The sequence below is a fragment of the Methylosinus sp. LW4 genome (assembly GCF_000379125.1).
Classification (GTDB): domain Bacteria; phylum Pseudomonadota; class Alphaproteobacteria; order Rhizobiales; family Beijerinckiaceae; genus Methylosinus.
Genome location: NZ_KB900627.1, coordinates 233,896 through 349,238 on the forward strand (window position 1 = coordinate 233,896; position 115,343 = coordinate 349,238).

The 115,343-nt window shown below is 61.6% G+C and carries 97 protein-coding genes and 5 pseudogenes (1 of these 102 running past the window's edge); 42 read left to right on the plus strand and 60 right to left on the minus strand.

What is annotated here, in order from left to right:
* Positions 1 to 148 precede the first annotated feature (148 nt).
* Both istA (METLW4_RS0120735) and istB (METLW4_RS0120740) read left to right on the plus strand, forming a co-directional pair.
* Positions 149 to 1,657: an IS21 family transposase gene (gene istA, locus METLW4_RS0120735; RefSeq protein WP_018268148.1), complete on the plus strand. Its 1,509-nt coding sequence runs from the start codon at positions 149 to 151 to the stop codon at positions 1,655 to 1,657.
* The gene (istB, locus tag METLW4_RS0120740) at positions 1,654 to 2,535 is read left to right on the plus strand and encodes an IS21-like element helper ATPase IstB (protein WP_018268149.1); all 882 of its coding nucleotides are present in this window, start codon (positions 1,654 to 1,656) and stop codon (positions 2,533 to 2,535) included. Before istA (METLW4_RS0120735) ends, istB (METLW4_RS0120740) begins: the two co-directional genes overlap by 4 nt.
* Here the strand turns inward: istB (METLW4_RS0120740) and METLW4_RS28905 are convergent.
* The 4 genes and pseudogenes from METLW4_RS28905 to METLW4_RS27155 all read right to left on the minus strand — a co-directional run.
* Positions 2,519 to 2,686, minus strand: a pseudogene (locus METLW4_RS28905) (IS6 family transposase); the annotation flags it as partial. The gene istB (METLW4_RS0120740) and the pseudogene METLW4_RS28905 sit on opposite strands and share 17 nt — an antisense overlap.
* A gap of 89 nt (positions 2,687 to 2,775) precedes the next feature.
* Positions 2,776 to 3,534, minus strand: a complete 759-nt coding sequence (locus METLW4_RS0120745; protein WP_157235534.1) for a methyltransferase domain-containing protein — start codon at positions 3,532 to 3,534, stop codon at positions 2,776 to 2,778.
* Between the two features lie 31 nt (positions 3,535 to 3,565).
* On the minus strand, positions 3,566 to 7,006 hold the full coding sequence (locus METLW4_RS25630) for a glycosyltransferase (RefSeq protein ID WP_157235536.1): 3,441 nt from the start codon (positions 7,004 to 7,006) through the stop codon (positions 3,566 to 3,568).
* A 47-nt stretch (positions 7,007 to 7,053) separates the two neighbouring features.
* A complete protein-coding gene (locus METLW4_RS27155) occupies positions 7,054 to 7,449 on the minus strand; it encodes a DDE-type integrase/transposase/recombinase (protein ID WP_245258507.1) in 396 nt (131 codons plus the stop codon).
* A gap of 7 nt (positions 7,450 to 7,456) precedes the next feature.
* On the opposite strand from METLW4_RS27155, the pseudogene METLW4_RS28015 reads away from it, so the two are divergent.
* The 7 genes and pseudogenes from METLW4_RS28015 to METLW4_RS28020 all read left to right on the plus strand — a co-directional run.
* Positions 7,457 to 7,600 (plus strand): annotated as a pseudogene (locus METLW4_RS28015) (IS256 family transposase); the annotation flags it as partial.
* Positions 7,601 to 7,776: 176 nt separating this feature from the next.
* On the plus strand, positions 7,777 to 7,950 hold the full coding sequence (locus METLW4_RS28405; protein WP_018268156.1) for a hypothetical protein: 174 nt from the start codon (positions 7,777 to 7,779) through the stop codon (positions 7,948 to 7,950).
* Positions 7,947 to 8,300, plus strand: coding sequence for an IS66 family insertion sequence element accessory protein TnpB (gene tnpB / locus METLW4_RS0120780; protein ID WP_018268157.1), 354 nt, complete (start codon positions 7,947 to 7,949; stop codon positions 8,298 to 8,300). Before METLW4_RS28405 ends, tnpB begins: the two co-directional genes overlap by 4 nt.
* A 157-nt stretch (positions 8,301 to 8,457) precedes the next feature.
* A pseudogene (tnpC, locus tag METLW4_RS25640) lies at positions 8,458 to 9,997 on the plus strand (IS66 family transposase).
* Positions 9,998 to 10,154: 157 nt separating this feature from the next.
* Complete coding sequence (locus tag METLW4_RS25645; protein ID WP_051079701.1) at positions 10,155 to 10,553, plus strand: helix-turn-helix domain-containing protein; 399 nt, start codon at positions 10,155 to 10,157, stop codon at positions 10,551 to 10,553.
* On the plus strand, positions 10,487 to 10,810 hold the full coding sequence (locus tag METLW4_RS28910) for a hypothetical protein (protein WP_157235538.1): 324 nt from the start codon (positions 10,487 to 10,489) through the stop codon (positions 10,808 to 10,810). Before METLW4_RS25645 ends, METLW4_RS28910 begins: the two co-directional genes overlap by 67 nt.
* Positions 10,744 to 11,103, plus strand: a pseudogene (locus METLW4_RS28020) (hypothetical protein); the annotation flags it as partial. The gene METLW4_RS28910 and the pseudogene METLW4_RS28020, both read left to right, overlap by 67 nt.
* Positions 11,104 to 11,263: 160 nt before the next feature.
* On the opposite strand, the gene METLW4_RS0120820 reads toward METLW4_RS28020, so the two are convergent.
* The 16 genes from METLW4_RS0120820 to METLW4_RS28030 all read right to left on the minus strand — a co-directional run bounded on the left by METLW4_RS0120820 (position 11,264) and on the right by METLW4_RS28030 (position 27,324).
* Entirely contained in the window at positions 11,264 to 12,346 is a 1,083-nt protein-coding gene (locus METLW4_RS0120820; protein ID WP_157235542.1) for a Gfo/Idh/MocA family protein, read from the minus strand.
* Between the two features lie 2 nt (positions 12,347 to 12,348).
* Entirely contained in the window at positions 12,349 to 13,362 is a 1,014-nt protein-coding gene (locus tag METLW4_RS0120825; protein ID WP_018268166.1) for a zinc-binding dehydrogenase, read from the minus strand.
* A gap of 39 nt (positions 13,363 to 13,401) precedes the next feature.
* Positions 13,402 to 14,685, minus strand: a complete 1,284-nt coding sequence (locus tag METLW4_RS28025) for a hypothetical protein (RefSeq protein WP_157235544.1) — start codon at positions 14,683 to 14,685, stop codon at positions 13,402 to 13,404.
* A 34-nt stretch (positions 14,686 to 14,719) separates the two neighbouring features.
* Entirely contained in the window at positions 14,720 to 16,072 is a 1,353-nt protein-coding gene (locus METLW4_RS0120835) for an amidase (protein WP_043333298.1), read from the minus strand.
* Between the two features lie 4 nt (positions 16,073 to 16,076).
* Positions 16,077 to 17,279: an N-acetyl sugar amidotransferase gene (locus tag METLW4_RS0120840; protein WP_083919343.1), complete on the minus strand. Its 1,203-nt coding sequence runs from the start codon at positions 17,277 to 17,279 to the stop codon at positions 16,077 to 16,079.
* A gap of 51 nt (positions 17,280 to 17,330) precedes the next feature.
* Positions 17,331 to 18,212, minus strand: a complete 882-nt coding sequence (locus METLW4_RS0120845) for a hypothetical protein (protein ID WP_018268170.1) — start codon at positions 18,210 to 18,212, stop codon at positions 17,331 to 17,333.
* Positions 18,190 to 18,756: a GNAT family N-acetyltransferase gene (locus METLW4_RS0120850; protein WP_198290233.1), complete on the minus strand. Its 567-nt coding sequence runs from the start codon at positions 18,754 to 18,756 to the stop codon at positions 18,190 to 18,192. The genes METLW4_RS0120845 and METLW4_RS0120850 overlap by 23 nt, the downstream gene beginning before the upstream one ends.
* A gap of 397 nt (positions 18,757 to 19,153) precedes the next feature.
* Positions 19,154 to 19,861 (minus strand): sugar transferase, encoded by a 708-nt coding sequence (locus tag METLW4_RS0120855; protein ID WP_018268172.1) that lies wholly within the window; start codon positions 19,859 to 19,861, stop codon positions 19,154 to 19,156.
* Positions 19,858 to 20,688 carry an aldolase/citrate lyase family protein gene (locus tag METLW4_RS0120860; RefSeq protein ID WP_018268173.1) on the minus strand — a complete coding sequence of 277 codons (831 nt, stop codon included), beginning with the start codon at positions 20,686 to 20,688 and terminating at the stop codon, positions 19,858 to 19,860. Before METLW4_RS0120860 ends, METLW4_RS0120855 begins: the two co-directional genes overlap by 4 nt.
* Positions 20,689 to 20,982: 294 nt before the next feature.
* Positions 20,983 to 22,227 (minus strand): alanine racemase, encoded by a 1,245-nt coding sequence (locus tag METLW4_RS0120865; protein WP_018268174.1) that lies wholly within the window; start codon positions 22,225 to 22,227, stop codon positions 20,983 to 20,985.
* Positions 22,224 to 23,186, minus strand: a complete 963-nt coding sequence (locus tag METLW4_RS0120870; protein WP_018268175.1) for an aminotransferase class IV — start codon at positions 23,184 to 23,186, stop codon at positions 22,224 to 22,226. The genes METLW4_RS0120865 and METLW4_RS0120870 overlap by 4 nt, the downstream gene beginning before the upstream one ends.
* A gap of 86 nt (positions 23,187 to 23,272) precedes the next feature.
* Positions 23,273 to 24,076 (minus strand): class I SAM-dependent methyltransferase, encoded by an 804-nt coding sequence (locus METLW4_RS26685; RefSeq protein WP_018268176.1) that lies wholly within the window; start codon positions 24,074 to 24,076, stop codon positions 23,273 to 23,275.
* 15 nt (positions 24,077 to 24,091) lie between these two features.
* Positions 24,092 to 24,751, minus strand: coding sequence for an SAM-dependent methyltransferase (locus tag METLW4_RS27170; protein ID WP_083919345.1), 660 nt, complete (start codon positions 24,749 to 24,751; stop codon positions 24,092 to 24,094).
* 107 nt (positions 24,752 to 24,858) lie between these two features.
* Entirely contained in the window at positions 24,859 to 25,626 is a 768-nt protein-coding gene (locus METLW4_RS26690; RefSeq protein ID WP_051079702.1) for a glycosyltransferase family 2 protein, read from the minus strand.
* Positions 25,627 to 25,642: 16 nt separating this feature from the next.
* Positions 25,643 to 26,863 carry a hypothetical protein gene (locus tag METLW4_RS0120890; RefSeq protein WP_018268179.1) on the minus strand — a complete coding sequence of 407 codons (1,221 nt, stop codon included), beginning with the start codon at positions 26,861 to 26,863 and terminating at the stop codon, positions 25,643 to 25,645.
* A 137-nt stretch (positions 26,864 to 27,000) separates the two neighbouring features.
* Positions 27,001 to 27,324, minus strand: coding sequence for a hypothetical protein (locus METLW4_RS28030; RefSeq protein ID WP_157235546.1), 324 nt, complete (start codon positions 27,322 to 27,324; stop codon positions 27,001 to 27,003).
* Here METLW4_RS28030 and istA (METLW4_RS0120900) point away from each other — a divergent pair.
* Together istA (METLW4_RS0120900) and istB (METLW4_RS0120905) are read left to right on the plus strand one after the other, a co-directional pair.
* Positions 27,323 to 28,852 carry an IS21 family transposase gene (istA, locus tag METLW4_RS0120900; RefSeq protein ID WP_157234838.1) on the plus strand — a complete coding sequence of 510 codons (1,530 nt, stop codon included), beginning with the start codon at positions 27,323 to 27,325 and terminating at the stop codon, positions 28,850 to 28,852. The two genes, METLW4_RS28030 and istA (METLW4_RS0120900), sit on opposite strands and share 2 nt — an antisense overlap.
* Positions 28,842 to 29,624: an IS21-like element helper ATPase IstB gene (istB, locus tag METLW4_RS0120905; protein WP_018264842.1), complete on the plus strand. Its 783-nt coding sequence runs from the start codon at positions 28,842 to 28,844 to the stop codon at positions 29,622 to 29,624. The genes istA (METLW4_RS0120900) and istB (METLW4_RS0120905) overlap by 11 nt, the downstream gene beginning before the upstream one ends.
* Positions 29,625 to 29,683: 59 nt before the next feature.
* On the opposite strand, the gene METLW4_RS0120910 is transcribed toward istB (METLW4_RS0120905), so the two are convergent.
* The 14 genes from METLW4_RS0120910 to METLW4_RS0120980 all read right to left on the minus strand — a co-directional run bounded on the left by METLW4_RS0120910 (position 29,684) and on the right by METLW4_RS0120980 (position 47,974).
* Positions 29,684 to 30,844: a hypothetical protein gene (locus METLW4_RS0120910; protein WP_043333301.1), complete on the minus strand. Its 1,161-nt coding sequence runs from the start codon at positions 30,842 to 30,844 to the stop codon at positions 29,684 to 29,686.
* Positions 30,845 to 31,107: 263 nt separating this feature from the next.
* Complete coding sequence (locus METLW4_RS25660; protein WP_198290234.1) at positions 31,108 to 32,388, minus strand: DegT/DnrJ/EryC1/StrS family aminotransferase; 1,281 nt, start codon at positions 32,386 to 32,388, stop codon at positions 31,108 to 31,110.
* A gap of 28 nt (positions 32,389 to 32,416) precedes the next feature.
* Complete coding sequence (locus METLW4_RS25665) at positions 32,417 to 33,427, minus strand: Gfo/Idh/MocA family protein (RefSeq protein WP_245258543.1); 1,011 nt, start codon at positions 33,425 to 33,427, stop codon at positions 32,417 to 32,419.
* 23 nt (positions 33,428 to 33,450) lie between these two features.
* Entirely contained in the window at positions 33,451 to 34,488 is a 1,038-nt protein-coding gene (gene pseI, locus METLW4_RS0120930) for a pseudaminic acid synthase (protein ID WP_018268185.1), read from the minus strand.
* 39 nt (positions 34,489 to 34,527) lie between these two features.
* Positions 34,528 to 36,063, minus strand: coding sequence for a UDP-2,4-diacetamido-2,4,6-trideoxy-beta-L-altropyranose hydrolase (pseG, locus tag METLW4_RS27175; protein ID WP_083919348.1), 1,536 nt, complete (start codon positions 36,061 to 36,063; stop codon positions 34,528 to 34,530).
* Positions 35,976 to 36,671: a pseudaminic acid cytidylyltransferase gene (pseF, locus tag METLW4_RS0120940; protein ID WP_018268188.1), complete on the minus strand. Its 696-nt coding sequence runs from the start codon at positions 36,669 to 36,671 to the stop codon at positions 35,976 to 35,978. Before pseF ends, pseG begins: the two co-directional genes overlap by 88 nt.
* Positions 36,668 to 37,825, minus strand: coding sequence for a UDP-4-amino-4,6-dideoxy-N-acetyl-beta-L-altrosamine transaminase (gene pseC, locus METLW4_RS0120945; RefSeq protein WP_018268189.1), 1,158 nt, complete (start codon positions 37,823 to 37,825; stop codon positions 36,668 to 36,670). Before pseC ends, pseF begins: the two co-directional genes overlap by 4 nt.
* A 4-nt stretch (positions 37,826 to 37,829) precedes the next feature.
* On the minus strand, positions 37,830 to 38,834 hold the full coding sequence (gene pseB / locus METLW4_RS0120950) for a UDP-N-acetylglucosamine 4,6-dehydratase (inverting) (protein WP_018268190.1): 1,005 nt from the start codon (positions 38,832 to 38,834) through the stop codon (positions 37,830 to 37,832).
* 40 nt (positions 38,835 to 38,874) lie between these two features.
* Positions 38,875 to 39,597 (minus strand): phytanoyl-CoA dioxygenase family protein, encoded by a 723-nt coding sequence (locus METLW4_RS0120955; RefSeq protein WP_018268191.1) that lies wholly within the window; start codon positions 39,595 to 39,597, stop codon positions 38,875 to 38,877.
* 192 nt (positions 39,598 to 39,789) lie between these two features.
* Positions 39,790 to 40,980 (minus strand): UDP-N-acetylglucosamine 4,6-dehydratase, encoded by a 1,191-nt coding sequence (locus METLW4_RS0120960; protein ID WP_018268192.1) that lies wholly within the window; start codon positions 40,978 to 40,980, stop codon positions 39,790 to 39,792.
* Positions 40,981 to 42,090: 1,110 nt separating this feature from the next.
* Positions 42,091 to 45,390, minus strand: coding sequence for an autotransporter outer membrane beta-barrel domain-containing protein (locus tag METLW4_RS26705; RefSeq protein ID WP_198290236.1), 3,300 nt, complete (start codon positions 45,388 to 45,390; stop codon positions 42,091 to 42,093).
* A gap of 150 nt (positions 45,391 to 45,540) precedes the next feature.
* Positions 45,541 to 45,903, minus strand: a complete 363-nt coding sequence (locus tag METLW4_RS0120970) for an MmcQ/YjbR family DNA-binding protein (RefSeq protein ID WP_018268194.1) — start codon at positions 45,901 to 45,903, stop codon at positions 45,541 to 45,543.
* 20 nt (positions 45,904 to 45,923) lie between these two features.
* Positions 45,924 to 47,288: a sensor histidine kinase gene (locus tag METLW4_RS0120975; RefSeq protein WP_018268195.1), complete on the minus strand. Its 1,365-nt coding sequence runs from the start codon at positions 47,286 to 47,288 to the stop codon at positions 45,924 to 45,926.
* Positions 47,285 to 47,974 (minus strand): response regulator transcription factor, encoded by a 690-nt coding sequence (locus tag METLW4_RS0120980; RefSeq protein WP_026191697.1) that lies wholly within the window; start codon positions 47,972 to 47,974, stop codon positions 47,285 to 47,287. Before METLW4_RS0120980 ends, METLW4_RS0120975 begins: the two co-directional genes overlap by 4 nt.
* A gap of 220 nt (positions 47,975 to 48,194) precedes the next feature.
* Between METLW4_RS0120980 and METLW4_RS0120985 the strand changes: the two genes are divergently transcribed.
* The 3 genes from METLW4_RS0120985 to METLW4_RS0120995 all read left to right on the plus strand — a co-directional run bounded on the left by METLW4_RS0120985 (position 48,195) and on the right by METLW4_RS0120995 (position 52,248).
* Positions 48,195 to 48,599 carry a hypothetical protein gene (locus tag METLW4_RS0120985; RefSeq protein WP_157235548.1) on the plus strand — a complete coding sequence of 135 codons (405 nt, stop codon included), beginning with the start codon at positions 48,195 to 48,197 and terminating at the stop codon, positions 48,597 to 48,599.
* 81 nt (positions 48,600 to 48,680) lie between these two features.
* Positions 48,681 to 50,942 carry a TonB-dependent siderophore receptor gene (locus METLW4_RS0120990; protein WP_018268198.1) on the plus strand — a complete coding sequence of 754 codons (2,262 nt, stop codon included), beginning with the start codon at positions 48,681 to 48,683 and terminating at the stop codon, positions 50,940 to 50,942.
* Positions 50,943 to 51,078: 136 nt separating this feature from the next.
* On the plus strand, positions 51,079 to 52,248 hold the full coding sequence (locus tag METLW4_RS0120995; protein WP_157235550.1) for a PepSY-associated TM helix domain-containing protein: 1,170 nt from the start codon (positions 51,079 to 51,081) through the stop codon (positions 52,246 to 52,248).
* Between the two features lie 133 nt (positions 52,249 to 52,381).
* On the opposite strand, the gene METLW4_RS0121000 is transcribed toward METLW4_RS0120995, so the two are convergent.
* Positions 52,382 to 53,095, minus strand: coding sequence for a GntR family transcriptional regulator (locus METLW4_RS0121000; RefSeq protein ID WP_371212334.1), 714 nt, complete (start codon positions 53,093 to 53,095; stop codon positions 52,382 to 52,384).
* Between the two features lie 193 nt (positions 53,096 to 53,288).
* Here METLW4_RS0121000 and METLW4_RS0121005 point away from each other — a divergent pair, with 193 nt between their 5' ends.
* The 8 genes from METLW4_RS0121005 to atzF are packed head-to-tail and all read left to right on the plus strand — an operon-like array spanning position 53,289 to position 61,540.
* Entirely contained in the window at positions 53,289 to 54,401 is a 1,113-nt protein-coding gene (locus METLW4_RS0121005; protein ID WP_018268202.1) for a BMP family ABC transporter substrate-binding protein, read from the plus strand.
* A 31-nt stretch (positions 54,402 to 54,432) separates the two neighbouring features.
* Complete coding sequence (locus METLW4_RS0121010) at positions 54,433 to 55,554, plus strand: ABC transporter permease (protein WP_043333457.1); 1,122 nt, start codon at positions 54,433 to 54,435, stop codon at positions 55,552 to 55,554.
* A 4-nt stretch (positions 55,555 to 55,558) separates the two neighbouring features.
* Positions 55,559 to 56,485: an ABC transporter permease gene (locus METLW4_RS0121015; protein ID WP_018268204.1), complete on the plus strand. Its 927-nt coding sequence runs from the start codon at positions 55,559 to 55,561 to the stop codon at positions 56,483 to 56,485.
* 15 nt (positions 56,486 to 56,500) lie between these two features.
* Positions 56,501 to 57,199 carry a biuret amidohydrolase gene (gene biuH / locus METLW4_RS0121020; protein ID WP_018268205.1) on the plus strand — a complete coding sequence of 233 codons (699 nt, stop codon included), beginning with the start codon at positions 56,501 to 56,503 and terminating at the stop codon, positions 57,197 to 57,199.
* A 7-nt stretch (positions 57,200 to 57,206) separates the two neighbouring features.
* Positions 57,207 to 58,739, plus strand: coding sequence for an ABC transporter ATP-binding protein (locus METLW4_RS0121025; protein WP_018268206.1), 1,533 nt, complete (start codon positions 57,207 to 57,209; stop codon positions 58,737 to 58,739).
* Positions 58,739 to 59,407 (plus strand): cysteine hydrolase family protein, encoded by a 669-nt coding sequence (locus METLW4_RS0121030; RefSeq protein ID WP_018268207.1) that lies wholly within the window; start codon positions 58,739 to 58,741, stop codon positions 59,405 to 59,407. Before METLW4_RS0121025 ends, METLW4_RS0121030 begins: the two co-directional genes overlap by 1 nt.
* Positions 59,400 to 59,753, plus strand: a complete 354-nt coding sequence (locus tag METLW4_RS0121035) for a cupin domain-containing protein (protein WP_018268208.1) — start codon at positions 59,400 to 59,402, stop codon at positions 59,751 to 59,753. Before METLW4_RS0121030 ends, METLW4_RS0121035 begins: the two co-directional genes overlap by 8 nt.
* Positions 59,750 to 61,540: an allophanate hydrolase gene (gene atzF, locus METLW4_RS0121040; protein ID WP_018268209.1), complete on the plus strand. Its 1,791-nt coding sequence runs from the start codon at positions 59,750 to 59,752 to the stop codon at positions 61,538 to 61,540. Before METLW4_RS0121035 ends, atzF begins: the two co-directional genes overlap by 4 nt.
* Before the next feature lie 9 nt (positions 61,541 to 61,549).
* Here the strand turns inward: atzF and METLW4_RS0121045 are convergent, their stop codons facing one another.
* Both METLW4_RS0121045 and METLW4_RS0121050 read right to left on the minus strand, forming a co-directional pair.
* Positions 61,550 to 62,452 (minus strand): response regulator transcription factor, encoded by a 903-nt coding sequence (locus METLW4_RS0121045; protein WP_043333305.1) that lies wholly within the window; start codon positions 62,450 to 62,452, stop codon positions 61,550 to 61,552.
* Positions 62,442 to 65,837, minus strand: a complete 3,396-nt coding sequence (locus METLW4_RS0121050) for a hybrid sensor histidine kinase/response regulator (RefSeq protein ID WP_018268211.1) — start codon at positions 65,835 to 65,837, stop codon at positions 62,442 to 62,444. Before METLW4_RS0121050 ends, METLW4_RS0121045 begins: the two co-directional genes overlap by 11 nt.
* Before the next feature lie 313 nt (positions 65,838 to 66,150).
* Here METLW4_RS0121050 and urtA point away from each other — a divergent pair, with 313 nt between their 5' ends.
* The 8 genes from urtA to METLW4_RS25685 all read left to right on the plus strand — a co-directional run bounded on the left by urtA (position 66,151) and on the right by METLW4_RS25685 (position 75,037).
* Positions 66,151 to 67,350, plus strand: coding sequence for an urea ABC transporter substrate-binding protein (gene urtA / locus METLW4_RS0121055; RefSeq protein ID WP_371212337.1), 1,200 nt, complete (start codon positions 66,151 to 66,153; stop codon positions 67,348 to 67,350).
* Between the two features lie 77 nt (positions 67,351 to 67,427).
* Positions 67,428 to 68,354: an urea ABC transporter permease subunit UrtB gene (urtB, locus tag METLW4_RS0121060; RefSeq protein ID WP_018268213.1), complete on the plus strand. Its 927-nt coding sequence runs from the start codon at positions 67,428 to 67,430 to the stop codon at positions 68,352 to 68,354.
* A complete protein-coding gene (urtC, locus tag METLW4_RS25680) occupies positions 68,351 to 69,499 on the plus strand; it encodes an urea ABC transporter permease subunit UrtC (protein WP_018268214.1) in 1,149 nt (382 codons plus the stop codon). The genes urtB and urtC overlap by 4 nt, the downstream gene beginning before the upstream one ends.
* 5 nt (positions 69,500 to 69,504) lie before the next feature.
* Positions 69,505 to 70,251: an urea ABC transporter ATP-binding protein UrtD gene (gene urtD / locus METLW4_RS0121070; RefSeq protein ID WP_018268215.1), complete on the plus strand. Its 747-nt coding sequence runs from the start codon at positions 69,505 to 69,507 to the stop codon at positions 70,249 to 70,251.
* Positions 70,252 to 70,259: 8 nt separating this feature from the next.
* Entirely contained in the window at positions 70,260 to 70,949 is a 690-nt protein-coding gene (gene urtE / locus METLW4_RS0121075) for an urea ABC transporter ATP-binding subunit UrtE (protein WP_018268216.1), read from the plus strand.
* A gap of 26 nt (positions 70,950 to 70,975) precedes the next feature.
* Positions 70,976 to 72,205: a formamidase gene (gene fmdA, locus METLW4_RS0121080; protein WP_018268217.1), complete on the plus strand. Its 1,230-nt coding sequence runs from the start codon at positions 70,976 to 70,978 to the stop codon at positions 72,203 to 72,205.
* Between the two features lie 7 nt (positions 72,206 to 72,212).
* Positions 72,213 to 72,527 carry an FmdB family zinc ribbon protein gene (locus tag METLW4_RS0121085; protein ID WP_018268218.1) on the plus strand — a complete coding sequence of 105 codons (315 nt, stop codon included), beginning with the start codon at positions 72,213 to 72,215 and terminating at the stop codon, positions 72,525 to 72,527.
* A 383-nt stretch (positions 72,528 to 72,910) separates the two neighbouring features.
* Positions 72,911 to 75,037, plus strand: coding sequence for a DUF6165 family protein (locus METLW4_RS25685; RefSeq protein WP_018268220.1), 2,127 nt, complete (start codon positions 72,911 to 72,913; stop codon positions 75,035 to 75,037).
* Positions 75,038 to 75,099: 62 nt separating this feature from the next.
* On the opposite strand, the gene METLW4_RS0121100 is transcribed toward METLW4_RS25685, so the two are convergent.
* The 3 genes from METLW4_RS0121100 to METLW4_RS0121110 are packed head-to-tail and all read right to left on the minus strand — an operon-like array spanning position 75,100 to position 79,852.
* The gene (locus tag METLW4_RS0121100) at positions 75,100 to 75,603 is read right to left on the minus strand and encodes a hypothetical protein (protein WP_157235552.1); all 504 of its coding nucleotides are present in this window, start codon (positions 75,601 to 75,603) and stop codon (positions 75,100 to 75,102) included.
* Positions 75,575 to 78,820 (minus strand): efflux RND transporter permease subunit, encoded by a 3,246-nt coding sequence (locus tag METLW4_RS0121105; protein ID WP_371212338.1) that lies wholly within the window; start codon positions 78,818 to 78,820, stop codon positions 75,575 to 75,577. Before METLW4_RS0121105 ends, METLW4_RS0121100 begins: the two co-directional genes overlap by 29 nt.
* 33 nt (positions 78,821 to 78,853) lie before the next feature.
* The gene (locus METLW4_RS0121110) at positions 78,854 to 79,852 is read right to left on the minus strand and encodes an efflux RND transporter periplasmic adaptor subunit (protein ID WP_198290237.1); all 999 of its coding nucleotides are present in this window, start codon (positions 79,850 to 79,852) and stop codon (positions 78,854 to 78,856) included.
* 441 nt (positions 79,853 to 80,293) lie between these two features.
* Here METLW4_RS0121110 and METLW4_RS0121115 point away from each other — a divergent pair, with 441 nt between their 5' ends.
* The 3 genes from METLW4_RS0121115 (at position 80,294) to METLW4_RS0121125 (ending at position 84,412) form a co-directional block, all read left to right on the plus strand.
* On the plus strand, positions 80,294 to 81,910 hold the full coding sequence (locus METLW4_RS0121115; RefSeq protein ID WP_018268224.1) for an efflux transporter outer membrane subunit: 1,617 nt from the start codon (positions 80,294 to 80,296) through the stop codon (positions 81,908 to 81,910).
* A 327-nt stretch (positions 81,911 to 82,237) separates the two neighbouring features.
* Complete coding sequence (locus METLW4_RS0121120; RefSeq protein WP_018268225.1) at positions 82,238 to 82,852, plus strand: response regulator transcription factor; 615 nt, start codon at positions 82,238 to 82,240, stop codon at positions 82,850 to 82,852.
* A gap of 6 nt (positions 82,853 to 82,858) precedes the next feature.
* Positions 82,859 to 84,412: a HAMP domain-containing histidine kinase gene (locus METLW4_RS0121125; protein WP_018268226.1), complete on the plus strand. Its 1,554-nt coding sequence runs from the start codon at positions 82,859 to 82,861 to the stop codon at positions 84,410 to 84,412.
* 105 nt (positions 84,413 to 84,517) lie between these two features.
* On the opposite strand, the gene METLW4_RS28590 is transcribed toward METLW4_RS0121125, so the two are convergent.
* The 5 genes and pseudogenes from METLW4_RS28590 to METLW4_RS0121145 form a co-directional block, all read right to left on the minus strand.
* Entirely contained in the window at positions 84,518 to 85,288 is a 771-nt protein-coding gene (locus METLW4_RS28590; protein WP_245258545.1) for an efflux RND transporter periplasmic adaptor subunit, read from the minus strand.
* A 201-nt stretch (positions 85,289 to 85,489) separates the two neighbouring features.
* Positions 85,490 to 87,781, minus strand: a pseudogene (locus tag METLW4_RS25690) (heavy metal translocating P-type ATPase); the annotation flags it as partial.
* Positions 87,782 to 87,841: 60 nt separating this feature from the next.
* Positions 87,842 to 88,891: a DMT family transporter gene (locus METLW4_RS0121135; protein WP_018268228.1), complete on the minus strand. Its 1,050-nt coding sequence runs from the start codon at positions 88,889 to 88,891 to the stop codon at positions 87,842 to 87,844.
* A gap of 15 nt (positions 88,892 to 88,906) precedes the next feature.
* On the minus strand, positions 88,907 to 90,547 hold the full coding sequence (locus METLW4_RS0121140; protein WP_018268229.1) for an NRAMP family divalent metal transporter: 1,641 nt from the start codon (positions 90,545 to 90,547) through the stop codon (positions 88,907 to 88,909).
* Between the two features lie 175 nt (positions 90,548 to 90,722).
* Entirely contained in the window at positions 90,723 to 90,959 is a 237-nt protein-coding gene (locus METLW4_RS0121145; protein ID WP_018268230.1) for a hypothetical protein, read from the minus strand.
* Positions 90,960 to 91,428: 469 nt separating this feature from the next.
* Between METLW4_RS0121145 and METLW4_RS0121150 the strand changes: the two genes are divergently transcribed.
* Positions 91,429 to 92,070: a methyltransferase family protein gene (locus METLW4_RS0121150; RefSeq protein ID WP_018268231.1), complete on the plus strand. Its 642-nt coding sequence runs from the start codon at positions 91,429 to 91,431 to the stop codon at positions 92,068 to 92,070.
* Between the two features lie 122 nt (positions 92,071 to 92,192).
* On the opposite strand, the gene METLW4_RS0121155 is transcribed toward METLW4_RS0121150, so the two are convergent.
* Complete coding sequence (locus tag METLW4_RS0121155) at positions 92,193 to 92,888, minus strand: VIT1/CCC1 transporter family protein (protein ID WP_026191700.1); 696 nt, start codon at positions 92,886 to 92,888, stop codon at positions 92,193 to 92,195.
* 216 nt (positions 92,889 to 93,104) lie between these two features.
* Between METLW4_RS0121155 and METLW4_RS28915 the strand changes: the two genes are divergently transcribed.
* Together METLW4_RS28915 and METLW4_RS0121165 are read left to right on the plus strand one after the other, a co-directional pair.
* A complete protein-coding gene (locus METLW4_RS28915; protein ID WP_157235554.1) occupies positions 93,105 to 93,764 on the plus strand; it encodes an ATP-binding protein in 660 nt (219 codons plus the stop codon).
* 259 nt (positions 93,765 to 94,023) lie between these two features.
* On the plus strand, positions 94,024 to 94,413 hold the full coding sequence (locus tag METLW4_RS0121165) for a hypothetical protein (protein ID WP_018268234.1): 390 nt from the start codon (positions 94,024 to 94,026) through the stop codon (positions 94,411 to 94,413).
* A 37-nt stretch (positions 94,414 to 94,450) separates the two neighbouring features.
* On the opposite strand, the gene METLW4_RS0121170 is transcribed toward METLW4_RS0121165, so the two are convergent.
* The 3 genes from METLW4_RS0121170 to METLW4_RS0121180 all read right to left on the minus strand — a co-directional run bounded on the left by METLW4_RS0121170 (position 94,451) and on the right by METLW4_RS0121180 (position 97,062).
* A complete protein-coding gene (locus tag METLW4_RS0121170; RefSeq protein WP_018268235.1) occupies positions 94,451 to 95,173 on the minus strand; it encodes a hypothetical protein in 723 nt (240 codons plus the stop codon).
* A 172-nt stretch (positions 95,174 to 95,345) separates the two neighbouring features.
* Positions 95,346 to 96,005, minus strand: coding sequence for a TIGR02117 family protein (locus tag METLW4_RS25695; RefSeq protein WP_018268236.1), 660 nt, complete (start codon positions 96,003 to 96,005; stop codon positions 95,346 to 95,348).
* Between the two features lie 151 nt (positions 96,006 to 96,156).
* Positions 96,157 to 97,062, minus strand: a complete 906-nt coding sequence (locus tag METLW4_RS0121180; RefSeq protein WP_018268237.1) for a LysR family transcriptional regulator — start codon at positions 97,060 to 97,062, stop codon at positions 96,157 to 96,159.
* A gap of 179 nt (positions 97,063 to 97,241) precedes the next feature.
* On the opposite strand from METLW4_RS0121180, the gene METLW4_RS0121185 reads away from it, so the two are divergent.
* The 3 genes from METLW4_RS0121185 to METLW4_RS0121195 are packed head-to-tail and all read left to right on the plus strand — an operon-like array spanning position 97,242 to position 99,012.
* Positions 97,242 to 97,583 (plus strand): 4Fe-4S binding protein, encoded by a 342-nt coding sequence (locus METLW4_RS0121185; protein WP_026191702.1) that lies wholly within the window; start codon positions 97,242 to 97,244, stop codon positions 97,581 to 97,583.
* A gap of 51 nt (positions 97,584 to 97,634) precedes the next feature.
* A complete protein-coding gene (locus METLW4_RS26710) occupies positions 97,635 to 98,522 on the plus strand; it encodes a pirin family protein (RefSeq protein ID WP_018268239.1) in 888 nt (295 codons plus the stop codon).
* A 52-nt stretch (positions 98,523 to 98,574) separates the two neighbouring features.
* Positions 98,575 to 99,012, plus strand: a complete 438-nt coding sequence (locus METLW4_RS0121195) for a DoxX family protein (RefSeq protein ID WP_018268240.1) — start codon at positions 98,575 to 98,577, stop codon at positions 99,010 to 99,012.
* 199 nt (positions 99,013 to 99,211) lie between these two features.
* Here the strand turns inward: METLW4_RS0121195 and METLW4_RS0121200 are convergent, their stop codons facing one another.
* The 4 genes from METLW4_RS0121200 to METLW4_RS0121215 all read right to left on the minus strand — a co-directional run bounded on the left by METLW4_RS0121200 (position 99,212) and on the right by METLW4_RS0121215 (position 105,297).
* Positions 99,212 to 99,859, minus strand: a complete 648-nt coding sequence (locus tag METLW4_RS0121200; RefSeq protein ID WP_083919350.1) for a TetR/AcrR family transcriptional regulator — start codon at positions 99,857 to 99,859, stop codon at positions 99,212 to 99,214.
* Between the two features lie 304 nt (positions 99,860 to 100,163).
* Positions 100,164 to 103,310: an efflux RND transporter permease subunit gene (locus METLW4_RS0121205; protein ID WP_018268242.1), complete on the minus strand. Its 3,147-nt coding sequence runs from the start codon at positions 103,308 to 103,310 to the stop codon at positions 100,164 to 100,166.
* A gap of 20 nt (positions 103,311 to 103,330) precedes the next feature.
* Positions 103,331 to 104,488, minus strand: a complete 1,158-nt coding sequence (locus tag METLW4_RS25705) for an efflux RND transporter periplasmic adaptor subunit (RefSeq protein WP_018268243.1) — start codon at positions 104,486 to 104,488, stop codon at positions 103,331 to 103,333.
* 140 nt (positions 104,489 to 104,628) lie between these two features.
* Positions 104,629 to 105,297 (minus strand): TetR/AcrR family transcriptional regulator, encoded by a 669-nt coding sequence (locus METLW4_RS0121215; protein ID WP_245258511.1) that lies wholly within the window; start codon positions 105,295 to 105,297, stop codon positions 104,629 to 104,631.
* A gap of 331 nt (positions 105,298 to 105,628) precedes the next feature.
* On the opposite strand from METLW4_RS0121215, the gene METLW4_RS0121220 reads away from it, so the two are divergent.
* From METLW4_RS0121220 to METLW4_RS0121230, 3 genes are all read left to right on the plus strand, one after another.
* A complete protein-coding gene (locus tag METLW4_RS0121220; RefSeq protein ID WP_018268245.1) occupies positions 105,629 to 106,156 on the plus strand; it encodes a hypothetical protein in 528 nt (175 codons plus the stop codon).
* 404 nt (positions 106,157 to 106,560) lie between these two features.
* Complete coding sequence (locus METLW4_RS0121225) at positions 106,561 to 107,400, plus strand: SDR family oxidoreductase (protein ID WP_018268246.1); 840 nt, start codon at positions 106,561 to 106,563, stop codon at positions 107,398 to 107,400.
* 402 nt (positions 107,401 to 107,802) lie between these two features.
* Positions 107,803 to 109,998: a TonB-dependent receptor gene (locus METLW4_RS0121230; RefSeq protein WP_018268247.1), complete on the plus strand. Its 2,196-nt coding sequence runs from the start codon at positions 107,803 to 107,805 to the stop codon at positions 109,996 to 109,998.
* Positions 109,999 to 110,065: 67 nt separating this feature from the next.
* On the opposite strand, the gene METLW4_RS0121235 is transcribed toward METLW4_RS0121230, so the two are convergent.
* From METLW4_RS0121235 to METLW4_RS28920, 7 genes are all read right to left on the minus strand, one after another.
* The gene (locus METLW4_RS0121235; protein WP_018268248.1) at positions 110,066 to 110,590 is read right to left on the minus strand and encodes a hypothetical protein; all 525 of its coding nucleotides are present in this window, start codon (positions 110,588 to 110,590) and stop codon (positions 110,066 to 110,068) included.
* 5 nt (positions 110,591 to 110,595) lie between these two features.
* Complete coding sequence (locus METLW4_RS0121240) at positions 110,596 to 111,201, minus strand: hypothetical protein (RefSeq protein ID WP_026191704.1); 606 nt, start codon at positions 111,199 to 111,201, stop codon at positions 110,596 to 110,598.
* Positions 111,198 to 111,818: a hypothetical protein gene (locus METLW4_RS0121245; RefSeq protein WP_018268250.1), complete on the minus strand. Its 621-nt coding sequence runs from the start codon at positions 111,816 to 111,818 to the stop codon at positions 111,198 to 111,200. Before METLW4_RS0121245 ends, METLW4_RS0121240 begins: the two co-directional genes overlap by 4 nt.
* Positions 111,815 to 112,570, minus strand: coding sequence for an ABC transporter ATP-binding protein (locus METLW4_RS0121250; protein WP_018268251.1), 756 nt, complete (start codon positions 112,568 to 112,570; stop codon positions 111,815 to 111,817). Before METLW4_RS0121250 ends, METLW4_RS0121245 begins: the two co-directional genes overlap by 4 nt.
* Positions 112,567 to 113,625: a FecCD family ABC transporter permease gene (locus METLW4_RS0121255; RefSeq protein WP_018268252.1), complete on the minus strand. Its 1,059-nt coding sequence runs from the start codon at positions 113,623 to 113,625 to the stop codon at positions 112,567 to 112,569. Before METLW4_RS0121255 ends, METLW4_RS0121250 begins: the two co-directional genes overlap by 4 nt.
* Complete coding sequence (locus tag METLW4_RS0121260; RefSeq protein ID WP_018268253.1) at positions 113,622 to 114,746, minus strand: ABC transporter substrate-binding protein; 1,125 nt, start codon at positions 114,744 to 114,746, stop codon at positions 113,622 to 113,624. Before METLW4_RS0121260 ends, METLW4_RS0121255 begins: the two co-directional genes overlap by 4 nt.
* A gap of 232 nt (positions 114,747 to 114,978) precedes the next feature.
* A protein-coding gene (locus METLW4_RS28920) for an SDR family oxidoreductase (RefSeq protein WP_256377848.1) crosses the window boundary here: on the minus strand, positions 114,979 to 115,343 show its 3' portion. 169 nt of this gene lie beyond the right edge of the window; 365 of the gene's 534 nt are visible here — the last part of the coding sequence; its start codon lies beyond the right edge, outside the window; it ends in the stop codon at positions 114,979 to 114,981.

Here is a 115,343-nt window from a genome sequence, read left to right on the forward strand (position 1 = left end):
TGACACAGGTCTCATCGACGCGCCACGATTCGCCGACTTGGCGCGCCAAACTGCCGCGCGCCAATCAAGGAGAGAGTCCAGCGTCAATCAGGATGAGAATCGCGGGGCCGGGCGAAGGGTCGGTTTTCCCCTCGGGAGGACCGATTCGTTGCCCGGCCGCCATGTCACCGACCGCCAGATGAGGCTCTTCATGCAATTTCGAAAGACCGACCGCGCCGCCGTCGCCGCCGCGAAAGCCGGCTTCAGCCCGGCGACCGCCTACCGGCTGGAACACGATCCTCGGCTTCCCTCGCAAAAGAAGGCGCCGCGCGCCCGCCGGCGCCCCGATCCGCTGGAGAGCGTCTGGGACAGCGAGGTCGTCCCCATGCTGAAGGCGGCTCCCGGGCTGCGCCCGATCGGCGTGCTCGCGGAGCTGCGCCGCCGGCATCCGGAACTCGGCGCCGGCGTGCGCCGCACGCTGGAGCGGCGCATTCGGAACTGGCGCGCCATCCATGGTCCCGAGCAGGAGGTGATTTTCCGGCAGGAGCATCCTCCGGGCCGTATGGGGCTCTCTGATTTTTGCGACATGCGCGATCTCGAGGTCTCCATCGCCGGCGTTCCGCTCGAGCACCGGCTCTATCACTTTCGCCTGCCGTTCTCGGGCTTCGAATCCGCCCATGTCGTGCTCGGCGGCGAGAGCTTCGTCGCCCTGGCCGAAGGCTTGCAAAACGCCTTGTGGACGCTCGGCGGCGCGCCGCAGCAGCATCGCAGCGACAGTCTCTCCGCCGCCTTCCGCAATCTCGACGCCGACGCCAAGGAGGATATGACGCGCCGCTATGAGGCGCTCTGCGCCCATTATGGAATGACGCCGACGCGCAACAACAAAGGCGTCTCCCATGAGAACGGCTCGATCGAAAGCGCCCATGGCCATATCAAAGCCGCCCTCCAGGACGAGCTGCTGCTGCGCGGCTCGCGCGACTTCGACGATCTTCCCGCATGGCGAAAGTTCGTCGACGAGCTCGTCGGCCGGCGCAATGTCCGTAACTCCGCGCGCATCGATCTCGAACGCGCGGAACTGAAAGATCTGCCGCCGCGCAAGACGTCGGACTTCGAGGAAGAGCGAGTCTCGGTCACCTCGTCCAGCGCCTTCACTTTGCGCAAAGTCTTCTACACCGTGCCGTCTCGGTTGATCGGCCATAAGCTTCTCGTGCGCCTCTACGACGATCGGCTCGAAGTTTTTCAGGGCTCGACGCATCTGTTCGATCTGCCGCGCGGAAGGCCCGGACCAGGCGGCAAGCATGGGCATGTCGTCGATTATCGGCACGTCATTCATTCTCTGCGCCGAAAGCCCATGGCGCTCTTGAACCTCGTCTACCGAGACCAGCTCTTTCCCAGGCGCGCCTATGCGCGCGCTTTCGATGAGCTGCTCTCCGAAACCGGAGAAAAGGCCGCCTGCAAAACCATGGTCGGCCTGCTCGCCATCGCGCATGAACGCGCCTGCGAGGCCGAGCTCGCCGTCGCGATCGAGGAGGAACTCGACGCCGGCCGTCTGCCGAACCTTTCCAGGCTGATCGAACGCTTCGCACCGAAGATCGGCACTGCGCCCAATGTGATTGTCGCGCTGCCCGAGCTCGCCGTCTATGACGCGCTCGCCTCTCTCGAAGGAGCGGCGGCATGAAGGCGAACGACAAAATCGACGCCGCGCGCGTCGACCTTCTTCTCTCCGAGCTGCGCCTCTCCGGCATCAAGCTCGTCTGGAGCGCGCTCGCCGCCACCGCAGACAAGGAAGGCTGGCCCGCCGCGCGCTTCCTTGCGGCGCTCGCCGAGCAGGAGCTCGCCGACAGAGGTCAGCGCCGCTTCGCCCGTCATCTCGCCGAGGCGCGTCTACCGCCCGGAAAAACGCTCGCCGCTTTCGACTTCGACGCCGTGCCGATGATCTCGAAAGCGCAAGTCCAAGCGCTCGTGGCCGGCGACGCCTGGCTCGAAAAAGGAGCCAATTTGCTGGTTTTTGGTCCACCTGGGGTCGGAAAATCACATTTGGCGGCGGCCCTCGGCTTGGCGCTCATCGAAAACGGCTGGCGCGTGCTCTTCGCGAGAACGACGGATCTCGTCCAGAGACTGCAAGTCGCGCGACGCGACCTCACTCTCGAAGCCGCGATCGACAAGCTCGACAAATATCATTTGCTGGTCCTCGACGATCTCGCCTATGTCGCCAAGGATCAAGCCGAAACGAGCGTCCTCTTCGAGCTGATCAGCGCCCGCTACGAAAGCCGATCACTGCTCATCACGGCAAATCAGCCTTTCGGCGAGTGGGGGAAAATCTTTCCCGACCAAGCCATGACGCTCGCCGCGGTCGACAGGCTCGTCCATCATGCGACGATCTTCGAGATGAACGTCGACAGCTATCGACGGAAAGCCGCGCTCAAAAAAGCCGCTGGCCCAGGCCGGCCCTCGGCGCGCGCGACAATCAAATCCTCATCCAGATTGCCGCGCCATACCAAACGGTTCCACCGCTTTTCGAATTCCGGGAATGTTAGCATTGAACCCAGCGGATAATGGTCGCATGGGCCAACGACAGCCCGCGCCGCCATCATTTCCACGAGGTCTCGGAAGCGGAGCATGTATCGCAGATACCAACGCACGCAGAGGACGATGATTTCTCGCGGGCAAAATGGCGTCCTTTGAAAAGATCGTCCACGCTCGACATCACTCATAACCCCCGCGTCCGATTGTGCTCACGCAAGGATTATGTCCTGTTCATGCCGTTCGCACCAGAACCAACAGGTTACCTCTTAATCAGGTTCTTGCCGGCAGTGCACGAAATGCGATCATAAACTCGTTGAACCCGGGCTGTGTCAATTGCGTAGCAAAAATCTCCAAATCAGGGAACAGGCCGTCGGCTGCGAGCCTTTCCATTTGGCGGAAGAATTCTTCATCCGTCCAAACATGGCAATGTGCGTCGGCGTGGCCGGACGCAAGATAGGCCGTGGCCCAATTGTAATACTCCAGAGTAGAACGCTCGCTCATGGCGGCGAGTTCCGGCGACCACGCGCGACTGAATTCCATGACGTGTTCCATGGTCGGCGCGCGACAATTATCGTGATGGTCCATCAAAAGATGTTCCAACCTCGTTGAGGAGCGGGACACGTCGGCAGTGTGCCTTTTGTCTGGCACAGCGAGAATGATTATACCGCCCTCTCTCGGGTCGAGCAGTTTCTGTAGGTCTTGTATATAACCGATAGGATTCGGAATATGTTCGATGACATGGCAGGCAATGACATAGTCAAAGCGCTTGTCGACTTGGGAGCTGACTAAGTCTTCGCGATTAAGCAGATAGGTGACCGGGACAACGGTCTCTGGCGACAGCTTCCACAGCTCAATCATCTCCTCCGCAGTTCGGAAATCGGCGAACTCGCAGGCTCCGAGATATTTCGGAATGCTGGGAAGATCGCAGGCCCCAATTTCAAGTCCGCTGCAGGGCGTCAGGTCGAGAATCGATCTGACGAATTCGAGCCGCTTAGCCTGATAATGTTCGCGTGTGATGACTTCGTCCATGGAGCTTGCCCCCATTGTTGCGGGTGAATTTCTATGCGGGCGCGAGCGACCCGGTTTTCGCTATGTCAGCAGAAAGAATGCTGTCATCGATGCAGCGCTCGAAAGATTCACACATATTCTTTTCTGTCAGCTGCTGCGCGAAGGCATACCCGGCATCGGCAATGCGTCTACGCAAATCCGCGTCTTTCGTCAAAGCATCCAGCGCCTTAAATGCACCGTCCTCGGGAGCGCCCAATAGGCAGTTTACGCCGTCCAGCACCATGGCGCGCACCGAGGGAACGTCGGCTTCGATGCAGGCGCAACCACAGGCCATCGCCTCAAAAATCACCGTACTGATGTTGGTAAGCGAGAAGGACAAATGAATATCGACGGTCACCATATACCCCGCGAGCTTTTCCTGAGAAATTTTTCCAAGATCCTCGTAAGGGAAAGGTAGATCAAGCCTGTGATCCAGGCCATACAGCGCGATCTTAACCGTATCGCGATACTTAGAATTAAGCCGCGCCAAAGCGGCAACGCCGGCGGAAAAATTGCGCCGTTCGATTCCAGGACGGGCGAAAAACAAAACGACGCAACGCTCCTTGCCTCCCACTCCGCGTCCCGTGCGACGCGCTCGCCCAGCTTCGTGGAAATGACGGTCGACGGCGAAGGGTATAGCGCGAATCCATTTACGCCGGTCTGCGAGGCGCCGCGCAAGATAATCGCCTATTGTGATAAAAGCCAGCTTCTCATCGTAGGTCTTTTCTGCAGACAGATAGTCTGGCGACCCGGCTGGATAGAAATCCGGCTCGTAATCTTGAATAAAATAGGCTTTAAATTTAGCGTTGTGCAGTTTAGCAACCGTCGAGGCTGTCGGCCAATTGGTAGCGATCGCGACGTCGACCGGCCCAATTAGGCTATGACCGACCCGAATTATTTCAGCATCTATCCCAAAATTGACGTGACAAAACTGCTTGATCTGCGCATCTGTTTTGTCGGCAAGATGAGCGATGGCCTCAACATGAACTCGTACGTCATAGCCTTTGTCGGCAAGATGCTTGGCTAGAATGAATATCTTCTTGTAGCCGCCGCCAGTTTCAGCGATCGGCGCCCGGGTGACGAAAGCGACGCGGAGCCCGTAGCAAGACCCACGCGACGTCTGCCGCGCGCAGGCTCCCCGCCAACGTTCGTACACGAGTTCGGGAGTGCTGAGGGTCGTGGATCGCGCCATCACTTCCTCTTGCGCACGGAGGCCAATCGAGCGCCGGTAATCAGAGTCTGAAACCAGCTTAGAGAGCCCTTCACGCCATTCTCTCTCATCGGCGCATAAGACACCGTCGACTCCGTTCTGGATGAATACGCGGAAGGCGCCGAGGTCACAAGCGACGGTCGGCACACCCAGGAGAGCTGCCTCGAGATATTTCAGCTCACTTTTTGCTTCTGTAAATTCATTATCATATTCAAGCGGAGCTAGGCTGATATCCGAAAGGTGATAGACTTTTGGTAGATCAGACCATGGCATGAATTCATATCTTTTGATACGATCAGAAAATCCGTCCAGCTGCTGAGGTAGCGTTAAATGCCCAACAATCAGCAGTTGCGTCTGGGGATATTGCTGCATTATCCATACGAGAGCGCCAGCGCATTCGGAAAAGTCTTTGCTATGTGTTTTCGACCCGCTAAAATAGGCGATAACAACGTGATCTGTATTTTCCCTACTAGTCTTACACGCCTCCACCGCGCCTTCGATCATAGCTTGGCTGACCTTGTTACGTATAACAAAGGCGAGCTTGTCTGGAAAAAGCTCTCCAACAACCTTGTGCAATTTTTCAGTCGAGACGGAAACATAGCCGCAACGGCTCATCGCGGCATTGTATCTCGTAACCCCATTTAGATAGAGGGACTTTTCCGCATTGTTCATCGAATTGTAAGCATCAATTTGTGTGACGCGGGCCGGATCGAAGATAAGGTCATCTACGTCATAAACGAGCATGACGCCTCGCTCCAAAGCCTGCTTGGCGAAGCTCTGGAAAGCGCCATCATCGGGCACGCGGTGGGCTACGATGATCGAGTAATTTTTTAACAATTGCTCATAAGGAAAATCGTGCGGCTGGAAGACATCAACTGAATAGCCACAGTTTTGTAACGACTCGGCTTGGTGCTCGCAACGGTAGCGAAAGGCGTCGCCTGGGCAACCGCTTATGAAGGCAAAGGTCTTATGCGCCTCTCTCGGCGGCGCGAGATTGAATTCAAGAGCAAAGACCATACTTTCATTAGCTGAAAAAATCGGGAAACAGGCAGCGCGGTAACTCGGCTGGCGTCCGGCGATAGTAAACTGGCTACCTTGCTTGAGCGTGAGAACCTTCACATCCAGCTGCAAAACCACATTTTTTATGTAGACGGGCGCCTTCGGCCAAACCGTGAAAGAGTGGCCATCTGAGATCATTTCCGGAGAAACAACCTCTTCGTGTAGTAAAGCTTTTTTATTTTCATCGTCCATCAGCGCATAAAGGGATATTTTGATTTTCGCTCCATTTGGCTGGCAATATGTGAAGAAGAACATATTGAAGGAGTGAATGAAATCCACCGGGGCAACAAAAAATTGTGAAACCTGATCGTTCTGCGCGATGGGCTCGAAGGCTTGCAACGCGCGTGAACTTTGCTTGAAGGGGGCGCAGAAGCGCTGACCTATCCGCTCCTCGATACGCTCGACGCGGACGTCGAGCGTCTCATCGCTCTTGTCGAGATAAGCCAAATAATCTTCGTAGGTGACGACGTTTCTCTCTGGAACTCGCTCTTTTTTTCGCGCCGTGACAGCTTTTTTTCGCGCCAGGACAGCTTGGGTCGCAACAGGAAAATGATAATGCCGCGGGCGCGGCTCGCGCCCCTCTTGCGCACCGTATTGTAAGTAATGGACCAACGGGTTGATGCGGGCAAGAGCAACGTCTGGATTGGTTTCAAGGTACCATTCGGTATGAAAATCGGGACAAGGGTTATATTTGAGCTGCCAGCCGATGCGGATGAAGTGCTCGATCGGATCGCCGACGACATTTTCGTGGACCGTGCGATAATAGGCCGGATTGAGGAGCCGCGAATTCAAGATAAAAGCATATTCTGACGCGTATGCACGAATCGCCTGCGGAAGCTTCTCGTTGGCGGCTGCAGCACGGATCCAGTCGATTCCGGCGCGTGGACCAGGGACCGTGTCGACGCCTGCCACCGCGCCGTTGCGGACGTGATGACTAAGCGGATCGATACCGGAGCCATCGGCGCCAGTGACCATTTGAAGATACCATAAACTGTTGAAATCGGCGCGGGGATTTCGCCCTTCCCGCCAGCCCTCGTGAAAATAATGAGCGAAAGGCTCGATCTGCGCCTCGGCCACATCCAGATAGCAGCGGAGGTAATAATCTGGATCGAAATAGCGTCTCGCCTTAGAGATCCGGCAGAAGAATCCGCCCAGTCTCTTTTCCAATGAATGAATTAATGACAACGTTTAGTTCCTCGGCTGCCCCGCTTCAGCATGCTATCAAGGGGGGATTACGTCAAGTGCTGCGTGAGAAGCTCGTGCGCCGCCCGATGTGACGCCTGATATCCGTCGAGCGTAATTTTGCGCGGCAGCCGCCCGTGGCTCGCGAACGCACGACGGAAAAACGCTTTGGCGGCGGAGACATCTCGCTTCGCGCGCAGCAAAAAATCCACTGTTTTTCCCGTCTTGTCGACCGCGCGGTAGAGATAGACCCAGCGCCCCTTGATCTTGACACAGGTCTCATCGACGCGCCACGATTCGCCGACTTGGCGCGCCAAACGGTTCCACCGCTTTTTGAACTCCGGGAATGTTAGCATTGAACCCAGCGGATGATGGTCGCATGGGCCAATGACAGCCCGCGCCGCCATCATTTCCACGAGATCTCGGAAGCTGAGCTTGTATCGCAAATACCAGCGCGCCATCACCCGTCTCGTCGGCGCGATCCTGCTCGAGACCAACGATGAATGGGCCGTGCAGCGCGGTCGCTACATGACGCTGGCAACCATCGCGCCTTTGAGCGATGATCCGATCGTCAGACTGTCCGCCGTGACCGCCTGACCATTCCGGCCAAAGCTGGAAATCCCGGTGTCCGCCTCGATCCAGCTACACCACGCCCTGGGGCACGATCTAGGGAAAATCGCTTGCGTCGACTCCGCGCTGACAAAGAGAGCGTGTGACTCGGCGCGCCGAAATGCAGCGCCTCCTCCTTACGCAACCGCTCCGAAGCTGGTCTCGTGACCGACGGTCCCGCGGAGTTCGTGGAGATCGAGCTCGAGCAGACGGCCGTTCGTAATGAGAGCGATGCGAAGATCGAGATCGTCGTCGGCAAGGTCGTGCTACGATTGGAGCAGGACACCGCGTCGACTCGCATCGCCGAGATCATGACGGCGCTGGAGCGCGGCGCGTGATCATTCCGTCGCAAGGGTTGCGGATCGTGCTCGCCGTGCGCCCCGTCGATTTTCGCTGCGGGCACGATGCGCTGGCCGCTCTGGTGCAAAACAAGCTCGGACTCGATCCGCATTCCGGCCTCATCGTCGTGTTCCGCTCGAAGCGAAGGGATCGCTTGAAGATTTTGTTGTGGGACGGAACCGGACTCGTGCTGATCTACAAGCGTCTTGGCGATAACGGTTTTTCTTGGCCGCAGGTCAGCGACGGCGTCCTGCAATTGAGCCGAGTGCAGTTCGAAGCTCTATTCGACGGGCTCAACTGGAAGCGCGTCGGCGAGCGGATCGTGGCGACGCCGACCGCGGCGAACTGATCGCAACTTCGGCTTCATTCGGCGCCTCGCTTGCGATAGATTCGCCGACATGACGCCGAGCTTCGATCCCGCCAGACTCGCAGAGCTGCCTGCCGATCTGCGCGCCGAGCTGCGCGCATTGTTCGAAGCTCAGCGCGCCATGCTCGAAGCCTAACGCATCCGCGCTGATCATGAGCTCGCCGCGCGCCTTCACACCGAGAGCGAGCTCGCAGCGTCGAAAGAGACGGTCAAACGTCTGCAATTGCTCGTCAAGGAATATGAACGCGCGCGCTTCGGCAAGCGTTCGGAGAAGCTCGATCCCGATCAGTTGCAGCTCGTGCTGGAAGATATCGAGATCGCGATCGCCGAAGTCGAGGAGCGCGAGGACGATCGCGCGCGCCGCTCGGGGCGCCCGGCGACCAGGGAGCGCGCCGGCCGCGCCGCGCGCGCTTTTCCTGCTCATCTGCCGCGCGTCGAGCGCGTGATCGAGCCTGCGAGCCTCGCCTGTCCCTGTGGCTGCGGCCTGATGGTTCGGATCGGCGAGGACCGCTCTAGCCGCCTCGACGTGACGCCGGCGCAATATCGCGTCATAGAGACCGTGCGGCCTCGCTACGCCTGTCCGAAAGGATGCGCGGGCGTCGCCCAGGCGCCGGCTCCCGCGCATCTGATCGAGGGCGGCGTCCCCACCGAGGCGCTGCTGGCGCAAGTGGCGGTCGCCAAGTTCAGCGAGCACATGCCGCTCTACCGTCAATCGCAGGTCTTCGCGCGCCATGGGATCATGCTCGACCGCGCCGTTCTGGCCGATTGGATGAGAACGACGGCCTTCCACCTCGCGCCGATCGTCGAGCGCATGAGCGTGCTGATGAAGCTGTCGGGCCGTCTATTCATGGACGAGACTCGGGCGCCGGTTCTCGATCCCGGCCACGGCCGGACGAAGACGGGATATCTGTGGGCCGTTCTGCGCGACGACCGCGGGCACGGCGGCGCCGATCCGCCGATCGTGGTCTATCATTACGCGCCGGGTCGCAGCGGCGAGCACGCCGAGCGGATGCTCGAAGATTCGACGGCGTCCTCCAGGTCGACGGCTATGGCGGCTATCATCGTCTGGCTCGCTCCGAACGCAAAGGCGGCGCGCCGTTGCGGCTCGCCTGGTGTTGGAGCCATGGCAGGCGCGAGATCTCGCCGCCACGCCGAAAGCGGGCTCGCCCATCGCCGAAGCGATCCTGGCGCGCATCGCCGCGCTCTATGCGATCGAGGCGGAGATCAGGGGCAAAGAGGCGCCGCTCCGGCAGAGCGTTCGCGCCGAGCGGTCGCGGCCTCTCGTCGTCGAGCTCGAAGACTTTTTGCGCGCCCAGGCCGCTCGCCTGTCCGGCCGCAGCGACATGGGCAAGGCCGTCGCCTATCTTCTGAACCATTGGGTCGGGCTGACCCTGTTCCTCGACGATGGTCGCGTCGAGATGGACACGAACCTCGTCGAAAATCAGATTCGGCCGCTGACTCTCACGCGCAAGAATGCGTTATTCGCGGGGCACGACGAAGGTGGACGTTCCTGGTCGCGTTTGGCTTCGCTCATCGCGACATGCAAGCTGAACAGCGTCGATCCCTATGCCTGGATGAAGGCGACGCTCGAGGCGATCGCCGACGGTCACCCGCAGTCGCGCATCGACGAGCTGATGCCCTGGGCCTTCAAATCTTCGCCGCCGGCGCCGGCCGCCTGATCGCTCGCCAGCGTGCCGACCAATCGCTGGCAAAGCATTGCGCCAAAGGCTTGCAATGCCTTGTCATACGGTTTCCGGCTGATTGACTCGGCGAGGGGATTCCCGGGACGAATCGAAGCAGCTAAGCTGTGTCGCTATGAATCGCGGGAGGCGGGTCATGGCGACGATAGCTGCACATTTGAGCGTCGATGCGTTGCGTGAACGGTATGTTTCGAGTTCGAACGCGCGCGAGGCGCGGCATTTCCATGCGATCTGGCTGCTCGCCAAGGGCCACACGCTCGGCGAAGTCGCCGAGATGACGTCCTTTGCCCAGCGCTGGATCGAGCAGCTCGCGGCGCGCTACAACGCAGAAGGGCCGGAGGCTCTCGGCGACTTGCGCCGGGGCAACGGCTCGACGGCGACGGTGTTGAAGCCCGATCTGCTCGCCGAGCTGCGCGTTCGGCTGAAGGAGCCGCCCGGGACGGAGGCTTGTGGACGAGCGCGAAAGTCGTGGCTTTTCTCGCGCGCGAATTGGGGCTGGAGAAAGTTGCGGTTCAGCGCGGCTGGGAGGCGCTGAAAGCCTGCGGCATGGCGATCCAGGCTCCACGCCCCAAAAATCCGAAGTCGGCTTCGCCCGAGGAGGCGGCGGCGTTCAAAAAACCTCGAAGACGCCGTCGCGGAGGAAGCCGCGAAGCATCCAGAGCGATCGGTCGAGGTCTTCGCCAGCGACGAGCACAGGCTCGGCCTGAAACCGGTCACGCGGCGCGTCTTGGGCGCCCGTCGGCGAGCGGCCGATCGCGCATGGCCATCATCGCTTCGACTGGCTCTACGTGACCGCCTTCGTCTCGCCGGCGAGCGGCGAGACCTTCTGGTATATGCACGACGGCGTCTCGAAGCCGTTTTTCACGGCGCTGCTCAAGACCTTCGCGCATGAAGCCGCGGCCGGCGTCAATCGCACGATCGTGCTCGTCATCGACAACGCCGGCTGGCACGGCGAGGCCGGTCTGAGCGTGCCGGATGCGTGCGACTCGTTTTTCTGCCGCCCTATACGCCGGAGCTGCAACCCGCCGAGATCTTATGGGCTCTCGTCGACGAGCCCATCGTCAACAAGCACGTCGGAACGATAGAGGAACTCGACGCGATGCGCCGCGCTCGCAAACGAGCGCGACAAAAGCCGCGCCGGCTTCCATTGGTGGCCGAAAATCGCCAAGCCGAAGTAATCAGCCGGAAACCGTATGACTTCTCGAAGCGGAGTCACGCCTCACTCGAAATTAATAGATCCTGAGCCTAGGCGCATCTTCCTGCAGTTTTTGCGAAAATAATTATGTTGGGATCGATAGAGCCTATGCCTATAATTTTAGACTCTTGAATATGAGACTGCAGCATCGCAAATGTGATCAGCTGAGCATCAATTATATCTTGCTTTAGCAAGGTATTTTCATGAATACTTTTCTCTTCTCCTTCCAGGCAGCGAACCAATTGCCGAATGGGACTGAGCGACCCCTGTGGACGCTCGACTTGCTCGAGTTCCAAATCCGCGAAGCTCGCATATACACCGCCATCTTTCACCGAATAAACATCCAGCCCCGCACCATTGGCGCGAACTGTGATTTCGCCCTGCTCGCAGGAAAGGATGAAATCGTGACCCAACGCCTGGGTGATATGACCGACCAAGCCTCCTTCGAAATATACGCTCGCTGAAATCACCCGAGGATCGGACGTCACCGACGTGGCGGGGCCATCTCTTACCACATTGTCCAGCACGGCGTGAACTCCAGCGACGCGGCGACCGAAAGCAGCGAACAGCAATAGATCTACGGAATGAGAGTGAGTCCAATAGAGCGGCGCCGAGCCGAAAGTGACCCGCACCTCCCGCAAGGCTCCGTATCGCCCTGATCTCGCCAGCGCCAAGGCTTGTCTGTAGACGTCAAGATGCCGCCGGATCGCTCCCCAGGTTACGAAAAGCTCCTTCGATGCAAACAGTGTCCGCAACTTCTCGAGTTCAGCCATGCTGTTGCAAAGCGGTTTTTCCGCGTGAATCGCTCTGGTTCCCGAATCCACGGCCTCGTGGATCAAAGCCGCTCGCCCGAATGTTCGCGTGGCAAGGCCAAGCAGAGCGGGTTTTTCCGCTTTGAGCAAGTCCCTGGGATTAGCGTAGCGACGCTGCACGCCGAACTTCTCGCCGGCCCGGTTCAGGGCCTCGAGGCTAGTGTCGCACAAGGCCTTTAGCTTCAAGCGAGGGTGGGACAAAATGGCTTCCGCATGGCTCAGCGGAAGCCAGCAGGGCGGCCCGTGCGCAATCATGGTTTCACTGGTAAAGGCGCCCATGCGCCCGCATCCAATAACCGCGGCGTCGAAGTAATGCTCCATTTTCAGACGGCGCTCCATCGTAGAAGATACGTGGTCGGAGACGAACGTCGGGAATCCAAGTCTCGGTATGCCGAACGGATATCCAAACCTTCATAGGCGCCCGACACAAGTAGCGAAGACCTCAAGTTGCCGCTCGAGATTTGTCTCGCCAAATAGTCCAGATTGGATCTTACGTTGAACCGACTGAAGCCTCGACTGTCGGGATGCTCAGGAGACAGGCCAACAGCTTCGATACGAAGCTGCTTCATGTAAAAGTACTGACTAGCCAACGGATTGATGGTGGGTGCAGGCTCTCCGCGGCCCGGAAATCCCAAGACGCCGATAATCCCCATTTTTCCAGCCGCCGCTAGCGCCGTCTCCCAATCATTCCATCCGTTGGTGGTCGAAACGACCAAATCTGCCAGATCTGACCCGAGCGCCTCGATCATTGCGGCGCGCTCATGTCGAGCAAAGACTGCCTCCGCCCCGAATTCTCGGGCGATCGCCGCCGGTCCGCCTTGATCGGACAGAGCGTAGACCTGCGCTCCCGCGACCGAAGCCATCGCGACCGTAGTCAAGCCCAAAGGGCCAAGTCCGATGACCAAAACACGACTTCCGGCCCGCGCATTCCCTCTCAACACCGCATTGTAGCCCAGGTGGAACAAATAAGCGCAAACAATGTCATCCGCCGACGCCGATTCGGGCAACCGATAGAGAACCTCGTCTTCCGCGACAACAAAGGCGCTGCGATGCGACGTGAATGTGAGCACGCGATCGCCGGTTCTGAAGCGGGTCACGTGGTTTCCCGTCTCGAGCACTCGAGCAACATTGCAGTAACCGACCAAGCGCGGATAGTTCGGCCCAGAGCGCAGCGGGGGCAGCCCTTTATACGCAGCGAGTTCGGTGCCCGGGGAGATTGCGGAAACAATCGTTTGACAAAGCAGATCCTTGTCGTCCGGCGCTCTCAAAGCTTCGGTCCGTATTTCCAGTTCGCCCGGAGCGTTGACCCAAACGACCGAGGCTTCAGCGGGCGCCATGTCGGATTTCCCTCGCCGATTGCGATACACTCATATCGCTCACGATTGTTCAATTCTGTCGGCGCGTGAAGATCGACACGTCGCCTTCGGGCTTTTCCAAACAAATGTCTTCGATTCGTGTTGAAGTGAGATCCCTGGGCCTCGGTAGGCGGCGCCATCGACAATGACGTCGGACGCCTCGGTCGCCAAGAATTCGAGAAGAGACGCCTTATCGAGAGTCACATTAGCGGAATCAAACATTTCTGAAACAAAGTAGTCTGGCAGTAGCCGCAACGCTGTCTTGAACAGAAATATCTTCTTTCCAAAAATATGAGCGACGAATAGGGCCGTGCTGTAGTGGCCAACCAACACCCTACAGGAGTTGACATGCTCTCGAAAACGTCCAATTTGAATATTATACGGGATATGATTTGAAACATCTGAATAAATATCAGGATGCGGGCAATATATTACGTTAATATTGTTGTCTTGGCAAAATTCGATCAAAGCCTTGTCTTCGACAAACTGTTCGGTATCCCAGTAGCTTTTACCCGCGACCGCGCTCCCGACGATCAGCACATCTGTTCGTTTTTCTTCAGAGCGTGGGCTCCACGGCGCCTCATTCTGATAGAAAACTTCCAACGAATTATGCCACAGAAGATGATCACGGATAATGGCAGGTTGCGGCAGTTTTGGCACCATATTAACATAGCTAATTTGTCCATCTGCTGCCATACTGTGTAATAGTAAATAGTAACTCGCAAAAATATCAGAACATATTCCGTGCAAATATTCAGTAATTTGTAGGCCATCTGTAATAGCTGCGATTCGTAATAACTCAATCGAGCGGCTGTTGGACGAAAACAATTCCAGCTTCGAGATCTCATGCACGCGAAACACAGTTTGATAGACGCTTATCAGTCCGGCGGCGAGGCAACGACCGGACAACAGCCCCGACACGAAACTTGGAAAGTGTTTCAGGACCCAAATCAACGTCGCGCGACGGAGAGAAAACCGATTTCCAGCATATTTGTCAATCCTAACGTCCGCGAAGATGAAACGGCTCGCCGACACGTCTTCTCCCGCGAGAAAATGCCGCCGCATCGACACGGAGCGAAGGAGATCCGTGTCGGCCAATCGGCCTGAATTAAATACGGCTAGCAGATTGCCGGAGACAGACGTGTAAGCCGCGGGCTTCAGAGACCCGAGCGTCGCCGCCAGGGCGCTCGTGTCGACCGACTTTCCACGTTGGATTTCCACATAGGCGTTCCAAAAATCGCGATAGACTTTAGCGCTCATCTTTTCAATTCGCTTGTCTGGCTTGCCATCCGGCATGCGCGCCACAACCACCTCGCAGGAGGAACCGGGACCGCGTCGTTTACCAGAACGACAGCAGAGGAGACGGACCGGCCGGCACCACGCCGCTCATCCAAAGATCGTCGATCAAGTTCAGCAGCAGATGATCATTGTATTTTCTAGCCGCGATCTGAAGACCGAACGGCGCGCCTTGTGGCGACTGGAAGGCGGGAACGCTGATGGCGGGGAGATGCGTCAACGTCCACATCAGAGCCGGATCGGGCTCCTCGAGCACGTGACGCTTGGGGGCGGCGCCAGCCGTGGACAAGGAGATGATGGCATCGGTATCCGACAGGAATCGATCCATCTCAGCGATCAGTCTATTCTGCATTTCGAGCGCTGCATGAAATTGACCGCCCGTGATTTGCTCACCTCTAGCGATCATATTCCGCATAACTTCCGATATCCGGCCCAGAGCTTTATACTCTTCCCTGAAGTAGTAAGATAGGCACTTATCGTAAATGACCGAATGAACCTGATGAGCCTGCTCCATTTCGGCTGGAAGCTCCCGTTCGAACATATGCACTCCGTGCTCGCCCAACTTCGTGGCGAAGCTCAGTAGCGCGTCTTTGGCGTAATCTGGGGCATGCCGCCATGTATGCGTCTTTACCAAAGCCACACGCCACGGTCGCTCCTTGGGCTTGTTTTGCCTTTTATCGTCTTTGAGCGCGGAATAGCTGAACGGGAAGTTCGGGCCGTGCACCCGGGAGACTTCCAACACGCGCCGAAGATCAGATGGGTGCGACACGAAGAATCCGATCGTGTCGAGACTGTCCGTCGTTTTCAAGGCCCCAGTCCTGGGAAGCAACCCAAAAGACGGCTTGAAGCCGTAAATCCCGCAGAAACTCGCCGGACGGATGATGGACCCGCCGGTCTGTGTGCCGAACGCCACGGGAACCATGCCGAGGGCGATCCCTACCGCCGAGCCGCTGGACGACGTGCCCGGTGTCAGTTCGACATTGTGAGGATTGAGTGTCTCATTGAGAGCATGCACCGCGAACTCGGCGGTCACCGTCTTTCCGGCGATCAATCCGCCCGCCATCCTCAAGTAGTAAACCACTCGAGCGTCGTTGCCGGGAGTAAAGCCCCGCCAAATCTCGCTGCCCATTTCGGTCGGGAAGTCCGACGTGTTGAACACGTCCTTTATTCCTAACGGGATACCCTCCAAGCTACGTAGGGGCTGCTTTGACGCCAGCCTCTCCTCGACGGCGTCTGCGCCTCGCCGGAGCGCCTCGGGATCGAAGCAGACCCAGGGCCGGTAATCACGATCGAATCGTTCGACGCGGGAGATACATTCCTCCGCGACATCGATGGGATGCAACCTGCCCGTTTCCATCTGGCTATGAATTTCAGAAATCGAAAACCGCCTGAACATGCGTCTAGGCCTCTTCACGTGGGTCTTGACGGTAGCGGTGCTTAGCGATCAATTGCTCGAAGAATGGCACGGTCACTTCCCGGTTCTGGCGCTGCTTGGGGTGAACGGGCGGATTAATGTCGATCAGCTTGAGATGTTTGAGCTGCCGCATCGTCTCGTAAAACTCGCTCTCGGAAAGATCGGTGATTTTCAAGTAATAGTCCAAAGCGCCGGGACGCTCCGAATCGATCGCCTGGGCGATCTTGAAACCCTCTTCGCGCGTCATGAGACCGTTGCGCACATCGACGCACGCCTGGAATGTCGCACGGCCATAACCGCGCTTGAGATAGCAGGTGAAGTCGTGAACGCCGGCCATGATGCATTCCGCGCTCTTGTAGCCTTTGTAAGCACCCTCCATCTCCGTTTCCTTCCAACCGTATTCCTGGCAAATAAATTCGGTCTGGCGCTCCTCGTCCCAAAATATATAGTCGCCAAGGTGAATGCCGTGGATGCCCACCCGTTCAACGTCTTCGAGAGACGGCACGTTGAAAGGATACAGATCGCGTTCGGAAAGGGCGCCGCAGGTCATTTCCTTCGGCGATCGTTTGGCTGAAACCTTTGTAAAATACTCGCGATCGAACTTGTGAACCGGATCTTCATATGAGGCTCTTCCAGAGGATTCCGCGACGGACTCGCCCCAGATGAGTAACGGAATATTGAAACGAACAGCGGCCTGCAGAGGAAAGGCCCCGACGCCGGCGTGGCAATGCCAACAGGCGTCGCCGATCATTCCCAGCGACCGACGAGCGAGCCGGTTCACCAAGCTTCGGTTCGGGGTGAACATGACGTGGTCGACGTCGAACTGCTGCAGCGCGTTCTGAAGATTGTACCAACCCGTCTCGCTGTACCAGTTGTGGCTGAACGTGACCGTCAAAGGCTTCATGCCATAAACTTTGACCAGCACGTGCAATTGGAAGACGCTGTCCTTACCGCCGCTGATCGGGACGATGCAATCGTAATTGTTCCCGGCCTTCGTCTTCGCGTTTTCAAGTAAATTCCGAAGGCGCTTTTCGCGTTCGACCCAATTGATATGGATTTTCTGTTCAGATGACTGACAAGCTTGGCAGATGCCCTGGTCGTCGAATTTTACGCCTTCTTGGGTTTCAGGCATGCAGCAACGCACGCAGTAGCGAAGGCTCTCAAAAGGCGTGGAGGTCGCTGTCTGCATAGAACTTGCTCCTCGTCAATCGCGCGGGCAAAATGCCCCACGCATAGAAATTTACTCCTGGGGCAGGTGCCTGATTTGGATTATGCCCTGATGAGGTAAGCGCAGCGGCGGCGCCCAAGGCGGCAGCGTGCTGAACACTCGCCGACCTGCTCCGAGCGCCAGCGTCAGAGCAAACGATTCAACGCCGATCACTATATCGGCATCTGAAATGGCGGCCGACAAGTCCGGCGCACGGTCGAAACGAATGTATGGATGCCGGTCCGCATACGCTTGGTACTTCTCCGCGGACTCCGAGGGATGGGGCCGCAAGGTGAGAATCGCGTTGGAAGCGGGGGCGAGCAGGGTGAGGCGCGACAAGGCGTAATCGAGCGCCTGGAATTCGCCGGGCGTTCCGTGGCCCCAGTCGCTGCGAACAGGCTCCAGCACGTAAAGGATTCGTTCCTTTCCGGGAGGCGGACCGATACGCGAGAGCTGCTCCCTGACATAGAGATTGGGCCGCCGGAACACTCGCGTTTGCGGAAAAGTTCGCCGCGCAAGCGCCTCCGCTTGGACGTCGGCGACCCATATTTCATTGGGCAACTGACGGAAGCCGTTCCATTCAAATCGCGCCGCGTAGTTGGCCCAATGATCGATGACGCCAATGCTGTGGATTCCCAGGCGCGCGGCCTCGATACGGGCGAGATGCTCGATATCGCTGGCCCAGCCCGTGCCGCTCAACAGCGCGGCGGCGCCGAGCAAAGCAGTCGGCATGTCATCCTGCAAAGGCCGTTCTTGGAAGTAGTTCGCCCACAGCCTGCTGGCAGGTCCGAACATGCAAGCGCGCAGCTCTCCACGCCAGTCCTTGATCCAAGGCAAGATCAGATTGGCCGCGCCGGCGTCATGGCACACCACGGCGAGCGGAGATGGAAGGTCAGGCGTCTTTGAATCGGCCATAGTAGACGATATCCGCGGGCTGCCCCTCGAGCAGTTCCTGCGCCCGGCGGGTCGCCTCCAGGCGCAGACCGGCGCGCTCCATGACCCGAATCATGCCGATGTTGCGCGTGAGCGTGCCGGCTGTGACTTTGCGGATATCCGATCGGGCCAGCAACCAGTTCAGAACCAGCGAGAACGCCTCCAGCCCGAAACCGTTGCCCCAAGCTTCGCGTGCGCCCAGCATCACGCCGACGTCGGCGGTCTGGTGATGTTCGTTACAATACGCCGTCATTGTGCCGATCAAGCGTCCGCTTTCCCGTAGGACGATGGCCAGGAAGTAATTGCTCGAACCTTCAAAGCTCGACAGATAGGTTTGGCAGGTTTCCTCGTCGTGCCGACGAAACCTTTGATTGCTGAACCGAACGACCTCAGGGTCGTTCAGCCAAGCTACATAGGTCGGCTGAATGTCGTCGACCGTGAAGCTCCGCACGAGCAATCGAGGCCCCTCTAGACGCAAGGGAGAAGCGCCGTTGGCGGCGACCGCTCGTTCGACTTCGCGGCTCACGTCATTACCTCGAGCTGGGCACGTCACGACGGCCATTCGAGCCGTCGAAAATTTTCTTCGCTGCGGGCGCGAGACGCTTCCAAGCTACCGCACAACGGGTGAGCATGGGCTCGATCCGTCGAGGACGAGACCCCGCAGGCGTGGTGTTAAAATAGCCTGGCCTCGGATCGCGCATCTATCCGTTAATACCCGTATCGGATGCGGAGCAAATTTTGGGGATGGCCGCGTGAAGGAGTTCTGGTGCAAACAGCGTGAGCAGGCCATGATCCGTGGGCGAAACCAAACGCTAGGTTGATGGGTCAACGGATATCAGGCTGTTGATTTCCACTGAGAGCTGACCGAGACAGAACCCGATCGAAAGTGCATTCGCGACGGTGCGGCCTTATAATTTTTTAGCTCAGAGAAATCGGCGGAGCCCCTCCGGCGGCGGCGGAAGGCGAATAAGCAATCTTCGATGATAGCCCCTCCGGGGACAAAGCACGACCAGCAAAGTCGAGAATATCAGTTCGAAATACAGAGATACTGACTGGTTACAAACGAACCAACGTTCGATCCGCCCCTTATAGGGCATGATGACCTCCTCGTCGAAGCGAATGGGATCGGCCACTTCGGAGAGGAGCTTTTCCTCGTCGCGAAACAGTACCGAGCCGACCCCCGAAAGACCCGGGCGGACCATCGACACATAGACCCGATCCTCCGGTCGATAAGAATTGTAAAATCTCGACGTTTGCGGCCGCGGTCCGATAATGCTCAAGTCGCCCTTGAGAATATTGAGGAGTTGCGGCAATTCGTTGAGCTTGGTGCGACGTAGGAAACGACCGAGCGGGAGAACCCTGGGGTCGTCGGCCAATGTCAGTTCGCCTGCACCGATGCTCGGACTGTCCTTCAGCATCGTCGCAAATTTAAACAGTTCGAACTCTCGGCCTCTCTTTCCAATGCGTCGCTGCCGGAAAAAGACATCGCCCTCTCCCGTAAGCCGCAACGCCAGCATGATCAGCGCCAACAGCGGAGCGAGCAATAGCAGCGCCGAGCCGGAAAGCAGGATGTCCGTCGCTCGGATGAGAACGCGAGTTTGAATTGAGATCTGCGAAACTTTGTGCGTCACGGACGCTCCGAAAGCGAGTCGAGCACCGTTCGAACGTCGCGCTGTACCTGCAATCGGTTGAATTCAAAGAACGCTGCATCTTGATCGGCGAGCCACGATTCCGTTGCGCGTATCGCACGCACACCGTCGGCGAAATGTACCGCGAACTCTGCGTTCTGATCGCCTATAGGCGATGAACAAAAGCTACGCGCGAGGATTACGCCAACGGATCCCAACCGATAGTGTTCAGCGAGAATATGCTCGGCAGGCGGAATGAGCTCGCCGATGCGCGCCATCCCGCCAATTCCGAAGGCCACTCCTGTCGCCTGGATCTCGCGCGCCAATGCATCCATGGAGCCGTCGGCGAGAAATTCGAACATGAATCGTGTCTTGCGCTCGATGTGCAAATCGTTGAGCCCGACATGGACGTAGTCGACACCCGGCGCCTGCAGAATTTTGTCTACGTCCCGGACAGCGTCCACCGTTTCGAGCAACAACCAAGCCTCGACGCGACCGCCGACGAGTCCGACGAAACGACAGACCTCATCTTTCGTCTTGAAAAACGGCAGCATCACCGCGTCCGCCCCGGCGGCGATCGCGCTGTCGACTTCACCTTCGCTCCACTCGCCGAGCGGGTTGACGCGGACGAGCAACCTCGATCTCGTCAGCACCTGTCGAATCCCCTCGATGTCTTCGATTGTGTGCGCCGAAATGACGGTATTCCGACCGATCTGACGGAGATTCTTGCCGCGATATTCGAGGTCGACGAAAATCCAATCCACGCCCGCCGCTTCTGCGATCAGGGCGACACGGGGGTCTTTGGTGATATAGAGCAATCGGATCGACATGTAATACGTTTTTCGGGCTGATTGACTCGGGCGAGAGGATTCCCGGGACGAATCGAAAGCAATTAGGCTGTGTCGCTATGAATCGCTGGAGGCGGGTCATGGCGACGATAGCTGCGCATTTGAGCGTCGATGTGTTGCGTGAACGGTAACAACGCAGAGCTGGCCAAAAATCGCCAAGCCGAAGTAATCAGCCGGTAACCGTACAAGAACCACCGCGCGAGATGTCGCGATCGAGCGTCGTCTCCTCGGCCTCGAGAGGCCAAGGGCGACGACGCTAATGGAACACCACAGCCTTCATGCGAAGGCATATGACTGAAATACGTCTTCGTACGTTTCTCGTCGCTTTATGATCCGGTATGAAACTCCGTCTGGATCAGGCTCCAGGATCGCGACATTCGGCAGAATAAACGGCGGCTTCATCACAACGGAGTAGGAGCCGACGTCCTCGAACACCACATAATCGCCCACAGACAGCCGTCCGGTGTAGCCTTTGTAGAGATAGTCACCTTCGATACATGTATAGCCCGCAAAATTCGCTCTCTCCACCAAGTGCTCGCCCTCGGTGGCGGAGAATACCGTGATCGGCACGTTCTTACGATTCGGCGTCGGATTAATGTTGTACAAGCTTCCGCTGAGCGTCACGATGGATTGGCCGCGAACGTCCTTTATACTATTGACAGCGCAAACGAACCTCATAGCATCCGCGACCAGAGCGGTGCCAGGCTCGACCATCAGAACCGGAGAAGGGTTTTTGCCCAGACCGCGTAAGAACTCTGCGAAGGGCTTCGCCGCTGCGACGGCGTAGTCGTCGAACTCCGGAATGGGGACCGGAAACTGCGCCATCATCTCCGGCGGCATTCGCCCATACATTCCGCCGCCGAGGCTGACGAATTCGAAGCTCGCCACGCGGTTACGAAAGAGTCGATCGATGACGCCGATCATGCCTTTCGTTCGGTTCTCCCAGCACGCCAGGCTGCGGGTCGCGAAATGACACTGAAGACCCGTCAACGCGAGCGACGGATTGGCGTCGATGAGCGAAATCGCGTCCGTGAACGCCGCTCCATGCACATCGAAACCCAAACGTGAAAGGACACCATCCTGGACGTCGAAGTTGCAGCGCAGACCGAGCTTGAATGGCGCCCCACGGATTCCATCCGTCATTCGACGGATCGCACATAACTCGTCCCAGGAATCAACATTGACGATTCCGCCGCCTTCGAGCAATGATTTCACATAGGCCAGCTCTTTGTAGGGGCCGTTGAAGAATATTTTCTCATCGGGAACGCCGATCTGTCGAGCTAAAGTCAGCTCCATGCTGGAGACGACCTCGGCGAAGCCGCCCAACTGATCGATGATCTGGCAAAACCTCGGCACATAGTTGGTCTTGTAGGAGTAGGCGACCCTCGTGCTAGGATAGTAGCTGCGAAAGGCCGCGCTGAGAGCTTCGAAATTTTGGCGGAAGCGCGAAGAATCCAGAAGATAGAAAGTCGACCCATGCTCTGCCGCTATGCGATCCAAAAGCTCATAGGACAATTTCATCGGCCGCGCGCCTCCAGCTCGTTTTGACTGCGGGAACCGGCTTTCGTGCGGTTCACTGCCGTTCGCCAGTCCGGGTAGCGCCCGTCCGCGCCCGAAGCCACCGCGAGATAGCGGCGCAGCATATCGACCGTGAGAGGCCCCGGCTCGCCTCGACCCACTTCGAAGCGGTCGACAGATACGATCGGGGAAATTTCGGCGGCGCTTCCACAGAGAAAGATCTCATCGGCGAGATAGAGCTCCGTGCGATCGATCGTTCGTTCTCGCACCCCGATTCCGATATCGCGAGCCATGCGGATTACCGTGTCACGTGTGATGCTGTCGAGAACGGAGGAGGTAGTCGGCGGAGTGATCAGCTCGCCTGACCGGACCATGAAGAGACAGGCGCCGGCGCCTTCGGCAACCTTGCGATCCGCTCCGAGAAAAATCGGAAGATCGTAGCCGTCCCGACGCGCCTGCAGATGAGCGAAGCGCCCATTTATATAGTTTGCGCCGACCTTTGCGCGGGGGGGAAGCACATTGTCGTTGATCCGTTCCCAGGACGACACGCATGCTGCGAATTTCGGGATTTTGCGCAGGTCGGTGCGCGCCCTGGGCATTGGAGCGATAAACATCGAAATCGGCTCGCAAGAGCTCCAAGAGCCTTCGCCATCGCCAAATAGCGTAAGTCGTACCGCTGTGTCGCAGAGAAAGTCATTCGCCTCGATCGCATGTCTGAAGCTGCGTTCGATTTCCGCCACGGAGTAAGGCGATTTGAAACTCACTATGCGTGAAGACTGCAACAGGCGATGCAAGTGATCCCGCAGCCTGAAGGCGTAGAGCACGCCATCTTCTGCGTTCCAATAGCAACGGATGCCTTCGAAAACGTTCAATCCGAACTGCGCCGCGGGAGACAGAACATTCACGAACGCCTGGCTCTGCCGAACGATCTCTCCGCGCAGCCAGATGAAGTTGTCCGCCATCACATTCCTCTGCAATTTTGTGGGCGCGCCGCCCCAGATCGCCTCTGCCCTCCAGAGGACGCCGCGACATCCGCCACACACATCGGTCAGCCCTTCGTGAGCGTCAACCAAGTGTGCGTCGTCCTCAAATCCTCAGGGGAGAAGCGCGCAAATTGCTCGGCGATTTGAAAGGGCGGCGGCGTTGTGAAACTCGTCTGCCTTTCGATCACAAATCCATAACGAGCGAATATTTCGACGTATTGACTGCTGAGGAGACGATTTTGGTGGAGCAGTGGCGGGTTGAAACGCCTCCATCTGCGTTCGTCGTATCTCAGATAGTTGAGGTCATGTAATGATGCGTCGGAATCGGACCAGTGATCCTTATGTGCGATATGATGGGTCGAAACCCCACCATGGCGCAAAACTCTGTGCAACTCCGACGCCAATCGTTCGACTTGCCCCGAGGGCACGTGCTCGAGCACGGACGTCGATGTAATCAAATCGAAGGAGTTGTCCTGAAAGGGAAGGTCCGGTGGATCGTAAACAATGTATTCGACGCCAAGCTCGGACAAGGAGCCTGCGTCGACACGAAGCAATATATCATTTTGCAGTCGCTCGGAGGCGAGCGGCTTGATGTCCGCGGCCGTCACTGCTCTCCCTCTGGCCGCCATCAGAATTGGGATGGCCAAGTCCGATCCAGACCCTAGGTCCAATACTGCAACGGGAGGGCGTCCGACGATCCTTATGTATGATGAGAGGTGCTTTTGCGCGATCGCTCTGCGCGCTGCAAGCTGGGTGTCCGAGATCGGAAGAGACTTGGTGACATAGAGTTGCATGTAGCGATTTAGCTCGACCGAGCCAGGCGTCATGGACAAGGCCCACTGAACAGCGCTCTTGAGCTTGAAATTCATGAGGCGACCTATCGATCATAAACCGGAACGAGCAGATGCGTTTTTAGACTTCCACACTCGCAATAGGTTTCCACGATATGGGCACATCTCATCTATGAACAAATCGAACATAGCGCTACTGCTTATCGCCTCCATGTTAGAAGCTCCGTAACACAAAAGCCAAACCGGCCTCTCTTCATGCTCCCGCGATTTCATCGTATTAAATATATTTTCCAAGACGGAAGCATATATGTCTAGATCAAACGGATTGAATAAAAAGAAGAAATTGAAATTTTCATACCTGTCAAATTCCACCGCATCCTGATGTATAATTTCTACACGATGCTCCAGATTCAGAGTTGTTACATTTTTCCGCGCAATATCGACGAGCCACGACTCGACTTCGACGCCTGCGATCTTCTTGAACGGGAAATCCGCCGCATAACACACAACGCCGCCTTTCCCGCATCCAATATCCAAGAATTCATCCTCGGGCGAGATCGGAATCCGTCGTAGGATATTCGTCAGCGCATTTCGCGACGTCAATGCGTAACCATGGTTCCCCGGCGCCATGATCCTCGTCGTTTTAGCACGCATCGAAAAGTCCAGACCTCGAGGCTTTTCGAGGAACGCCCATGTCAAAAAATACTCCAAGTAACGGAGAAATCGTTTGGACAAACGAATTGCTCTTCGCATCCGTCTGGCTCCTTTGGACCAATGCCACGCCGGTATTCTCGTTCATCGCGATCGCCACTCGTGCGATGAAATATTATTCGTGTGGATCAGCGAACTCTATTGTATTTTCAACCTGAAGATCGATTCCGCAGGCCGCAGAGGAAAGGTCTCAAATAGTGGTTGGCGACGCCAGCAAGTACATAGCTGGACAGAACCCTGCACCGCGGAACGAAGGATACCTCGTTGAGGGAAAGCACTTTGTTCAAATAGTTCAATTGAACCCACTTGTTTTTTGTGGATCCCCCGGTCGAATAGACAACCAACGGAGTGCTTATCGAAAGGAAGCGGAAATCAGGAGACTTGGTCAGTCGATGCCAAAAATCGATATCTTGAGCAAATCGGATATTCCTGAAGCGGTGCGAACCGAGAAGCTCGCGGGTGATCAGAATCGTCGACGTCCCCAAGCCTCGCTTTAGAAATACGTCGTGTTGACCGTCGGAGAGCGACGCTGGCGGCCGAATGACGACCCTCCCCTTGTCGAACGTGTAGCCGGTCGCGATAAAGGTGGCGCCGGCGCGCACGGCGGCGACCTGAACCGCTAGCTTTCCTGGAAGCCAAAAATCGTCCGCATCGAGAAAGGCGATGAGTTCTCCATCCGCCATATCGAGCCCGATGTTGCGCGCGCCGCCCGGCCCTTTGGACCCGACATTCGGGACGACAAGCACACGTCCACCGTCCTTCCGCCCGAGCTGCGCATAAATTTCGGCCTCTTGAAACGGTCCATCGTTACAGATTACGACCGACAGGTCGTCCACAGCGTTTGCATTCGCAAACACGGAATTGACTGCTCGAGCAATCAACGCGATTTCTTTATGAAACGGGACAACGACGGTCAATCGCACAATTCGATCCTCACCAACGCGTCGCGCGAACCGTCAGGGCGCTCAGGAGCGCAAACCGCCCGACGAACAAGGCTGACAAGACACCGAGGGCGGCAATATAATCCGCACCAATGACACGCAGGCCCGTTAGGATAGCGAGCACTGCAATGACGAATGCGGCCTCCCATAGGGTCAATTGCAAAATGTCGTGATTCCAGAAAATGATCTCCCTGATGACCATGCAAAAGGCCAGACTGAGCTGACAGATCAGAATGAATGGAATCAGCCCGTATTTGTCGATCGACCGTCCTGAGTATTGATCTAGAACTACAAAACAGAGCGTGACGCCGACGAAGGAGCTCACACCGACAATTGCATACATATTCCGGCTGAAAACAAGCTCTTGAATTTTAAATTTAGATTGAAGTATATCTCTGCGTCGTAGGCTATAAAAAAAGTACTCAACTGCATTTTGTACAATAGACAGACATGACACCAGCAACACGAACAACGCCATATCCGACTGATTATAGATCATCACCACGATCCGATCCATGTATGCAATCGGCGCAGTGACTGCGGACAATATCCAGAAATTCGTCTGTTCGCGGCTCGCTCGCCAACCGTCGAGCAGCATCGACCATCGGCTGGGAAAATACAGCCACCGAAAGTGTCCTCCATATGGAATTAGATTGCCGAGCGCTAGCGCCGCCACGGCGCCGGTCGCCGCTCGCTCGTTTGAGGCCACGGCGCAGACGACCCCCACTCCGAGCACCTGAATGAGGGCTTTGAACAAAATCTTGCGCCCCCATTCCGCGCGCGCGCCAGAGAAAATCAGGAATCTTTGCGATTCATCGGCGAGACGTTCCGAGGCGAAATAGGCTACGACGACGCACGCCAGAAGAAACTGGCCGTTCTGCCAACGCATATATAAACTTATCGGAATTGCAGCTAAGACTATCTGACATACGACTGCATTTACATAAGAACGATAGCTTAGTTTTAGACCTGGCTGCTTTCGCTCGCCGAAGTATAGCTTATAGAAAACACGATGGCTATTGAATCCAGAAGCCGCCATGGCGAGATTGACGACGACAAGCACCACGGCGATGAGCGATGCTGTCGAATTGCCGATCAGTTGATTGACGACCAGCAATATTGCCGGCTTAGAGCCTAGCGCCGCTGTGCGCCCCAGAACATAGCTCCCCTCCACCTCAAGCTTGGAGATGATCGCAGGAAAAGCAATGTTCATGAATCAAAGGCCTCGCCGCCACGCCAAGATCGACCATCACAAACGAACGCATCTCTCAGCGCAAGGGATTCCCGCCCGGTAATTCGCGTCAGATCGCGAGTCCGACTTCGCGACACGATCAAAGGTCCGAATGGCTTTCAAATTACCTTGGCGCGAAGTCGCTCGACATCCTCTGCATCGCGTCGGACATCCGGCGCCGCTTCTCTCGAACCATATCCCAAAGCCACCCATCCGATGGCGGTGACAACCATTGGATCGAAAATCAACAAAAAATCCACGGGCGAATCGAAAAAAATCGACGTGAATTCGAGCAGCACGGACTCGCCCACCCAGCTCAGCCGCCCTGCTGTTGATTTCCACTGAGAGCTGACCCAGGCAGCACGGGTTTTTCCACCGAGAACTGACCCATGTTCGAACCTTTCCCCCTCGACCGTCGCGGGGGACCTGGGAGTGATCGACATGGAGTTATTGAGCGTCATCCGACGCTGGCGATATCGGCAGGAGTTCTCGATCCGAGAGATCGCGCGACGCACGGGGCTGTCGCGCAATACCGTGCGCAAATACCTGCGCTCGGACAGCGTCGAGCCGCGGTTCGCCACGCCCGATCGACCGAGCCGGCTCGACCCGTTCGCCGACAAGCTGGCGCACATGCTGCGTCACGAGGCCGCAAAGTCGCGCAAGCAGAAGCGGACGGTCAAACAGTTGCACGCGGATCTGGTCGCCCTCGGCTACGACGGCTCCTACAATCGCGTGGCGGCCTTCGCGCGGGAGTGGAGGGCGGCGCGGCATCGGGAGCAGCAGACCTGCGGGCGCGGCGCGTTCGTGCCGCTGACGTTTCTACCCGGCGAGGCGTTCCAGTTCGACTGGTCGGAGGATTGGGCGATCATCGCGGGCGAGCGGACGAAGTTGCAGGTCGCCCAGTTCAAGCTCTCCTACAGCCGCGCGTTCTTCCTCCGCGCCTACCCGCAACAGACGCATGAGATGCTGTTCGACGCTCACAATCACGCCTTCCGCGTGCTGGGCGGCGTGCCCCGGCGAGGCATTTACGACAATATGAGCACGGCGATCGACAAGGTCGGGCGCGGCAAAGAGCGCCAGGTCAACGCCCGCTTCGCCGCCATGGTCAGCCATTTCCTGTTCGAGGCCGCATTCTGCAATCCGGCCTCCGGCTGGGAAAAGGGGCAAATCGAGAAGAACGTTCAGGACGCTCGTCACCGCCTCTGGCAGCCGATCCCGAGCTTTCCGTCGCTGGCGGCGCTCAACGACTGGCTGGAGGCGCGATGCCGCGAGCTGTGGGCCGAGATTCCGCACAGCGCGCAGCCGGGGACGATCGCGGACGCTTGGCGCGAGGAGGTTCCGCAGCTGATGCAGCCTCCGCGGCCATTCGACGGCTTCGTCGAACACACCAAGCGGGTCACGCCGACGTGCCTGATCCATCTGGAGCGCAATCGCTACAGCGTGCCGGCCTCGTTCGCCAATCGCCCCGTCAGCGTGCGGGTCTACCCCGAGCGCGTCGTCGTCGCCGCCGAGGGGCAGATCGTGTGCGAGCACGCCCGCGTCTTCGCCCGTTCGCATAACGACAAGAGCGTGACGGTCTACGACTGGCGGCATTATCTCTCCGTCATCCAGCGCAAGCCGGGCGCGCTGCGCAACGGCGCGCCCTTCGCCGAACTGCCGGTCGCCTTACGGACGCTGCAACAGCGCATGCTCGAGAAGCCGGGCGGCGACCGTGAGATGGTCGAGATTTTGGCTCTGGTCCTACAGCACGACGAGCAGGCCGTGCTGACCGCCGTCGAACTGGCGTTGGCGGCCGGCGCGCCGACCAAGACGCACATCTTGAACCTGTTGCATCGCCTGGTGGACGGCAAGCCGGTCGACGCGCCGCCCGTGAAGCCGCCCAATGCGCTGACGCTCACCACCGAGCCGCAGGCCAATGTCGAGCGNTACGACGCGCTGCGCAAAGGTCGGGAGGCGCGCCATGCGTCATAATCCTGCCGCCGGCGCCATCGTCATCATGCTGCGCAGTCTCAAAATGCACGGCATGGCGCAAGCCGTCAGCGAGCTGACCGAGCAAGGCTCCCCGGCCTTCGAGGCGGCGCTGCCGATCCTGTCGCAACTCTTGAAGGCGGAAACCGCCGACCGGGAGGTGAGATCGATCGCCTACCAGCTCAAATCCGCGCGGTTCCCGAACTATCGCGATCTCGCCGGCTTCGACTTCGCCAGCAGTGAGGTCAACGAGGCGCTCGCGCGCCAGCTTCATCGCTGCGAGTTCCTCGAAGATGCGCATAACGCCGTCCTGGTCGGGGGACCTGGCACGGGCAAGACGCATCTGGCGACAGCAATCGGCGTCCAGGCGATCCAGCATCACAGAAAGCGCGTGCGGTTCTTCTCCACCGTCGAGCTCGTCAACGCGCTCGAAACTGAAAAGCACCAAGGCAAGTCGGGCCAAGTCGCGGCGCGGCTCGTTCATTCCGATCTCGTCATCCTCGATGAGCTCGGCTACCTGCCGTTCAGCGGCTCCGGCGGGGCGCTGCTGTTCCATCTGCTGAGCAAGCTCTACGAGCGGACCAGCGTCATCATCACGACGAATCTGAGCTTCGGCGAATGGGCCGCCGTCTTCGGGGACGCCAAGATGACGACGGCTCTGCTCGATCGCCTCACTCACCGCTGCCACATCCTCGAAACCGGGAACGACAGCTTCCGGTTCAAGGACAGCTCGGCGACGGCGGACAAACCTGCAAAGGAGAAGACCAAAACTTGACGACCGACTGACCCGCAAGCCATCTTCAACCCGGGTCAATTCTCAATGGAAATCCTGGGTCAAATCTCGACGGAAATCGACAGCCCTGCCATTCGCTGTCGCAATCGCTTCTGTATGCCATTGTACACCGCCAGATAAGCCGTCAGCGCAAACGGCGCGAGCCAAACCGGAAATGCGATGAGAAAGCTGGCGATCAATCCGGGCGACGAGCCTTCACGCTCACTGAGCGGGTAACGGTTGATAAGATTGTAGTTCAGGCGTCCGAGCGATCCGTTGAGGGGACGCTCGCTCGGCATCCAGCCGCCAATCAACGTCGAGAACCGAAACCAGGCGTTGCCGAGCGGCGCCATCAGATGATCGAATTGACCGCCGACATCGACATCGACGAATTCATGAACCGCCACCACGAGGGAGTACCAATGCACCGAAAGCCTGCCGATCAGGTACTCGGCGAACGCGCCTTTTCCCCCCGCCTCCATTTCCGCGATCACGTCCAGAGGAGCTACGTCTCTCTTGATCGCATCGCCGATCACATAGGCGCCGGCTCCTAGGATGACCGTGACCACAGCAAAGAGCAGCTTCCGAACTGTGATACCTTCGAAGACGGCAACGCTCGCTCCGTCGCTAACGCGGAACAACCAACGCCTCAAGGTATCGGGAGCCAAAAACGCGACGCAAGCCAATAGCACCGAAACCATTGGACCGATGCCCGTCGCCGTGAGCGACAAACATGCGATCACCAACACCAAAATGACGCGAACAGAAAACGGCCGCGCGACGTAGCGGAAAAAAATCAGAATGAACAACAGCATCTCGACGAAATTCGGGGCCAGGACATACAGCAAGGTCGTCAGATCCAACGACGACGAGAGCGCCTCTCCCGAGTAACGCCATCTCGCAAGCCCCAGCGCCGCACCCGTGATCCCGACGCCGAGCACGATCGACAAGAATACGATCAGCGCGGGCGCCGGAAGGTTCCATGCGGATGGGAGCACGCGAGGGAGAGAACGAGGGCCTATGGTCAAAAATTCAAAATCAAAAGCGAAGGCTCCAACGATCCCCAAGAGCAGGACAGCGTAGAGCCAACTGAATACGCCATTGCTCGGATTGAGATATATTTCCGATTCGTATCCAGTGAGAAAATTCAGCGCAGCGGGCGCTATATACGTATATAGCAAATATAGAAGCAGAACAGGATTCGCGAGACGGATCGTTTTCATGACGCGCCTTCTATGAGCCAACGCAGTTTCCGCATCCTCGCTTCCGCGCCTGTTCGGGAGACGTGAGGGAGTCACGCGAGTTCACGGTCGATCACGTCGAATATGTTTTCCTCCCCGCACGGAGGCGCAGAACGGCGCCTCGTCGAATTCGAATACCGCTTCAACTGACGATACGATCTCTGATTTTCAGGCATACGCAGGAGAGCTGTCGTCGAACTCATCAGCGATGTAAAATTCCGCGCCGAAATCGAAATCGTGCCCGATCAAAAATCCGCCGCTTGATTCACGCGGTCGCCCGCCTTCGGGCATAGCTCCTCGCCCATCGCGTTCCACACTTTTCGAAACGCCTCGATCACGAGTTGGACGTCCTCGGTCGGAAACTCGTGCATGCACAGATTGAGCCCCAAAAAAGTCTTTCCATGCAGCTCCTCGGCTACCGGACATAGGCCCGGACCATATTGGATATCATTCGAGCAATAGGACGAACTCCAAGGGAAGCCCTTCGAGCCGTAAGCGATCTTGTTGCGGAAGAGGGGCAGCAGATGGAGGTTCTGATAGCCTTCGAAGACCGGCGCGCCTTCCGCGCGCAGCGCGGCGGCGATTGCTTCACGCGACACATCGAGGCAGTCGATATCCAATGTGACGCCGTAGACGTAATAGACATGCGTCGCTCCCTCGGCGACCGTCGGGGTCGTCAATCCCCGAAGACCTGCAAGACCGTCGTTCAGCTGTCGTGCGATGCGCTGACGACTCTCGACACGCCGCGCGAGCTTCGAGAGCTGAATGGAAGCGATCGCGGCTTCGATCTCGCCCATTCGAAAGTTGAACCCCAGCATATTGGCGAGCTCTAGCGGATCGTCAGTGTCGACCACCGCTTCCGCGTGGTTGCGGATGAGACGGAGGCGCTGCGCCAACCTGTCGTCATTCGTCACCAGCACGCCGCCTTCGCCGCAATGGATATGCTTATGATAATTCAAGCTGAAGCCACCGATATCCGCGAGCGTTCCGGCATAGGAGTCTCCCACTCTGGCGCCGGGGGCTTGCGCGGTGTCGCTCAGAAGTGCGAGTTGATACTTGTCCGCCAGCTTCCGAAGCGCCGCCATATTGGCCGATTGCCCGAAGATGTCCACCGCCATGATCGCTCTCGTCCTAGAGGTGATCAGCCTTTCGACGTTCCGCGGACAAATGTTGAACGTTTGCGGATCGATGTCGGCAAAGACCGGAATACCGTTCCAGTGCAGAATTGCTGTGGCGGTAGCCGCCATCGTCCATGGCGTCGTGATGACCTCATCGCCAGGGTCCAAGCTGATCGCGCCAACTGCGGCGATCAGACCCGAGGTCCAAGAGTTCACAGCAATCGCATGCTCGACTCCGAAATGGCGCGCTGCTTCCGATTCGAACCGTCGGACATTGGGACCGCCCAAGAAGCCGGGTCCCGATGCACCGATGTAGGCGGACAAGACGCCGCCACGGACAACATCGCAAGCCACGGCCACTTCGTCCTCACCAATGCTCTCGAAGCGCGCTAGAGGCCGGTCGATCACCGGCGCTCCGCCATGGATCGCTAGAACTCTACGCCTCATGACCTCTCACCTCGCGGCATGCGTTCGCGGCGTCGGACGAAGTGGCGGCGTCCAGAAGGATTTGGCAAATGCGCTGCGCCTCGAGCGCTTGCTCTCCTGAGCCGCCGATCGTTCGTCCCTCGACGAGATGGAAATAAATGTCCGACACGGCCCGGGACATCGCCCTCGGATACGAACCCTCGCGCTCCGACGACTGGCCCAGCGATGTGTAACCTTTGAACTGCTCGCTCGCCACGATCTCGCGAAGACGCCAAGCCATCCCCCCGGACTCCATACGCACGACACCCTTCTCGCAAACCAGCTCCAGCTCGAAAAACGCGTAATCCCGAGCGTCGGCCGGGCTGAGATAGACTGGCGCGCCGCCGTTCTCGGTGACGAGCAAAGCGGCGACCGTCGGATCGTCACTCCAGTGGTCATACCGAACGCCCGCTGTCGCTATCAGCTCCATCGGCCCGACCAGCCTGAGAAGCAGGTCGACGAGATGCCCGCCATTATTCATTATTCCCTTGTTATAGTGGCCGACGACAGAGCGAATCGCGCCCCAACGGCCTTGACGCAGCTCCGTCGCAAAGGCGTCGACAGCGGGATCCCAACGGCGAGTGTGGTTGACCACGAGAGTGACGCTCCGCTCACGGCACGCTCGTGTCCAACGGCTCGACGCCCCTTCGCTCGACGTCAACGGCTTCTCGCAAAAGATCAGCCGTGGCTCGAGTCGCAGAGCCGCCTCGATATGCTCCTGGTGCAGGGCTGTCGGCGAGCAAATGCTAACGACGTCGAACGCCCCGCGCTCGTCAGGCAAATCGGCCATGGACGCCGCCGAGAAGGGAACGCGCCAGTAATCAGCGAACTCGGCGAGACGGCGCCTGTCTGGATCGACGCACGCCTCGATCCGAAAGCCGGCATGGCGGGCATAGGCGCCGGCATGGGTCAACGGCGGCGCATCCGCGCAGCGAGTCATGTCGAACCCGCCGGCGATGTTTCCACACCCGACAATCAGCACTCGCAACGGCCCTCCGCCCGAATTCACGTCGGCGATCCTCGCAAAAGCGTCCAGGACAGTGGCGTGCCGCGCACGACATCCGTAGCCAAGACCACGCCGAGCACTTCTTCGAGATGTTCTGGCGCCAATCCGAAGCCGGGACGTATCGCCCGCACATTTTCTCGCGTTAGGCGCTCCCCCGCTCTGAGATCCTTCGTGATATAGAGAGACCGGCGAAATTGAAGCGATTGCTGTTCTGCCACTGTCGCGCCGTAGTGAACCCGGCCAACCGCTCGCCAAGCGCGTTCTGTCTCGATCACGAGACGATGAAGCTCGTCGGGCTCTAAGGAAAAGGCGCTGTCGACTCCGCCATCGGAGCGCGCCAGCGTGAAGTGCTTTTCGATCACAGTCGCGCCGAACGCCACACTGGCAACGCTGACACCTGTTCCCATTGTGTGATCCGATAGACCGACCTGACATTCGAACAATTGCCGCATGTGTGGAATCGTCGAAATGTTCGAACTATCCGCCGTCGCGGGATAGGTGCTCGTGCATTTGAGAAGCACGAGATTCTCGCAACCCGCTTCCCGGGCGGCGGAAACCGACTTCGCCAGCTCGCCGACAGACGCCATCCCCGTCGAAATGATCAACGGCTTCCCCGTAGCCGCGACGCGTCTGATCAGCGCGATGTCGGTATTCTCGAAAGATGCGATCTTGTAGCAAGCGGAATTCAAGGTTTCCAAAAATTCGACCGCTGTGGCGTCGAACGGCGTGCTGAACGGGATCATTCCCAGCTCCCGCGCCCGCGCGAAGAGCGGGGCATGCCATTCCCATGGCGTCCGCGCCTCGTCATAGAGCCGATAGAGCTGCGCCCCGGCCCAGAGGCTATTCGCGTCCTCGATCACGAACCCCGGCTCGTCGCAGTCCAAGGTCATCGTGTCGGCGGTATATGTCTGCAGCTTCAGCGCATGAGCGCCCGCCTTCGCCGCAGCCTCGACCAACGCCAGCGCCCGGTCGAGCGATTGATTATGGTTGCCGGACATTTCCGCGACGATGAGCGGCGGATGATCCGGTCCAACCATGCGCCCGGATATCACGAAGTTTCGAAATGCCGGCAACGTTCAAATCCTCTTCTCGAAAAATCGCATCTGAGCCTCATATTCCGCGCGGCGAAACAAGCCCTCCGAAGCGACATTGCCCTCGTTTACCCAGGCCTCGATTCGTTCCACCTCGGGTATCCGTTGCGCGAGATGCCGCTCTCCAGCTCGAAGGATCGCGAGGCCGAGACCGCGCCCCTTCTGCTCTGGATCGACGAATATCGACACTTCGGCCTTCGATTCCTGTAGATCGAAACGTATCGCGCCAATGGCGCGACCTTCGCTTTCGCCTATCAGCAGCATACGACGAGAATCCACTAAGACGCGGCGCATCCACGCGCAATGTTCATCATAGGAAAACAAAGCAGCGTCACGAGACGCCCGCCGAACCGTTTCGTCCGTTCTCCATGCGTAGATCGATCTTGCGTCTTCCATTCTAGCCGCGCGAACGATCACTGTCGGCGGACACAATATCGCCGCCAATCGATCGACTCCTTGCGCGTCTACAATGTCGTACCCGCGCCGCGACATGGCCTCCAGCATCGTCGGGCGGCGGACGAATAGACGAATATCTTCCGCCAATTGCTCGGAGGTAGGAATCGACTCGACTCCGAGCAGAAAGCCCGCTCGGGCGCCCTCCCGGACGACTTCTCGTTGGTTGTCCGCCACACAGATCGCTACGGATGGCAACCCGACCGAACAACGCTCCCAGGCGCTCTGCCCGCCGGCGCCGATCGCCAGATCGGCCGCGACCATCAATTCCGCGATATTGCTCACCTGCATGTGAAGATTCGAGCGCGCTCGAGTCGAGCACCATTTCCGAATGCGCGCTGACGCCGGATGCATCGCGCCGATCACGACATCGACATGCACGCCGGAAATATTCGCTTGGTCAATGGCCTCGAGAGCAACCGAGGTGACATCGTCCCGATCAACTCCGCCGAGCGACACCAATATCCGTCCAACACCTCTATCGCGGAAAGACGCAACCGACCGTCCCTCGCGGAATTCCGGTCGCAACAAGGCATAGCGAGGACCGAGCAAGGAAATTGCGCCCGGAACCAATCGTCCCTCATACCGCGCCTGCGGCTCGAGATAGAAATTCTGATCGAGCAGCAGATCGGACTCATGGACACGGCCTATATCATCGATCGCCAGAACCCGGGCATATGACCGCGCCACGCGCTCCCATACCGCCCCTAAGCCGTAATGATCCACTATGATCAGATCCGCGGTATCGATTCCGCGAAGAGTCTCGTCGACATCGGCAACCTCGCTCATGCACGATGAACTCGACAGAGAGATCGACCGATGCCCACCTGCCTCGAATCGCCGCTGCAGGAAGGCTGGCAGGTCGCGGCTAACGAACACTGTCTCCACCCCCGCCGCCGCCAGACGGTCGGCCAGACAGAGACACCGCATCACGTGGCCCGATCCGATATCAATAGAAGCGTCCGCTCGAAAGATCGCTCTCAAAGAAGGCGCCTCTCCACCAAGACGGAATACAGCAGTTCCGCGCGCTCCCAATCTGCATGGGTATCGATATCGACGACCCGCCACTCAGGTAGAATGAGAGCACGACCATTCTTGTGAATATCGAGCCCGGCTTCCCACGCCGACGCTCGGCCCCAGTAAAACTGGCCGGCGTCGAAGTAAGCGAGCTCGAGATCCTGGGTCCGCACACTGGAATTTTCTGGAAAGAACGGTGTCACCGTTCCATTTTCCGACCGCCGAAGCGCGCGTTGAATCGGTGAAGGAAAGCTCGTGACCGGAAACACATAGGCGCACGATCCCTCCGCCAACATTTCACAGCCGGAACGAATGTCCTCGGCCGCGACGAAAGGCGCGCTGGGATACACACAGCATACATCGCCGACTTCCCACCCCATCTCCTTGCAGACGCCGATCGCGTGAGCGATCACCGGAACGGTCGGCGTGTGGTCGTCCGCTAGTTCCGCAGGACGCGCAAAGGGCGTCTCCGCCCCGAAATCGCGTGCGATAGCGTGGATCTCGGCGTCGTCCGTCGAGACGATTATCTTATCGAAGACCCCGCTTCGACGGGCCGCCATGATGGCATATGCGATCATCGGGTGGCCATGAAACGGCTTGACGTTCTTGCGCGGAATTCGCTTGCTGCCGCCGCGAGCGGGTATGACGGCGATTCTCATCGACGCAAAGCTTCGATCAGAGCGGAGATCACGTGATCCTGAGCCGCCTCGCTCATATCCGCATAGAGAGGGAGGCTGATGGCCCGGCTATAGTAGCGCTCCGCCAGCGGAAAATCGCCGACTTGGAAGCCGAGGGCGCTATAATACGGCTGCGTGTGAATGGGAATGTAATGCACATTCACCCCGATCCCCTCCTCCCGCAAGCGTTCGAACAGCTCCATTCGTCCGATCGGAGCGTGATCCTCGATCTGGACCACATAGAGATGAAGCGCCGAATAGCTATCGGGGTGGCGCCATGGCAACACCAGAGGCAGGTCTCTCAGAGCCTCGTCATAGCGGGCCGCGAGAGCATGCCGAGCGACGACAAAGCGAACCAGTTCCTCGAGCTGCGATAGCCCCAGCGCCGCCTGCATCTCCGTCATGCGATAGTTGAAACCAAGCCCGATCTGTTCGTAGCGCCAAGCCCCACCACCTGGACGAACCATGCGATCGGGATCGCGCGTCACGCCGTGACTACGCAGCTCGATGGCGCGCGACGCGAGCGCGGCGTCGTTCGTGAGGATCATGCCGCCCTCGCCCGAGGTGATGATCTTCACCGGGTGGAAACTGAAAACGGCGATATCGCTGTGCGCGCAAGATCCGACGGGACTGCCTCGCCACGAACCGCCAATGGCGTGGGATGCGTCTTCGATCACCCGAAAGCCGAACTCTCTCGCCAGCTCGCCGATCGCGTCCATATCGCTCGACTGCCCAGAAAAATGAACAGGCACCACGATCTTCGGCAGGCGACCGGCTGACCGCGCCGTCTCCAATTTCCGTCGCAGAGCCCGAGGGCACATATTATACGTTCGTGGATCGATATCCACGAAGTCCACGCGCGCACCGCAGTAGAGCCCGCAATTGGACGATGCGACGAAACTGTTCGGGCTGGTCCACAGAGCGTCGCCTGCGCCGAGACCGAGGACCAAGCACGCGAGATGCAGCGCCGAAGTCGCACTGTTGACGGCCACGGCATGCTTTGCGCCGACATGCGCGGCGATGGCTCGCTCGAATGCGGGGACCCTCGGCCCCTGCGTCAGGAAGTCCGAACGCAGGACATCGACAACGGCCTGAATATCCTTCTCCGAGACAGACTGGCGTCCATAAGGAATCACGTCCTCAAACCTCGAGATACAGCTTCTCGCGCATCAAGCGACGCAACTGCTCTACCGACAAGAAATCCTTGTTCGTCCCGCTGTTGTATGCGAAGCCGGCCGGTGTCGGAATGCCGCCCTCTTCTCTTGCGTACCTCTCCACAGACACCTCGCCCGCCGAAGAGAGAATGGCGTAATATGGGCCGAGATCCACTGTATTGAAGCTATCGCTCACCGTTATCATCTCCTCATGAATCTTCTCGCCCGGACGGACTCCGACCACCGGATGTTCACAATCCGGCCCGATCGCCTCGGCCAAGTCGGTGATCCGATAGCTCGGTATCTTCGGAACGAAAATCTCTCCCCCTCGAGCATGCTCCAGAGCCCACAGCACCATTTCGACGCCGCTTTGAAGGCTGATGTTGAAGCGAGTCATCCGCGGATCGGTGATAGGAAGCACCCCGGACTTGCGGCGCTCCATGAAGAACGGAATCACCGAGCCGCGTGATCCCATGACATTTCCGTAGCGCACGACGGAAAAGCGAACGTTGCGCTTGCCTTTGATGTTGTTCGCCGCTGTAAACAGCTTGTCCGAGCACAGCTTCGTCGCTCCGTAGAGATTGATCGGCGCGGCCGCCTTGTCTGTCGACAAAGCGACGACTCTGGTGACATCGCAGTCGAGACACGCCTCGATGAGATTCTGTGCGCCTAGAATATTCGTTTTGATGCACTCGAACGGATTGTACTCCGCCGCCGGCACCTGCTTCAACGCAGCCGCATGAATGACCACGTCGACGCCTTCGAGCGCGCGCGTCAAACGGGGGAGATCACGAATATCGCCGATGAAATATCGAATGGCGGGAAATTCGCTCAAAGAGAGCTCCTGCGCCATCTCGAATTGCTTGAGCTCATCGCGAGAGAAAATCACGAGTCTTTTGACGTACGGATGCTTCGTCAGGATCGTCCGAGCGCACTCCCTCCCGAACGAACCGGTCCCGCCGGTGATCAAGATATTTTTGCCGTTCAACATATCGGGTCCTGACCTTGACGACATCGTCGTTCGGAAATCTCTAGAAATACGCTACCGCCAGATAGCGACGCCCCTCCCAAAGGGGAGCCGCGCGGTGGAGCAGAGCGGACGGATTGACGATCAGGATCGAGCCCTGCTCGGCGAGCACGGGCCTCGTAGGGAGTCCGCTATCGATGATCGTCTGAATTCTTTCGTCCGAGATGCTCTGATAGGGACGCTTCCTGGAAAGAAAGTGAGTAAACGGATTGAACAGCCACCAAGGCCTGGTCAACGCCAAGCGCTTCTTGAAGCGACCATTCGTTCCTGGAATAAACTCGAACGGCCCGTTCTCGGGACCGATATCCCGTAGAAACAAGAATATTTTGTATTGATCGCTCCACGAATCGTAATGCCAGCGTCCCTTGACGAACTTTTCCCTGGCGGCGTCATCATCCAAAGCGATCGTCCGATCACGCATCGCCAAAATCCATTTCACAGCGAGGCGCTCGGAAAAGATCGAGCTCAGAATTTGAGCGCATTTGGATTTGAAATCCTCGACGATATCCGCGTATTTTTCGGCTGCATAAATTCGTTGCATGGACCCGAGCTGCCCGAGCTCGCATTCGCCTCCGGCTTCGTCGAGATGGCGGTCTATGAACGAAACAATGTCTTCGCAATAGTCGGCAGGCAGGGCGTCCTCGATGAGCAGAAATCCGTTCTTCTCGAGCTCGCTCCGCTTCTCGTGCAACACGCTCAGATCAAATCGCAGATCGGCATAGCTCATCGTCTTCTCCGATTGGCTCGAAGGTCGTCTTCCGCCGCCAGTTCGAGAATTCGGCGACATCATCGTTCGAGCGCCATGCTCACATCGCTCGGGCGACGAGTCAGAAGCACAAGCCGGCTCCCCGCGATCGACGAGGCGCGAAGCGCGAGCTTCTTTCGCCGTTAGGTCGTCGGTCGAGGAGGCGCTCGACGCCTACATTCGTGATTCGAGATATCTACCGGTCTCGAGATGGCCAAATTCTGGAACGAGCGACTCGAACAGTGCGACAATCGCCTTCTTGTCCCAAGACGCCGATTGTCTCATTGTCTCGATCCGTGACCAGAACTCGTCTAGCGGCACGTAATCCTCCGTGTCGCAATTCTTGATCACCCCGATGCTTTCGAACCGGTCGAGGTCGAGCGTTTCACTCTCGGTATAGAATTCCTCGACCTCCTTCTCCCCCGTCGTATTGCTGGAGAAGAAATAGCACGGCCAGCGCTTGGTCGCGATGAGCGCCGCCGCGCGCTCTCTCGCTTCGTCTTCGCTTTCGCAGACGTGCGGCTCGAAGCCCATCGAGGCGACATAGCGTATAGCGATGTCCGAAAATGTCGTTAGCTTCAGATCGCTGCATTCCCTCGGGAAAAATATGTCTCGATTGTCGCCGAGCAGGCACGACAACAAGCAGAGCTCTCCCGACTCTCGTGGCGTGATGAAATACCGTTGCACGTCCTTCGGCGCTGAAATCGGCTGCCGCTTGGCGAAACGCTGATTGAACCCGTGCAGTAGCGAGCCGTCAGAGAATGCGACATTGGCGAACCGCGCCATAGAAATCGGGAGAGTGCGACTCTCTCGCATCATATACATTTCCATTATGCGCTTGCTCGCTCCCATCATATTGGCCGGGTTGGCGGCCTTGTCGGTGGAGACGCAAAAGTAGCGCTTCGCTCCACCTTCACGAGCCATACCCACGGTCTTGACCGCATGACGGATATTCACGTCGATCAAACGCATCAACGTATATGGATCCCTCTCACTCCGAACATGCTTCAAGGCGGAGAGGTTGAGCACATAGTCGTAGCCGCCGTCGGCGGACATGAATTCTTCGAACTCGCGCCCGCCGCAATCGATCGAAAGCGTTCGAAAGTCTCCATCGATATAGCCGAACGTGCTGCGAAGATCGCGCACGAGCTCGACCATATTGTTTTCGCTGATGTCGACAACATGGAGCACTCGGGCGTTTCGTCTGAACAGCTCGCGCGTTACAGCCTGTCCGATCGACCCCGCGCCGCCGATGACGAGAAAGCGGCCGTCCGCGACCAGATCACACAAATGGTCGTCGTGCGCGCGGATATCTCCGTCGAAGAGGGCTCGCGTTCGCCCAATGAGGCGCAGCACATCCATCATTCCTCCCGTCTTCGATTCGAGACTGCATTCGACATTTCGATTTCACCCGACGTCGACGTCGAGCGTCGCAGTGCGCGCCACGGCCAACGACCGTTTCGGATCAGAGGGTGAGGGCGAACGCGCCCATGGGCGCATCGACTCACCTTGCTGTCTCGAGGGACGAAGGGCGCCGCCGCAAGCCCACGGCGATCAGTGCGACACCGCGGAGCGACTTCGTCGCATCCAGTCGTGTGTCGTCCAACGCCTTCGTGGCGCGGGACGCTTCCAAGCTACCGCACAACGGGTGAGCATGAGCTCGATCCGTCGAGGAGAAGACGCCGCAGGCGTGGTGTTAAAATAGCCCGGCCTCGGATCGCGCATCTATCCGTTAATACCCGTATCGATATACGCATTTGGATCGATCGATACGATCGCGACATCGCTCGACGTGTCACTATGACTTTCGTGCGCATCCTCTTGGCGGATCGCGTGCTCGCGGGCGCCGGATTTTCATGATCTCTCTGTTTCGTCATGAGCCGAAGTTTGAAGAAAAGGCATTTCGTCGCCTGTGTCGCGCCGTCTAGAGCCTGCCATCAATTGAGCAAGCCGGCGGATAGGCCTGCCGATTGAACGAAGCAGCTATCGTGGTGGGGGTCGTGTCCCCTCCGGTGGTGTAGCAGTTCGTGAGCGAGCGGCTCGCGGCGTTCGCTTTTCATTGCGCCGTAACGAGCGAGCGGCTTGCCGCGGCCGCAGGCGCTTCTCCGGTTATGGTCGGTTTGCGAATCTCGACGCAACCGAACCCACCGATGACCGACGAGACGATGAGCCTACGGGCGCTTCTGGAAAAGTCTCCGACGCCGATTTCCTGCGCGAGATGATCGGTTGCGCCGTTGAGCGGCGGATGGAGATGGACGTCCCCGCCGCCTTGCTATCCGAGCTACGGGGCTTCCGACTATTGCCCCGGCAGGTCTATCCCGTGCCGAACGCACCAGCCTTCGCTGGACACACGAGCCGATCGAGAATGTCGCGCGTGATCGCTGAAGGACCCTCGAGCAGGCTTACGATTGGGGGCGATCGAACCGTGACCCCATTCGCGCTGCGCCCTTCTCGCAGCAGCAGCGCGTTCGCGCTTCACCAATTGTAGCGGAGGCCCGCGCTGCCGACATAATTCTGCGAGCGCCGCGCGAATTCGCCGTCGAATTTGGCGAAGAGCGCCGCACCACGCGGCAGGCGCAGCTCCAATCCTGTCGTCGCCAACGACGCATTTTTGATCGGCCGCGCGCCTTCGACCGAAAAACTCGAACCGGGCAGCAATGCGAAGGACGCTGCAAGGATCGGATTGCCGACCCAGTCATGCGCATAGGCCGCCCGCGCCCGCAGCAGCAGAACCGCGTCGCCGAGGGCTGCGACGATCCGATCGAAACGCGCGCCCGCTTCGCCGCGCGTATCGGACGAGGTTCGTCCGCGATAGCTCAGAGCGAAGCCGCCGCCGGCGCCGTCGCGCTCCGTATAGCCCGGCGTCGAGAGGCTCTGAGCTTGCGCGGCGACATAAGGGGTCACGCCGCCGAGTGAAGTCGCGAGGCGATAACCGCTCTCGACGCGCCCACCATAGCTCTGCGCATTCGAGGTGCCGGCGAGCATATCGCCGAACGCCGAGGTGCGTTGCGTCGAGAGCCAATGTTCGGAGAAGGCGAAAGCGGCCGAGACATGCAGCGCATCGAAACGCGTCGACGCATAGACGCCGGCCTGAAGAAAGTCTCCATGTCCGCCGCCCAGCCCTTCCGACAAATCCCAATTCTCGCCGCCGCCGGCCATGGCGACGCCCAGCGTCGTCTGCGGATCGACGCGATAATCGAGACCCGCCGCGACGCCGAAGAGATTCGCAGAGACGTCATGGCTGCCGGTCCTGTCCGCATCGCCGGCGAGGCGGCCGCGGCCGCCGAAGGATGTGGCCCATATGCTCGACTGCCGCGCGGCGTCCGGCGCGGCTCGCGTCGACGCGCCGGCGATGTGTGAAATCTCATTCGCGATGCGCGGCTCGCTCTCCGCATAAGCGAGCGCCGGCGCGATCGAGCCGACCCCGCCGACGTCGCCGCCATCGCGACCGGGAATGGAGGGTTCGAGCATCGTGTCCAGGAATCGCCCGCCGGATTGGAAGATCGTCTGCTGCGCGCCTGTCGCGGCCTCGCCGGAGAGCGGAGCGAGCGCCGCGCCGCCCAGCCCGAACACTTTGATGAAATTCGGCGGCAGCAGGCCGCCCGCGTTGAAATAGCGGTCGAGCCCGCTGGCGACGCCACGCTGATCGCTCGGGAGCATGGCTGCGCTGGCGAGGTTCGCATTGAGGCTCAGATAGACCGCGTTCGTCGAATAGCTCAGGCTCTGTGTCAGGCCGGGCGGCAGATTAGGGGACGCGAGGCCAGTGAAGCTGGTTCCGCCGAGCCCATTCGCCGCCGTCAGAATCGTGTAGCTTCTGGCGAGATAGCTTCCAGGCGCATAGGAGGCGACCACCGTGGCGCCAGTCAGCGACGCCTTGCCGGCGACCGCGGCGCGCGAGGCCGTCGTCGGATCGATCTGCACGAGATAAGTCGAGCCCGCGGCGAAGGCGAGATCGCCGGCGACAGTCGTCGCGCTCGCCGCCGCGCCCGACCCCGGCGCGAAAACGCCCCCGCGTTCGACGGCCGATGCGCCGACGGTTCCGACGCCGGACAGCGCAGCGCCGGCCCGCACCGTGGTGAGAGACGACGAGGCGATCGAGCCATCGACGATCAGCATTCCTCCGTCGACGGAGGTGGGGCCGAGATAGCGGTTTGCGCCCGAGAGCGTCTCGACGCCCGCCTGCAGCGACACGCCGCCCGAGCCGACGATCGCGCCGGCGTAGGAGCGGCTCGCATTGGAGAGAGTGAGGGTATTTGCGCCGAGCGCGACGGCGCCGGTCGCATCGCCCGCGAGCGACGCGATCTTCGCGGGCGCGGTCGCTCCCGAAATATCGAAGAGGCCGCCGGCCGAGACCGAGACGCCGCTCGACGTCGATATGGAGCCGGAACCGACGAGGGCGAGCGCGCCGCCGGCGATCGTCGTCGCGCCCGTATAGGCGTTCGCGCCGCTCAGAGCAGCGGAGCCGCCGGGGGTCACTGTGACGCCGCCCGGTCCAGAGATGACGCCGGCGAGACCCAGGGGCACGGAATCCGAGCCGATGACGAGCGGCTTGGATGCGGTCGTCGAAATAGCCTGATCCGTGACGAAATTCGGCGTGTAGCCGACCGCCTGGCCGGCGAGATCGTACAGCACCGAGTTCTGCAGGAAAAATCCGACGCCATTGATCGTGAGGTTGCTCGTATTATTCAAAGCGACCCTGTAGGGGCCGGCCGAGAAGAGCTGGTCCGTCGTCGGGGCGGCGCCGATCGCGCCGCCCACGCTCGTCAGCGTCGACCCCGTGGGCAGGCTCTGCGCGCCGTCGAGGCTCTTGCTGTTGAGCTGGACGATGAGCGTCCCGGTGTCGAGAAGCGTCGGCACATTCTGCAGCGACGTCGTGACGCCGGCGTTCACGAATGTGTAATTCATGTTGACGCCATATTCCCAGGAGCTCGGAGCGTTCGAGTTCGGGAAGTTCCGCGGCGTATTGCCGGGAGGCGACGTCCAGGCGAGCCTATTCACGGGCCTGAATTGCGCGAGCAGCGCCGGCGTCAGGCCCAGCATCACGCAAGGGCTGCAGGCGGTCACGCTCTGCCCGACCTGCGGCCCGTTCACGGACGCCCCGGGGATCGCGGCGTTCAGCGAGGAGAGCGCCTGACCATTCGCCGCGACGATATATCCTGCCGTCGTCCCGGGCACGACCGCCTGGCCGAGCACGCTGCCGACGACCGTCGTGCTCGAATTGGCGCCGGTTCCCGTTCTGAATTGCGCGAAATCCCCGGCGCCGAAGATGCCGTAATATCCCTGAAACGCGCCCAGCGCCTGCAATGGAACGACGTTGTCGATCGCGACGCCGTTGCGCGAATAGATCGCATTGATGACGAAACCCGATTGCGCGCCGCTCGAAGTGGTCGCGTTCAGCGTCACGCCCGCGCCCGCCTGTGACGCCCCGGCCGGATAGAAGGTGAGAGACGGCGCGCTCACGAGATTGCCAGTGAAAGTGTTGCCGCCCGTATAGCTGTAGGAGACGCCGGTCGGCAATGTCGAGGCCATGCTCGACGGAACCGCGCCGAAGGCGTCGGCCGAATAGGCCGCATTGAACAGCGACGATCCGGTGTCGAAGAGATATCGCCGCGGCGCCTGGCCGCCGATTCCGACATCGATCGTCAATATGACGCCGGTTTTCGCTTGCTCCAATTGGAGCGGAATATCGACCGATTGCGCCGATGCGGCGGGAACGAAGGCGAGGCCGGCGACAAGCCCTCTCGTCGCAGAGCCAGAGAATGAAGCATACGCCACGACGCCACCTGCCATTTTTTTAGAAAACGACTTCGCTGCGAAACTGCAAATCAGGCCGGCGCCTCGCGGGCGAGCGTCGTCGTTCGCCCTATGGCCGGCAGAACGATTATAAGCAGAGTTTCAGCTCGTCGCTAGAGGACGCCGATAGGCCTATAGGACATCCAGTCCCAGCTCGACGCGCTTTTTCCGGGAGAAGCGTCGCGAGATGATCGCATGCGACTCACGAATATAGTCGCGCAATGTTTCGTCGGAGAGGCCGGGCTCGGCGAAATGCTGGATCCACTTCATGCCGCGCGACGCGAGATAGGGCGCGGGACGCAGACCAGGCTGCTCCTTCAGCATCTCATAGGCGATGTCGCCGACCTTGAAGGTGAAGCGCGGCTCACCCTCGTCCCACCCGCCGATCGCAAACACTTTTCCTCCCACCTTCCAGACATGTGATCCGCCCCATTGGACGACATGGCTCGTCGCCGGCAGAGCGGCGCAGAAGGCGTTGTACTCGTCGTAGGTCATGGTGATCGCCTCCCGAAGCCTCAGCCGCGCCGGAACGACAGCCGAAAAGTCGCGCCGCCGCCGGGCGTCTCCGCGAAGTCGCTGCGCCCGCGCATTTTCTCCATCAGCTCCTTGGCGACCGCGAGGCCGAGGCCGGTGCCCCGAGTCGTCTCGCTCTTGCGCCAGAAGGGCTCGAAGATCATCTCACGATCCGCCGGCGCGACTCCCGCGCCATGATCGACAATTTCGACCACCGCATCGTCGCCTACGCTCACGATGACGGCTCCCCCCTCCGGCTCGGCGCGGAGCGCATTGTCGATGAGATTGGCGACGACGCATTCGACGGCGCGCCGATTGCCGAGCGCGATGACCGGCTCCGGGCCGGCCTCGAAGGCGATCTCGCGGCCGCATTCCACGATGAGCGGCATGTAATCGGCGACGACGCGACGTATGACGCCGACGAGCTCGATGCGCTCATCGGTGGAGCTCTGGCGCTCGTTCATCCGAGCCGAGACCAGCAGCTGCTCGACGATCGCCTGCAATTGGCTGGCGTCGCGCATCAGATCGCTCTTGAAGCTCGGCTCTTCCGTATCCTCGAGCCGCGCGCGCATGATGGCGAGCGGCGTGCGCAGCTCATGCGCGGCGTTCGCCGTGTAGCGCCGCATGCGCGCGGCCCCGGCGTCCAGCCGCTCCAGGGCGCCGTTCATCGACTCGACGAGCGTCATGATCTCGGCCGGCACGCCTCCGATCGGCAGGCGCTGATGCAGCGAATCCATATCGATGCGCCCCGCCTTTTCGGCGACCGCATTCAACGGCGACAAGCCTTTTCGAACGGCGAGCCAGGCCGTGCCGGCGGAGACGAGCATGGCGGCGGCGAAATAGGCGCCGAACCAATAGAGATCGCCGCGAAGCGAGTAGAAGACGTCGTCCCAGCGAAACTTCATCCGATAGGTGGCGACGTGCAAGCGGCCGTACGGCGTTCGCTGCACCCCCATGAAGCCGAGCTCCTCGCCTTTCGGATCGCCCGGCAGCACGAAATGCGCGTGCGTCGTGCTCATATCGACGACGCTCTCCAGAACCGCGACCAATTCGGGCGTCGAGCCGGCGAGCGCCTTTCCCTTCGCGGCGTTGAAGGCGGCGAAGCGCATCGCCGGAGCGCGGCCCAGTTCGGCGCGCAGCTCCGGTATGGGCTCGAGCCGCATAACGCCGTCCTCGTCGCGAACGACCGAACGCACCACGAGGTCCGTGACGCGTGTGACGGCGAGCGAGTCGAGCGAGGCGACGAAATCGCCCCATCCCAGGAACCCCAGGATCGTCGTCGCGGTCCAGCCGAGCACGAAGGCCGTGAACTGCGCGACGATCAGGAAGCCGACGATGCGCAGGGCGAGCGAGGGCGCTTTTTTCAACTCGGCCCTTTCGGCTTCGCCTCGACGATCATGTAGCCGAGCCCTCGTGCGGAATGGATGTCGACATCGGCGCCGAGCTCGTGCAGACGCGCGCGCAGGCGGGAGGCGAGAGTCGTCAGCGTATGCTCCTCCACCTCTTCGTCGAGGCCGTAGATGCTGGAGATCAACGCGTCCCGCAGCACCACGCGGCCGGCGCGGCGCGCCAGCGCCTCGAGCAGCGCGAGCTCGCGCCGCAGAAGCCGCGCGGGCTTGCCGGCGATCGTCACCGCCCGCGTGTCCAGATCGAAGCTCAGCGCGCCGATCTCGACCGCCGGCGTGCGCTCCCCGCCTGGACGGCGCAGGCTCGCGCGAATGCGCGCCATCATTTCATCGAGATTGAACGGCTTCGTCAGATAATCATCCGCGCCGGCGTCGAGCCCCTCGATACGGTCGTCGACGGCGTCGAGCGCCGTCAGCATCAGAATGCGGCCGCCCGGCTGCTTCTCGCGCACCAGCGAAATGAGCGACAGGCCGTCGCCGTCGGGCAGCCGTCGGTCCAGCAGCGTCACCGCATAGGGGCCGCCGTCCAGCGTCGAACGCGCGGTCTCGATCGTGTCCGCCCGATCGACGGCGTAGCCGGCGCGCTGGATACGCCGCGCGATACGGCTCGCCAATTCCGCATTGTCCTCGACCAATAATATTCGCATGGGCGCCGCTCCCCGCCGCCGCCGGCTCCGCGGCCCGGGCGTTCAAAAAACGAAACTCCGGGCTTTGCAAGAGGCGGCGATTGTGATGTTTCTGCCACAGTCGCCCGGGTTTTGGAACTCGGCCGTCAAAACGTAACTCTGCGGGGACATTTTCCCCTTACCCGGGACGACGGGACCCTCTCGACGAGAGGACCGGCGCTGTTTGGCGGAGACCGGCGGAGTGTTCGAACGAAAAGGCGCAAATCGCCGCAGCTCGGGCGCAGCGCATTCGGCCGCGGCCGTCGTCGCTGCGCTGCTGCTGATCCTGCAGAGCCTTGTCACGGTCGCCGCGCCGACGCATTCGGCGCGTCTCGGCGCAGCGGCCGGCCTCGCGCCGATCTGCGCTCTCGACGCACCGGCCGATCCGAAAGCGCCCGCGCGAGATCACGCGCGGTCACATTGCTGCCTCCCGGGCGAGAGCTGCGACGGCTCGGCTCCGCCTTTCGTCGTCGAGAGCATCGTAGCGCCGAGCCGACCGCCTATTCTGGCTCTCGCCACATTCTCGCGGCTCTCCGCGCCGCCGCGCGGGCCGCCGGACGGCTGGGCCAGTTCCTGGTCGTCCAGAGCCCCTCCCGCCGTCTCCTGATCCCCCGCCGAACGCCGCGCCAGCGGCTCTTTCGTCACGGTCCGAGCCGGCGCGCGCTCGCGCGGCTCCAGGAGAATTTCCATGCTTCGTTCCAAACTGTCGCACGGCGTTTCCGCCATAGCCCTCGCCTTTGCTCTCTCTTCCGCAGCCGTCGCGCAGGAGGCCCTGCCGACGATCGATATTTCCGGCGCCGGCGCCAAACCCGACGCCGCGCGCGGAGCAGCCGCGCCGGCCAAAGAGACCGGCTATGCGCGCAAGGTCTCCTTCGGCGCCACGAAGACCGACACGCCGCTCCTCGACACGCCGGTCGCCGTGCAGATCGTCCCGCATGAGGTGATCGAGGACAAGCAGGCGCTCAACACGATGGAGGCGGTCAAGAACGTCTCCGGCGTGCAGGCGCAGGGCGGGACTTATTACGACCAATATCTGATCCGCGGCTTCAAGAGCGGCTACGGCGTCACCTGGCGCAACGGCCTGCAGCTCGAAGGCCTGCTCGGAGCCGAGGAGATCGCCTTCACCGATCGCGTCGAGATCGTGAAGGGGCCGGGCTCCGTCCTCTATGGGCGCATCGAGCCGGGCGGCTTCGTCAACACCGTCACCAAGCGTCCGCAGGAAGAGTTCAAGGCCGAGCTGAACGAGCAATTCGGCAGCTGGGGGCTCTCGCGCACAACGGCCGACGTCACCGGGGCCTTCGACAAAGAGAAAACGGTGCTCTACCGAGTGATCGGCGTCTTCGACCACGCCGATTCCTTCACCGATTACGACCACCGCGACAACGCCGCCGGCGCGCTGTTCCTGACCTTCCGGCCGACGCAGAATTTCGAGTTCAATGTCGGATTCGAATATTACGCGAAGAAGCAGACCCAGCCCGACGGTTCGGGAACCATTCCCGTCAATCTGCTCTTCGACGGCAATGGAAGACCAATCGTGGTCAAGGGCGTGAACGACCGGCCCTATAATCTGCCGCGGCATTTTTCGATCAGCGATCCGTCGATCTGGTCGGACTTCCCCTACACCGTCAATCGAGCGCTCTATTCGTATGATTGGACCTACAAGTTCGACGACAAATGGCGGATCACCAATCGCTTCCATTATGTCGACGACAATGAGAACCAGACCGGCCTCGGCAATTTCGGCGGCTTCGACGGCGTCAATCTGACGCGCGCCTTCACCCATAATCCGCTCACCCGTCAGATATTGTCGACCAATCTGGACCTCGCGGGCGAGATCGTCACCGGCCCGCTCGACCACAAGGTTCTCGTCGGCGTCGATTGGTACAAATATCAGGACGATTGGGTCGGCGATTATGGCTTCTCCCTTCCCTTCGTCGCGCCGATCAACGTGTTCGCGCCTGGGCCGACGGGCTATTTCGCGCCCATTCTCCACGCCCTCTCCGACAGCGCGCGGACCAATGTGCTCTGGCGCTCGCGCGAGCAGGATTTCGGCGTCTATGCGCAAGACCAGATTTCGCTGCTCGACGGACGCGTGCAAGTGCTGCTGGGCGGCCGTTGGGACAAGGCGTCGCTCGGCTACGCCAGCACTTACGGCGCGGATGGCGCGAGTTGCTTTCCGCTCTGCAGCGGCTATCCGCTGAAATCCTATCCCGATTCGCCGAAGCTCTCGCCGCGCGCCGGCGTGCTGGTTAAGCTGACCGACACGATCTCCGCCTATGGCTCCTATGTTCGCTCCTTCGGCGCGAACAACAGCTCCTCGACGGCGGATGGACGCATCATTCCGCCGGAAGAAGCCGTCCAGTGGGAGGCGGGCGTCAAGGCCCTGTGGTTCGACGGACGGCTCTCGACCAGCGTCACGCTCTTCGATCTGACGAAGAAGAATGTGCTCGAGAACGATCCCTTCCATCCGGGCTTCAGCGTGCCGGCCGGCACGGTGAACAGCCGCGGCGTCGAGGTCGACGTCTCTGGACAGGTGACGGAAAATATCAGCGTCATCGCCAGCTATACATTCGACTCCGCGAAAATCGTCAATGACAATGGCAATGGCAATATCGGCAAGCGCTTCAACAGCGTCGCGCCGAATGTCGGAAACATCTGGGCGAAATGGGACACGGCGCCCGGCGCGCGCGAGGGCTTCGAGTTCGGCTTCGGCGTCTATGCGATGGACGAGCGCTGGGGCAGCGACGCCAATACGTGGAAAATGCCGGGCTATGTGAAATTCGACACAATGGGCGCATATCGCACCGTGTGGGACGGACACGAGGTGAAATTCCAGCTCAACGTCAAGAACCTCACCGACAGACGCTATTTCGAGAGCAGCGACTCCTATGGCTTCGCCTATTATGGCGCGCCGCGCACCTTCATGGGCTCGGTGAATTTCAAATTCTGATGGAACGGGGCCGTCGCGGCGGCGGCCCCCTTCCCTTTTCGTCGGGAACGCATCCATGACGGACCAGCAGATTTCTCCCTTTGCCTCATCCTCCGACGAAGGCGGCGCCCGAGAGGCGGCGCGTCGACGCGAGAAAATGAAAGCCCGGCGCAAGCTCTGGCTGGATATCCATCTCTATATCGGCCTCGTCGCCGGAGCCATGCTCGCGCTCATCGGCCTCACCGGCAGCGCGTTGGTGTTCTGGAGCGAGATCGACGAGCTCCTCGACCCGTCGATGTTCACATCTACGGCGGCGCCCGCCGGCGAAGCCGCCTTCGCGCCGCTCGGCCGCATACGCGAAGCGCTGGACGCGGCGTTGCCGGCCGGCGCGAAAACCGACGGCGTCCGCATGCCGCGCAATGAGAATGGCTGCTACAAGGTCTATTACGACGACGCCGCGAATGGCGACACACGTCGTCTCTGCATCGATCCCTATACGGCCAAAGTGCTCGGCGATCGCGTCTACTGGTCGAAGAGCGGACCGACGCAGCATAGTCTGATGAGCTTCCTATTCCAGCTGCATTGGTCGCTGCTGCTCTATGACGTCGCCGGCGATCCGGGCGTCGTCGTCGGCGTTGCGGCGCTCTTGCTCGTCGTCTCCGTGGCGACCGGCGTCTATCTCTGGTGGCCCTCACCCCGCAAATGGCTCGCGGCCTTCACGCTGAAGCGAAACGCCAGCCGCGAAAGACTGAATTACGATCTCCACAAGCTCGGTGGCGTCTATACGGCGGCGGTGATGATCGCGGTGCTGATTTCTGGCGTCTCGATGAATCTCTCCACGCAATTCCAATGGGTCGTCGCACTGTTCTCTCCGCTCAGCGCGGCGCAGCGCGGCGAGATCGTCTCCGGCCCGGCCGAGGGACGGCCCCGCATCCCCTTCGAGCAGGCGGTCGGCGCCGCTGCGCGGCGATATCCCGAAGGACGGCTCGAGGACATCGGCTTCCCGAAAGAAGCGAATGGCGTCTACGAAGTGTGTCGCAAGGACATAGCCGAGGTCAGCCGCTTCATCGGAACGCGCTGCGTCATGGTCGATCAATATTCGGGCGAGATCCTCGGCGTTCGCGATCCTACGCATGGAACCGCGGGCGACGTCTTCATGCAATGGCAATGGCCGCTGCATTCGGGTCGCGCCTTCGGCTGGACGGGCCGCATTCTCGTCTTCGTCACCGGCCTCGTCTGTCCGCTGCTCTTTGTCACCGGAGTGATCCGCTGGCTCCAGAAGCGACGCGCGAAGCGCTTCCAACGCGGCGCAAAGACGTCGCCGTGACCGCGGACCGCTTCGGCCGCCGTCAAATATATGGATCGAAACCAGGACCTCGACTCGAACGTCGTCGAAGAGCCCGAGATCGGTCACTCGCGCCTTCGACGCGAGGAAACGAGGGCCGGCGCCGGCGGCCGGATCAAGAATTCGTGGCGATGGCGTCGTCGTTGACAAAAATCACGCTCGCCTCGCCGACGACGGTCAAATGATCTCGGGCGGCCGATCCGGCGGCGGCGGCGTCGCGCGCGAGTATCGACTGGACGATGCGGTCGTGCTCGCGCCACGATTTTTGCAGCCGCCCGTCGAGCCGAAATTGCGCGCGGCGAAACGGCGCCAGCCGGCGGCGCGTCTGTGACGCGAGCTCGCTCATATGCGGCGAATGCGCGCCGCGATAGAGACGCGTGTGGAAGTCGGAATTGAAGAGCTCATAGTCGGCTTCCGCCTCTCGCGCCACCAGCTCCGCGGCCGCTCTATGCTCGATCTCCAGCGAGCGCCGCTCTTGTTCCGTCATGCGCTCGGCGCAGAAACGAGCGCAGATCGCTTCGAGCTCGGCCATGCTCTCGAACATGGATGCGAGATGCGCGCGCGAGACGACGGCGACGATGGCGCCACGATTGGGACGACGTTCGACGAGCCCCATGGCCGAGAGCCGGCTCAACGCCTCGCGCACCGGCGTGCGCGAGACCTTATAGCGCTCCGCCAACGAAGCTTCGTCCAGCTTTTCGCCCGGATGCATGCCGCCGGTGACGATGCGATCCGAAATGGCGCGCACCATCTGGTCGACGGTCGTGCCTGTCCGCACGAGCTTGCGTCGGCTGCCGGTCGGCCTCGCCTGCTCCTCCTCCGATGTCAACGAGCCGATCCTCCGTCGCCGCTTCCGTGCGCTGATGACCAAATCTTCGGCATAAACTGCATGCAATTGCCGAATGAAAAGGCAGCTAACTCGTTATAACTTATTATGTTAGTTGAAACAATTAGATTTTCGCGTATGGACCATCAATTGCATACACATTGCGAAGCCGCCGCGGGGCGGAAGGGAGCTCTCCATGACGCGACGCATGATTTTCGACAGGCGGCATCTCCTCCAGGGCGCGGCGACGGGGCTCGCGGCTTCGGCGCTGGGCGCGCGGCCCGCGGCCGCGGCGACTGTGACGATCGGCTTCATCTATGTCGGCCCGAAGGACGATTATGGATATAATCAGGCGCATGCGGAAGGCGCCGCGGCGGTGAAGAAGCTGCGCGGCGTCACCGTCATCGAGGAAGAGAAGGTCCCGGAGACGATCGACGTCGTCAAGACGATGGAGTCGATGATCAATCTCGAGGGCGCGTCGCTGCTGTTTCCGACGTCCTTCGGCTATTTCAATCCCTTCGTGCTGCAGGCCGCGAGCAAATATCCCAAGACGCAGTTCCGCCACTGCGGGGGACTGTGGACCGACAAGAATCCGAAAAACGCCGGCTCCTATTTCGGCTATATCGGCTCCTGCCAATATTTGAATGGCGTCGTGGCCGGCCATATGACGAAGACCAAGAAGCTCGGCTTTGTCGCCGCCAAGCCGATTCCGCAGGTGCTTCTCAACATCAATTCCTTTCTGCTCGGCGCGCGCTCCGTCGATCCCGACATCACCTGCCGGGTGATCTTCACCGGCGAATGGTCTCTCGCGGTCAAAGAAGCGGAAGCGACCAACGCTCTGCTCGATCAGGGCGTCGATGTCGTCACCTGCCATGTCGACAGCCCCAAGGTCGTCGTTCAGACGGCGGCTGCGCGCGGCGCCTATGTCTGCGGCTATCATGCGGACCAGCGTCCGCTCGCGCCAGAGCGCTATTTGACCGGCGCCGAATGGAACTGGGCGACAGTCTATAAAACTTATGTCGAGAAATTTTTGGCTGGCCAGCCTTTGCCGAATTTCACGCGCGGCGGCCTCGCGGAGGGCTTCGTCAAGACGAGCCCCCTCGGCGCCATGGCGCCGGACGCCGCGAGACGGCAATTCGAGGCGAAAAAAGCCGAAATGTCAAAGGGCGGCTACGCGATCATCGCCGGTCCGCTGAAGGACAACAAGGGCGCGCTGGTCGTGCCCGCGGGCAAGAAATATGTCGAGACCGCCGTCGAGCTCGAGAGCATGAATTATCTCGTCGAAGGCGTCATCGGAGCGACCTCCTGACATGACCTCGGGCGCGCAGGGAGCGGACGACATGACAGAGACGATCGCCGACGACCCGACGAGACAAAGCGAGCGCCGCGACTTTACGGCGCAGCGCGCCTGGATCGCGCGTCGAGCCGAGCCCCTCGTCATCGTCGTCGCCTCCTCGCTCGCGGGCTGCGGGCTGTTCAGCCTGCTGCTTTTGGCGCTGGACAAATCGCCGGCGCAATTTTTCGAGCTGCTGTGGCGCGGCGGCTTCGGCAGCTGGTTCTCCGTCCAGAACATGCTGTCGCGCGCCGCGCCTCTGCTGCTCGCCGGACTTTGTGTCGCGCTTCCGGCGCGGCTCGGGCTTCTCGTCATCGGCGGCGAGGGCGCCATAGCGCTCGGCGGCGTCGCCGCCGCGGCGACGGGCTCGGCTCTCTCATCGGCGCCGGCGCCGCTCGTCATCGTCGCCATGGCCCTCGCCGGCATGGCGGTCGGCGGCGCTTGGATCGGCGCCATCGGCGCCCTCCGTCATTACCGCGCCGTCAATGAGACGATCTCTGGCCTGCTGATGGCCTATATTGCCATCGCGCTCATGAATCATCTCGTCGAAGGCCCTTTGCGAGATCCAGCCTCGCTCAACAAGCCGTCCACCGCGCCGCTGCCGGACGCGGATCGCATCGGCGCCATTCCGGGGACCGACGTGCATTGGGGATTGGCCGTCGGCATTGCTTTCTGCCTTCTCGCTTCCATCCTGATCGAGAAGACCTCCTGGGGCTTCGCCGCGCGAATCTCCGGCGGCAATCTGCGCGCCGCACGCATACAGGGATTGCCGGTCGGCGCGCTGATCGTCGCCTTCTGCGCGCTCGCGGGCGCCGCTGCGGGGCTTTGCGGCATGATCGAAGTCGCGGCGGTCCATGGCGCCGCCAATGCGTCGCTCGCCTCCGGCTACGGCTACACGGGCGTCCTCGTCGCCTTTCTCGCGCGGCAAAATCCGCTCGCGATCATTCCTGTCGCAATGCTGCTCGGCGGAGTCGGCGCCGCCGGCGGACTCATACAGCGCCGCATGGAGCTGCCGGACGCCACGATCCTCGTCCTGCAGGGGATGGTCTTCATCGTCGTTCTATTCGCCGAGACGCTCTACGGGCGATTCCATATTTTTACGCCCGAGCGCTGGGCGCGGAAAGGCTGACACGATGCAGACGACCGACATTGGATATTGGAGCGTGCCGCTCGCCATCGTCGGCGGCGCGATCCGCGTCTCGACGCCCTTCATCTTCGTCTCGCTCGGCGAGACGATCACCGAGCGCGCCGGGCGCGTCAACATAGGGCTCGAAGGCATTCTGATCTTCGGCGCCATGTCGGCCTATGCGACAGCCGTGCTGTCGAATTCGCCATGGCTCGGCGTCGCGGCCGCCGGCGTCTCGGGAATCGCCGCCGGCCTGCTGCACGGCTGGATCTGCAAGTTTCCGCGCGTGAACGACATAGCGATCGGCATTGCGCTCATGCTGCTGGGAACGGGGCTCGCCTTCTTCTTCGGCAAGGCGTTCATCCAACCTTCGGCGCCGCGCTTGCCAGCCATTTCCTTGGGCTTTTGGTCCGACATTCCGCAGCTGCGCGCCGCGCTCGACGTGAACGCACTGTTCGTCATCGGCGCGGCGCTCGCCGTTTTCCTGCAATGGGCCTTTCGCAACACGCGCGCCGGCCTCATTCTCAGAATCGCCGGCGACAGCTCGGACGCCGCGCGCGCCATGGGAATCGACCCCGATCGCGTGCGCCTGCTCGCGACGGCGGCGGGCGGCGGCCTCGCGGCGATCGGCGGCGGCTATCTCTCGCTCTATTACCCCGGCAGCTGGAACGAGAGCATCTCGTCCGGCCAAGGCTTGATGGCCGTGGCGCTCGTCGTCTTCTCGCGTTGGAATCCGCTCGGCTGCTTTGCGGCGGCCCTGCTGTTCGGCGGCGCCGGGGCGCTCGGCCCTGCGCTGCAATCGGTCGGCGTGACCCATGGCTATTATCTGTTCTACGCCGCGCCTTACGCGCTGACGCTCGCGATCATGATCGCGACCTCTTCTCCCGGACGAGCGCTCGCCGGAGCGCCGTGCGAATTGTCGATCACGAGATGAACAGGAGACGACGCCATGAACGAGCGCGCCGCCGCGGAACGATATATCGCCGCAGACCCTTATCCCTGGCCCTATAATGGCGCTCTGCGTCCCGACAATACGACGCTCATCGTCATCGACATGCAGATCGATTTTTGCGGCAAGGGCGGCTACGTCGATGCGATGGGCTATGATCTCTCGCTCGTGCGCGCGCCGATCGAGCCCATAAGATCCGTGCTCGGCGCCATGCGCGCCAAGGGCTATCACATCATCCATACGCGCGAAGGGCATCGACGCGACCTCGCCGATCTGCCGGCCAACAAGCGGTGGCGCTCGCGCCGGATCGGCGCCGGCATCGGCGATCCCGGCCCGTGCGGGCGCATTCTCGTGCGTGGCGAGCCGGGCTGGGAAATCATCGAGGATCTGGCGCCGCTGGACGGCGAGCCGATCATCGACAAGCCGGGCAAAGGCTCCTTCTGCGCGACCGATCTGGAATTGATCTTGAAGCAGCGCGGCATAGAAAACATCGTGCTGACCGGCATCACCACCGATGTCTGCGTCCACACGACCATGCGCGAAGCCAATGACCGCGGCTTCGAATGTCTGCTCCTCGAAGACTGCTGCGGCGCCACCGACTATGGCAATCATCGCGCCGCGGTCGAGATGATCAAGATGCAAGGCGGCGTCTTCGGCGCGGTGGCGACCTCCGCCGCGCTGCTCGCCGCGCTTCCGTGAGGCTCGCATGAGGGGCTCGGCGACAGGACGCGCAATAGAGGTCGAAGCGCTCGGCATGACGATGCGCTTCGGCGGCTTTCTCGCCCTCGACGACGTGTCCATGCGCGTCGCCGCGGGCTCCTTCCATGCTCTGCTCGGCGAGAATGGCGCGGGCAAGTCGACGCTCGTCAAATGCATGCTGGGCTACCAGAAGCCGAGCGACGGGCAGATGCTCGTCGACGGTCGCGAGGCGAAGATCCTCGGCCCGCGCGACGCCGCGACGCTCGGGCTCGGCATGGTCTATCAGCATTTCACCTTGGCGCCGTCGCTGACCGGGGCGGAGAATCTCGTGATCGCGCGCGCCGATGGGCGCTTCGTGATCGATTGGCGAAAGGAGCGCGCCGCGCTCGCGCAATTCATGGAGAGCATGCCCTTTCGCGTCCCGCTCGACCGGCCGGTGGGCGCGCTTTCCACGGGAGAGCGGCAAAAGCTCGAAATCGCCAAGCAGCTCTATCTCGGACGGCGTTTCCTCGTCCTCGACGAGCCGACTTCCGCGCTGACCCCCGACGAGGCGGAAGAAGTTCTCGGCCATGTGCGCGCGCTGACGCGCGGCGGCGGGCTCACCGCGCTGATGATCTCGCACAAGTTCCGCGAAGTCTTCGCCTTCGCCGACGACGTCACCGTGCTGCGCAAAGGCAGGCGCGCCGGCGGCGGCGCGATAAGCGCGCTCGACCGTTCCGCGCTCGCGGCGATGATGATCGGCGAGCAGAAGATCGCGACGCTCGACGCCCGCGCCGCCGTCGCCGAAACGGCGGAGCCCGTGCTGGAAATCAGAACGCTCCGAGCGCCGGGCGGCGCCGGGCGGACATCGATCGAGATCGACGATCTCGTGCTTCACGGCGGCGAAATCGTCGGCGTCGCCGGAATCGCCGGCAATGGGCAAAGGGAGCTGCTCGACGTTCTCGCAGGCCAGCGCGCGCCGGAGGCCGGCAAGATCAGGGTCAAAGGCGCGCGCTATGGCGCGACGCGCGCCGAAATGAAGGAGCTCAATGTGCGCTTCATTCCAGAGGAGCCGCTGCGCAACGCCTGCGCGCCGCTGATGAGCGTCGCCGAAAATCTGGCGTTCCGAACTTTCGATCTCGATCGCGACGGCGGCCCGCAACGCTGGCTCGACGGCCGGGCGATCCGTCGCGACGCAGAACGGCTCGTCGATCGCTTCGAGGTCAAGGCCGCCTCCATCGATGCGCCGATCGCGACGCTCTCCGGCGGCAATGTCCAACGCGCCGTCCTCGCACGCGAGCTGACCGGAGACGTCGATCTGCTCATCGTCGCCAATCCTTGCTTCGGACTCGATTTCGCGGCGGTGGCGGAAATTCGCGCCCGCATCATGCAAGCCCGCAACGCCGGCGCCGCCGTATTGCTGGTTTCCGAAGATCTCGACGAGCTTCTGGAGCTTTCGGACCGCATTCTCGTCATGTCCGAGGGCGCGATCGTCTACGAGACGCCGATCGCGGCCGCCGACGCGCATGAGATCGGCCGACATATGGCGGGGAGAGGCTGATGACGAAAATCGCGGCGGAGCCGTTCGCCTTCGAGCTCGAGCCGAGCGCGCTCGCGCTGGTCATCATCGATATGCAACGCGACTTCATCGAGCCCGGCGGCTTCGGCGAGAGTCTCGGCAACGACGTGTCGCGGCTTCGCGCCATTGTGCCGACCGTGCTGCGCTTGCTGCTGAGCTTTCGCGCGCGCGGCCTTCCCGTCATCCATACGATGGAGTGTCATCGCCCCGATCTGTCGGACTGCCCTCCCGCCAAGCGCGACCGCGGCGCTCCGCGCCTGCGCATCGGCGATCCAGGTCCGATGGGCCGCGTGCTGATCGTGGGCGAGCCCGGCGCCGCCATACTGCCCGAGCTCGCCCCTCTCCCCGGCGAGATCGTGATCGAAAAGCCGGGCAAGGGCGCCTTTTACGCTACGTCGCTGCAAGAGGAGCTGACGCGGATCGGCGCTCGCCAGCTCGTCTTCGCAGGCGTCACCACGGAAGTCTGCGTGCAGACCACGATACGCGAGGCCAATGACCGCGGCTATGAATGCCTCCTCGCCGAAGATGCGACCGCGAGCTATTTTCCACAGTTCGAGACCGCGACGCTGGAGATGATCCGCGCCCAGGGCGCGATCATCGGATGGACAGCGACGACAGAGCAAATTCTCGCGGGGCTGCGCGATGTCTGATCGATGCTACGCCGATCTCCTCGCCGGCGGCTGGCGAGCGCTCGCCTTCTCGCCTTTTCGCGATGGCGTCGACATTTGTTGGCTCGAACGCGGCGAGACGCCGAACGACCCTTCGCTCGCCGTGCTCCGCTACGCGCCGGGCGCGAGCGTCCCCAGACATAGGCATTCGGGCCTCGAGACCATCGTCGTTCTCGACGGCGCGCAAAGCGACGAGACCGGCGAGCTGCGCGCCGGCGCCGTGGCGCTGAACATCCCCGGCAGCGCGCATTCGGTCTGGTCAAAGGACGGCTGCGTCGTGCTGATCCAATGGACGAAGCCCGTCGAGATTCTCGACTCGGAGCAATGATGCTGCAATTCGACATCGAAAGCCTTCTCGACGCTTATGCGCGCGGCCTCTCGCCTCTCGCCGTCGTCGAGACCGTCTATGACCGGCTCGAGGCTGCGGCCGATCCGGGCATTTTCATTCATCTCGCGCCGAAGGAGGCGCTGCTGCGCGAGGCGGCCGCGCTCGGCGCCTTCGACCCCGCCGTCCCGCTGTGGGGCGTTCCTTTCGCCGTCAAGGACAATATCGACGTCGCCGGAATGCCGACGACCGCCGCCTGCCCGGCCTTTTCTCATGTCCCGCAGGTCGACGCGACCGTCGTCGCTCTGTTGAAGCGCGCGGGAGCGCTCTGCATCGGCAAGACGAACATGGATCAGTTCGCGACGGGCCTCGTCGGCGTCCGAACGCCCTATCCCGTTCCGCGCAATGCGATCGATCCGACGCTCGCGCCGGGCGGCTCGTCTTCGGGCTCGGCTGTCGTCGTCGCGCGAGGCATTGTCGCTTTCGCGCTCGGAACGGATACGGCGGGCTCTGGGCGGATACCCGCGGGGCTGAACAATATCGTCGGCCTGAAGCCGACCCTGGGCGCGCTCTCGACCTCGGGCGTCACGCCGGCCTGCCGCTCGCTCGATTGCGTCTCGATCTTCGCCCTCACCGTCGAGGACGCTTATCGCGTCTTCGAGATCACGGCGACGTATGACGCCAGCGATCCGTTTTCCAAGCGAGTCCCGAAAGCCCCGCTCGGCGCGCGGCCGCCCAGGCTGCGCGTCGGCGTCCCGGCGGAGCTCCGCTTCTTCGGCGACGCGCTGATGGAAGCGGGCTATGAAGCCGCGCTCGGGCGGCTCGTTCGGCTCGGATGCCAGATCGTCGCTCTGCCTTTCGAAGATTTCCACGCCGTCGCCGATCTGCTCTATCGCGGCGCCTTCGTCGCCGAGCGCTACGCCGCGATCCGCGAGTTCATCGAGACCAATGAGGCGGCGCTGCATCCCGTCACCCGCGCCATCATCTGCGGCGCGAGCCGCTTGTCGGCGGTCGACGCTTTCGAGAGCGTCTATGCGCTGCGGGCGCTGCAGGCGCGCATCGAGCCACTGCTGGCGTCGGTCGATCTCCTCTGCGTCCCCACGGCGCCGACCCATTACACGCTCGCGGAAATCGCGGCGGAGCCGATCGACGCCAATACGCGGCTCGGAACCTATACGAATTTCGTCAATTTGCTCGATCTCTGCGGCGTCGCCGTTCCCGTCGGCGCGCTCGCCGACGGCCGACCGGCGAGCGTCACCTTATTGGCGCCGGCCAATCGCGATACGCTCGTCGCGGCGCTCGCGCGCGATTTGCACGCAGACAATGGCCTCGGCGCGACCGGCTGGCGAAGGCGGCCGCGCGCGGCGCCGCCGCCCGACGATGGCGAGCGCATCGAGATCGTCGTCGTCGGCGCTCATCTCTCCGGCATGCCGCTCAATGGCGAATTGACGGCGCTCGGCGCGAGATTCTCGCGCGTTGCGCGCACCGCGCCCGGCTACCGGCTCTATGCGCTCGCGGGACAGACGCCGCCGAAGCCGGGTCTCATGCGGGACGAGACGAGCTCGGGCGCAGTGGAGATCGAGGTCTGGACGCTGGACGTCGCCGCTTTCGGCCGATTTGTCGCATCCGTTCCGCCGCCGCTCTGCATCGGAACCGTTCGTCTCGCGGACGGATCTGCGCCGAAGGGATTTCTCGTCGAGCCGGCCGCTCTGAACGGCGCGGACGACATCACAGTCCATGGCGGCTGGCGAGCCTATTGCCTCGCGCTCGCGGAACCGCACACCACATGATGACGCTTCTCAAAGGCGTTCGATAATCTGAATCGCCATGCGAACGGCCGCCGTTCTGTTCTCGACGCCCATTTTTTTGTAGATTTGCTCGAGGTGCTTGTCGACGGTTCTGGGGCTCAGCCCCAAAATCGCGGCGATATCCGCATTCGATTTTCCCCGCGACAGCCAGAGCAATACTTCGGATTCGCGCGGCGTGACCGACAAAGCGCGCGACAGCGCGCTTTCCGCGCCGCTCTCATCGGCTTCCGTCACGCAGAACAGCAGCTCGTCCCCGCTGACGAGGCCGAGATAGAGAATACGGATTCTGACGCCGGCCCGAGTGGTGATGATCGCCTCCTTCTGCGCATTCGTGCGCTGATCGGGCATGAGCGCGCGCAATTGCGCAGCTCGACGGGAAGCCGTGACGTCTTCGTCTTCTATGTCGAGATCGAGCAGCGAGCGGGCTTTCGGCGTGCTCCAAATGACCGAGCCGCGCCGGTCGGTCGCCAAAAGATGACGGCCGGAAGCGTCGAGCGCCGATCTGGCGCGCAAAGCCATGCGGGACGTCGCCATATGTGCGCTCAGCCGCACCAGCAATTGCTCGACGACGATCGGCTTGGTCACATAATCGACGCCGCCGACGGTAAAGCCTTGCACGACATGATCCGTATCGCTGAGCCCCGTCATGAAAATGACCGGCACGCCGGCCAGACGGTCGTCCCGCTTGAGTCGGCGACAGACTTCGAATCCATCCAGCCCCGGCATCACGGCGTCGAGCAGGATAATGTCGGGCGTCAAGCGCTCCAAAATAGCGAGAGCCGAATCGCCGCTTCGCGCGACCAGCGCCGTCGCGCCGCGGTCCTCTATCGCGGTCGAAAGAAAGGCGAGCGCGCCGGGATCGTCGTCGACGATGAGGATCACACTAGACTTCATCTTTCGCTTCCATCTGATCTCGCTGATCCGAGCGGATTTGCGACCTCCGCGCGACGGTCACGAGCTCGTCGAATTTCATCTCGATCGCCAGCCGGCTCAGCGTCTCGACGAGCGAGTCTTCCTCTGGAAACTCGGCTCGATATTTCTTCAGCAGCGCCGTCACTCCGCGCGCATGGCCGATCTCGGCGAGCGCGACAAGATCATCGACCGGCAGCCGCCCTCTCGCCCCGGAGCCGCAGCCTTCCGCGCCTGATATCGGCGCGCCGAACCGCCAGACGAGATCGCAAGTCGCGGCGATAAGATCGAGCAGATCGCCGAGCTTGAACGGCTTCACGAGATAGCCTTCGCATGCGCATCGATCGATGTCGACATCGAGCTCCTTCTCGGCGTCCGCCGAAAGCATGACGATCGCCACGTCTCGACCTTTGCGACGCCTCACCGTCTGCGCGACCTCCCAGCCGGACGGCCCGGGCATGTTGATGTCGAGCAATACGAGCTGCGGAGCGACGCGCTCGACCAGCTCGAGACAGGCCGTTCCATCCCGCGCGGCAAAAACGACGAAGCCGAGCGGGGCGAGCAGACGCGCGACCAGCTCCCGATGGCTCGCCTCGTCATCCGCGACGACCACGGTGACGCGCGCGCCGTCATAGCCGCTGATCTGCGAATAATCCGGCCGTGATAGAACGATCGGCGGCGCCGATTGTGGAAGATAGAATTTGACCGAGAAGAGGCTGCCGTGGCCGACGCTGCTGCGCAAGGAAATGTCGCCGCCGAGCACCTCCGTCATGAGCTTGGTGATGGTGAGGCCGAGTCCGGTTCCCGGCGCCCATTTACGTCCAAGGGATTCGAGCCTCTCGAACGGACGAAATATTCGCTGGTGCTGATCCGTTGGAATTCCGGGACCTGTGTCCTCCACCTCGAAGGTCGCCATGTCGCGATCATAGACGATCGTGAATCGCACTTCGCCGACCTCGGTGAATTTCACGGCGTTCGACAGGAGATTGAGCAGGATCTGCCGAAGCCGCTTCTCGTCGATCCGCACCCATTTCGGCAATGAGCCGCGAACCTCGTAGCGAAACGCCACGCCCTTGGCCTCCGCCTGCAGCCGAAACATGTCGACGACCTGCCGCAGCACGGCCGGCAGACGCACATGATCGCGATGCACCTCCATGCGGCCGGCCTCGATCTTGGCGATGTCGAGCAGCCCGTCCACCAGACTGGCCAGATGCTCCGCCGAACGACGAATCGTGCGCAGAGCGTTCGGATCGGACGGAGCCGAATGCGGCCGTCTCTCGAGCAGCTGAACATAGCCGAGAATGGAATTGAGCGGCGTGCGAAACTCGTGGCTCAAGCCGACCACATAGCGGCTCTTGGCGATATTGGCGGCCTCCGCCGCCTCCTTCGCCTTCTGCAATGCGCGGTCGGTGTTCTTATGCGCCTCTATCTCTTGCATCAGCAGCGTCGTCTGGCGCTGCGTCTCCTCTTGCGCCACCAGCCGGCTTTCCTGCGCCAGCACGAAAAACCAGGAGATGATTCCCGAGATCAAGCTCAAGATCACGAAAGCCTTGAGCAGAGGCGGACCGATGAGCGCGGGCGCGATGCGCGCATCCAGAACCGCCTGCCAATAGACGAGCCAGAGCGCGCCGCCCAGCAGGCAAATGATGAGGGCGAAGATGACGAGGTAACGCCCGACATTCGAGCCGAGCATCATCGCCGCACGCTCGGACAGCACGCGTGCGAGAGAGCGTCGCAGCTGATCCGCGAGCCGCGTGTCCGGCTTGCAGGCGTCGCCGCAGCGGGCGTCGAGCGTGCAGCATAGCGAGCAGATCGGGCCGGCATAGGCGGGACAGCTCGCCATGTCCTGCGGCTCGAACTCATGCTCACAGATACAGCATTTTTGCGCTTCGGCGGAGACCGGCGTCCGCTCACGCCGGGCGATGTAGAATCGGCCTTTCGTCGCATAGGCGATGAGAGGCGCGGCGATCAGCGCCGCGGCGAGAGCGAGATAGCAGGACATGGCCCGCGCCGTTTCGCCCAGCGCCCCGGCATGCGCGGCGATCGACAAAACGCCGGCGACAAGCGTCGCGCCACAGCCGACCGGATTGATCTCATAGAGATAGGCGCGCTTGAACTCTATGCCCTTCGGGCTGAGGCCGAGAGGCTTGTTGATCGCGAGATCCGCGAAGAGCGCGCCGATCCATGCGACTGCCACATGTGAGTAGAAGCCGAGAATGCCCTCGAGCGCACGATAGACGCCGAGCTCGATCAAAACGACCGCAATGACGATGTTGAACACGAGCCACACGACGCGGCCGGGATGGCTGTGCGTCAGCCGCGAGAAAAAGTTCGACCAGGCGATCGATCCCGCATAAGCGTTGGTCACATTGATCTTCAGCTGCGACACGATGACGAAAGTGGTGGCGAGTCCGAGGCCGATCGTCTCGTCGGGCGCCACATAGCCGAAGGCGACGACATACATTTGCGTCGGATCGCCGGCGTTCTGCGGCGGAACGCCGTGCTTGAAGGCGAGATAGGCCAGAAACGACCCCGCCAGCATTTTGGCCGCGCCGACGATGATCCAGCCGGGGCCGGCGGCGATGAGCGACGCCCACCACCTCGCTTTTCCGACCGTCGCGGCTCCGGGCAGGAAGCGCAGAAAATCCACCTGTTCGCCGATTTGAGCGGCGAGCGCGAAGACGACGCCGGACGCGGCTCCGAACAAAGTGAGATCGAGCTTCCCGTCGAGCGGCCCGATGCGGCCGGTGAACTTCGTCCAGGCGGATAGCGTCGCATGATCCTGCAGCGCGATCGCCGCGAAGGGCGCGACATGGAGCGCGATCCAAAGCGGCTGCGTCCACATTTGGAACCGGCTGATCGATGTGAATCCATGCGTCACGATCGGCAGCACGGCGAATGCGCAGATGAGGTAGCCGAGAGCGTCCGGCACGCCGAGTCCCGCCTCCAGCGCCTTGGCCATGATCGCCGCCTCGATGGCGAAGAAGATGAAGGTGAAGCTCGCATAGATGATCGAGGTGATGGTCGATCCGAGATAGCCGAAGCCTGCGCCGCGGGTCAGAAGATCGATGTCCGCGCCATAGCGCGCGGCATAATAGGCGATCGGCACGCAGGTGATGAAGATGATCGCGCTGACGACGACGATCGCCGCCGCGGCGTTGGTGAATCCGCAGGTCAGCGTGATCGCGGCGCCGATCGCCTCGAGAGCCAGGAAGGACACTGACGCGATGGCGGTGTTGGCGACGCGAAACGGCGACCATCGGCGCGCCCGTTCGGCTGTGAAGCGCAGAGCGTAGTCCTCGAGGGTCTGATCCGCGACCCATTTGTTGTATTCGCGTCGAACCCGAACGATCCGCTGCTGTGCCGTCATCTCCGATCGCCTCTGCGCCCAGCGCCTCACCGGGCGCCGACGAAGCTACGCCTCGCCACGGCGAATCCACCGCCCGTATTTCATTCGCGACGCCCATTTCCGCGGCGCCGACGCTGAGCCCGCGCCCTTCGCCATTCGACCCGATCGCGAAGATAGCGGCGCGATATGCGTAGGCGAATACGCGAATCGACGTATGGCCGCGCGGCCCGGCGGAAGGCCAGTCTTTGCCTCAGGACGGGCTCGTCCCGACAGTGTGAGGGGAGACTAAATGACCACCAAATCCGGCGACGCGCGCAATCTATCCCGCCGTCAAATGCTTTCCGCGCTCGCGGCGACACCGGCGCTCGGCTTCATCGGACGGCCGGCTCTGGCGGCCTCCGCCGCCAACGCCACTGGGCTGGCGGTGACGGATAGCGAGGTCACTGTCGGAATATTGCATTCCGTCACGGGAACCATGGCGATCAGCGAGACCGGCTCCGTCGAGGCGGAAAAGCTGGCGATCGAGCAGATCAACGCGATGGGCGGTGTGCTCGGCCGCAAAATCAAATTCGTGCAGGAGGACGGCGCCAGCGACTGGCCGACCTTCGCCGAAAAGGCCAAGAAGCTTTTGGTCAACGACAAATGCGCCGCCGTGTTCGGCTGTTGGACCTCCGCCTCCCGGAAGGCGGTCCTGCCGGTGTTCGAGCAGTACAATGGCATGCTCTATTACCCGACCTTCTATGAGGGGCTCGAGCAGTCGAAGAACGTCATCTACACGGGTCAGGAGGCGACGCAGCAGATCATCGCCGGCTTGAACTGGGTGACCAAGCAGAAGGGCGCCAAGAGCTTCTACTTGCTCGGATCCGATTACATCTGGCCGCGCACCTCCAACAAGATCGCCCGCAAGCATATCGAGAACGTGCTGAAAACCAAGGTCGTCGGCGAGGAATATTTCCCGCTCGGGCACACGCAGTTCAATTCGGTGATCAACAAGATCAAGCTGACCAAGCCCGATGTGATCTACGCCATCATCGTCGGCGGCTCCAATGTCGCCTTCTACAAGCAGCTCAAGGCGGCCGGCATCGATCTGTCGAAGCAGACCTTGCTCACGATCTCCGTGACCGAAGACGAGATCGACGGCATCGGCGGCGAGAATATCGCCGGCGCCTACGCCTGCATGAAATATTTTCAGTCCTTGGACAACGCCAACAACAAGGGCTTCGTCTCCGCCTTTCAGAAGAAATGGGGCGAAAAAACCGTGATCGGCGACGTCACCCAAGCCGCCTATCTCGGTCCCTGGCTATGGAAGCTCACAGTGGAGAAAGCCGGCTCGTTCGATATCGACAAAGTCGCCGCCGCTTCGCCCGGAGTCGAATTCAAAGGCGCGCCGGAAGGCTATGTGCGCATTCACGAGAACCATCATCTCTGGTCGAAGACGCGCGTCGGTCGTGCGCGCGCCAATGGACAATATGAGGTGATCTACGAAACCGCCGAGCTCGTTCAGCCGGATCCGTTCCCGAAAGGCTATCAATGATCGGGCGGCGGACCGGGCGTCCGGTCCGCCGTTTCCGCTTCGGCCGCTCTTTTTCCTCACGACATATGGAGGCTCGGATGCTCGGCGATTATTCGCTCGGCGATCTCGGCTCGATCTTCGTCATGCAGGGATTCGCCGGACTTATCCTGTTCTCGGTGTTCCTGCTCATGGCGCTCGGCCTCGCGATCATCTTCGGTCAGATGGGCGTGATCAACATGGCGCATGGCGAGTTCATGATCCTCGGCGCCTATATGACCTATCTCACCTCCAAGCTGTTCGAGACGCATCTTCCGGCGCTGTTTCCAGGCTATTTCTTCGTTGCGATGATCGTCGCCTTTCTCGCGGCGGCGCTGCTCGGCGCCGTGGTCGAATGGGCGCTGATCAGTCGGCTCTACAAGCGCCCTCTCGATACGATGCTCGCGACCTGGGGCCTCAGCCTCATTCTCCAGCAGCTCTATCGCTCCATCTTCGGCGCGCGCGAGGTCGGCGTGGAGCTGCCGCCCTGGATGCTGGGGTCCTGGCAGATGACGTCCACGATCGAGGTGCCGATCAACGGCATGTTCGTGATGGCCCTGACAGCGGTCATCACCGCCGGAGTCGCTCTGCTGATCTACAAATCTCGCCTCGGTCGCCAAGTGCGCGCCGTCGTGCAGAACAGAGTGATGGCCGGCGCTGTCGGAATCGACACGCAGAAAGTGGACCGCGCGACTTTCGCGCTCGGGTGCGGAATCGCGGGAATAGCAGGGTCCGCCTTCACCATGGTCGGATCGACGGGGCCGACCGCTGGCCAGCTCTACATCGTCGACTCCTTCCTCGTCGTCGTCTTCGGCGGAGCGCAGAGCCTCATCGGCACCATCGCATCCGCCTTCACGATCTCGCAGTCGCGATCGACGCTCGAATTCTTCACATCCGGCTCCATGGCGCAGGTCGCGACGCTGATCGGCGTCGTCGTCATTCTGATGCTGCGTCCGCAGGGCCTGTTCGCAACCAAGGTGCGGCGATGAAACTCCATGGAGACAATGCGCTTTTCCGCCGGTCCGAGCTCTTGGGCCTCCTCGCTTTCGCGGCGCTCATCCTCGTCGTGCTGCCGGCCGCTCTCGACATCTTCCGGCTCAATCTCGTCGGAAAATATCTCACCTACGCCTTCGTGACGATCGGCCTCGTCGTGTGCTGGGGCTATGCCGGAATTCTGAGCCTCGGCCAGGGCATTTTCTTCGGTCTTGGCGGCTATTGCATGGCCATGTTCCTGAAGCTCGAAGCGTCGAGCGTCGAGAACACGAAAATCCAATCGACGCCCGGCATTCCCGACTTCATGGACTGGAATCAGCTCACTGCGCTGCCGTGGTTCTGGAAACCGTTCGAGAACCTCGGCGTCACGCTCGCCGCGGTGGTGTTGGTTCCGACGCTGTTCGCCTTCATCATCGGCGCGGCGATGTTCAAACGCCGCGTCGGCGGCGTCTATTTCGCGATCATCACCCAGGCGGTGGCGCTGATCCTCACCATATTGATCGTCGGCCAGCAGGGCTACACCGGCGGCATCAACGGCATCACCGATCTGCGCACGCTGAAAGGTTGGGACATCCGCTCGGATGGAGCGAAGCTCACGCTCTATTATGTCGAATGCGGGCTGCTGCTCGCCGCCATCGTCGCAACGCAGCTCGTCACGCGATCGAAGCTCGGCCGCATTCTCGTCGCCATGCGCGACAAGGAGGATCGCGTGCGCTTCTCCGGCTACTCGGTCTCGAGCTTCAAAATATTCGCCTTCTGCTTCGCCGCGGCGCTCGCCGCGCTCGGCGGCGCCATGTTCACATTGCAGGTCGGGTTCATGTCGCCGTCCTTCGTCGGCATTGTCCCGTCGATCGAAATGGTGATCTACACGGCGGTCGGCGGACGCTCATCGATCCTGGGCTCCGTATGCGGCGCGCTGCTGGTCAATTTTGCCAAGACGCGCCTGTCCGAAAGCTTTCCCGAACTTTGGCTGTTCGGACTGGGAGCGCTGTTCATCATCGTGGTGCTGTCGTTCCCGGAGGGGCTCGCCGGCGTCTATCGCAGCTCCGCGCCGCGCCTCGCGAGAAGCTTCGTCGCGAAGCTGCGGGCTCTCTGGCGCACGCCGATGACGCGCTCTCTCGATCACGAACTCGCGGAGTGACGCCATTGTCGACACATCAGGATTTCCTTCTCTCGGTCGAAGCATTGTCGGTCTCCTTCGATGGCTTCAAGGCTGTGGACGACGTGTCGCTCTATGTCGAGCCGAACGAAATTCGCGTCATCATCGGCCCGAACGGAGCCGGCAAGACAACGGTGCTCGATCTCATCTGCGGCAAGACGCGCACCACCTCCGGATCGATTCGCTTTCGCGACAAGGAGCTGACTCGCATGAGCGAGAACGCCATCGTGGAGGCGGGGGTCGGGCGCAAATTCCAGAACCCCTCCATCTATGACGATCTCACCGTGTTCGAAAATCTGGAGATTTCCTATCCGCGCGGCCGCTCCGTGCTCGGCGCGCTGCTGTTTCGCCGCGATCGGGCGGTTCGCGAGCGCATAGAGGAGATCGCCGAGACCATCTTTCTCGCCGATCAATTGGCCGAGCGCGCCGAATATCTCAGCCATGGGCAGAAGCAGTGGCTCGAGATCGGCATGCTGCTGATTCAGGACCCCGAGCTCTTGATGCTCGACGAGCCGGTCGCGGGAATGAGCGTCTCCGAACGGCGCAAGACGGCGGAGCTCTTGAACAAGATCATCGTCGGCCGATCGGTGCTCGTCATCGAGCACGACATGAAATTCGTCGAGGACATCGCACATCGCGTCACCGTTCTGCACCAGGGAAAGGTGCTGTCGGAAGGCTCGATGGAGCATGTGAAGACAGACCCGAAGGTCGTCGAAGTCTATCTCGGACATTGAGGAGCGCCATGCTGGCCATCGAAGGATTGCGGGTCGCCTATGGCGAGAGCGAGGTCATTCACGGCCTCGAGGCGGAGGTCGCGCCGAATGAGATCGTCGCGATCATGGGACGCAACGGCATGGGCAAGACGACGCTCATGAAGGCGCTAATGGGCATTGCGCGTACGACCGCCGGCGCCGTGCGGATCTCCGATCGCGACATCACTGCGTTGAAGAGTCACCAGCGCGTCGCCGCTGGCCTCGCCTATGTGCCGCAGGGCCGGATGATCTTTCCGGCGATGACGGTCGAAGAGAACATCGAGACCGGATTGACCGTCACGGGCGAGCGCGAGGTTCCCAAAGACATATACGAGCTGTTTCCCGTGCTGCTGGATATGAGACGCCGTAAGGCCGGCAATCTTTCCGGCGGTCAGCAGCAGCAGCTCGCAATCGCGCGCGCGCTCGCCTCGCGACCCAAGGTGCTGCTGCTCGACGAGCCGACGGAAGGCATACAGCCTTCGATCATTCGCGAGATGGCGCGAATGCTGAAAGCGATCCGCGACACCCGCGGATTGTCGATCGTCGTCTCCGAGCAGGTCCTGTCCTTCGCGCTCGACATCGCCGATCGCGTGCTGGTGCTCGAGAACGGCGAGATCGTCCATTCCGAGAGCCGGGCGACGATCGACGAGGCGAAGGTGGCGAATTTTCTGTCGGTCTGACCGGCTAACCACGAAGGAAGAGAACAATGGCCGAAACATTGATCAAGGTCGATCTGACCCAATCCGCATTCGAAAACGATATGGTGCACAATCGCTGGCACCCGGACATTCCGATTGTCGCCTGGGTGAAGCCGGGCGACGACTTCATCATCGAGACCTATGACTGGACCGGCGGCTTCATCAAGAACAACGACGACGCCTCGGACGTGCGCGACATCGATCTGTCGATCGTACATTTCCTGTCTGGGCCGATCGGCGTCAAAGGCGCGGAGCCCGGCGATCTCCTCGTCGTCGATCTCCTCGACATCGGCGCGAAGCCGGAGAGCCAATGGGGCTTCAACGGTTTCTTCTCCAAGCAGAATGGCGGCGGCTTTCTGACGGATCAGTTTCCGCTCGCGCAGAAATCCATCTGGGATTTCGAGGGGATGTTCACCAAATCGCGTCATGTGCCGGGCGTGCGCTATGCGGGCCTCATCCATCCCGGGCTGATCGGCTGCCTGCCCGACCCCAAGCTGCTGGAGACATGGAACACGCGTGAGGAAGCGCTGATCGCGACAAATCCGACGCGCGTTCCAGGGCTCGCCAATCCTCCTTTCGCGCCGACCGCACATCTCGGCCGGCTCGAAGGCGAGGCTAAGGCGAAGGCCGCGGCGACGGCGGCGCGCACCGTGCCGCCGCGCGAGCACGGCGGCAATTGCGACATCAAGGATCTTTCGCGCGGCTCGAAAATCTACTTTCCCGTCTATGTGCCGGGCGGTGGATTGTCGATGGGCGATCTGCACTTCAGCCAGGGCGACGGAGAGATCACTTTCTGCGGCGCCATCGAAATGGCCGGCTGGCTGCATTTGAAGGTCGACGTCATCAAGGACGGAATGTCGAAATACGGAATCAAAAATCCGATCTTCAAGCCGAGCCCGATCACTCCCAACTACAATGATTATCTGATCTTCGAGGGCATTTCTGTCGACGAGCACGGCGGCCAGCACTATCTCGACGTGACGGTCGCCTATCGCCAGGCCTGCCTGAACGCGATCGAATATTTGAAGAAGTTCGGCTATTCGGGCGCGCAAGCCTATTCGATCCTGGGCACGGCTCCGGTACAGGGGCATGTCTCGGGCGTCGTCGACGTGCCGAACGCCTGCGCGACCCTGTGGCTGCCGACTCAAATCTTCGACTTCGATATCTCGCCGTCGGCGGCGGGTCCGATCAAATATCTCGACGGCTCGGTCCAGATGCCGATCGTTCCCGACAAATGAGGCCGTCATGCCGATCTATGAATATCTCTGCGACGCCTGTGGACCGTTCACGACGATGCGCCCGATGGCGGACTATCTCGAGCCTTGCGACTGTCCCGATTGCGGCGCCACGGCGCCGCGAGTCGTGCTGACCGCGCCGCGCACGTCGCTGATGAGCTCGGCGAGCCGCGGCGCGTTCGAGGCGAATGAACGAAGCCGTCATGCGCCGCGGCGGTCATCGTCTCACGGCGCCGGCTGCGCCTGTTGCGGCGGGGCGTCGAAAACATCTGGGGAGGGGGCCAAGTCTTTCCCCTCTGCGAGGCCCTGGATGATCAGCCATTAATCACAATGCTTCTTCATAAACGAGCTGGCGCGGTCGCATGGCGAAGCCACGGCGACAACGCCGGCTTTTGCGTTCATGTTTCATCGAGAGGGGATCATGCGCTTTGTATCATGAATTCCGCGGCGCGCTCGAGCATGAGGCATGCGAAGGCGAGGACGTGCGCAACACACCGCGCGTTTGCGAAGCGGAGCCATCCGATGCTATTAGCGCAATCAATCGCTAAAGTACATAACACTCTCTAGCCGGCGGCCGAATAGGATCGACCTTGGCGGGTGCGATCCACCTGAATTGGCGAGGACCGACTTCTACAACAAATTCGTTCAGTAAATCAGCGATTCGAGCTACACAGTCAGCAAGGCGGGTCGGGCTTTGGAGCCATCGAGATGTCGGATTACATACAGAATACCCCTTCGACTCAGACCTCGGAGCGCCTGTTCAGAGCCTTCGGCTTTCATCAAAGTGGTCTTCTATCTCATGCAGAGAAAATATACCATTTGATTCTTGCCGAAGATCCGATGCAGGTCACAGCATTGCATCTGCTCGGCGTCATCATGATCCAAACAGATCGTCTGGAACGCGGCCTGGAGCTGATCGAAAAGGCGTTGTCGATCACGCCCGACGACCCCGATATTCTCTACATCCATGGCAATGCGCTCCAGATGCTGAAGCGGTTCGACGAGGCGTTGGCGTCCTACGACAAGGCCATCGCCATTTCTCTCGACTACGTCGACGCGCACTTCAATCGCGCCAACACACTCCAAATACTGGGGCGGCTCAACGACGCAGTGATGTCCTACGAGAGAGCGTTGTCGATAAAATTCGACCATATCGACGCGATCATCAATTACGGCAACGCTCTCCAGGAGCTCGGTCGGCTCGGCGAGGCATTGGCGGCCTATGACAAGGCGTTGTCCATAAAGCCCGGCAATGCTGTCGCCGTCATCAATCGCGGTCGCGCGCTCCAAGAGCTGAACCGGTTCGCCGAAGCGTTGGCGTCCTACGACCACGCGCTGTCGATCAAGCCCGACTTCACGGAGGCTCATTATAATCGCGGTAACGCGCTCCTAGAGCTCAGACGCATCGACGAGGCGTCGGCTTCCTACGACAAGGCGCTGTCGATTCGGCCCGACCATGCCGACGCCCTCTACAATCGCGGATTGCTCGCGCTGCTCCGAGGCGACTTTATCGCAGGATGGTCTGGGTATGAAAGCCGATGGAATCGCAAAGGAGCGCCACGGAGAAGCCTGTCGATTTCGTGTCCGATATGGCGTGGCGAGGATATCGCGGGCAAGAGAATCGTCGTGTACGATGAGCAGGGCCTGGGAGATGTAATTCAATTTTGTAGATACCTCCTGCCTCTCGCTACGTCTGGAGCGAAAGTAACCTTCATTGTGCGCTATAGCCTGCTGCGCTTGATGAGCCACTCTATCCCCGGCGCCCGGATCTTGCCGAGCTTTCCTGAAGGCGAGACCTTCGACTATCAATGCGCTTTGTTGAGCCTTCCGCTCGCCTTTGAAAGCCGTCTAAAGTTTTCTCCTGCGGAGACGCCTTATCTGCGCGCCGAGCCGGACCGCTTATGGAAATGGAAAGCGAGACTTGGAGACCATGGCTTTAAGATCGGGATCGCTTGGCAGGGAAACAAGGCGGGGAAGATCGACATCGGCCGATCATTTGCGATCTCGGAGTTTCTGCCAATATCACGGCTGCCGAACGTACGGCTCATTTCGTTGCAAAAGAACGAGGGCGTCGAACAGCTACGCGAATTGCCCGAAGGAATGACGGTCGAGACGCTCGGTAAAGACTATGACACAGGCGACGACGCGTTTGTGGATACGGCGGCGGTCATGGAAAGCTTGGACCTCGTCATCAGCTGCGACACATCGATCGCGCACCTCGCAGGCTCATTGGGGCGCCCAGTGTGGCTGGCGATCAAACACGTTCCCGACTGGCGCTGGATGTTGGACCGAACAGACAGTCCCTGGTATCCGACGATGCGTCTCTTTCGCCAACAGACAAGGGACGATTGGCGTAGCGTTTTCTCTGATATTGCAAGCGCATTGCGTGAGCTGATGGACGAAGAGCGTCAGCGAACAAAGAAGCGCGAGCTCAGGACGCCGAGAGCGCCGATTTCGTGGGGCGAGCTCATCGACAAAATCACAATCCTCGAAATCAAGAGCATCGAAATATTTGAGCCCGCGGCCCGCGCCAACGTGCTGAAGGAGCTGCGCCTGTTGCTAGAAGTCGTAGATATGCATGGAGGATATGACCAAATTTCGAATTTCGAGGACGACTTGAAAAAGATCAATAGCGCATTGTGGAAGCTCGAGAACGCGATTCGTGAAAAAGAGCGGAGACAGGAATTCGACGCGGAGTTCATCGAGCTCGCTCGATCGATCTACAAGCTCAACGACGAGCGCGCGCTTCTCAAACGACGAATCAATGATGTTCTCGAGTCAGAAATCGTCGAGGAGAAAAGATTCGTCGGAAGCATTGCACCGATGTCAGATTGAACATGTGCGTCCGTCACGAGCCTCCTCGTGGCGACCGATCGAATATAAAGCCGCCTTTCTCGTCAAAATTTCAAATTCACTCCCGCCCCGACGTGCTTATCGGGGCCACCGCCGCCCCAATTGTCCTCGTTCCCGTAAACGCCGCGTCTCGCCGAATTGATCATGGGAATGCTGTCGTAGCCATGTTGCGACGGATTGTTGCTCGCGCCCCATTTGACGCCGACTTCGACATCCTCCGCGACCGGAGCCGCATGATTCGAATATTTGCGCGCTGCCGTCGGTCCGGTGGAAGAGGGCGTCGGAAGCGTGTGCTCATCCGGCGCATCGAAGCAGACGGGATCGTTCTTCCACTGCGCGCGCGGGCAAGGGCGCTCGCCCTGCGCCGATTTCTCGCGACCTCGCCTCGCGTTTGTGGGCTCTTTTTGCTTTCTACGCGCGTGGATATCGGAGCTTGCAGTGGGAGGTCCGTCGCCAGCCAGAGACCCGCCGGAAAAGAGGCAGACAATCATCACGGAGACAGCCACCGAATTTCGACTTCTATGCATCGAGACGCGTTTCTTCAGCATTTCGAGGCTCTTTCGCTGGACGATAGGTTCGCAAGAATTTTTGACGAAGCGCCGGCGCGACGACGAGCAGCATGATCGGGCCGAGCAGCATGCCGCCGACGACGACCGTCGCCAATGGTCGCTGCACCTGTGAGCCAATGCCGTTAGAAACGGCCGCTGGAAAGAGCCCGACGCCCGCCGACAATGCTGTCATCAGCAGCGGCCTCATGCGTTGTTCCGCGCCATGGAATATCGCCTGGCTGAATTCCATGCCCTGGATCGTGAGCTCGCGGAAATAGGTGATGTTCAATATCCCGTCCATCACGGCGACTCCGAACAGGGAAATGAATCCGATCGCCGCCGAGACGCTGAAGTTCTCGCCGGAGATATAGAGGGCGATCACGCCGCCGACGATCGCGAAGGGAATGCCCGCGAGCGCCAGCAAGCTGTCCCGCAGCGAATTGAACAGACTGTAGAGCAGCGAGAAGATGAGCAGGAAGGACAGAGGCACGACGACGGCGAGGCGCGTCTTGGCCTGTTGCAGATTTCCGAATTCACCGGCCCAGAGAATTTGATAGCCTGGGGGAAGTGTGACCGCTTTCGTGACCTTCGCCTGCGCCTCCGCGACGGTCGAGGCGAGATCGCGGCCACGGATATTGAATTTCAGCGGCACATAGCGGCGGCTGCGTTCGCGATAGATGAAGGATGCTCCCGTTTCGAGCGAGATGGTCGCGAGCTCGCGCAAAGGAATATAGGCGTTGGTCGTGTTGCCCGGAGGCGTATAGCCGACCTTGATGTCTCCGATCGCAGCGAGCGTCGTCCGATATTGCGGCGCGAGGCGCGCAACAACCGCGAATTGTCGATCGCCCTCGAGCACGGTCGTCGCGTTCGTTCCGCCCATCGCAGCCTGGACGATCGTATTGACGTCGCCAGAGTTGAGTCCGTAGCGCGCGGCGCGTTGACGGTCGACTTTGATATTGAGATTGGGCTGCCCGAGCGTGTGGAGAAGCTCGAGATCCTCGACGCCTGCAACGGTTCGGATCTGCTCGCGCACCTGGTCGGCCAGCTTTTCGAGGGTCGCGAGATCCGGGCCGATGACTTTCACCGAATTGGCGCCCTTCACGCCTGACAGAGCTTCGTCGACATTGTCCTGAATATACTGCGAAAAGCCGAAGACGACGCCCGGCAGCTCGTCTTCGAACTCCTTCTGGAGCTCGGCCGTGAGCTTGTCTTTCGTGAAACCGCGCGGCCATTCGTCGAACGGTTTCAACGGCGCGAAAATCTGCACGTCCGAGAATGCCGAGGCGTCGCTGCCATTGTCGGGACGCCCATGTTGCGTCACGACGGTGATGATCTCGGGATGTCGTAGGAGAATCTCGCGCATCTTGCGGGTCGATTCGACGCCCGCGTCGAGCGACATGGTGGACGGAAGCGACGCGCGAATCCAGTAATTGCCTTCTTCGAGAGCGGGGAGGAATTCGCTGCCGAGGCGCGTCGCGAGAAGCGCGCCGAGCGCGAGGAACAAAAGACCCGCGCCGATCGCCAGTCGCACATTGCCGAGCGCCCAGCGCAGCATGGGCGTATAGGCCGCGCGTAAACGCCGAACGATCGCCGTCTCCGTCTCGGCGACGCGTGCGGGAAGGACGATCGACGCGAGTACGGGAGTCACGGTGAAGGTCGCGAGAAGCGCGCCGGCCAGCGCGTAGGCGTATGTCCGCGCCATCGGCCCGAAGATCTGACCTTCGACGCCGGTCATGGTGAACAAGGGCAGAAAGGCCGTGACGGTGATCGCCGCCGTGAAGAACACCGCCTTGTCGACCTGTAGCGCGCTGACGAGGATGAGTCGGAGCCGATTGGTCCAGCGCCGTACGCTGCCGTGGCTGCCGGTCGGCGCGGTGGGATCGGGGCCCCAAAAGCCTTCGGCGAGATGTTGCAGGAGACGATTGCGCGCCGGTCGATCCGCTTGAAAGTTACGGAAGATGTTCTCGACGAGGATGACCGCGGAATCGACGATGATTCCGAAATCGACCGCGCCGAGCGACAGGAGATTGGCGTCCTCCCCCTGCGCCACGAGCAGGATTATCGCGAAGAACAAAGCGAAGGGAATATTGACGCCGACGATTATCGCGCTGCGCAGATCGCCGAGAAAAATCCATTGAATGAAGAAGACGAGCAGGCAGCCGAACACGAGATTATGAAGCACGGTATGCGTGGTGACGGCGACGAGCGAGCCACGATCGTAGAAAGGAACGAGCTTCACGCCGGGCGGAAGAGATCCGTCCGTATTGATCTTTTCGACCTCGGCCTCGACCTTCGGCAAAATCTCGTTGGTATGCTGTGTGCGGCCCATGACGACGATCGCCGCCGCGACATCGTCCTCGTGGTCGCGTCCGAGTATGCCGAGACGCGGAACATGCCCGACAGTGACTTTCGCGACATTCTTGATCTGAACCGGCACGCCGTTCGATTGCGCGAGAACGACATTCTCGATGTCCTCCGTCCGGTAGCCTTTCGTCAGATCGTCATTGCCGCCGTCGTCGATGAGACCGACGCCGCGAATATTCACGGACTGCTGGCCGAGCTCGATCTCACGTCCGCCGACATTGACATTGGCGTTGCCGAGAGCTGCGATGACCTGTGGAAGGGTGACATTGTAGGCCTCGAGCTTGCCGAGATCGATCTCGACGCTGAACTGTTTCGTCGTCCCGCCCCAGGAATTGATTTGGACGACGCCGGGTATGGTGAGCAGCCGCCGCGTGGCGATCCAGTCTTGAACGGTTCGAAGATCGGTCAGGCTGAAATGTGGCGGCCCGACGATCTGATAGCGAAAGATTTCGCCGACGAGACTCGACTGCTGAATGATGGGAGAGGCGTTGTTCGGCAATGATGCGCCTTGCTGCAGGGCGATCGCCGCCTGCGCATAGGCGAAATGATAATCAGTCCCATATTCGAAAGTGACTCTCACGAAGCTCAGGCCGTAGAAGGAGGTCGAGCGAATGTTCGTCACGCGCGGGGTCGGATAGAGAGCGATCTCCATCGGAATCGTATAATATTTTTCCATCTCCTCGGCGGAGAGCCCTGGCGCCTGGGCGGTGATTTCCAGAATGACGGGCGCAGGATTGGGGTAAGCCTCTATATTGAGCCGCGTGAAGGCTGTCACTCCGGCGATGATAAACACGCCGACCGCGAGAACGATGACCGCGCGCCGCGTCAGCCCGAATTCGAGAATGGATTTCAGCACAGATTCGACCTCGGTTCGAACGCGAGCGCACTATTCAGCCGCGCTGATCGCGGCGAGGTTGTCGAGAAAGACTGCGCCCTTCGAGACGATGAGATCGCCGACGGAAAGACCTTCCTCTATCTGGTCGAAGCCCTGCTGGCGCAGGCCGATCTTGATTGTCTTCTGCTTGAAATGTCGACGATCCAGCGTGGTCCAAGCGGTCACGGCTCCATCACTTTCTCGAACGACCGCGCTCTCTGGAACGGCCGGAGCGCGAAACGGCGCGCCGACGCGAATGACGAAATCTGCGAACATTCCGGCGCGAAGGAGATGCTCCGGGTCCTTGATCTCCGAGCGCACGAAGATACGCCGGGTGGTCGGATCGACAGAGGGCCCGAGCACGGTAATGGCTCCCAGGAATTCGCGATCGGGAAAGGCGGCCACGCGGACACGGACATCCTGTCCGACCTGCAAAAGCGGGGCGTCGGCCTCCACGACATTCGCCAGCATCCACATGGTCGAGGTATCGGCGACTGCATAGGGCGCCGGAGCGACGCCGGGCTGGACGAAGAGGCCAGGGGCGGCGGCTCGAGCGGTGACATAGCCGGCGATCGGGTTCTTCACGATGAGACGTGGATCTGCGCGCCGCTCTGCGACGATCTTGTCGATCTCTTCATCGGTCTTGCCAAAAATACGAACCGCGTCCCGCGCTGACTTCAGAGTCCCCTCCGCCGTCTGCTGGTCGGAGGTCGTCTGGTCGACCGCTTGCTGCGAAACCCCGCCGATCTTGACAAGCGACTTGACGCGGTTGAGCGAGCGCGTCTGGAGCGTGAGCACGCCGGATGCGGCGATCAGATTGGACTCCGCCTGCAACAGGTCTGGGCTGTCGATGGTGAAGAGGACCTGATCCTTCTCGACGCGGTCTCCGATGTTGAAATAGGCGTCGATGATCCGTCCCTGATAGGGTGTGAAGACCTGAACAAGTCGGTTCTGATTGAAGTCGATGCTCCCGACGGCTCGTCGTTCTTCGACGAAAATTCGCTCTTCCACTTTCCCGATCTCGAGCGCGCCGGCCTGCTTATCGTTGAGCCCGATCTCCGTTTCCGCCGGTTCTTTTACCTTGGGGCGCGGATCTCCGTCGTCTTGCTTTCGGAGCGCCCAGATCGAGAGGGCGAGAGCGACGAGGATCGCGGCTGCGAGGGCGCTCGCCTCGATTGTTCTTTTGCCCAGACGCATATGAAGCCCTTATGAAGCGGACTCTCGGGACCGGATGCGCGTGTGGCGATCCCGATCATCCCCAACTTTTCTATGGGGATCGACGGTCGATCGGTCTACTGTGATTTATGACAGTAGACCCCGGGCGGGAGGAGAACTACCTAAGCTCTGAAGTCTCGCGGTCGCCGTGTTCCTGTCTTACCGGTCTCACGGAGCGACAGGACCGAGCGAAGCCGCTCGATTAGAGAATGATCGTGGGCGGAAACTCGGATAGAGATGAAAATCTTCGGCTCGTCCACTTCGAAAACGCGCTGGGGGCGCCCGATATTCCTCACGCTCTTGCCGATATTTCCCGTGCTGGCGGGGTGCGCGGTCGGACCGGACTTCGTGTCGCCTTCCCCGCCGTCGACGGAAAAATTCGCTTCCAACAAGGCGCCGGGTCTCGCCGGCGCGCCGAGATACATCCCAGGCTCCGAAATTCCGAAGCGCTGGTGGCAGGTTTTCCATAACCGAGGCCTCGATCGGCTGATCGAAGCCTCGATCGAGAGCAATCCGACCTTGCAATCGGCAGAAGCCGCGATAAAGGTCGCCTATCACAACGCCGAGGCGCAAAAAGGCGCGTTTCTTCCCACCGCCATTTTCAACTCCACGGACAGTCTCAATCTCCAGTCCAATAATCGATCGCTCGAAACGATCAATCAGAGCCTCTTCAACCAGGCCTTGAATTCGCCGACGACCAACATCGGTCCTCCGAATTCACCCTATGGCTTGCTGTTGAAGCAGCTCACCGTCGCTTATACGCTCGACATCTGGGGGCAGAATCTCAGAAGCGTCGAGGCGGCGGAGGCGCAGACGGATCAGCAGCGCTACCAGCTGGAGGCCGCCTATTTGGCCTTGACCGGCAATGTGGTCGCAGCGGCGATGCAGGAGGCCACGCTAAGGGGACAAATCGAGGCGGTCCGCAGATCGATCGCGATAGATAGAGAGATGCTGGGGCTGCTCCGCAAGCAGTTCGAGGCTGGCTACACGGCGCAGGCGGACGTTCTCACCCAAGAAGCGGCTCTGGCGCAGGCCCTGCAGCTATTGCCGCCGCTCGAAAAGCAATTGTCGCAGCAGCGCGATCTGCTGACGGCGCTCGCCGGCCGCTATGCGCCGGATGAGATCGCCGAGACTTTTCATCTTGGTTCTCTCTCGGCGCCGCGCGAACTGCCGCTCAGCCTGCCGGCGCAACTCGTCCGGCAGCGGCCCGACATTCGGGCGGCCGAAGCCAATGTGCACGAGGCGACCGCACAGGTCGGCGTCGCCATCGCCGCGCGGCTTCCGAATGTCACGCTGAGCGCGAATGGCGGATACAGCGCCTATCGACTCGCGCAACTCTTCACGCCCGGCACGGAACTCTATACGGCGTCGGCAGCCGTGACGCATACGATTTTCGACGGCTTTTCGCTGCTCAACAAGCAGAAGGCCGCAGAGGCGAGCGTTCTCCAGGCAGATGCTCAATATCGGTCGACCGTCATTGCCGCGTTCCAGAACGTCGCAGATGCGTTACGCGCGCTCGAGGCGGACGCCAAAGCCGTGAGAGCCGCCGCCTATGGCGAAGCGACGGCGAAGAAGAGTCTCGACATCGTGCGAGCCGAACTGCGTCTCGGAGCCGTCAATGTGCTGTCTGTATTGAACGCCGAGAACACTTATCTGGTCGCCTCGGTGGCGCGCGTCGTCGCGGAGGGGAGCCGTCTTTCGGACACAGCCGGGCTATTCATGGCGCTCGGCGGCGGTTGGACAGACGAAAATCTCCGGGACCTCCCGCCGAATGGACCAGACGGCCCGACCAATGAGCAGATCGAGAAATTGAGCGCGCCTGTGAACGCCGGCCTGATGCCGAGCATCGACTGATTACCGAGGCGGCGCCGATACTGTCTAGCGCTTTGATGTCGTGTAATTCGATCTCGAGAGTTCTCCGGCGAAATGGGCGAAAGCCAAGGCGCCGGTCAGGCTGGCAAGCGGCGCCTTCCAAGAAAACGAGATCGCCGGGGAGGAATCTCGATGGAACGCCGGCGGCTTTCTGGAAGGCGAGATAGAGACCGGCCGCACAGCGGCCATGTTCGCGCCCTATTTGCAAATTGTTGTGCGCGCGCCCATTGTCGAACTTCGGTGGAACGGCGCGATGTCTCAGTCTATAATAGGCTTCTGAGATAAAGCGAGAGCTCGGAAGCCAATCAGATGTCTACGACCGACCGCTCGGCGACGATCCTCTGCATCGACGACGATTTCGAAACCTCATCTTTGATCGCCGAAGAGCTCGAGGAGCGTGGCTTCAAAGTCGTTCTCGCGAACAGCGGCCAACAGGCATTGTCGCTTCTACCGGGGCTTCGACCGGATCTCGTTCTTTCGGACATCAGCATGCCATCGATGTCGGGATTCGAAGTTCTAGAAAACTTTTTGCGATCCGCCCCCCATTTCGCGCGAACTCCTTTCGTGTTCCTGACGGCTTTGAGCGATCGCGAAACCGAGCTCAAGGGAAGAAGACTCGGCGCTGATGATTACGTCACCAAACCGATCGACTTCGATCTGCTGCATGCGATCATCGACGCCAGACTGAGAGGCGGCGCGCGATTTGGCGGATCAGAAACGTCGCCGCACGAACTCAACGAAAGAGAGATCGAGACTTTGCTTTGGGCGGCGCGCGGCAAGACGTCCGATGAGATCGCGTCGATCGTGAGCATCACGAAGCGAACTGTCGATTATCATCTCGACAACGCACGAAACAAGCTCGGCGTCGCGACCCGCATCGAGGCGGCGGTCAAAGCCGCGCTAATCGGATTGATCGAGCCTTAGAACGCGATGAAGCTGACGCAATCGATAAAGTTCCGCATGGTCGCATCCTTGTGGCTCTTGTTCGCTACGATCGCGGGCATCGGCATCTTCGGATTGGGCCGCCTCGAAGACGTCAATCGTGAATCGTCAGATATTCGCGAGCGATGGTTGAAGAGCACGCGATATATCGGGGACCTCGACAATTTCACATCGGATTTCCGCGCAGCGGAGGGCGCCTTTCTCATAGCGGCGAAAGATGTCGACGCCATCGCCATAGAGCGAGAGATGGAGTCGCTCGACGAGGCGATTTCAAAAGCGCAGAAAGGATATGAAAGCATACTGCACGATGAGATCGAATCAGCGGATTATCGGATCTTCGAAAAGAGTTGGAATTCATATCGCGCTGAAGCGAAACACACGCTCGAGATCATGACGAAAGGAGACAAGGCGGCGGCTGGATCTCTCTTCATGTCGGCTTCCAGAGTCGCATTCGCTTCGACGAGCGAGGCGCTGGGAAGGCTATCCGACCGAACCAATACGCAAGCTCGCTTGGCCAGCGAGCGGTACGACCACGCCATTCGAGAAGCTCGCGCGTTGATTATCGCCGCCGCCATTCTAGGCGCGTCTATGGCCCTCGGGATCATGCTTTACGTAACTCGGCAGATAACCGACCCTCTATTAGAGCTCGCCGCCAGCATGCGGCGTCTGTCGAGGAATGAAACGGACATTCAGATCTACAACACTGAACGGCCCGATGAGCTGGGAGAAATGGCGCGTTCTGTCGTGGTCTTTCGTGAAAATGCGATCCAGCTTCAAGTCAGTCAGCAAGCCCTCGCGACCGAAGCCTCGATGCTCGAGGAAAAATTGGAGCATGAACGGCGCCTTGGCGAAAATCAGCGCAATTTCATCTCTATGGCGTCGCATGAGTTTCGCACGCCAATGACGATCATCGATGGGCATGCGCAGCGCTTGTTGAATGCTCGTCCGGCGCCTCGGAACGAGGTGATTATAGAGCGAGCCAACAAGATCCGCGCCGCCGTGAGGCGGATGAGCATTATGATCGAAGGATTGTTGCAAACCAGCCGTGTGGTCGAGAGTCCCCGTCTCTACTTCCATCCGACCAATCTCGACATGTCCGTGGTGCTGAAGGAAGTTTGCGATCTGCACCGCGAAATTTCATCCAACGCCTCAGTGATCGAAAAATACGGCGCCGAGAAATTGCCATTCTATGGGGACAGGAATCTCATCAGTCAGGTATTCAGCAACTTGATCGGGAATGCGATCAAATATTCTTCCCCGGGGGGCGCGGTCCGAGTTGTCGTCCGCAGCAGGCGGACCGCCTTGCAGGTTTTCGTCTCCGATAGAGGAATTGGGATTCCGCGCCGAGATGTCGATCATATATTTTCGAGATATTATCGGGCGAGCAATGCTTCCGGCATCACGGGTACCGGAGTCGGCCTCTACCTTGCAAAGGTCGTTGTCGAATTGCACGGCGGCGTCATTAAAGTGAAAAGCCGAGAAGGAAAAGGCTCAATCTTTTTTGTTTCGCTTCCTTTTGAAGCTGCTGGTCGAGCGCGATGAATCGTCAGCGGCGACGGCAGGCGCGCGATTCGATATGTGAGCGAATACATCGGGCGCGGGCCAGTTCTAGAGCCCGATGCGCAATCGAAAGCCGCTGCGCGCCGATCACCTGACTTCCTGCCCGGAGAACATAAGCGTCGCGTCCATGCCAGGTTGCAGCAGCAGATCGGGATTGAACGCCTCTATGACGACACGATACGTCGAAGCGTGGTCGGCATCCGGGGTCGAACGCGAAACATGTTCGACGACTCCCGAAAATGCGCGCCCGGGCAGAGAAGCGACGCTGAAAGCGACCTGACTGCCGATCCTCGGTTGCCGCAGCGCGCTCGAATGTATCGTGACGACGATCTCGACGACGCTGAGATCGGTCGCGATCGTGAACAGTCGCGCAGGCGTATCTCGCGCTCTGATCGTGTCGCCCGGTTTCGCCTCGCGCGTGATCACCGTCCCGTCGACTGTCACAGTGACGGCGGTCTGCGCCAAGCGCTCCTCGGCTTCGCTCAGCCGAACTCGGCGCAGAGCGCGCGAGGCCTCTTCCCGATCCGCTTGCGCTCGCGCGCGCGAAAGAGCGGCCTCGGATTGGTCGAGCGTCTTTTTCGACAAGGCTCCATGATCTGCCTCGGCTCGTTGGCGCTCGATCCGCTTTTCCATCCGGGCGGCGACCGCTCTGGCTGTTTCGAGGCGGACGTCGGCGAGAGCGAGATCGGCCTTTGCTTGCTCGACGGCGGCGCGATAAGGCTGCGGATCGATTTCGGCGCAAATCCGGCCTGCCGTCACCTTTGTCCCGATGTCACAATAGACAGCGCGGATCGTCCCAGATAGGCGTGTGGAGATCGGCGTGGCGCTCGCCGCCTCGATGACGCCTGTGGCCGTCACGCCGCTTCGCGGCGCATCGCGTGTCGATCGAAAATAGAGCCATCCGCCTCCCAGGAGAATCGCCAGAGCCGCCAGCGTCGCGACAGCTGCTCGTCGAACCCGATGCGCGCCGGCCGTCGGGCCTATCGCACGATCGAAAGCCGATGCCGCTTCGGATTTGCGCGTCTGCGTCTCGCGGAGCGATCCGCTTCCGCCGATTTCCGACGCGGCCTGCTCATAGACGTCCTCCTCCTGAGCAATATGAACTCGAACGAGCGTCTCGATCGCTTCGATGATCCTCTGCGCGTCGCGGATCAGATATCTGTCGGGCTCGTGCGGGCGCTGTCCCTCGGCGAGGCGCGCCAGCAGTCTCGCCTGATGGCGTATCTCTCGATGCGCCCGGCTCATGGCGCCGAGCCCTTGCCCGCTCGGCAGATAATGCGAGATGCGCGGATAGATGTCGCTCTCGTCGTCGCGCTCGTGCGCCAAAATGACGTCGGCGACCAGACGATCCGCTTCGTCTATGTATTCTGAGGCGCGTCGCGCAGAGGCCGCGTCCAACGCATCGGCGATCTGTCGCAGGCGATCGAGGCTCTGCTCGACTTTCTCGTGATCTTCGCGCAACGCCCGCGTCGCTGTCTCCGGCAGAGGACGCCGAAACAGGGTCGAGCCGCCGCCGAGCGCCCGCAGAGCGTTGAGGATGACGGCGATGTCGATCGCCTCTTGTATCAGCGCGCCGCCCACCGGGCCGAGCCAGCCGAAGGCCGCCGCTCCCATCGTCGCGAAAGACAGAGCCATTCCGGCGATGATGCTCTGCAGCGCGATGCGACGGGTTCGGCGCGCGATCGCCACCGCCTCCGAGACGCGGTCCAGCCGATCGACGAGAATGACGACATCCGCCGCCTCGGAGGATGCGCTCGCGCCGCGCGCGCCCATGGCGACGCCGACATCCGCGGCGGCCAGAGCCGGGGCGTCATTGATTCCGTCGCCGACCATCAGCGTCGGATGCAGGCGTTGCTCGATGGCGACGGCGTCGACCTTGTCAGATGGGATTCGGTCGGCGAGGACGGCGTCGAGATCGAGCGCCGCGCCGATCGTTTCGGCCGCGTCGGCGCGATCGCCCGTGACCATGACGATGCGACCGACGCCCACGTCGCGTAGCGTCTGGATCGCGCGCGGCGTCTCACGCCGAAGCTCGTCGGCGAGAAGGAGGACGGCGATGAGGCGCCCGTTCGACGAGACGAAGACGGTGAGCGCGGAGCGCCAGGAGGCTCGGCGGGCGGCGCGCGCGGCCCAATCCTCGAGGCCTTCGTCGCCCTGCACGAATTGCAGCGCGCCAACGCGCATGTCACGCCCGTCGACCTTTCCCTCGATCCCGGTTCCGAACGTCTCGCGGACCTCGGTGGGAATGTGCAGAGAAAGGCCCCTCTCCGACGCCGCGGCGACGATGGCGGCGGCGACGACATGATGGGACGCCTGCTCGAGCGATGCGGCGAGTCGCAAGGCTTCGTTCGCGTCGAGGTCCGGCCCCGCTTCTATCGCGACGAGGCGTGCGCCGCCAACGGTGAGCGTGCCGGTCTTGTCGAACATCACCGTATGCGTTCGCGCGAGCGCCTCGAGCGGACCGCCGCCTTTGATCAGCACGCCGCGGCGCGCGGCGCGCGAGGCGCCTGCGACGAAGGCCGCCGGCGCCGCGAGAATCAATGGGCAGGGCGTGGCGGCCACCAGCACCGCCAAGCCGCGAATGGGGTCCTGCGAAAGCGCCCAGGCCGCTCCCGCCGCCAGCAGGGCCACGGGCAAGAACAGCAGCGCATAGCGATCCGCCATTCTGATGAATGGAGCTTTCGCCGTCTGCGCGGCGGTCGCGAGCTCGACGATGCCGGCGTATGTGCTGTCGCCAGATGCGGCGGTCGCCTGCATCTCGAATGTCTCGCCGGCATTCACGGTTCCGCTCGAGGCTGCCTCTCCGATGCGTCTTGCGACGGGAAGCGGCTCGCCTGTCACCGCCGACTCGTCGAGCAGCGCATTCGCCCCGACGATCCGGCCATCCGTCGGCACGACCTCGCCGGCCCGAACCAGCAGAAGATCGCCGACCGCGACATCGTCGATCGGAATATCCTCGATCCTGTCGTCGATCCGTCGATGAGCGATGCGGGGCGCGCGATCGATCAGCGCTTTCAGGTCGCGTTCGGCGCGACCGACCGCCATATCTTCGATGACGTTGCCGCCGGCGTACATCACCGCGACGATCGCCGCCGCCAGCGCTTCGCCGAGCGCCAGCGCCGCCGACATGGAGAGAAGCGCGATCACGTCGACGCCGGCGCGGCCGGCGAGGAGATCACGCGCGATTGCGACGGCGAGGCTCGCAGCGACCGGAATGGTCCCCGCCGCCCAAATCCACCCGGCCAGATCCGAGCGGCCGAAAAAGGCGGCGCAAAGCCCCGTCGCAAGAGTCGCGATGGCGAGCAGGATCAGCGCCCGGCGCCAGATCCGTCTTTTCGCCGTCGGACTCATCCTCGTTCCGCTCTCGACGCCCTCGGCGAGGGACGGCGCGCGAAGACGTTCGGTCTTCGATCAATGATCGTGTCTGTGATGCGTGTCGGGCGTATGAGGATGCGCATGCAGGAGCGGCTCGTGCGCGTGCCAATGTGTGTGCGGCTGGCCGTTCTCATGATCGGAGTGGTCTCCGTGCCGATGATGCTCGTCATGAACATGCGAATGCGAATGTTCGACGGCCTCGTGCGAATGCTCGTGCTCATGGCTTTCGGTCAGATGCAGCCAGACGCCCGCGCCCATCAGCCCCGCTCCGGCGACGAGCTGCAGAGTCAAAGGCTCGCGCAGCGCCACGACGGAGACGGCCGCGCCGAGGAAGGGCGCAGTGGAGAAATAGGCGCCCGTGCGCGCGGCGCCGAGATGGCGAAGGGCCAGCACGAACAGCGCCAAGCTGAGGCCATAGCCGAGGAAGCCGACGACGCTCGCGGCTCCGATCAGCGAAACGGAGGGTAGATGAGCGCCGGCGAATAGTCCGATCCCGAGATTGACCGCGCCGGCGACCATTCCCTTGATCTCGACGATTTGTAGCGGATCGGAGAGCGAGACTCTGCGTGTGAGGTTATTGTCGACGGCCCAAGCGAGACAGGCCGCCGCGATAGCGAGAGGGCCGAGCGCGCCGGAAAGGCTCGGCGCTCCCGACCAGGCGAGGCAGAGCGATCCGGCGACGATGAGGGCCATGCCGAGGGCGATGCGACGATCGAAAGGCTCGCGAAACACGAACCATGCAATGGCGGCGGTGAAGACGCCCTCGAGCGTGAGCAGCAATGAGGCCGTTGCGGCTTCCGCATGCGCGAGGCCGAACATCAGCAGCAAAGGCCCAGCGATGCCGCCCGCCAGCGTCGCCGCGCCCATCCAGGCCCAATCCGATCCGCCGAGCGTCGCCTCTTCCGCAGCGAGGCCGAGCCGAAGCGGGAGACGGCGCAGCAAAGCGACGCCGACGCCGGCGCCGCAATAGAGCAGGCCGGCGAGGATGCGCTGATCTATGTCCGCGAGAAGCAGCTTGGCGGCCGGCGTCGAAACGCCGAACAGAGCCGCCGACAGCAGGGCATAGGATATGGCTTTCGTTTTCATGTTTGGCGCAGACATTCAGTGTGCGACCGCGAGCGCGACGATGCGCGCGAGAACGAGGCCTCCGGCGAGCAGAAGATAGCAGCGTAGCACGCTCATCCATATGCGGCTCGCCATCGAGAGCTTGGCCGGCGGCAGCGCGTGCAGCGGCGGCATGCGCCAGCTGTCGCGTGCGTGACGGCCGATCGCGCCACGCGCTATGCGCCGCCGCGTGTGGAGACCGCCCGTCGCGACGGCGATGGCCGCGGTCGCGATCGAGCCGCCGCCGAGGATCCACAGAATGACGGTCTCGTTCGTCTGCTCTGGAAACAAGACGGAAGCGGTCAAAATGATCGATAGCATCACGAGAATCGCGACGATCGCGCCGGTGAAGAGATTCATGCCCCAGCCATTGACCCAGGGGCCGAGGACCGCCTCGTCATTGCAGAGAAGCAGCAAAAATACGGTCGCGCTCGGCAGCAGGACGCCGGCGAGCGTCTGCACGGCGTTGGTCAGCAGGCCGAGCGGCGCGCCGGGCGTCAGCACGAGGCCCGCCGAAACGGCGATGAGCGCGAAATAGACGCCATAGAAGCCTTTGGCGTCGGACGGCTTGCGATGCAGCGAATGTTTCAGCGAAAGCACGTCGCCGAGCGCATAGGCCGTGGACAGCGACACCGCCGCGGCGCCGATGACGCTGGCGTCGATCAGCGCGAGGGCGAATAATATGCCCGGCAGGCGCCCGGCATATCGGCCCAATCCTTCCGCGACGGCGCCGGCGTCGGTGAAGTTTCCGGCCTCTGGACGTCCGGCGAAGGCCGCCGCCGTGAAGGCCATCATCGCCGCCGCGCCGATGACGACGAGCGCTATGCCGAGCCAGAGATCGACGCGCTCATAACGAATGAAGCGCGGCGTGATGCGCTTGTCGATCACATAGCTCTGCTGGAAAAAGAGCTGCCAGGGGGCGATGGTCGTGCCGACGATCGCTATGATCAGCAGCATCACTTCGCTGAGCTTGCCGTCCTTCGGCAACTGCACGAGGAACATGTCGCGCGCGACCTCCGCCATCGGCGGATGGATCATCACGAAGATCGGAATGAGAACAAGGCTGCCCGCGCAGAGCGCCAGAGCGAAGCGCTCGAAGCGGCGGAAGTCGCCCGTGCCGACCGCCGCCATTATGACGACGGCCGACAGCGCCACGCCGAGCTCCCGCGAGACGCCCAGATAGGAGAGCGCGAGAGATATGCCGATGAATTCGGTGACGATGGTCAGCGCGTTGAGCAGGAAGAGATCGATGACGCTGAACGCGCCCCAGAATTTGCCGAAACGCTCGACGATGAGCCTTGCGTGTCCAACGCCCGTGACGGCGCCGAGGCGCAACACCATCTCCTGATTGACGTAGAGCACGGGAACGAGCAGCAGCAATGTCCACAGCAGGCTCGTGCCATAGTTCTGGCCCGCCTGAGCATAAGTTCCGAAGGCGCCCGCGTCATTGTCGCCGACCATGACGATGAGGCCGGGACCGAGAATGGCGAGAAGCGTCTGGAGGCGGCGCTTGAAACCGATGCGCGGGCCGTGATCGGCGTGATGGATCGTGCCCAGCGCGCCGCGAATATGGCCGATATGGGCCTCGTCGAGAACAGCGCTCTCGGCGGTTTCGGTCGGGTTGAAATGCAGGGTCATGGCTCGCCTTTTCTCCGGCGGAGGGCGAGCCTTCCCGAAAGCTCACGCCCTCTGGACCGCTCGCGCTCTCGCGCCCGGGCAAATTCGGATCGGAATGGATTTCGAAGCGCCCGCCGAGTCGCGCTCACGCTCGCCGGCGGGCCTGGTTGGGCCGGGGTTCATTCGCACTCTCCGTTCAGGCGGCGAGGCGCGAAGGGGGCGGCTCGTCATTGTCTTGGGTGAGGCGAGCGTCGGCCTGCGCCGCGTCGGTCCACACGCACAGAAGCCGCCCCGAGGCGGCGTCGAGCGTCCAGACGCAATGCGGCGCCCGCCGCGCGCGACGGCGCGGCGCGACGATCTGCGCCTCGGCGCGGAAAGAATCCGCGCTTCGAGCGAACGGACGCGCGCATGCGATTGTGGTGAGCTTGTTCATCGCTCATCTCCTTTTTGGCCATTGTGATCCACGGCCCGGAGCATGAGCGGCAGGCAGGAGCCTCTAGGCCCTCGCGACGCCTCTCACGCGGTCTCCGAGACCGCGGGTGGTTTCGATGTCGAGTGGCGTCGCGAGCGCAGACGAGGCTGCGGGCGCGGCGCCGAAGCGGCTACTGCCCATGTTTCTTTCTTGGGTTGTCGGAGTCGACGGCGGGGGCGAGGCCCCTCCATCCGAGGGCGATATCGGTCCCGAAGCTGTGGTTGTCAAGCACAAATCACAGGATAGGCGATAGTGCTTACCAATCGATGAAACGAGACGCCGAACCGCGTGCGCCGAAGCCGCTCTCTGGCGATGCCCGAGCTCGCTCGCCGGATAAGGTCACGTCGACAAGCGGAGAACGATCGGCTAAGCCGACGCGGTCGAGCATTTCCGGGCGGCGAAATTATATCGAGCGGATTGGCGGGGCCGAATGACGCGATCATACATCAAAGCGAAGCTGCTCGATCTCATTTTCACGAGCCCTGTCGTCGCATGGTTCTCTCTCGGCATTTATGGCTCGTCCCAGATGATGGGCCCGTCCGAAGGACTTCTCGTGAATTTCTCGCTCGCGGCCAATATCGTTCTTCTCTGTCTCATAATATGCGTGATCTTGCTGCGGCCTCCGTCTCTGCGGACCGCGAAAGGCGTTCTGCCGAAACTGGCGGGCGCCGCCGGCTTTCTCTTGCCGAGCTTCATAGTCGCCGTCCCACAAGTCGACCTGTCGCCTTCGACGAAGGCCATTTCGGTCGGCATGGCCCTACTCGGAACGCTCGTCTCCATCGCGGCGACGATTTGGCTCGGTCGCAGCTTCAGCATTCTTCCGCAAGCTCGCGCGCTGGTGACGGAAGGACCGTATAAGCTCGTGCGTCATCCGCTCTACGCGGGAGAATTATTGGCTCTGATCGGCATCATGTTTCGATATCAGCAGCCGTGGGCGCTGTGCTTGACGCTGCTATCGATCGCCATTCAATGGCCGCGCATGAATTTCGAAGAACGTGTGCTCGAAGAAACATTCCCATCATACAAGGAGTATGCGGGTCGCACCGCGAGGCTGATCCCCGGCGTTTACTGACCTTTCGCTCACGATCGGGGAGCGGGAGACAAGCGCTCCCGCCATTGCCAAGAAGAGAGATCGACGCGGCAAGGCATGCGGACGAATGTCGGCGGCCGGACCAGGAGAGATCACGGCTCTCGTTACCCGAAAGCGCGAGCCAGACCGAAGGCCGCCGAGGCGGCAAGTCCCCCCACGGCGAGGGTCTGGATTGCCGCGCGCGCTCGATCGACGCCGGTGAAATGCCCTTTCGCCGCGCCGAACGCCAGCAACGCCACACCCGTGGCGAGAACGGACCTCAAAAGCGCGGTGTCGACGTTGTCCGTCGTCATGTAGGGAACGAGTGGCGTGAGGCCGCCGACGACATAGGCGAGTCCGATCGTCAGGGCGCTCGCCAGCGCACGCCGCGGATCCGGCTTCTCCAGCCCGAGCTCGAAGCGCATCATGAAATCGATCCACCGTTCCTTGTCGGCCGATATGGCGGCGACCAGCGATTTCAGCGGATCGCCGGTCAGGCCGTATCCTTGGAGAAGCTGCTCGATCTCGTGAATCTCATGGTCGCGCATGAGGTCGATCTCTCGACCTTCCCGCGCCGCCTCGGACGCGTAGTGTTGAGCATCGGTCCGCGCGGCGAGAAAGCCTCCGAGACCCATTGCGATGGCGCCTGCGGCAATTTCAGCGAGGCCGGCGGTCACGATCACGTCGGTGCTTGCGACCGCGGCCGACAGGCCCGCGGCGAGAGCGAAAGGCACCGTCAAGCCATCGGACATGCCGATCACGACGTCGCGAACCATTTCCGTGGCGGTGAAGTGCTTTTCTACATGGGGCGTTGCAGGCATCGTTCGAGTTCCCGAGACAGCGCCAGCGTCGAGTAAGGGGCGATTGTGACAGCAGATCGACGGCGACCGCAGAGGATGCCTCGTCGAGGGATGAGGGCGCGATCTCAGTCCGCCGCACTGCATTTGCCGACCATTGAATAGGAAGCGATCGAACCGCTCGTCGTCGAAGAAGCCGGAGAGCTGTTCGGCGCGCTCCTGGAAAATGGGGTCAAATGGGTGGCCACAGACGTCCATGTAGCGGCGGAACGCGAACGCGTGTCGCCGATCCGCATCGAGGACGACGGCTCAGGAGTTCCCCCCGAAAAGCTCATCGAGCTCGGGCGGCGGGGCGTTCGACTCCGCCAAAAGACCGAGAGCGCCGGGCTCGGGCTCTCGATCCGTCGACGCCTATGGCGGGCAATTCGCTTTGGGACTCGCAGCCCTCACGGATTTCAGGCGGATCATCACTCTGCCGGCATGATTGCCCTCAGAAGCATTTGTTCGTTTTCAGCTCGTAGACCCAGGCGGCGCACTCGTTCTGGCGTCCGCCGTGCTGCCTCATGCAATTATTGTAATTCGTTTCGATCGCCAAGCACAACGCGACTTTGGGATCCGCCTGCGGGACGAAGCGGCGCCTATTTTGGTCTTCGTCGTAATCCCGCGGCCTTTCTTGGCTTCGGCGCCATTCTTCATATTCGCGCCGGCGATGTCGCTCGCGCCATTCCTCCCGCATCTCGTCGAGACGGGCGCAAGCTTCATCATCGCCATGCTCGCAATCCTCGTGGAGGCGATGCATATAGTCTCTTCGGCGGTCTTCATCGTCCTCTTGGGCGCGCGCCAGAGTCGGGGCCATCGTTACGATCAACCCGACGACAATCGCTTGACTCCATTTCATAGATCGGCCTTTTCCATCATACGGAAGGGACCACGCGACCCTCCTTTGAAACCATATAGATGCAGTCCAATTGACGAATTATTAAGGATCGCATTTTTGGGTCTTTCGTTGCGACGCGGCCATCTGATCCGCTTGAAGTCATTCACGCGCAGTTCATGCGCGGAGGACGATGTTTGCCTTGGTCGTTGCCGCGCCACAATGATTCCGCATCGATTCCGTTGCCGAACAGAGTGAGTCGCGCGCCGGCGGAAAGGAATGCCCATGGACAAGAAGACCGTCGGACTTTTCGGTGTGATTTCGGCCTTGCCGCTCGCTGCGGCGACGCCGGCGGCCGAGGCGAAGACACTCGACGAAGTGATGTCGCCCCGCTCCTATGCGGAACTTCTGCAACCAATTCCCAATGCGGGAGCGCTCTTGAAAGAGGCCGTGGCGCGAGAGGCTTCGCAGCCCGAGCCGCAGATCCAGACAGCCCAATATTACGGCGATGGCGGTTATGGGTATGGCTACCCCTATTACCGCCGCTGGCGTCACCACCATCATCATCATCATCATCATGGCTGGGGTTGGGGCGGCGGGGGATACTACTATGGACCGCCGCGCTACCATCATCACCATCACCATCATCACCATTGGAATGGCGGCTGGTGGTAAAAAGTGCCGGTCGCGCCGTTCACGCAACGGGAGCCTTTTATTTCTTCGGCGCGACCGAACGCGCCGCACCATGGATGTGGCGATAGGTTCCGTCGAAAACCGTGTCGGTGGTCGACAGCCATTGCGAGTCGGCGCCGAGCGTTGCGCGACTTGCGTGGATGCGCCGCGATTGCAATTCGCGTTCAGCGGCTTCGTCGTAGCTCATGGGCTCCAGTTCGACGTCGCTTTCCGCCGGGATCATCGTGAATTGGGCTATCGGCATGTCCGCCCGGAAGACATGAGTCTGCCCTTCCGACGGTGATTTGAACACGAGAAAATAGATCATCGGCCACCATTCGCGGATGATCGCCGGCACGGCGATCGGCGCTGTGCCAGTGCTGTCCGTATAGAAGCTCGGATGCGTCTCGACTTTGATCGCGTAACCCGGCTCGGGCTGGAGATCGAGCAAAAGCTGATAGGTGTAGTAGCTGCCGCCAAAATCACGGAAGGGCGGCCAACTGCGGTCTGGATCGGGCGGCGAGCCGAAGTCGCCGTCGAAAATCAGCCTCCCGTTCTGCATCGAAACGCGCAGCTCGTTTTTGTAGGGGTAGAAAATTTCGACGCCATATTTGGCGTATTCGGAGAAAGGCACGCAATGCCAGGCGTGCTCATGCGAGCCATCCGTGCGCTTTTCCGGCTGGCCCGCCCAGCCGGGAATTTCCATTCGGGTGCGGCGGGGTTTGAGATCGTCGCCGCTCATTCGGAATTTGATTTTGTGCAAGACGATCTCCCTGCGCTTGTGCTCGTCAGCGATAGCGCCGCGCCCTCTGGTCCGCGCCGGTCGAACGAAATGCCGGCGTACCGCTCAATACGCAGCCACTTCGGCTTCATTGCGGCGCCGAGGTCGACGAAATCGGGAATTCACCAGAGGCCCGCCGCGCCGGCCCCCTTCTCTATCGTGAAGCCCATCGCATGACGCCATCGTCGAACGGGCTCCATTGAGCCGTTCGAATCCCGGCGGCGCGCAGCGCCTCGCTCGTCCAGACGTTGCAGGTCCGAAACGCGCTGTAATGGCCGCGCGCGCCATAAAAGACGTCGCTGGGACCGTAGCCGGGAATGACCTCGCGCCGATCGGCGAATGTGGTGTCGATGAAGGCGGCGAGCCGGTGGTATTGCTCGGGCGTTATCCGCAGCGGACGGACCGTCTCGCGCGGGCGGACGTCCTCGAGGAGGTCCACATGCACCAGCGTCGACCCCTGCCCCGTCACGGCCTTCAGTCCGCGCAGAAACGAAAACTCCGCCCAGGTCGGTGTGTTGAGATAGAAGTCCCGATCGCCCCAGCCGAAAGCGAGCCAGCCCGGCGTGGTCGACCATCCGGGCGCATCGCCCGGTTGGATGCGATGGCTCCAATCGACGCCGGCGGCGTTCGCAGGCACGACGACGCCGGTGTGCACGCCATTGGTCTGCACATAGATGGTTATGCCACTATCCGGCTCGCGCCAGTCGTCATTGGCAGGAATGCGGCTCGCGATCGCGGCGGCAATGAGATAGAGCGCGGCGGGGACCAGCGGCGCAAGGAGGATGAGGACGACGGTGCGCGCGGCGCGGCGCATGGGCTCTTTTATCCAGGGTTATAATCCCGGCATTCTCGCGTAGCCGACCTCTGTGGTCTACGCGAATTATGCCGCCTTCGAGCAGCATCCCCTCTCGCGGAATCATATGGCGCGCGCCGCGCCCCTCTCGAAATCCACCGTCGACAGACCTTCAATCCCCGCGCGTCTCGCCGATCCTCTGCAGACGCTCGATGAGCCAACGGCCAGCCGGGCCGGGCGGGGAATCCTTGCGGTAGACCGCCGACATGGCCATTTCGGAACCGACGATCATTTCGGCCAAATCCAGCTGGACCAGCGCGCCATTCGCCAAATCCGCCGCGACGAAGTCGAACGGCATGCCTCCCCAGCCGAGTCCGGCATGCAAGAACGCATGCTTCACGCCGAGGTCGGAAAGACGCCACGTCTTTTGGGAGAATACACGGAAATCCCGCCCTTCCGTCATCCGAGAGCGATCGCTCAAGACGAGCTGCACATGCCGTGCGAGCTCCTTTGTCGGGATCGCGCCGCGGTGCGCCGCCAATGGGTGGCGAGACGATGCGACCATCACATAGCGGATGTCGAGCAGCGCCTCGCTGGCGAGCTCAGGATGGCCGATCGCCAAGGGACCGCGAATGCCGAAGGAGCAATGGCGACCGAGAACGGAATCGATGACGGCTCCCAATCCCTCCACGGCGATTCGCAATGGCGTGTCGGGAAACTCGGCTTGGAAGTCGACGACGGCGCGGGTCAGCGTTTCGGTCGGGAACAGCACATTGACGATGACGCTCAGCTCGGGCTCGAGCCCGCCGGCGAACCCGCGCGCTCGGGCTTTGAACAAATCCATGCTCGCGGCGACGGAACGGGCTTCCGACAACAACGTCTTTCCCTCGGCGGTCAGCTGCGGGTAACGGCCTTTGCGCTCGAACAGCCGCACGCCGAGCTGGCCTTCGAGATTGGCGAGCGTCTGGCTGACCACCGACTGCGCGCGGCCGAGCCTCCGCCCGGCCGCCGAGAAGCTGCCTTCGTCGGCCGCGGCGATGAAAGTGCGAAGCTGATCTAGAGAGACGCCGTCGAGCATATATCCAATTACCAGATGGATCGTATCGAAATATATAGGCTACGACGATGTAAGGCAAACGCATATCACTGAGGGCGTCGGCGCGTCGACGCCCTCGCGCTGCAGAGGCCTGCGGCGAGGAAACCCACCGCCTCGACACATCGTCGGGAGCGCGCCGTCGATCCTCAGGAGAAAGCCCGGTGAGCACCAATCCTATGAAAGTGAGACGGGCCGCCGCCCACCCCGACCGGCCAGGCGAGGCATGCAAGGCGGAACCCGGCGCCTATCGCCCCGAGGTCGACCCGCGCCGCTGCGAAGGCAAGGGCGATTGCATCGAGGTCTGTCCATATGGCGTGTTCGAGCTCGGCCGTCTTCCCGACGAAATCTTCGACGCTATGCCGCTGCTCGCGCGGATGAAGTCTTGGGCGCACGGGCGAAAAACGGTCTTCACCCCCAAGGCCGACGCCTGCCGGGCCTGCGGCCTGTGCGTCGTGGCGTGCCCCGAACGCGCGCTCCGACTTGTCGGGGCGGAGGTCGGCTGAACGCGGAAGCGTTTTTCGCTCCGCCGCCCGAGAACGGCAAAGGAACCTGCTATGTCTACTCGCGTTTCTCGCGTCGTCCCCGCGACGACACGGACCCTCGGCCTCGGCCTTTCCGTCAGCGGCGTCGATTGCGGTGCGCTCGGCGTCGCGGCCTCGCCCATCATGTTGCTGGACCACTTTCGTGTGAGAGCGCCGCCGTTTCCGCCGCATCCGCACGCCGGCTTTGCCGCCGTCACCTATGTGCTCCCGGATTCGGATGGAGGCCTGCGCAGCCGCACCTCGCTCGGCGACGATCTCGTCATTGGCCCCGGTGGGATCGTCTGGACGCAGGCGGGGAGCGGCCTGATCCATGAGGAGGCGCCGTCCGAAGCGGGTCGTGAGCTTCATGGCGTGCAGATTTTTGTGAACGCGAGCTCGAGCCGCAAGCTGACGACGCCGCATGTCCTCCGTCTCGAAAGAGATGGAGCGCCAGAATGGCGTAACGCCGATGGCGACCATGTGCGCGTGATCGTCGGATCCTTCGAAGGACTCTCGTCACCGCTCGTTCCGGTCGAGCCTTTCCGCCTGCTGGACGTCGATCTGCGTCGAGGATTCTCATTCGACGTCGCGGCCGGCGACAATGCGCTCGTCTATGTTCTTCACGGCGAAATTCTCGTGCACGCCGAAGGCGACGAACGACGACTCGCTGAAGAGCAGGCCGTCACGCTGCGCGGCGACGACACGCCGGCGGCTCTCGAGGCGCTGCGCCCCGCCCGTCTGCTGATCCTCTCGGGCGCAGAAATCCGCGAGCAGCTCGTCGAGCAAGGGCCGTTCATCATGAACGAGCAATCGCAGATCGACGCCGCCTTCGCGCGCTATCGAGCCGGCGAGATGGGTCGATTGACGCCCATGGCGAAGATCCGAGCGCCCTCGAACGAAGCGTCCATCGAACGAGCGTGAACGCACGCGGTTCGTCCGGCGCAAATCCCTCACAAAGCAAAGGAGAAATCTCATGACTGAAGCTGGAGCCGCGACAAGCGCCGTTCGCCCGTCTCTGGGCTGGCGAGCGACTCTCTGGATCGCACAGATTCTGCTCGCGCTTCTGTATGGAGCCGCGGGCGCGATGAAGAGCATCGCAACGCCCGAGGCGTTGGCGACGATGGGTGTCGCCTATGCGACCGACATTCCGTTCTGGCTGCTGCGCTTCATCGGCTATTCCGAGTTGACGGGCGCGGTCGGAATCGTCCTGCCCGCATTGATCGGCGTCAAGCCGGGCCTCACGCCGCTCGCTGCGGCGGGATTTTCCATCATCCAAGTCTTGGCGATCGGCTTCCATATCATGCGCGGCGAGACGAACGCTTTGTCGATGAATCTTCCTCTCCTCGGCCTATCGCTGTTCGTGCTGTGGGGCTGGATCAGACGGCCGCCTGTCGCGTCGCGCGGCAGGTGAGGCGCTCGGGATCGAGACGCACGCGTCGCACACTGCAACGCCGAGCCATGCGCGCCGCCCTTTCGCTTCGGAAAGGCGGCGCGCGTCGCGTTTCATCGGCGACGATTCGACACGTGTCGCAGAACTCTTCCCCAATGTTCGTAGGCGATGGCGGGCGCCGAAATGGACGCTGTCGTGACGTTCGCGGAGCGCCGCGGCGTCACGCGCTTTTGGTCGGCGCCGCCCGATAGGCGCTCAGGAATACGAATACGCCCGCCTCCATCACTCTCTCCGCCTCCGCCTCATTCGGCAGGTCGAGGCCCAGAGCGACGCGCATCGGCAGATCCGACAATATGAGATTGAGGAATTGATTTGCCGCGAGATGGGCGTCGCCGAAGGTCAACCAGCCTTGCGCTTTGGCGTCTTCGAGAAAGGCGGCGACAAATTCATTCGCCTTGTTTTGGCCAGTGCGAAAATAGAGTTGGCAGAGTCCAGGAAAGCGGAGCCGCTCGCTGGACACGGTCTGGAAGAATTTGGTTTCGTCTTGTGAGAGAAAATGGAGAATGAATTCCTTTCCCAGACCTCGAAGAGCCGAGTCGATGCAGCATCCGATCATCGGCGCAGGCTCGAACATGCGCTTCTCATCGCATTCCGACTCGATCAAATGGCTGAACAGCGCTTCCTTGCTTTGGAAATAGGCGTAGAGCGTCGTTTTCGACACGCCCGCGGCGCGCGCGATCGACTCCATGCTGGTTTCCCCGAATCCGCGCTTCAGAAACTCGTTTCGGGCGGCAGAGACGATCTGGGTCTCTTTCCGACCCGCCGAAGATTCCAGCGCTTCCGCCGGCGCAAGGGGTGACGGTCTCATAGCGATCGATCCAAAGCCCCTTTGCCCCCGCTGGATGCGCAAGCGGCGCTCTTCCAGGACGCGCGCCCTTCGACGGGGCGATCCCATTGGTCGATCGAAACGACGAGCGGCATGATCCTGCGTTCCTCACCCGGCGGCGGACTAGACTGAACGGTTTAGTTTACCACCGCAGCCGCCGTCGTAAAGCCTCGAACGAGGCGAAAGCGCGCGACCGCAATGAGAGGCGCCCCCAAGGACGCGAGCGGGAGAAGCCTCAATGCCCCTATTGGCGGGTCGGACGGTTGCGGAGGCGGGGATGGCGGCGTCACGCCTCTTGCGTCGCCAGCGTCGATGGATGCGCGACGCTGCGGCTCGGCCTCACGCGAAAGACGCCCAAAACGGAGACGAAGAGAGCCGGCACGAAGAAGATCGCCAGAAGCGTCGCCGAGAACATGCCGCCGACCACGGCCGTGCCGATCGCAATGCGGGCGGCCGAACCTGCTCCCGTCGCCACGACCAGAGGCAGCGTGCCGACGACGAAGGCGATGGACGTCATCAATATCGGCCGCAACCGTTCTCCGGCCGCGGCGATCGCGGCGTCCTCGAGCGTCGCTCCCGCGTCGAAGAACGCCTTTGCGAATTCCACGATCAGGATCGCATTCTTCACTGCGAGACCGACGGTCGTGAGCAAGCCGACCTGAAAATAGACGTCATTGGCCAGTCCGCTTCCCAGCGTCGCGACGATCGAGCCGATGACGCCGAGCGGGACGACCAGAATGACGGCGAGAGGAATCGTCCAGCTTTCATATAGAGCCGCGAGACAGAGCAGCACCACGGCGAGCGAGAGGGCGTAGAGCGGGGCCGTCTGGGAGCCGGATTTCTGCTCCTCATAGGAGAGGCCGGTCCATTCGTAGCCGACGCCTGGAGGAAGCTTCTCGATGAGGCGCTGCATCGCCGCCATAGCTTCGCCCGTGCTGTGGCCGGGCGCAGGGGCGCCGAGAATTTCGAAGGATGTGAGGCCATTGTAGCCTTCCACCTTTTGCGGGCCCGATGTCCATGCGCCATCGACGAAGGCGTCGAACGGAACCATCTTGCCGGATGAATTGCGCACATGCCATCGCGCGAGATCCGAAGGGGACATTCGCGAGCTCGTGTCGCCTTGCACATAGACCTGCTTCACGCGTCCCGCTCGCAGGAACTGGTTGACGTATTGCGAGCCGAGAGCGCCCTGTATGGCGGCGTTGAGATCGCTGACCGAGACGCCGAGCGCATTGGCCTTCTCGCGATCGATCTTCAGCCTGTATTGCGGCGCATCTTCGAGGCCGTTCGGGCGCACCCCGGCGAGCGCGGGATCCTGCGCCGCCATTGCGAGCAATTGATTGCGCGCGGCGAGAAGCTTGTCGTGACCGAGCCGGCCTCGGTCTTCGAGCTGTAGGTCGAAGCCCGTGGCGTTGCCGAGCTCCATCACGGCCGGCGGCTGGAATACGAACAGGCGGCCGTCACGGTTGCCGGCGAAACGCCGCATCACGCGGCCAGCGACCGCCGCGCCGCTCTGCGCGGGATTCGGCCTCGCCGACCAGTCCTTCAGCTTGATCGCCGCGAAGCCGGCGTTCTGCGCTTGTCCGCCGAAATTGAAGCCGGAGACCGTCAGCACCGATTCGACATTGTCCTTCTCGGCCGTCAGCAGATATTCCGTCAGCTGCTCGTTCATCCGCGCCGTTTGCTCGGCGGTCGCGCCGGTCGGCATGGTCACTTGGCCGAACAAGAGCGCCTGGTCCTCTTCGGGAAGAAAGCCCGTCGGCATGCGGCCGAACATCGCGATCACGGCTGCGGTGATCGCGATGAAGATCAGAAGGCGGGCGCGCGAATGAGCGATCAAATTATAGACGCCGTTCTTGTAGCGCTCGTTGACGCGATCGAACATCGCATCGAACCATTTGGAAAAGCCGTTCTTGCGCTCGCGCGCATGCGCGCTGCTCCGCAACAGAGTCGCGCAGAGAGCCGGAGTGAGAATCAGCGCCACGAGCGCGGAGAGCGTCATTGCGGACACGATCGTCACAGAAAATTGGCGATAGATGACGCCGGTGGAGCCGCCGAAAAACGCCATGGGAAGGAACACCGCAGAGAGCACCAGCGCAATTCCGACGAGGGCGCCGGATATCTCGTCCATCGACGCGCGCGCGGCTTCGCGCGGCGACAAGCCCTTCTCGCTCATGAGCCGCTCGACATTTTCGACGACGACGATGGCGTCATCGACGAGAAGGCCGACGGCGAGCACCATTGCGAGCATGGTCAGCGTGTTGATCGAATAGCCGAAGGCGGCGAGCACGCCGAACGTGCCGAGCAGCACGATCGGCACGGCGATCGTCGGAATGAGCGTCGCGCGGAGATTCTGCAGAAAGACCAGCATGACCAGAAAGACCAGCGCGACGGCTTCGAAGAGAGTCTTCACGACTTCTTCGATGGAGAGCGTGATGAAGGGCTCTGTGTCGAGCGGATAGGCGAGCTTGAGGCCAGGCGGGAAGAACTGCTCGAGACGCGCGAGCTCGGCGCGCACCGCGGACTCCGTGGAGAGCTGGTTGGCTCCCGGGGCGAGCTTCAGCGCGAGAGCGCCGAATGGCTTGCCGTTATAGAGAGACGCCGTGGAATAGGATTGCGCGCCGATTTCGACGCGCGCGACGTCCCGCAGTCGGACTTGCGAGCCGCTGGGATTCACCTTGAGCAAAATATTTTCGAATTGCTCGGGAGTCTCGAGCCGGGTCGGCCCGATGATGGCGGCGTCGAGCCTGTTTCCTCTGCTGGCTGGCAGCCCGCCGAGCTCGCCCGACGACACCTGCACATTCTGCGCGGTGAGCGCGCTCGTCACATCGCCGACGGTCAGCGAATATTTATAGAGCTTGTCCGGGTCGAGCCAAATGCGCATGGCGTATTCGGATCCGAAAGACGTGAAGTCGCCGACGCCCGTGATGCGGGTCAATGGATCCTTGAGATTGGAAGCGACATAGTCATCTATGTCGATGGCCGACATGGCGCCGTCGTCGGAATACACGCCGACGATCATCATGAAGCTTCTGACCGATTTGTTGACCTTGATTCCTTGCTGAGTGACCTCGGTCGGCAGAGTCGGCTGGGCGAGAGACAGCTTGTTCTGGACTTGCACCTGCGCGATGTTCGGGTCGACGCCCTGCGCGAATGTCAGGTCGATCTCCATCGAGCCATTGGATTGGGCGCTCGACGACACATACTCCAAGCCGTCCAGGCCGGACATTTGCTGGAGAATGGGTCGCACGACGGTATCCATGACCGTCTGAGCGGAGGCGCCCGGATACGCGACCGAGATCGAGATTTGCGGCGGAGCGATGCTGGGATATTGCGCGATCGGAAGCCGAAAGATCGAGATCCCGCCGAGCAGCATCACGATCAGGCCGAGCACCCATGCGAAGACCGGACGGTCTATGAAGAAACGTGACATCGAGGGCGCTCCCGCGGGGCTCAGGATTTATTGTCGGCGCCGACGGCCGCCTCTTCGACCGCTATGGGTCGAACGACGTCGCCTGGACGAATGTTCTGCAATCCGTCGACAACGACGCGCTCGCCAGCGTGTAGGCCGGCGGTGACGATCCATTTGTCGCCGATGGCCTGACCCGTTTGTATGATGCGTAGGCTCGCCTTGTCGCCGTCTCCGATCAGGAGGACGGTCGCGTCGCCATGCGTATTACGGGACACGGCCTGCTGCGGGATCAAAACGCCGTTTCGATCCATCCCTTCCTGCAAGGTCGCGTGCACATACATGCCCGGCAGCAACAGGTGCTTAGGATTGGGGAAGATGGCCCGCATGAGAACGGTCCCCGTCCCCTCGTCGACCGTGACCTCCGAGAATTGCAGCTTGCCCGTGAGCTCATATGCGCTGTTGTCTTCGAGCTTCAAAGTGACCTTCGCCGCGCCGCGGCCGACGCTTTCGATCTCGCCGCTCGCGAGCGCCTTCCGCAGACGCAATAAAGTCGTCGCCGATTGCGTCACATCGACATAGATCGGATCGAGCTGGGTGACGGTCGCGAGCATGGTGCTCTGATTGGCGGTCACGAGCGCGCCCGGCGTGACCGTGGATCGTCCGATGCGGCCGGAGATGGGCGCCAGAACTTTCGTGTAGGAGAGGTTGATTTTCGCTTGGGCTATGCTGGCCTGCGCGATCGCGATATCCGCCTCCGCCTGCTGCGCCGCCGCCACTGCGTCCTCCAATTCCTGCTTGCTGACCGCTTTCATCGAGGACAGCGATCTGTAACGGGCGGCTTTGGCGTTGGCCGCGACCAGCGTCGCCTGATTGCGCGACAATGTGGCGACCGCGCTATCATAGGTCGCTTGATAGAGCGCAGCGTCGATCTGGTAGAGCTGCTGACCCTCTTTCACTTCGCTGCCTTCTTCGAACAGCCGCTTGAGCACGACACCATTGACCTGCGGCCGCACGTCCGCGGTCAAAACGGCCGTCGTGCGGCCGGGCAATTCCGTCATGCGAGCGATCGGCTGCAAGCGAACGACGATAAAGCCCGCTTGCGCGGGCGGAGGCGACGGCTGCGCGCCGCCTGCTTGGCCGCAGCTCGCGAAGAATGTGAGCGAGAGCAGCCATAGGAAACGGCCGAAGAGGCCCGCCACGCGTTGGCGCGACGATAGCGGAGCCCTCTGGGCGACGATAGGCGACTGGATTCGACGAGACATCGGGCTCATGCGGTTTTGCTCCAGAAGAATGCGGATTGCTGCGCGGCTATCGAGGCGAGGCGTCGGAGACGTTTCCGTCAACGCGGAGCGTCCCCGGGCTCGGAGACCGAGCGGCCTGTCGAGAGCGGCGCCGAAATGGCGCGACCGAACATTTCCGCGAACTGTTCGAGAAGCCGCTTCGTCCGGTCGGCGGATGTCTGCAGGAGCTCGCGATGGATGAAGCCCAATTCGAAACTCAGACTGAGCAGCATTTCGGCGGCGGCGCCGATATCGAGATCGGGATCGGCCATTCCGGCATAGACGTAGCGAGCGAGCCTCGATTCGAGGCCGCTCTTGACGTCTTCGCGGATCCAGATGCGGTTGAAACGAGCCTTGAAGGCTTCGTCGAGCAAGGCTCTCGAGATCACGATGCGAATTCGGTCGGATCGTTCCGATATCTTCTCGACCGAATGCGCGAGCATCTCCCGCGCTTCCTGCGCCAAGCTCGAGCAGAGCGGGCGCCCCAAAAAGAGCGCCGCGTCGGAGCGGTCCTCCTCCTTGTCGAGAATGGCCAGCAGCAGCCCTTCCTTGCCATTGAAATAGCGCTGGATCAGAGCCTCCGAGCAACCCGCGGCGTCGGCGATCGCGCGCGTCGTCGCTCCCTCGTAGCCGCATTCGGCGATGACCGTCACCGCGGCGGCCATGAGAGCCTCCTTGGTCGCTTGGCGGTCGCGGGCTCTCGGCTTGTTGACAGTGGCGACGGACAAGGCGTGCTCCATTAGATTATGTATGCACTCACATACATATTATGCATAAAGCTTTGTGTCAATGGGCCACTAGTACAGCTAGTGCTGAAGCGCACACCTAACAATGGCGTCGACTCTAGCGCGGCTGTGGGTTGCAAGCGGATCACATTTTGCTGCAGAATGCGGGACCCGCTCATTCGCAGGCCTCCCTATCAGAAAGCGAAGAAGGACGATCGACGACATGCCTCGCGGACGAATTCTGAGTTCCAAAGGCGCCCTCGTCCGCTCCTGGCCGTCGATGCGGACGCGTCCCTCTCGGTCGCTCGTTCGAGCCGTCGCCGGCGCAGCTATTTTGTCGCTGACACCGCCGGCCTTTATCGCTCAGGCCTCCGCCCATGGAGCGAAATGGGAAAGCCGATGCCAGATTTTTGTCGGTCCCGACGTCATGAATCTCGCCAGCTACTCGCCGGACGCCTCGCGCTCGGAGTTTTGCGTCGATATTCCGTCGACAGGCCACGCGATCATCGCGCTCGACGCAGAACAGGATGAATTGCGCGGCATGGCGATCGAGATTCGTATCGTCAAGGACACCGGCCGCGAAGAGCAGGAAGACATCGACGCCGTCACCGTCGCTTACAAGCCGCCTCACGTCTATCCGACCGGGACCATCAATTTCGAGCATGTTTTTCCAGACGCCGGCTATTTCGTCGGCATCGTCACCGTCACGGGCGACCACGGCGAGCACTGGGTTTCGCGGTTTCCCTTCTCGGTCGGCATGACCTTCATGCGCTTGCTGCCGGTCTATATCCTGCAGATGATCGGCGTAGCCGTGGCCTTCTTCCTCTATCTTCGGCGCCGCCCGATGAAGAGGAACACATGAAGACGAATTGCGAAAAGTTGACGCAGAGACCCTTCTGTGGGACGATTTGAGCGTGGATGTGTGAAAGTCACGGCCCGGTTGGTAGTCCGGGTGGCGCTTACACGCTCGTAATTAGGTAAGCTCGTCATCGAGCCCCTTCCGACACATCCCTTTCCAAACGACAGGAAAGGTGTGTCCGCATGAAACTCTCGAAATTCCATCGATCCAGTCCCGGACTCTCGGCCGTAGAGTCCGCGCAACGTGACCATGAGCGCGATCGCCCGGTCTCGCCGCATTCGTCGGCGCATCGACAGGCGTAACCCGCTTCCCTTCCGACATGATCCCGCAGCAGCGCGAGAGTCGTGAGACTTTCGGCATGGCTCCGCACGTGTCGCTGCGCATCGCAAGCTCATGGAATGACACAAATGTCCAAGAAAATCCTCGTCACCGGCGCGACCGGCAACACCGGCGCCTATCTCGTCGAGAAGCTCCTCGCCAGCGGCCATGCCGTTAAGGCCGCCTCGCGCTCGGGAAGACCCGTGGCCAGAGCGGAAGTCGTTCGCTTCGATCTGACCGAATCCTCGACTTATCCGGCCGCTTTCGAAGACGTCGATCGCGCCTTTCTGATTATTCCGGCCGGACGCCTGAATAACGTCGAGTTCCTCGAGCCGTTCATTCGCTTCGCGGCGGATCGGCAGGTGAAGATCGTGTTTCAGACCGCTTATGGCGTCGAAAACGATCCGACCAGCCCCTATCGTCGCGCCGAGCTCGTGCTCGAAGGAGCGGGCGCGCCTTTCACCATCCTTCGCCCCAATTGGTTCTCGGACAATTTCCACACCTTCTGGCTCCCGGCCGTTCGTCATGGAATCATCGCCGTGCCCGCGGGGGACGGCAAATCGTCCTTCGTCGACACACGCGATATCGCCGATAGCGCCTTTGCGGCGTTGACCTCCTCGCGATTCGACGGGCGGGGATTCACGCTCACCGGACCCGAGGCGCTCGGCTATGCCGAGGCCGCGGCAATTCTGGCGAAGGCGATCGGCAGGCCGGTCGAATATGATCCAGTCTCGGACACGCAGTTCATCGCTATTCTCACCGGCGCCGGCATGCCGGAGGATTACGCTGCGCATCTCGCCGAGCTGTTCGCCATGGCGCGGAAAGGATGGACCGCCGCCGTCACCGACGACGTGCGAGAGCTGACAGGCAAGCCCGCTCGCAGCCTCGCTGTCTACGCCGCCGACAATCGGGCGAAGTTCCTCGGTTGATCGAAACGCAATTCCGGCTCGGCGCGAAACGCCGAGCCGGCGCCATCCTCCAACCGAATTGTCGGGCGACCATCGTTCGGATGGAGTTCCGGCGAGCGCGTCCCGCTTGCCGATCCACGTTGGGCGACGCGCTCCGCGCAGCGACGAAATCGAGCCGCCCCGCATCCAGCCGATCCCAGATCATCGTGGCCGGCTCTCGTGGCGGACGCGCGGCGTCGTCGTCCAGAATCGGGCGGGTCCGACATCTTGCGCGCAGCATCGGCGGCATGAGCTTAGATACTTGCGAATATGTCTAATCTACCCGGAAAGCGGCCTTTATTGGAAATGTTTCAGCCGCCGAGCGCTTGTTACTTCGTTATCAGTAGTCCTCGCCCAATAGTAAAGCCGAGCGAGGTCGAAATCATGTCGCGTGTCAATATCGAAGCATCTTCCACCGTCGCATCGACGCTCCTGTTGTCGCTCGTCATGGGTCACGCTCTCGCGCAGGAAGCCCTGCCGCCGATCGATGTGGCGGCGCAATCATCGAATGACGGCGGGCGAGGCAAAGAGCGCCGGCCCGTCGTCGGACCGCTCGGCCCCACATATGCGGAGACGAAGAGCCTGAAGCAAATCACGCAGACGATCTCCGTCGTCGATCGACAGCAGATCGAGCTCGCCAATCCTACGGGTCTTCTCGAAATCCTCGCTCAGGCGCCCGGCGTCTCCATTGCGCGCGCGGGCGGAATCGGCGGACAGATCTATCTGCGCGGCTTCAGCTCCAACACCATGCGCTCGCCGCTCTATGTCGACGGCGATCGCCTGCACGGCCGCAACACGCTGCAGCTCAATTATTTCGCGCCGGAAGAGATCGAGCAGGTCGAGGTGATCCGAGGGCCGGCCTCCGTGCTCTATGGCAGCGACGCGCTCACCGGCCTCGTCAATGTCGTCACGCGACGCCCGTCGTCCGATGTCGACGGCCCTTTCCGTTTCACACGCGGCGGCGCCTCGTTCGGTTACGCGAGCGCGGCAACGGCGCTCAACACATATGAATGGGCGGAGGGCGCGGGCGACGGATTCTCGGTGAGGGGCGGCCTCGCGGGACGCAAAGGCCTCTCTTACGAGACGCCCTCGGGAGTGGCGCGCAACGGCGATTACCGCAGCGTCGGCGGCGATTTCACGCTCGGCTACGCGCCGACGCCGGATCAACGCCTTCAAGCGAGCTTTCGCGGCTATGTGGAAACAGACGGACGCGCGGGAGGCGTCGGCGGCGCGCCGGGCTACCCCTATCTCAATGTGCGGCAGAGTCCCAACGAGCTGCTGATGGGCCGCCTCGCTTATTCCGGCGACTTCACCGGCGGCCTGATCTCTCATGTCGAAGCTTCCGCCTATGTCAATTATTTCGACACGCATCTTCTCACCGTCAACACGACGAGCGCGAAGCAGGCGGTGTTCTCGGACAGCCATGTGATCGGGCCGGTCGTCATCGGCGGACGCGTGCTCGCCGTCGCGCCCTGGTCGATCGACGGATTCGGCAATGTGGTGACGAAATTCGGCGGCGACGCTTTCTATGAACGCCGTCCCGGCAGCGTCGGAACCACCACCACCGCGACGCTCTCCAACGGCATGGTGACCGCTCTGAAATATTCGCCGGCGAGCCAATCCGTGCCGGAATCGTTCCAGACCAACGGCGGCATTTTCATGCTGCACGAATGGACGCCCCTCGAAGCGCTCACCATCTCCGCCGGCGGCCGGCTCGATTATTTCAACACGCGGACGCGTCTGTCGCCGCTCCCTTCCGCAGCGCTGCTGCCCGCCTATGTGGCGAATAGCGACACAGACCGGCTGGCGCCGACCGGCAGCGTCGGCGCCGTGCTGCGCGTCGCCCCGGCTCTCGATGTCGTCGGCAATGTCTCGACCGCCTTCCGTCATCCCACCAACGCCGAGCTGTTCAATTCGACGGCGACGTCATTGCCAAATCCCAATCTGCAGCCCGAGACCGGCGTGACCTATGAAGGCGGCCTTCGCCTCCATATCGCGAAGGCGACCGCGAGCATCACGGGCTTCCACAGCGTCTATCACAACCTCCTGCAAACGCAGTCGGTGACTTATATGGGCGTCTCCACCTACACGCAGAGCCAGAATGTCGGGCGCGCCGAGATCGACGGCGTCGAGTTCGAAGGACGCTGGCAGGCGACGCCGGAGCTCAATCTCTTCGGCAATTTCACCGTGCTGGAAGGCACGAACACGACGACCGGGCGGCCGCTGCCCAATATCGCGCCCTTCCGCGCGCGCTTCGGCGCGCAGGTCGCGCCGCCCGGCGCCGGCTATTCGCTGCAAGCCGTCCTCAACGCCGCGGCCGCCAAGACCCGTATCGACACGACGCAGGAATATGCGACGTCCGGCTATGTCACATTGAATCTCTATTCGAGCTTCGATCTCGGCGTGCTGGTCTCGCCGCGGCTCGGCGACACGCGACTCGCCATCGGGCTCGAAAACGTCTTCAACACGGCCTATGTGGACGCTGCGACTTTCGCCAACATCTCCTACGGCCGCAGCGTCACGAATCCATTGCACGAGCCCGGACGCAATTTCATGATCAAGCTCACGCATGAATTCTGAAAGAAGCGCGGATGGAACGAAAAAAGGCGGCTCTTCGGACCCGCCTTCTTTTTTGTCTCCGAGTCGATCAAAGAGCCGCGCGCGCGGCCACGTCATAGGCCTCTTCCGCCGGCAGGCTCATCAGGCGGTCGGCCATATCCTGCTTCAGCCATTCGAGCCGCTCTCTTTCCTGCGGCGTCGCAGCGCCGCGGCGCGAGAGCTCGATGAATTCGGCGCGCACCACGCCTTCGCGCAAGGTCACATCGACGCTCGCGTCGCGGTAGGAGAAGCGAAAAAAATAGCGCCCGCGCGGGCTCTCGACCACATCCGGCCCGCCGAGATCGAGATCGACCATATAGCGTCCGCCGGTGAAGGCGCGGGTCGTCATTTCGATCGCGTCGCGGCCGCCAGGGCCCGGAAAAGCGGTGGCGATCGTCAGCTCGTAGCGCTCCGGCCGACCGTCGGCGCATAGCAGCGGGAAGGCGCGCTGCATGGCCTTGAAGCCATGCGCCGCGCCGCCGATGAAGCTGCGGCCATGATATTTTAGAATATCCGCGAAGGAGATCGCGATCGGCTCTCCGTGATCCAGCACCGTCAACGAATCGTCGGTCATGTTTTTTAGAACTCCTCCTTCAGCCAGGGCAGAAAGCCATCGAGAAATCGCGTCGCCGCCGGCATGAAATGCGATCCGTGGTGATAGAAAGGGTCGAGACTCGTCACCAGCATGCGGCCCTTCGTCGTCGCCTCGTCGATATAGAGAACCGAGCGTCCCTCGGCGTCGTCTATGAGCGAATGCGCGCCGTTCGGAGGCGCGAAGACGCCATGCAGATGCCAGGCGATGTCATTCGCGCCGATGCGCGCGAACAGCGGATGCTCAGGATCTGCGATCGACAGGCCGAGGCTCGCGCCCGGCTCGAGCCACCACCACCAATTGGTCGGAACGCCGGTGAAGCGGATCGACGGCAGCCATAGATGCTGATCCGTCTCGCCCATGGCGACGACGGCGCCGCCGGAATCGAGATAGTCCGAAAGGAGCGCGCAATGCGGCGCAAGCCGGCTCGCGGGCGTTCGGCAAGGCGCGAGCACGATGTCGAAGCGCGAAAGATCAATGTCGCCGAGCTCCTCCGGCCGCGCGAGCGCGTCGAAGAGAGACGCATAGCGCGGCGCTTCCAGCGCTTCACAGTGATAAGCCGCGCCCGAATGAATGGCGAGAATGCGATTCATGTCGTCGCTCCCGAGCACCAAGCGACGATGCGCTCGGCGAGCGCGACATTGACGGAAGCATCGTCGCAGACGGTCCAGAGATCATTGCCCGCGTGCATCAGAATTGCGCCGCCCCCGGGCCGCTCCCAAATCCAATCGATCGGCGACGCGCCCGGGCCGAGGCCCGTGAGCGCACGGCCGCCCGGCGGAATCGGCGCGTGTCCGCGGCCGTAGAAGCCGGCGACGCCGCGCCGCGTCTCCAGCCGCGCACGATCGACGCCGTCGAAGACGAAATGCTCGCCGAGCGCGGCCAGCGCGAAATCGGCGCGGCGGCCTGCGCCGAGCGGAACGAAAGACGCGAGCTGCGGCAGAAACGGCCGCGCGAGATGGCCCATGAAGGCGAGCCGTCCGCCGCGATCGAAAAAGGCTTCGAGCGCCGCCGAACGGCGCACGAAATCCACCTGATCGAGATGCATCGTCGTGACGACGCCCCGCGCCGCCGCGAGACGCGCATCGGCGAGTTCCGTCTGCCGCACGATGGCCAGCGCGCAGGCCGCGAGCGGCGCGGCGAAAGCCTTGGACGGCGGCCCGTCGCCGCTCAGCACGAGCAGAATCTCGCGATCGGCCACAGTCGTCACGGCCCGGCTCCCGCGAACAAAGGAACGACCGTCTCGATCGGCGCGCAGCCGTCATTGTCGACCGTGACGCGCCGCACCGGCAATCCATAGAGACGCATGAGATCGGCTTCGTTCAAAACGGCGCGCGTCGGGCCGATCGAATGTTCCGATGGTCCCAGCATGAGCAGCGCGTCGTCGGCGACGCTCAGCGCATGCTGCGGCAAATGCGTCGAGAACAATATGGCGTGACGCCCCTGGCGTTTCACCTCGCGCAGCACTGTGAGCAGACGATTCTGATTGGCGAGATCGAGCGCCGACGCCGGCTCGTCGAGAACCAGCGCCGGCGAGCCCGTGGCGAGCGCGCGGGCGAGCAGCACGATCTGCCGCTCGCCGCCGGAGAGCCTGTCGAACGGCCGCTCGGCGAAGTCGCGCGCGCCGACGAGCTCCAGCGCCTCGACCGCGGCGCGATAGTCGGCGGCCCCGGGCGCGCCGAACAGGCCGAGGCCGCGCGCTCGGCCCATGACGACGACATCGAGAGCGCGATAGGGAATATCGGCGCCGATCGATTGCGACACATAGCCGATGACGCGCGGCGCGACGCGGCGGCCGGCGGCGAGCGGAACGAGCCCGGCGAGGGCCTTGATGAGCGTCGTCTTGCCGCGGCCGTTCGGACCCAGAACGGCGAGAATGCGGCCCGCCTCGAGCATGAAGGAGATGTCGGTGAAGATCCACCGCCGGCCGCGCTGCGCGCCGGCCTTGTCGAGGCCGATCATGTGGCGAGCTCCTTGCGACGCGTCTGCCGCAGCAGAGCGGCGAAGGCCGGCGCGCCGATCAGCGCGGTGATGACGCCGAGCGGTATCTCGGCCGCGGTCGCGCTACGCGCGAGACTGTCGACGAGCAGCAGATAGGACGCGCCGAGCGCGGCGGAGACCGGCAGCAGCGCCCGCTGATCCGCGCCGACCACGAGACGCGCGGCATGCGGCACGACCAGCCCCACCCAGCCGACGACGCCGGCGACGGCGACCGCCGCGCCCTCTATGAGCGCGACGGCGGCGAAGACGAGCCAACGGTCGCGCTCGACCGGCAGGCCGAGCGCGCGCGCCTCCTCCTCGCCGAGCGAGAGCACATTGATACGAAAGCGCATGAGCCAGAGCGCCGTCATTCCGACGAGGACGCCGGGCGCCGCGACGCCGAGGCGCGCCCAGGTCGCCGCGGAGAAGCTGCCCATCAGCCAGAAGACGATGGCCGGCAACGAGCTGTTAGGATCGGCGAGAAATTGCAGCAATGAGACGAGCGCGGCGAACAAGGCGCCGACGACGACGCCGGTCAGCACCAGCATCACCGTATCGCTGCGGCCCTCGACGCGCGCCAGCGCGCCGACCAGAGCGAGCGCGAAGGCGCCGGAAGCGAAAGCTGCGCCGATGAGCGCGAGGCCGCTGAAGCCGAGCGCGATCGCGAGCGCGCCGCCGAAGGCCGCGCCGGGCGACACGCCGAGGATTTGCGGCGCCACCAGCGGATTGCGGAACACGCCCTGCAGCGCTGCGCCGCTCACGGCGAGCCCCGCGCCGCACAGAGCGGCGAGCAGAACGCGCGGCGCCCGCACCAGCAGAACGATGCGCTCGTCCATCGCGCTCCAATCCGCAGCGGAACTCGAGACGCGCGACAGCAATATTGCGATCGCCTTTTGCGGCGCGATCTGGAAACGTCCGACGCAGAGCGCCGTCAGCGCGGCGACGAGAAGCAGCATGACGACGGCGAGCGCTCCCGCCCAGACCGGAAGCGCGCGCTTTTGCGGCGTATCGCCGCTCGCGGTCGCGAGCAGGCTCATTTCGACGCGCTCGCGGCAAAGCGATCGTAAAAGCGCGCGTCGCCATTGATCGAGAGGCGAAGCACATCGTCCAAATCCGCTTGCGACGGCGTCCGGCCGTAGAGCAAACGATAGGCGCCTACGATCTCGGCGCGCAAATCATAATGGAACAGCTCGGGATAGAGGAGATCGGCGAGCCACATCCAGGTCAACGGACTCTCCTGGCTGGGCGGGTCCCAGCGATAACCGCCGATCGGCATTTTATAGACGCGCCGCTCGCGCGCGGCGCGCGTCGCCGACAATATCTCGTCGTCATAAACGCGTGCGGGCGTGAGCTTCTCCTCGAAGCCATTGAGCAGAATCACATCCGGGTCCCATTGCGCGATCTGCTCGGCGCTGATCGCGGGCGCGCTCGAAAGACCGTCGGCGGCGTTGCGGGCGCCGACGAGGCGGATGTAGAAATCATAATAGCTGTTCGCGCCCGCCGCCGCGAGACCGCTCGCGGCGCGCTGCAGATAGACGACGTGAAGCCGCCGCGCTTCGGGAATGTCGCGCGCCTTGGTCTCTATGTCCGCGATGGTGGCGGCGCGCCAGGCGATCAGTTCTTTCGCACGCTCCGGCTTGCCGGCGATGTCGGCCATCAGCGTGAGATTCCCGCGCGCCAGCGGCTCCGTTCCATAGCGCAGCAGCGCCGTCCGCAAGCCGGCGTTGCGCAAGGGGCCGACGATGTCGTCGCCACGATCGCCCCATTGCACGACGACCTCTGGATCGAGCAGCGCGAGCGTCTCGACATTGGGCATGAATCCGTCTGCGCCGACGCCGGCGACCGACGCGTCTATGGCGCGCGCCTGCGGAAACATGCGTCCGAGCAGACCCTCGTCGATCGCTTTCTTCGAAGAGGGGTGCATTCCGACGAGGCGCTGCGCCGAGCCGTCCACGGCGATGAGAGTGGAGGCGGAGGGCATGGGAATGGTGACGACGCGTCGCGCCGGATGGGGAAGGCAGACCTCCCGCCCCGCGAGATCGGCGAAGCAATCGGCATGCGCGTGCAATGGCGCGCAAGAAGCGGCGAGCAACGCTGCGCCGCCGACAATTCCCACCCGATTCATGCTCACCTCGTAGAAGGCAATGCTCGGAGCCACGCTCGTCGACTCTTCGAAGCGCCGATTGGCCGCACGACAACTGCGGCGTGATCGTTCATTCGCATGCAAAGCTCGTGGAGCCGGCCGTTCGAGTCAATGGCGTCGCGCCGCTTCTGGAAATGTTGCAATGTCCTGGCTCGAAGCAGCCCGCCCGACGCAGAGGCGGACGTGTCATGAAGCGCGAGACGCGACGCCGGCTCGGCCGCTTCCGCAATTCCAGTGACTCGGATCGCTAGGCCGTCAGTATGGCGCCGCCATCGACGACAACGTCCTGCATGACGATATGGCTCGCGAGGTCCGACGCCAGAAAGGCGACGACATTGGCGATCTCCTGCGGCGTCGCGATTTTGCGCGTCGCTTCGCGAGCCGACCAGACGCTGTCCGTCGCTCCGAGCTCTGCGCGGCGCGCCGTTGCGCGCGCGAGCGCCGCAAAGCAGAGCGCCGCGCCGAAAGCGACGATATCGACGCCGGCGCTGGTCGGATCGGCGGCCGCCCACGGCCCGAGCCCCGGCGCCGCCACGGCGACCGCGCTGGTGATGGGAAGCGAGAGAGCGCCGATCGCAGCGACATAGGCGAGCTCGACTCCCGCGCGCGCGG

Coding starts and splice junctions, on each gene's coding strand:
- istB (WP_018268149.1), top strand. CDS start 1,654: ATGAAGGCGAACGACAAAATCGACGCCGCGCGCGTCGACCTTCTTCTC.
- METLW4_RS0120745 (WP_157235534.1), bottom strand. CDS start 3,534: ATGGACGAAGTCATCACACGCGAACATTATCAGGCTAAGCGGCTCGAA.
- METLW4_RS25645 (WP_051079701.1), top strand. CDS start 10,155: ATGGCGACGATAGCTGCACATTTGAGCGTCGATGCGTTGCGTGAACGG.
- METLW4_RS0120820 (WP_157235542.1), bottom strand. CDS start 12,346: ATGGAGCATTACTTCGACGCCGCGGTTATTGGATGCGGGCGCATGGGC.
- METLW4_RS0120825 (WP_018268166.1), bottom strand. CDS start 13,362: ATGGCGCCCGCTGAAGCCTCGGTCGTTTGGGTCAACGCTCCGGGCGAA.
- METLW4_RS0120835 (WP_043333298.1), bottom strand. CDS start 16,072: ATGTTCAGGCGGTTTTCGATTTCTGAAATTCATAGCCAGATGGAAACG.
- METLW4_RS0120840 (WP_083919343.1), bottom strand. CDS start 17,279: ATGCAGACAGCGACCTCCACGCCTTTTGAGAGCCTTCGCTACTGCGTG.
- METLW4_RS0120845 (WP_018268170.1), bottom strand. CDS start 18,212: ATGGCCGATTCAAAGACGCCTGACCTTCCATCTCCGCTCGCCGTGGTG.
- METLW4_RS0120860 (WP_018268173.1), bottom strand. CDS start 20,688: ATGTCGATCCGATTGCTCTATATCACCAAAGACCCCCGTGTCGCCCTG.
- METLW4_RS0120865 (WP_018268174.1), bottom strand. CDS start 22,227: ATGAAATTGTCCTATGAGCTTTTGGATCGCATAGCGGCAGAGCATGGG.
- METLW4_RS0120870 (WP_018268175.1), bottom strand. CDS start 23,186: ATGGCGGACAACTTCATCTGGCTGCGCGGAGAGATCGTTCGGCAGAGC.
- METLW4_RS26685 (WP_018268176.1), bottom strand. CDS start 24,076: ATGAATTTCAAGCTCAAGAGCGCTGTTCAGTGGGCCTTGTCCATGACG.
- METLW4_RS27170 (WP_083919345.1), bottom strand. CDS start 24,751: ATGCGAAGAGCAATTCGTTTGTCCAAACGATTTCTCCGTTACTTGGAG.
- METLW4_RS0120890 (WP_018268179.1), bottom strand. CDS start 26,863: ATGAACATTGCTTTTCCTGCGATCATCTCCAAGCTTGAGGTGGAGGGG.
- METLW4_RS28030 (WP_157235546.1), bottom strand. CDS start 27,324: ATGTCGATCACTCCCAGGTCCCCCGCGACGGTCGAGGGGGAAAGGTTC.
- istB (WP_018264842.1), top strand. CDS start 28,842: ATGCGTCATAATCCTGCCGCCGGCGCCATCGTCATCATGCTGCGCAGT.
- METLW4_RS0120910 (WP_043333301.1), bottom strand. CDS start 30,844: ATGAAAACGATCCGTCTCGCGAATCCTGTTCTGCTTCTATATTTGCTA.
- pseI (WP_018268185.1), bottom strand. CDS start 34,488: ATGGTTGGACCGGATCATCCGCCGCTCATCGTCGCGGAAATGTCCGGC.
- pseF (WP_018268188.1), bottom strand. CDS start 36,671: ATGAGAATCGCCGTCATACCCGCTCGCGGCGGCAGCAAGCGAATTCCG.
- pseB (WP_018268190.1), bottom strand. CDS start 38,834: ATGTTGAACGGCAAAAATATCTTGATCACCGGCGGGACCGGTTCGTTC.
- METLW4_RS0120955 (WP_018268191.1), bottom strand. CDS start 39,597: ATGAGCTATGCCGATCTGCGATTTGATCTGAGCGTGTTGCACGAGAAG.
- METLW4_RS0120960 (WP_018268192.1), bottom strand. CDS start 40,980: ATGATGGATGTGCTGCGCCTCATTGGGCGAACGCGAGCCCTCTTCGAC.
- METLW4_RS0120970 (WP_018268194.1), bottom strand. CDS start 45,903: ATGACCTACGACGAGTACAACGCCTTCTGCGCCGCTCTGCCGGCGACG.
- METLW4_RS0120980 (WP_026191697.1), bottom strand. CDS start 47,974: ATGCGAATATTATTGGTCGAGGACAATGCGGAATTGGCGAGCCGTATC.
- METLW4_RS0120990 (WP_018268198.1), top strand. CDS start 48,681: ATGCTTCGTTCCAAACTGTCGCACGGCGTTTCCGCCATAGCCCTCGCC.
- METLW4_RS0120995 (WP_157235550.1), top strand. CDS start 51,079: ATGAAAGCCCGGCGCAAGCTCTGGCTGGATATCCATCTCTATATCGGC.
- METLW4_RS0121005 (WP_018268202.1), top strand. CDS start 53,289: ATGACGCGACGCATGATTTTCGACAGGCGGCATCTCCTCCAGGGCGCG.
- METLW4_RS0121010 (WP_043333457.1), top strand. CDS start 54,433: ATGACAGAGACGATCGCCGACGACCCGACGAGACAAAGCGAGCGCCGC.
- METLW4_RS0121015 (WP_018268204.1), top strand. CDS start 55,559: ATGCAGACGACCGACATTGGATATTGGAGCGTGCCGCTCGCCATCGTC.
- biuH (WP_018268205.1), top strand. CDS start 56,501: ATGAACGAGCGCGCCGCCGCGGAACGATATATCGCCGCAGACCCTTAT.
- METLW4_RS0121025 (WP_018268206.1), top strand. CDS start 57,207: ATGAGGGGCTCGGCGACAGGACGCGCAATAGAGGTCGAAGCGCTCGGC.
- METLW4_RS0121030 (WP_018268207.1), top strand. CDS start 58,739: ATGACGAAAATCGCGGCGGAGCCGTTCGCCTTCGAGCTCGAGCCGAGC.
- METLW4_RS0121035 (WP_018268208.1), top strand. CDS start 59,400: ATGTCTGATCGATGCTACGCCGATCTCCTCGCCGGCGGCTGGCGAGCG.
- atzF (WP_018268209.1), top strand. CDS start 59,750: ATGATGCTGCAATTCGACATCGAAAGCCTTCTCGACGCTTATGCGCGC.
- METLW4_RS0121045 (WP_043333305.1), bottom strand. CDS start 62,452: ATGAAGTCTAGTGTGATCCTCATCGTCGACGACGATCCCGGCGCGCTC.
- METLW4_RS0121050 (WP_018268211.1), bottom strand. CDS start 65,837: ATGACGGCACAGCAGCGGATCGTTCGGGTTCGACGCGAATACAACAAA.
- urtA (WP_371212337.1), top strand. CDS start 66,151: ATGCTTTCCGCGCTCGCGGCGACACCGGCGCTCGGCTTCATCGGACGG.
- urtB (WP_018268213.1), top strand. CDS start 67,428: ATGCTCGGCGATTATTCGCTCGGCGATCTCGGCTCGATCTTCGTCATG.
- urtC (WP_018268214.1), top strand. CDS start 68,351: ATGAAACTCCATGGAGACAATGCGCTTTTCCGCCGGTCCGAGCTCTTG.
- urtE (WP_018268216.1), top strand. CDS start 70,260: ATGCTGGCCATCGAAGGATTGCGGGTCGCCTATGGCGAGAGCGAGGTC.
- fmdA (WP_018268217.1), top strand. CDS start 70,976: ATGGCCGAAACATTGATCAAGGTCGATCTGACCCAATCCGCATTCGAA.
- METLW4_RS0121085 (WP_018268218.1), top strand. CDS start 72,213: ATGCCGATCTATGAATATCTCTGCGACGCCTGTGGACCGTTCACGACG.
- METLW4_RS25685 (WP_018268220.1), top strand. CDS start 72,911: ATGTCGGATTACATACAGAATACCCCTTCGACTCAGACCTCGGAGCGC.
- METLW4_RS0121100 (WP_157235552.1), bottom strand. CDS start 75,603: ATGCTGAAGAAACGCGTCTCGATGCATAGAAGTCGAAATTCGGTGGCT.
- METLW4_RS0121115 (WP_018268224.1), top strand. CDS start 80,294: ATGAAAATCTTCGGCTCGTCCACTTCGAAAACGCGCTGGGGGCGCCCG.
- METLW4_RS0121120 (WP_018268225.1), top strand. CDS start 82,238: ATGTCTACGACCGACCGCTCGGCGACGATCCTCTGCATCGACGACGAT.
- METLW4_RS0121125 (WP_018268226.1), top strand. CDS start 82,859: ATGAAGCTGACGCAATCGATAAAGTTCCGCATGGTCGCATCCTTGTGG.
- METLW4_RS0121135 (WP_018268228.1), bottom strand. CDS start 88,891: ATGAAAACGAAAGCCATATCCTATGCCCTGCTGTCGGCGGCTCTGTTC.
- METLW4_RS0121140 (WP_018268229.1), bottom strand. CDS start 90,547: ATGACCCTGCATTTCAACCCGACCGAAACCGCCGAGAGCGCTGTTCTC.
- METLW4_RS0121145 (WP_018268230.1), bottom strand. CDS start 90,959: ATGAACAAGCTCACCACAATCGCATGCGCGCGTCCGTTCGCTCGAAGC.
- METLW4_RS0121150 (WP_018268231.1), top strand. CDS start 91,429: ATGACGCGATCATACATCAAAGCGAAGCTGCTCGATCTCATTTTCACG.
- METLW4_RS0121155 (WP_026191700.1), bottom strand. CDS start 92,888: ATGCCTGCAACGCCCCATGTAGAAAAGCACTTCACCGCCACGGAAATG.
- METLW4_RS0121165 (WP_018268234.1), top strand. CDS start 94,024: ATGGACAAGAAGACCGTCGGACTTTTCGGTGTGATTTCGGCCTTGCCG.
- METLW4_RS25695 (WP_018268236.1), bottom strand. CDS start 96,005: ATGCGCCGCGCCGCGCGCACCGTCGTCCTCATCCTCCTTGCGCCGCTG.
- METLW4_RS0121180 (WP_018268237.1), bottom strand. CDS start 97,062: ATGCTCGACGGCGTCTCTCTAGATCAGCTTCGCACTTTCATCGCCGCG.
- METLW4_RS26710 (WP_018268239.1), top strand. CDS start 97,635: ATGTCTACTCGCGTTTCTCGCGTCGTCCCCGCGACGACACGGACCCTC.
- METLW4_RS0121195 (WP_018268240.1), top strand. CDS start 98,575: ATGACTGAAGCTGGAGCCGCGACAAGCGCCGTTCGCCCGTCTCTGGGC.
- METLW4_RS0121200 (WP_083919350.1), bottom strand. CDS start 99,859: ATGAGACCGTCACCCCTTGCGCCGGCGGAAGCGCTGGAATCTTCGGCG.
- METLW4_RS0121205 (WP_018268242.1), bottom strand. CDS start 103,310: ATGTCACGTTTCTTCATAGACCGTCCGGTCTTCGCATGGGTGCTCGGC.
- METLW4_RS0121225 (WP_018268246.1), top strand. CDS start 106,561: ATGTCCAAGAAAATCCTCGTCACCGGCGCGACCGGCAACACCGGCGCC.
- METLW4_RS0121230 (WP_018268247.1), top strand. CDS start 107,803: ATGTCGCGTGTCAATATCGAAGCATCTTCCACCGTCGCATCGACGCTC.
- METLW4_RS0121235 (WP_018268248.1), bottom strand. CDS start 110,590: ATGACCGACGATTCGTTGACGGTGCTGGATCACGGAGAGCCGATCGCG.
- METLW4_RS0121240 (WP_026191704.1), bottom strand. CDS start 111,201: ATGAATCGCATTCTCGCCATTCATTCGGGCGCGGCTTATCACTGTGAA.
- METLW4_RS0121250 (WP_018268251.1), bottom strand. CDS start 112,570: ATGATCGGCCTCGACAAGGCCGGCGCGCAGCGCGGCCGGCGGTGGATC.
- METLW4_RS0121255 (WP_018268252.1), bottom strand. CDS start 113,625: ATGAGCCTGCTCGCGACCGCGAGCGGCGATACGCCGCAAAAGCGCGCG.